The following is a 115343-nucleotide window of genomic DNA, read 5'->3' on the forward strand; positions in this document are numbered from 1 at the left end:
CTTGTGAGTGCCCACACAGATTGTCTGATTAAATTGTTAAAGAGCAGTGCCACTTCATCGGTGGCGCGGGCTGCATATACTATGCTTTTCCGCTGTGAAGTCAAGTCATTACTGACTGCTTCGTTGAATCTTTTTGCTGTCACCACAACCGCGTGTCGCTGTTGCCGTGTCAGTGGATGCGCATTATAGGGACTTCTCGCACGCTGACAAGCGCTAAATGCAAAAAAGTTATCGCTTGTCTACTATTTGCCCACAAGGCTATGAAAGTGGCAGTTTTTCCAGCGAATTGAAGCCATAACGCTGCAATATTGGCCACAGCGTAGCGACTTTAGGTGTAATCGCCAGGCAGTAAACCAGATTCTTATCTGTCGAAAGTGGAGGATTATCCAGATTAGCAATCAGCCATGCTGTTCTTTTAGCTATAGCAGCACCAGAATCCACAAGACGCGTACCATCTGGCAAGGCCATTTTCAGTTCTTCTGCTAATAATGGAAAATGCGTACACCCAAGCACGACCGTATCTGGCGGTTCCGGTAAACGCAGCCAAGGCCGCAGAATTTTTTGCAATTCGGAAATAGAGATCGTCTCCCCCTGCAATTTCGCTTCTGCTAACTCGACCAGCTCTGACGATCCCAATGACAAAATCTGGCAATCCGTCGCAAAACGGGCAATCAGTTCGTGCGTGTATGGGCGTTGAACCGTTGCACGCGTCGCCAATAGGCCAACAACACCGTTGCGGGTCAGCTTAGCCGCCGGTTTAACCGCAGGGACGACACCCACGACAGGGAAAGTAAAGCGCTCACGCAGAGCAGGAAGGGAAATCGTACTCGCCGTATTGCAGGCAATCACAACTAATGCAAGCTGATGGCGTTGTTGAACTGCGTTAACAATCTCAACCACGCGCTCGATAATGAACTGCTGTGATTTCTCACCATAGGGAAACGCTTCATTATCGAATGCGTATATATAGTGAAGATCCGGCAAGAGCTGCCGGATTTCGTCATAAACAGACAGCCCGCCTACGCCTGAATCGAAGACCAGAACCGTAGGACGGGATGGCAGGTTAGAAGGTATAGCTTCCGGTGAGATAGTATTCTCGCCCTGCCGTGCGGTAGCCATATGCCGTCTCATAATCTTTATCAAACAGGTTGGCGATTCTACCACGAACTGTCAGATGAGAGGTGATCGGATATGAGGCAGCGAGATCCCAGAGACTTACGCCGCCAAGCTTGACAGAGCGTTCAGGAAATGTGCTGAAATCCTTGTCATAACGCTGGCCTAGATAATGGTATGTAACGCTCCAGTCAAGATCGTAGAGTTGCCAATCCAACTGATATTTAACTTGCTGCTTAGCTCGGCGAATCAGGACCTCATTGGTGATAGCGTTGCGTGGGTCAACATAATCATAGCTAACACGATGGCTTACAGGCCCAGTATCAAAAGTAGCTGTTGCTTCAATGCCCTTAATTTCAGCTTTATCTATATTTTGAAAAACCCAGTTAGTCCCACTCGTTGAAGTGATTAGATTGTCAATATCATTACGATATCCAGAAATTCGCCATGTAACTGGCCCACTAAGGCCTTCAACCCCGCCTTCCCATTGTTTGCTTTCTTCTGGCTGAAGTGCTCGGTTGCTCCCTGATCTGCCATAAAGCTGCACCATATTTGGCGCTTTAAATGCAGTGCCATAAGAAGCTATTAAACGGTAGCCATCAATGAATTCCCAAGATGCGCCTGTTTGCCAAGTGTTGTGCCAACCGAATTCAGATTGCTCGTCACCACGTACAGAACCTTCAAGCACAATGGAAGAAAAGCGTTGCTGGCCAGTAAGGTAAACTCCCGTATTGTGCTGACTTTCCTCGCGGTTTACGTTGGTTGAATCGGGTTTAATGACCTGTTCTTGCCAATCAACACCAGCACTCACCGTACCCGAACCTACTTGCAGCGTATTGCCCCACTGCGCGTTGTATTGCTGAGAATCAACTAACGTCGCACTGCGCTCATATGGGCCTTTTTGCGCATCGTAGTCGTAATCCTTGCTATGGCTGTAGCTTCCGATAAGTTGTGTGGCATAAATGCCATTCTGATAACGTAAGCCAGAATCCCAAGTTTGAGCATAGAGTTGGCGCGTATCGTGTCCAAACCCATCATAACCAGTGCGGTTGTCAAACCCGTAGCTACGCAAAAAGCCGCTAAACTCATCACTAAACTGGTGGCTGACCGCGCCATAGAGTAATTTACTCATAAACCCATCACGATCTGGCTGACGCGGCGCATCTGCGGCGGCAACATCAAACCCTTTCGTATAAGTATAATTACCAGCCAATGTCGCTGTTGTGCTGTTACTTAACGCTTGTTGCGTTACTGCATCATAAGATTGATACCCATTAGAGCCGATACCAGCGGACAGCGTCGTACCGTTCTTCTCTCTGGTGGTGATGATGTTTACTACGCCGCCAATCGCATCAGAACCATACACCGCAGAACGTGCGCCACGAATATATTCAACTTTCTGCACCAGTGAGAGGGGGATTTGGCTGAGGTCAGATGAGCCACTTAGACCCGCTTGATTCAGGCGAATACCATCGAGCAGCACCAACACATGGCTAGAGTTAGTCCCACGGATAAACAACGAACTTTTTTGCCCTAAGCCGCCGTTTTGTCCAATGTCTACACCCGGCAAGCGGCGCATAACATCAGTCAGGCTCTTCGCCTGCCAACGCTCAATCTCTTCTCTTGTCACTACAGTCGTGGGTGCCAGCACCGACGAAACCGGCTGTGCGAAACGATTTGCTGTGACTACCATGTCATCGGCATTTTTTTCCGATGACGAATTTGGAGATGAACTGTTTTCCTGCGCCCAGCCAGAAAATGCCGTGACAGAAAGCGCCGTCAGCAGCGAAATTTTTTTAATCATTGTTAAAGCATCCGAGAAATAATAAGGATGCCGCAGGCTCTGTTAATAGCACGCGATATGCAGAACCAATTGCGACGTATTCCGGCAGGTCTTCGGGCTTGGATGCCGTTGTGACCACAGACCGTCAACGACGGTAAGGGATACAACGAAAGCGATGACTTCCCATCTATAAAAGACAGTGTCTGCATAAAATGCTATCGCCGGGGCTTTCCTTACCGCTGCGCGTCAGCTCCAGATTTACACTGGATTCCCTTTTGACTTGTGATACAAGGCCGGACGCTCATCCTACAATCGCGAATTGTGGAAGTCTAGACTTCTATATCACTACAGGATAATAACGTAACAAAACTGGACTTCCTGGGCAGATTCCCTACAATTCCCGGCCAATAACACCCTTTTAGACGCTGTTCAGACGAGAAAACCATGACGCCAGAAATCCTGCCCATCGAACAATACGACGACCAGCTTGCAGAGAAAACCGAGCGTCTACGTGGAATGATGGCACCTTTCAATGCACCGGAGCCTGTCGTCTTCCGTTCTCCCGTCAGCCACTATCGGATGCGCGCCGAATTCCGTATCTGGCACGATGGCGACGAGCTTTACCACATCATGTTTGACCAGCAAACCAAACAGCGCATTCGGGTCGATCGCTTTCCTGCAGCCAGCGAGTTAATCAATCGTCTGATGCCGGAACTGCTTGCCGCCATTCAGCCTGATCCCGTTCTGCGCCGTAAGCTGTTCCAGATAGACTATCTGTCGACCCTGAGCGGTGAAGTGATCGTTTCGCTGCTGTATCACCGTGCACTGAACGAGGAATGGCAGGAACATGCCCGTGCACTGCGCGATAGCCTGACAGCGCAGGGGTTCCGTCTACAGCTGATTGGTCGCGCGACGAAAACTAAAATCTGCCTCGATCGCGATTATGTCGATGAATGCCTGCCGGTTGCAGGTCGGGATATGATTTACCGACAGGTAGAAAACAGCTTCACGCAGCCGAATGCGGCAATCAATATTCAGATGCTGGAATGGGCGCTAGATGCTACGGCGGGATCAACAGGGGATTTGTTGGAACTGTATTGCGGTAACGGCAATTTTTCACTCGCACTGGCAAGAAATTTCGAACGCGTGCTGGCGACTGAAATCGCCAAACCATCCGTCGCGGCGGCACAATATAATATCGCGGCGAATCAGATAGAGAACGTGCAGATTATCCGTATGGCGGCAGAAGAATTTACGCAGGCTATGCAAGGCGTGCGTCAGTTTAACCGCTTACAGGGCATCGATCTGACGAGCTACCAGTGCGAGACCATTTTTGTTGACCCGCCACGCAGCGGACTGGATGACGAAACGGTGAAACTGGTACAGGCGTATCCGCGCATTCTTTATATTTCCTGCAACCCGGAAACGCTGAGCAACAACCTGCAAACACTCTCGGAAACCCACGACATTCGCCGTCTGGCGCTGTTCGATCAATTCCCTTACACCCATCATATGGAAGCTGGTGTACTGTTGGAAAAACGTCAGTAACGCATACAATCTGGCGGGTTACCCCGCCAGCATCACTTGCTATAACGTCTCGCTCTCTTCTGCGGATACGGAATCCGTCTCTTTTCTGCGACGTAGCTTCAGGCCAATCCAGAAAACCAACACCACGCACAGGATTGAAGGAATAAAGTTCGATCCAATGGCGGGATATTCAACGCGCACGATGGCGCTATAAATCAGCAATCCCAGCAGAAAACTGGCCGCAGCCAGCATCGGAATGCCTTCCGGCATACTGTGGTGCAAATAACGTTGATGCAGGCAGTAAATGCATAATATCAGCGCAATCAGGGGAAAAATCGAGAACGGTACAATGCTGCTGAACAGGGCGGCGAATGCGCCGTTCACGGATAAGCCCGCAATCAACGCCAGCACCAGCGTACCTTTTTCTTGATGAGGTTTTTCTGTCATGGTTTCTCCCTTCTCATGTTGGTATAGAGGATTTATGGCACGGTAAAGCTACTATCGTGTTCTTTTCTGTACCAGTAATAAGCACCTTTGGCGATCATCCGCAGTTGCAGTACCAGTCGTTCTTCCAGCTGTTTGCGCTGTTCCAGGGAAACATCCAAGGCTTCCGCCCCCGCGCTGAAAACAATGGTCACCATCGCTTCCGACTGCGCTTCCGCGAAACTGCGGGGAATATGATTTTCCACCTCAAGATAATCCGCCAGTTCAGCGATAAAATGCTGAATCTCCCGCGCGACCGCCGCACGGAACGCTGCCGACGTCCCTGAGCGTTCACGCAGCAACAGCCTGAACGCATTAGGATTATTGCCGATAAATTCCATGAAGGTGGAAACCGACGTCCTGATGATGCTACCGGTTTTGGCGATACGCTGCCGAGCCTGTCGCATTAACTGGCGTAACATCAGCCCGCTTTCGTCAACCATTGTCAGCCCCAGCTCATCCACGTCACGAAAATGACGATAGAAAGACGTCGGCGCGATACCCGCTTCGCGAGCAACTTCACGCAGGCTCAGGCTGGCAAAACTTCGCTCAGCGCTTAACTGGCTAAATGCAGCTTCAATAAGGGAACGACGAGTCCGTTCTTTTTGTTGTGCTCTGACACCCATTATGCTGCCCAAATGATCTACTCCCCTTTCCAGAGGGGCACTATAGCAAACTTTATTGTCCGCAGAATGAGACAAAGTTTGCCATATTAAGAATGTGAGAATCTGTTTCCATAGTAAAGGCAGGGATGATTGGGTTCTGCCGCAGTCGATGTTACAATGCGCAATGTTACAGTCGCGTTATTAATTTGTATAAAAACAGGTTTAACCTACCATGACTCTACAACATCAATTCGATTACGATGCCATCGTTATTGGTTCCGGTCCCGGCGGTGAAGGTGCAGCAATGGGATTGGCCAAGCACGGCGCCAAAATTGCGGTGATTGAACGCCACTACAATGTCGGCGGCGGCTGTACCCACTGGGGTACGATTCCTTCCAAAGCCCTCCGCCACGCCGTCAGCCGTATTATCGAGTTCAATCAAAACCCCCTCTACAGTGACAACTCCCGCATTATTCGCTCCTCATTTTCCGATATCCTGCGCCACGCCGACAGCGTCATTGGTCAGCAAACCCGTATGCGACAAGGATTCTATGAGCGTAATCAGTGCGAGTTGTTTTCTGGTGAAGCCAGCTTCATCGATGCACACACGATTGCCGTTCACTACCCAGACAATACCCATGAAACGCTGACCGCCGCGAATATCATTATCGCGACCGGTTCACGTCCGTATCATCCGGCAGAAGTCGACTTCGACCACCCACGCATTTATGACAGCGACTCGATTCTGCAACTCGACCACGAGCCTCAGCACGTCATCATTTATGGCGCGGGCGTTATCGGCTGCGAATACGCCTCTATCTTTCGCGGCCTGAGCGTGAAGGTCGATTTAATCAATACCCGCGATAGGCTGCTGGCCTTTCTCGATCAGGAAATGTCGGATGCCCTGTCTTACCATTTCTGGAACAACGGCGTGGTGATTCGCCACAACGAAGAGTTCGAGAGTATTGAAGGGCTGTCTGACGGCGTGATCGTTAACCTGAAGTCAGGCAAAAAGATGAAGGCAGACTGCCTGCTTTATGCCAACGGACGCACGGGGAACACGGAAACGCTGGGGCTGGAGAATATTGGCCTGAGCACCGACAGTCGCGGCCAGCTCAAGGTCAATAGCATGTACCAGACGGCGCTGGCGCATATTTATGCCATCGGCGATGTCATTGGCTATCCGAGCCTGGCATCAGCAGCGTACGATCAGGGGCGGCTTGCCGCACAGGCGATTATCAAAGGCGATGCCAGCGCGCATCTGATCGAAGATATCCCAACCGGCATTTATACCATCCCGGAAATCAGCTCCGTGGGGAAAACCGAGCAAGAGCTCACCGCGATGAAAGTGCCTTATGAAGTCGGGCGGGCACAGTTCAAACATCTGGCACGGGCGCAGATTGTTGGGATGAATGTGGGGAGCTTGAAGATTCTGTTTCACCGTGAAACGAAACAGATTCTGGGTATTCACTGCTTTGGTGAGCGCGCCGCTGAGATTATCCACATCGGGCAGGCCATCATGGAACAGAAAGGTGAAGGCAATACTATCGAATATTTCGTTAATACCACCTTCAACTATCCAACCATGGCAGAAGCGTACCGTGTAGCCGCGCTGAACGGGCTTAACCGCTTATTTTGACAGGGTTTCCATATAGCCCTGCATATGCTCGCGGATGGTATCAGCAAGTTGCTCATAACGTCCGCGCAGCGGTGAACCGGGGCGATACACCAGCGCGATAGTGCGCTTGGGCTCCGGCTTATAGCACGGCAAATAGCAGACGCCGTCGCGTTCACGCTCACGTGGCACCGACAATGCTGGCAGCAGCGTAATACCGCTTCCGGCTGCGACCATATTGCGCAGCGTCTCCAGACTGGTCGCCCGGAAATGCGTATCTTCATCCGCTCCCGCCTGAAAACAGAAGCCCATCGCCTGATCGCGCAGGCAGTGGCCGTCTTCCAGCATCAGCAGTTTTTCACCCGCCAGATCGGACATCGCCACGCGTTCGCGGTTCGCCCAAGGATGATCCTGGTAAATCGCCAGCTTCATCGGCTCGTCGAAGAGGGGAACTTCGATAAAAGCTTCGGACTCTTTCACCATCGCCAGAATGGCGCAGTCCAGCTTACCGCTGTCCAACTGGGCCAGCAGCTGATGGGTTTGCGCTTCGTGCAGGTACATTTCGAGTTTGGGAAACGTGCGATGCAGCATCGGAATGATTTGTGGCAGCAGATAAGGCCCCACGGTGGGGATCAGGCCAATGTGCAGCGGCCCGGACATGGTTTCACCCTGCTGGCTCGCCATCTCTTTTAATACTTTGACCTCGCGTAATACCGTTCGTGCCTGCTCGACCAGCAGCAGCCCAGCCTGCGTAAACAAGACCTTACGACTGGTTCGTTCCAGCAGCATCACGCCGAGTTCATCTTCCAGTTTACGAATCTGTCCACTGAGTGTTGGCTGACTCACATGGCAGGAATCTGCCGCACGCCGAAAGTGACGATGTTCTGCCAGCGCGACAAGATACTCTAAGTCCCGAATATTCATTATTATTCTCCTTATCATGATAGCTAACAGCGATAAATAGGATATCAATGAACGATAATCCCTATCAACATCCAAAATGAATAATATATCCCACCAAAGCGTATCTATTTATTTCTACAGGAATAAAACAATATTTTTACGATTTCGGTACCACTTGGGCATACCTACACACTTTCCGCCACGCTATAACAAGCAGACTGACATCTTCAAGCGATTTGGCAGCGACAGCATTTTGTGTGTATTAGTCAACGATACTCCCGCGATCGACACCGGGAAATCTGACCAGCAGGCAAAACCATTAACGGTATAGAAATAAGCGGAGAGAAATATAGGATTCGAATAGTCAGGGGGATGATTCATAACGCCGCCGAGCGGTCATCGTACTGTTATGAATAATAGAAACGGGTATTTATAGGAACGACTAGCGATAAAAACGGGATAAGAGATAAAAACAGGCACTGGAGATAATCATTGAATCGGTCAGTAGCGGTCAGTCGAATTGCATGAATAGGAATCTCATCCCTGAGACTCCTCCTTTTCAGAGCCGCCGTAAGTGACGTTGAAAGGTATTCCAATACCGTTACTCTTCGTCACCGCGTTGCGGCCTCTTTCTTCCTGAAATCTTGCGTGTCGCCTCAGCGTGCTACATCAGGGCGGACGCCCAGCGTATGGCAAATCGCATAGCTCAGCTCCGCGCGGTTCAGCGTATAGAAATGGAAATCTTTTACGCCTTCACGGCTGAGAATTTTCACCATATCCATGGCGATAGACGCCCCCACCATTTTGCGGGTTTCTGGATCGTTATCCAGGCCGTCAAACATGCTCGTCATCCAGTTCGGCACACGGACGTTGGTCATCGTGGCAAATTTTTGCAACTGCTTGAAGTTCGAAACCGGCAGAATGCCCGGCACAATTTCCACATCGATGCCCGTCGCTACACAGCGGTCACGGAACCGCAAATAGCTTTCTACGTCGAAAAAGAACTGTGTGATAGCGCGATTCGCGCCAGCATCAATCTTGTGTTTCAGGTTAATCAGGTCAGCCTGCGCGCTTTTCGCTTCAGGGTGTACTTCAGGATAGGCGGCAACGGAAATATCGAAATCACCGACCTCTTTCAGCAGGGAAACCAGATCCGCCGCGTACATGTCCGGTTTGCCACCTTCTGGAGGCAAGTCGCCGCGCAGCGCGACAATATGGCGGATACCGCTCTCCCAGTAATCCTGAGCGATTTCACGCAGCTGTTCGCGTGAGGCATCGATGCAGGTCAGGTGAGGTGCCGCTTCCAGGCCGGTACGCTCTTTAATCGTTTTGATAATGCTGTGAGTACGGTCACGCTCGCCAGAATTCGCCCCGTAAGTCACGGAAACAAACTTGGGTTTCAGGCTGCTCAGTCGATCAATAGAACTCCACAGGGTGTCTTCCATATCGCTGGTACGCGGCGGGAAAAATTCGAATGACACATTAATGCGTCCCTGTAATTCCGCCAGACTTTGATTCAGCGCTTCCCGCTGGTTTGCGTGAAAAAAGCTCATACCTGCTACCCCATTGACCGTGACTGTTATTATCATTCGCTACACGTCTATACGTTTAGACGTCTATATAGAAAATGACGTAATCCGCTTAAAGAGTCAACGTTTTTCAGCACGACAAGCCGTGATGATTACTCACGGTAAATGAAGAAAGTTCATGATGGTTCAGGCGTGGTAACTTTTATACGCAAACCCAGAGATGTCGTGGGTTTTGCCGTTATCCGGCGTAAAAAATTATGCTGAGGAGAGTACGGGCTTAGGATTAGCCGCAAGGACGCGGCGAAAGCTTGCGCCACGTCGGGAGCGTGTCGCAAGCGGTCCGTAAAGTCCGATCCCGACGAAGGCACCGCGCAGCGGCATAATTCACGCCGGAAAGCCAGGGGTCACGGGGCGAGCGGCGCTGAGCCGCCCCGTGTCGGGCGTGTGCTACGAGGTAGCATGAAAATGGCGGGATTGTGGCGCACGAAACCGTCTCTCAGGCTACATAAACGAAAGGGGGATACGCCGTCAACCGCAGGGGAAATCGTGAAAATGTATGGTATGCCCTTCTTCCGTCGTCAGAAAAATGGCGTACTGCGGAGCTTCCAGACTGACCTCAAATCCCGGAGCAAAGCGCAGCGCGGACTGGTGATTGGTGCCGCGTATCGTGCTGAACGATATGCCTCGCCAGTTGCCGCTAGCAGGCCGATGCACGTGCCCCGCGGAAATATGCCGTACATTGCCGAAACGGTGACACACCTGATACAGCGCATCTGCCGCTTCGGGAGCCAATCGAACGTTATCCAGCGCCGGAAGCCCGATCGACATCGGAGGGTGATGCAGGAACAGGAACACATTCTTGCCTTCCGCAGCCTGAAGCTGTTGCTCCAGCCACGCCAACCGCGCTGAACACAGTGTTCCACCTACCTCACCGGCCTGCAACGAATCCAGCAGAATGACGCAATCATCCCCCACTGCCGTCACGTTCTGTACAAATCCGTTTTCATCCGCCAGCGTCGGAAACTGGGCTAAAAACGTCTCTCTGTCGTCGTGATTCCCCATCGTCACACGCCAGGGAAGCTGGAGTTCAGCCAGCGCCGAGGCCAGAAACGCATAAGATGCCGCACTGCCGTCATCGGACAGATCGCCGGAGATGACTACCAGATCGGCATCGCGATGGTATGCGTTAATATCGGCAATCGCCGCTGTCAGTTGCTGTTCTGGGTCACGGCCATGCAAGTTGCCGCCTTGTGCGGTCAAATGGAGGTCGGAAAGTTGAATCAGTTTCATATTTATCCTCGGTTTCACTATCCACGCGCTATTGCCTGCCAGTGCCGTTACGCTGACTGGCGGCGGATTAGCGGGGCAGCCACTTTCGCTCGACATGCGGGTTCTTGTACTTGAGACTGGCGTCGGTCGAGCAACGCCAACGCCTGTGCCGCCATCGTTGCGGGATCCTGACGAAATGTCGTCAACGCATAGGCATCCCACCCTGCGGCCGGAATATCATCAAATCCGATCACCATGAGATCCTGCGGAACGGCGAGTCCGCACTGCTTTGCGCGATCGATCACGCCGAACGCCACTAAATCGTTAACGCAGAACACCGCATCCGGTCTGATAGCTTCGGGAAGCGAAAAGAGCATCTGCCCCACTGCCAGCCCGTCGTCATAATCGGTATCATCACCGCGCACCACAGCGACGGGCAGCCCTAACAAACGCGCCTCTTCACAAAACGCCTGTTCACGCTCGATGATATTGGGCGTTGCCGAAGCTGCTCCGGCCAGAGCCAGACGCGTTCTGCCCGATGAGGCAAACAGCCGCGCCGCCATACGCGCGGCGGTGTCATTATCAATGTGTACGCTGTCACACGCGGGTTCGTGCCGCCCAATGACAATCAGCGGCTGGCCGTTTAACTGCGCCAGCTCGACAAATTCTTTTGGCGGCGAGCCGGAAAGCACAATCGTCGCTTCCGCACGGTGACCAAACAGAATCGAACGCGCGGCGGCCATCGCTTCCCGCACATGACCAGTATTGATGAGAACGGGAATCGAGCCGCGTTGGATTAACGCCTGCGACAGCTCTGCAACCAAATTGGCACGAAACCCGACCTCGGGGTGCGTCACCACCAGCCCCACCAGACGGCTGCTGTTCGCCAGCAGGCCGCGTGCCAGATCGTTAACCTGATAGCCTAGCTCCTGCGCCGCCGTCATCACTTTGGCATAAGTGGCAGCCGACACGCTGGCGCCGGGGGTAAAACTGCGGGACACCGCCGAGCGCGATACACCAGCCCGACGAGCAACATCCTGTGCACTAACGTAGCCCTGTTTACCTGCCGTCATTTCCCTATCCTTGCCATTACGTCGGCTTTCAAAAAACGTTCCACCACCAGCATGAACAGCACAGAAGGAATCAGCAGCACCAGCGCGGTAATGGAAGCGATCTGATAGTTACCGCCCGCTCCCGCGGTATAGAGCAACAGTGGCATCATCTGCACATCCGGTGCGCCTACAAAATAGCTGCCGGTAAACTCATCCAGCGATTCGAGGAAAACGAAGATCGCCGATGCCATCAACCCCGGCATAGCCAGCGGCAGGGTAATATCGACAAAAGCACGCCACGGCCCGGCACCAATTGAGCGCGCCGCCTGCTCCATTTCACGCCCCACCGCCGAGAACGCCGCCGAGGCGATCCAGACCGCAAAGACCAGACCATGAACCGTGTGAACCAGCACCACGCCCAGCAGCGTGCCGTTCAGCCCCCACTGATAGAACAGACGGGCGATGTTGACGTACACCGTCAGATTCGGAAACGCCTGCGGGATGAGGAAGACCAGCAGTATCAAGCCACGGGCAGGCAGCGGCAGACGCGCCAGCGCATACCCCGCCGGAATCGCCAGCAACAGCGAGGCCAGCACCGTGAACACCGCTACCATCACGCTATTCCCCAGCGCTTCCCAGGCTACGCCGCGCGGTGAAAATACCCGCTCCCAGAAGGCGAAGCCCCACTCATTGGGCAGCAGGTGAGGATAGAACCATTTTTCCGCCACCGACCACAGCAGGAGGTTAGCCAAGGGCCCAAAGATCAAGAAGATGAGCGTCCCCAGAATCAGCATTCTCGGGATCCACCACAGTACGTTCTTCATGCCTTCTCCCTCATATTCAGGCGGAGATAAATCACGGCAAACAAACCGGTCATCAGCAGGGAAATCACCCCCAAGGCATTCGCCACGCCGTAATCGCCGTAGGCGTTAATGCGGAAGGCAATGTTGGCGGTTAGCATCGTCGGCGACTGGGCATTGATCATCATCGGTACAGACAGCACCGACATCATGGTGACGAAAGAGAGAATGAGTCCGGTGAGCAGCGTTTGCCCAACCTGAGGCACCACAATTTCACACAGAATGCGTAAGCGCGATGCGCCTAAGTTACGGGCAGACTCGATCATCGTGCGATCCAGCGATGCCATCGCACCAGCGACCAGCAGCGCCACAAACGGCGTCTGTTTCCAGACGAAGGCAAACACGATACCGCGCCAGTCCAGCCAGTTGCTGGCGCTGGCCATATCGACAATGCCGAGCGTATCCAGAGCGCCATTCAACCAGCCGTTCTTGGCCAGAAACGTGCGTAAAATTTGCCCGGTCACGATAAACGGGATAAACAGCGGCCAGCGATAGACCCAGCGCAGCAGTGCTACCATGCGCGGACTTTCCCCCAGCGTCAGGTAGCCGCCGATCATGACGGATAGCAGGCCAATCAGCAGCGTCGCGAGGCTCACAATCAGTAAGGTAAACAGAATATCGGGCAGATACAGCGTTAATGCCGTGACAAAATTATCAATGCCCACGCCATTTTGACTGACAAAAGCGCCCCCAACCGACAGCCCCAGCGGCGTGATAAAACAGACAGCCACCACCGCCAGCGCGGGTAGCACAAGCGCGATACCCGCCAGTCGGGAAGAGAATTGGGATACTTGCAACATGAATGTCTCCGCGCTCTGACTTCATCCCGCCAGAGCGCATGTGGTACTAGGTGTATAAGTTATTACTTCGCCATCGCCTGCTCATAGGCGTTCAAAATCGCAGTGTGATAAGGCGCGATAGGGAACGTCTTGCCTTTGCTCGCCAGTTCATCAGGCGTCACATCCGTGAACAGACGCTGCCAGACAGCGGGCTTCAACTCTGCCTCAACGTACTTGGCATCGATCCCCGGATACCAGTTAAAGCGTTCCACAATCCCTTCGGCCTGCACTTTGGCGCTGGTTGCCAGTTCGACAAACTGTTTAGCCAGTTCGCGGTTTGGTGCCTGTGCAGGGATGACATAGTGCATCGGCTGCCCCGGCATACCGGGCGCAGGCAACAGCAATTTGAAATTGTCCGGCAGCTGTCCGCTCGCTTTCCAGGAATAGAACATGTCGACCCACACAGGCCCCATTGCGATTTCGCCACGGCTCAGCATATCGAGTGTGCCAGCGTTGCCCGGCGTCAACGTCACGTTCTTGTTAAAGGCTTTCAGGCGCTCAAACGCCGGTTGCCATTTCTTCGCTTCCGCCTCATCAAACGGTCCGTTCATCAGCTTCTGGGCATCACCGCCGTAAGCGTAAATCCAGCCCATGACGAAGCTCACGCCCGATGCGCCGCCCTTAATGCCGTTGTAGCCGAACATCTTCGGATTCGCGGCAGCCCACTGCTGGATTTCGTCATAGCTTTTAGGCGGATTCGCGACCATGCTGGGGTTATAGGCCAGCGCTGTCTGGCTGCTGAACATCGGCATAACGTAGCCTTTCACATCTGTGCCCATGGCTTTATCTGCGGCAGCCATGCTGACCAGCTTGCCGCTGGCAATATCATCGCGATATTTCAGCAGGTCGCCCTTTTGCACCATCGGGCTGACAAATTTCTCGTGTACAACCGCCACATCGGTGTCCCAGACTTTGGCACCAGCGGCCTGCTGCGCATTGAAGCGCTCAAGAATCTTCTGTGACCCCGCATCACCTGGTCCGGTACCGACGGCACGTACTTTTACGCCGGGATGCTGCTTCTCAAACAGCGGCCCCAGATATTCATTGACATAGTCGACCATGTTTTGGTCACCCGCCGTCAACACCGTTAATTCCTGTGCCTGTACTGCCGCCAGCGGCGTACTCATCATCAGCGTTGCAGCAAAAATGCGTTTCATATCATTGGTCTCCAATTCAGGATCAGGCCGTCAGGCCGGGAAGCGGGGAATAAAATGAAGTGGTATCCGGTACCGCCGTCGAAGATGTCACCTCTTCTGCCAGCGGGAAAAGAAACAGCGCCTCGGCAGGGATCTGCACCGCAACCCGCTGCCCGATGGCAAAGGGATGCGACGCATGAACCTGTATCCGCCAGGTGCCGCTGGAAATCGTATGCAGCCAGTATCCGCCGGGGTAGCTTTGTGCTTGTACCGTGCCGTAGCGCATCAACATGCCGGGCTGGATGAGCGGGACGTCCGCCGGATCGTAAAGACAAGCGGCTTCCGCACGAAAACGCGCTTCTATCGCGCCGGGCGGTAGCGACGTATTCGCTGGCACCAGCGAATGGCTTTCGGCATCACCGGGAATCATCAGCGTATCGCCGTCATAGCGCGCTTCCAGCACCAGCCGATTTTCCGCGCCCATAAACGCCGCGACAAACGAACTGGCCGGATGGTGATACACCTCTTGCGGGCTGCCCGCCTGCATGATGCGACCCTGATTCAAAATCACGATGCGGTCCGCCATCACCATTGCTTCTTCTCGATCGTGCGTCACGTGGATCGCGGTCAATCCCAGCCGCTGTTGCAGCGCACGAATCTCATCACGCAGCTGTAGACGAATGCGGGCGTCCAGATTGGAGAGCGGTTCGTCCAGCAGCAGAATATCGGGCCGTACCGCCAGTGCACGCCCCAAGGCAACTCGCTGACGCTGTCCACCGGACAGTTCTGCGGGCTTACGGGCGCTCAGGCCCGTCAACCCAAGCATGGTTTCCAGTTCCGCCACGCGGCTGGCAATTTCCGCACGCGGGACGCGGCGCAAACGCAGTCCGTAGGCAATATGCTGTGCCACCGTCATGTGCGGCCACAGCGCGTAGCTCTGAAACACCAACGCCATTCCGCGTTTCTCTGGCGGCGCTTGCGTCATATCCTGCCCGTTAACGCGAATCGTCCCCGCACGCGGTGACGAGAACCCAGCGACCGTACGCAGTAACGTCGTCTTGCCACATCCTGACGAACCGAGCAACGCCACGAATTCGCCCTGCGCAATCTCCAGATGGATATCGTTCAATACGGCGGTCGTGCCGTATCCAACATGTAGGTGGTCGATGACAATGTGCGGGGCTGCCGCAGAGGAAGTTGTTTTTTGCACAGCTGTGCATTCCACGATAATCAAACAATGCGCTGATTGTGCGGTGACATCGTGTCAGTGGCGTGTTGTCACTGTGACATTTCAATGACACGACTGATGGGGAAAATAGCGGTGGAAATTTTTTAGCGAGAAGGGAAACGAGGGAATGAGTCTCTTGAGTATTGGCCATCTCCCCATACGCGGAGACGGCCAACGGTAGGTTGCGCTTACAGCAGATTTACAGTAACTGCGCCAGACGGTTTAGGTCAGATTGAAGCGCACCAGCAGTGACATCGCGCCCCGCGCCCGGCCCACGGATAACCAGCGGGTTATCCCGATACCAGCGGCTTTCAATCGCAAACACGTTATCACCCGGCAGCAGCGAGGCCAGCGGATGATCGGGGCGAACTGCTTCAACGCCCACGCGCGCTTTACCATTGCTGTCAAAGCGTGCGACGTGACGCAGAACCAAGCCCATTTCCTGTGCCGCTTCCAGACGGCGCAGCATTTGCTCGTTCAGCGAATCGCCGTTCTCGAAGAAGTAATCGACAGAACCCTGTTCACAGCCCGGCGGCACCAGCGACTCAACCCGAACCTGACTCGGTTCGATGTCATAGCCCGCTTCACGCGCCAGAATCACCAGCTTACGCATGACGTCCTGACCAGAGAGGTCAACACGCGGATCCGGCTCGGTCAGCCCTTGTTGGCAAGCCTGATCGACCAGTTCGGTGAACGGTACAGTGCCGTCAAACTGCAAGAACAGCCAGGAAAGCGTGCCGGAGAAAATCCCGCTAATCGCCAGAATACTGTCACCGCTTTCTCGCAGATCGCGTACCGCAAAGTTGACCGGCAACCCTGCGCCGACGGTCGAGTTATACAGCCAGTGACGATCCGTTTTCGCGAACGCGTCGCGGATCTGGCGATAGTTATTGCCGCCGGATGCACCCGCCAGTTTGTTAGCGCTGATCACGTGGAAACCATAGCTGGCGAAATCCAGATACAGATCGGCGACCGATTCACTGGCGGTGACGTCCAGCACTACCAAATCATCGAAGGGATGTGCACGCATCCACAGGAACAGATCTTCACCATCCCGCTCTTGCGCTTCACTTTCGAAGAAAGCCAACGCACGGCTGGCATCCAGTCCATCATAGTTCAACAGGCTGCGCGTACTGTCCACCACACCAGCCAGCACAAACTCAAAACCGGTACGTGCAGACAGATTGCTCTGCTCACGTGCAAACAGTTCCAGCCAGCGTGAACCAATATTCCCTTTGCCAAACAGCACTAACCCGATACGTTTTTCTGCCCGGAACAGCGAATGGTGCAGCCCACGGATCAAATGCTCCGTCGGACCAACGCGCAGCACCGCCACCAAACTGATGCCATCATCGGCCTGGCGAACAAATTCAATCGGCTGATCTTTCAACTGCTGATAGAAACGGTGGCTGTGCAGCGGGTTTTTACCCACGCCAGCGCCAACCATCGCGACCATCGCCAGCCCGTCGCGCTGGTTGAGCTCAACGGGTAACGCGGCCTGTGCCAGCAGTTGCAGCGCGCTATCCACCACTTCGGAGGTGTAGCACAGTTGCAGCAGGTTACGATCCTGATGAACGCCGATCGCCAGCGGTTTCAGCTGCGCACGGTTCAGAAGCTGTTCGACTTCTTTTTGCAGCAGCGCGAAATCGTGTTCAGAAGGAACCTGAACTTCAATCAGGCACACGTCATCATGGCTGGTGACAATTTTGGCACCCGTCCCCGAGGCCAGCACGCGTTCAATACGCGTCGACCCTTGTTCAGGCTGATAGCTGCAACGCAGTTGCAGATCAATATCGCTGCCGGAAACGGGCTGTAAGGTACGCGTATGTAAGACTGGTGCCGCCAGACGTGCCAGTTCACTGGCTTCATCCAGTCGCAGCAGTGGCAACAGGCAAGCATCTTTCACTTTGCGCGGATCGGCGCTATATACCCCGGCGACGTCGCTCCAGATGGTTACACGCTCAACGCCTGCCAGCGCACCAATTTGTGTGGCGGAATAGTCACTGCCGTTGCGCCCCAGCAACACCGTTTCACCCGCGTCATTACGGCTGATAAAACCGGTTACCACTAAACGCTGACCTGCGTGTTGCGTCAGATATTGTTGCAACAGCGGCCAGGAGCGGCCTTCATCCACCTGCGGCTGCGCGGCGCGTTCCGCACAGAGAAAATCGCGCGCATCCAGCCAGGCGGCATTCATATCCCGATGATTCAGCACCGCGGACATCAGGCGAGCCGACCAGATTTCACCGTGCCCGACCACTTCGGCGTAGACGGCATCCGTCATCTTGCCATCCAGCAGCGCAGCCAAACGCTCCAGATCGCGGATAAACTGAGCGGTCAGCGCCTCTGCCTCTTGCGCAGGCAGAAGCCCGGCAATCAGTTCACTGTGGTAGCGGCGTAATGCCTGCTGAACCTGATGCGCCGACAGACGATCACTCTGGCTCAGTTTCAACCAGCTAATCAGCTGGTTTGTGGTACTGCCTGCGGCAGATACCACCATCAAATCACCGGGGTGGCTATACTCCGCCATAATACCGGCTACGCGCAGGTAACACTTCACATCGGCCAGACTGCTACCGCCAAACTTATGCAGCTGTCGGCCCGTTACCGATGGCGCTACTCCTAATGCACTCATTCTTACCTCTTGGCTGCGGCTTGAAACGCACGATCCAGATCGGCAACCAGATCATCGCCGTCTTCAATGCCGGTGGAAATACGCAGTAATGTTTCAGAGATACCCGCTGCGGCACGCGCTTCTGGCGCCATGCCGGCATGCGTCATCGTTGCCGCATGAGAGATGAGGCTTTCCACTCCGCCCAGTGATTCCGCCAGTGTGAACAGCTCCAGCGATGCCAGAAAACGGCGCAGCGTGTCTTCATCTCCATCCAACTCAAAACTTAGCATAGCGCCAAAGCCAGATTGTTGACGGCGGGCAATATCATGGCCGGGATTGTTCGGCAGTGAAGGATGGTAAAGCGCCTTCACCAACGGCTGCGTCTGTAAGAATTCAACCACTTGTTGCGCATTACGCTGAGCGGCCGCCATACGTGGCGATAGGGTACGCAGGCCACGTAGCAGCAGATAGCTGTCAAACGCCGCGCCTGTAACGCCGATATTGTTCGCCCACCAGGCCAGTTCAGTAATGGTATCGGCATCTTTGGCGATCACCGCACCCGCCACCACGTCAGAGTGACCATTCAGGTACTTGGTACATGAATGCACCACCAGATCGGCACCCAGCTCCAGCGGCTTCTGCAACGCCGGGCTCAGGAAGGTGTTATCCACCACGCTGACCGCTCCCGCTTCACGCGCGGCCTGACAAATTGCGGCAATATCCACGACGCGCAGCAGCGGATTGCTCGGGCTTTCCACCAGCACCAGCTTCGGCTTTTCTGCCAATGCTGCGTTGAGCGCATCGGTGTCACTTTGATCGACAAATTTGACGCGAAACGCGCCGCGCTTGCTCAGGCTGTCAAACAGACGATAGCTGCCGCCGTAGCAATCATGCGGTGCCACCAGCAGATCGCCGGGGCGCAGGAACACCGTGCAAACCAGCATAATCGCCGACATCCCGCTGCTCGTCATTACCGCACCCGCACCGCCTTCCAATTCGGCAAGCGCACGCTGCACAACATCACGCGTGGGGTTACCGCGACGCGAATAGTCATGTGCGCGTGGCTGGTTGAATCCGGTAAAGTTATACGTGCTGGAAAGGTGAATGGGTGGGACGACGCAGCCATACTGCTCATCATCATTTAACCCGCTGCGGACTGCGATCGTTGCTTGTTTACGCGTCATCGGCTCATTTCCTGGCTGGAGGCTGAAAAGATAGGAACTTAAGAGTAAACGCAGTTTTAATAGACGTCAACACATCTAGACATCTAAACTTCTTTGCGTATAGATTGAGCATAAGCATAATAACCGCTAGAATTGTGGCATTTCATGACAGATGCTGTCTTCATTAGATTAATTTTTAAGGTATCCCATGGCTGAGTGGAACGGCGAGTATGTCAGCCCTTACGCTGAACACGGTAAAAAAAGCGAGCAAGTCAAGAAGATAACAGTATCTATCCCATTGAAAGTATTAAAGATACTAACTGACGAACGCACGCGTCGTCAGGTGAACAACCTGCGCCATGCCACCAACAGCGAACTGCTGTGCGAGGCGTTCCTGCACGCGTTCACAGGTCAACCGTTACCGAATGACGAAGACCTGCGTAAAGAACGCAGCGATGAAATTCCTGAAGCCGCGAAAATCATCATGCGTGAAATGGGTATCGACCCGGATACGTGGGAATACTGATCGCGCTTACGCTGTCAATTTTCTAGCGAACCCCGCCTTCTCCGGCGGGGTTTTGCTATGCAGTGCATCCCGCTCAACACATCACTCTTCGTTAACCTCTACAACCTCGAACCTCCACCGCTCGCGCTTCTTCCGATCGCTTCCTCTTCCACTCACATTGTGAATCGGGATTGCATTTAATTTGTTATGTTATAACATATCATTTTTAACCTATAACGGTGATATGCCCGCATCATGACAGAGCTTCTCTCCAGTAAACCCGTGCTGCTACAGCTTCACCATGTTTCCGTTGCCGATGCCAATCGTGCGCCGAGGCTCAGTGATATTTCGCTGTCCATGCAGGCGGGTGAACGTTTGGCGCTGGTTGGGCCCAACGGCAGCGGTAAATCCACGCTGCTACGCGTGTTAACCAGCGAGCTCGGCACAACGACGGGGCACATCTACCTGAATGGGCAACCGCTGAATACACTCAGCCGCCATGAGCGAGCAAAGCGCATCGCGATTTTGGCGCAGAACGATGCACCAGATCTGCGCCTGCGGGTCGCGGAGTACGTCGCCTTAGGGCGAATTCCCCACCACGGATTCAGCACGCCTGCGTACGATCGCCAGCTCATCGAAGAAGCGCTGGACGATACCGGATTATTACCGCTGCGCCACCGCCTGCTGGGCACGCTCTCCGGTGGAGAACGTCAACGCGCCGCGCTGGCGCGTGCTTTTGCACAAACACCGCAGCTCCTGCTGTTGGATGAACCCACTAACCATCTCGATCCATTGGCGCGTGCACAGCTGCTATCTCTCGTGCGGAAACGCGGTATTTCAACGCTGGCGGTGCTGCACGATCTGCCGCTGATCACCCCCTTTGCCGACCGTGTCGCTGTTTTGCAGCAGGGATCGCTACTCCGCTGGGGAACGCCTGCACACGCGCTGAGCGCCGACTGCGTGAAATCCGTATTTGGGATGGAGAGCTTTACGGTGCCACATCCGATAAACGGTTCGCCTATTCGCATCTTTGAAGCCCCTGAACTGCACTAAGGAACCATGATGAAAATAACGCTTCTGTCTGGACTGCTAGCATTGACGTCATGCTGGGTACACGCCTCAGGTTTTCCGGTCACGGTCGACAGCTGTGGGCAACCGCTGACCTTCATCCAGCCGCCGCAGCGAGCCGTTATTCATGACCTGAACATGACGGAGATGGCGTTTGCACTTGGGCTGCAAAAAGATATTGTCGGGCTGACGGGGATCACTGGCTGGTATAAAGCGCCCCCAGACTTTATCAAGCAGCAGGGCACGATCCCTGAACTGGCAGCAAAATATCCGACGTTGGAAAACCTGCTGGCCGTACACCCGGATTTCTTCTTTGCAGGGTGGAACTACGGCATGAAAGTCGGTGGCGAAGTCACACCGCAATCGCTGAAAAAATACGGCATCCAGACACTGGTACTCAGCGAAAGCTGCGTTTTCACCGAACAGCAGAAACAGCGGCCGCGAGCCAGCATGGATCTGCTCTACGGCGACATGCTGAAACTGGGGAAAATCTTCGGTAAGCAGGAACAGGCTCAGGAACAGATTGACGGCTGGAAACAGCATATTGCCGAACTGCAAACCCGTATTGGCAATCAGCCAAAGCAGACGGTTTTTCTGTATGACTCTGGCGACGATAAGCCGTTTACCAGCGGGAAATTTGCCATGCCAACCGCCATCATTGAAGCGGCGGGCGGCAAGAACGTGATGGACGATATGGAGACGAGCTGGGCTTCGACATCGTGGGAAAGCGTGGCAGCACGCGAGCCTGACTTTATCATTTTGCTGGATTACCAGACAGGCAACGGTGCAGATGCGTTAAGACGCTTTCTGGAATCACATCCGCTGATGAAATTTACCCCCGCCGTACAACAGCATCGCTATCTAAAGCTGCAATATGCAGAGCTCACGCCGGGACCGGCGAATATCGCTGCCGTCGATAAACTGGCGCACGCACTCTACCCGGATGCCTTTAAGTGAGCCCAACGTCTTCACGTTATGCCGTGACCTTCGTTATCGCGCTGCTGATACTGGCTGGGCTGATGCTGTTAAATATTGCGACAGGCAGCACGACGATCCCCCTCAAGCAGGTCGCCAGCGTGTTGGGACTATCGGCGGCGGACGTCTCGCCGATGACGTCACGCATCATTCTGGAACTGCGTATTCCCCGCAGCCTGCTGGCAGCGTTGTGCGGCGCGGGGTTAGCGATGGTCGGGGCCTTTTTGCAAACGGCAACCCGCAACGATCTGGCAGACCCGTTTCTGTTTGGCCTGTCTGCCGGCGCCTCCGCAGGTGCGGTCGCCGTCATCACCCGCTTTGGTGAGCAACTCGGTGACTGGGCGTTGCCGATGGCAGCCTTCTGCGGCGGTATCTTATCGGCTGTCGCCGTGACCGTGCTGTTTCTGCTGCAACAGGCGCGGGGCGCAGAGCGCCTGATTATCTGCGGATTGGCAATCTCGTTTCTGTTCGGCGCGCTGACAAATTATTTGGTGTTTTCCGGCGATCAGCGGGCCGCCAGCTCGATTCTTTTCTGGTCGCTGGGTGGGTTGGGCCTTGCCCGTTGGGACACGTTACCTTTTGCGGTGTTCAGCGTCCTGCTGCTATTCGGCCTTACCGCCCTGCGCTGGCGCGCGCTCGACGCCCTGCTCGCTGGCGGGCAAACAGCCGCCTCAATGGGGGTGAACCTGTCTCGCGTACGAGTGGAAATTTTCATCTGCTGCGCGTTCGCCACGTCTCTGCTGGTCGCGCTGACTGGCGTGATTGGTTTTATCGGCCTGATGATTCCCCATCTGGCTCGCCCGTTGAGCGGTGTACTGCACAAGAAGCTTCTGCCGATGACCGCCGTGCTGGGTGCGATACTGCTGTGCGGCGGCGATTGGCTCAGCCGGCAGCTACTGGCCCCTCAGGAATTGCCCATCGGGATTATTACCGCGGGATTGGGCGGCCTCTTCGTTCTGGGAATGCTGGTAAAACGTCAGCAGGGATGAAAGATGTATACTTAAAATAACTCCAATAACCCCAAGACATTGCCAGATGGAGTTATTGGGGTTATCTAACTGGAAGGATTTACCGATAGGTACGGTAAAAAGCATCAGGAAACAAGCAGGAATATGATCATCGCTGACTCGAAGAGGCTGAATTATGTTTTATCCCATTGCAATTGAAGCAGGCGACGATACCCATGCATACGGTGTAACCGTGCCAGATCTACCGGGCTGTTTTTCTGCAGGCGATACGCTAGATGATGCCATCGCGAATGCTAAAGAGGCGATTACCGGACATATCGAACTGCTGATCGAGATGGGTCAGGATATTCCCGCCGTGTCATCAGTAGGCCAATTGGCAAAAAGCGCAGAATACGCTGGGTACACGTGGGCGGTTGTTGATATCGATGTGACGCGTTTAATGGGCGGTTCAGAAAAAATTAACGTTACACTGCCTAAGTCGCTGATTGACCGAATTGATCGTTGCGTGGCAAGTAATCCTGAATTTAAAAGCCGCTCAGGTTTTCTCGCGCAGGCAGCATTAGAGCGAATCTCGTCTTCACGATGAACAGCACTGACCCACCAGAAACAACAAAGGCACCGAGAGGTGCCTTTGCAGAAAGTTACTGTACCAATTGGCCAGTAGAACTTATTTTTTAGCGCCTGGAACGGAGAAACGCTTGTTGAAGCGGTCAACACGGCCACCAGTTGCAACATCACGTTGTTTGCCGGTGTAGAACGGGTGGCATTCGCCACAAACGTCCAGGTTCAGGTCACGACCCACAGTAGAATGGGTTTTGATCACGTTACCGCAAGAGCAAGTTACAGTAACGGCAGAATAATTCGGGTGAATACCTTTTTTCATGGGGAAACCTCTGTTAAGGCCGTGTCGCTATCCAGCCCTGTTCCGCCAGACACCACACGAAAGTTGTATAAGTAAGTTTCATTATGCAAACGGCGCAATGATTTTCGCGAACAGCATAATGGCGGCGAATCATACAGAATCCGCTACCCTGATGCAATCGCATCCACACATTATCCCTCGCAGCATGTACACTAGCGCCTTGCGTTATTTTCACCCCGCGTCGCGCATGATACAGACCGCTCGGTTATGTCATTGATCGCCACGCAAATCACGTCGACTACCACGGAGAAGCTATGTCTGTCGCTCAGGTCGCTTTGCCCGTGCCGCTGGCACGTACATTCGATTATTTGCTACCCGCAGGAGGCATCGCTCCGCAGGTCGGCGCGCGCGTCAGCGTCTCCTTTGGTCACCGTAAAGCGATCGGCATTATTACCGCGCTGAGCAACACCAGCGAACTCCCGCTTGAGCAATTAAAACCCGTGCACGACGTGCTGGACGAACAGCCGCTGTTCCCACCTAGCCTGTGGCGCATTTTGCTGTGGGCCGTCGAGTACTATCACTATCCGATTGGCGAAGTCCTGTTCCACGCGTTGCCGATACTACTGCGTCAGGGGAAACCTGCACACCGCGCGCCGCTCTGGCAGTGGTTTGCCACCGAGCAGGGCCGGGCGACGCCGCTCAGCACGCTCAAACGCGCCGCGAAACAACAACAGGCGCTGGCGGCCTTACTTCAGTCGCCGCTTTATCGCCATCAGGTGAGCGAAATCGGGCTGACGGAGACGGCGTTGCAGGCGCTGCGCAGCAAAGGGCTGTGCGAATTACAGGCCGCAGAGCAAACGCTTCACGACTGGCGTCAGAGCTTTAGTCTGGCAACCGACCGACTGCGTTTGAATACCGAACAGGCTACTGCCGTCGGCGCGATCCGCAGCGAAGATAACCACTTTGCCGCCTGGCTGCTCGCGGGCATCACCGGGTCGGGCAAAACCGAAGTCTATCTCAGCGTGCTGGAAAATGTGTTGGCACAGGGCAAACAGGCGCTGGTATTAGTGCCGGAAATTGGCCTGACGCCGCAAACCATCGCCCGCTTTCGCGAACGGTTTAATGCACCGGTGGATGTGCTGCACTCGGCACTCAACGACAGCGAACGCCTCGCCGTCTGGCTACGCGCCCGCAGCGGTGAAGCCGCCATCATTATCGGAACGCGGTCGGCGTTATTTACTCCCTTTGCCCGTTTAGGGCTGATCGTGATCGATGAAGAACACGACAGCTCCTACAAACAGCAGGAAGGCTGGCGCTATCACGCCCGTGATTTGGCGGTCTTCCGCGCCAGAGAAGAAGACATTCCCATCGTCATGGGGACGGCGACGCCCGCGCTGGAAACGCTGTATAACGTCCAGATCGGCAAGTATCGACGCTTGAATCTGACCAAAAGAGCGGGCAATGCCGCGCTAGCCAAACAGCACGTCATCGATCTGAAAGGGCTGCCGCTGACGGCCGGGTTATCCCAACCGCTGATCACCCGTATCCGCCACCATCTGACGAACGATAATCAGGTTATTTTGTTCCTCAATCGGCGCGGGTTCGCCCCCGTGGTGATGTGCCACGAATGTGGCTGGATTGCCGAGTGTCAGCGCTGCGATCACTATTATACCTACCATCAGCATCAGAAGATGTTGCGCTGCCACCACTGCGACAGCCAGCGTCCGGTTCCACAACAGTGCCCCGGCTGCGGTTCGACCAATATGGTGCCCGTCGGTCTGGGTACCGAGCAGTTAGAACAAAGTCTTGCGCCGATCTTTCCTGATGTCCCGATCACCCGCATCGACCGCGACACCACCAGCCGTAAAGGGGCGCTTGAGCAGCAGCTCTCGCAGGTCAGGCAAGGCGGCGCGCGTCTTCTCATCGGCACACAGATGTTGGCGAAAGGACATCACTTTCCTGACGTGACGCTGGTGGCTTTGCTGGATGTAGACGGTTCACTGTTCTCTGCCGACTTCCGCGCAGCCGAACGTTTTGCGCAGCTCTACACTCAGGTGGCGGGTCGTGCAGGACGTGCAGGCAAGGCGGGCGAAGTGGCGCTACAAACTCACCACCCGGAACATCCTCTATTACAAACGCTGCTGCAACAGGGCTACGATGCCTTTGCCAGCCAGGCGCTGACTGAACGGAAAAGCGTTTTTCTGCCGCCGTTTACCAGTCATATTCTCTTCCGCGCTGACGATCACGATAACCAGCAGGCCGCGTTATTCCTCCAGCAGTTGCGTAATTTGCTGGAAGCGAGCCCGCTGCGGGATGAATCACTCTGGCTGCTGGGCCCAGTGCCCGCTTTACAACCCAAACGCGCGGGACGCTTCCGCTGGCAGCTCTTGCTACAGCACCCCTCCAGAGCGCTATTGCAGAAACTGGTCAGAACATCACTGACGCTAATCGGCACGCTGCCGCAGGCGCGTAAAGTAAAATGGATGCTGGATGTCGACCCCACGGACGGTTAGCGCTTCCTGTTAGATCATTTCGGTTTCTTACCACTCATTTTTTGCGATCGGCGTCGAGAACACGATATTCATCACACTTTCTGTGCAAATTAAGCAACAAAACCTGCGTTCAATCTGTTATCACTGTCTGCGCAGGCCATATGCTGGGGCCTGACCATGTCGTGCACTCAGATAGAGTGCCATTCAGTTGGCTGACTGCGCCGAAAAGCGTTACCCGTAATCATAGAAAGTCAGTAGACAAGGGCGTTCTGCTGACAGTCAGCGCCAGTTAACGCTGACGCAAGGAGAAAAGCGTTGAAGCAGAAGAAAGGCGTCACCACGGCGACGATGAAAGACGTGGCGGATGAAGCGGGTGTTTCCACCGCGACCGTATCCCGAACGTTAATGAACCCAGAGAAAGTCTCTGCGACCACCCGTAGGAAGGTCGAGCAGGCCGTCATCGCCGTTGGCTATTCGCCTCACGCACTCAACAGGAATCTCAAGCGTAACGAATCGCGCACGATCCTGACGATCGTCCCGGATATCTGCGATCCTTATTTCTCCGAAATATTTCGCGGGATCGAAGAAGCAGCGGCCGAACACGGCTATCTGGTGTTGATTGGTGATTGCGCTCACCAGCATCAGAAAGAAAAAACCTTCGTCGACCTGATTATTACCAAGCAGATCGACGGCATGGTGTTACTCGGCTCCAATCTGCCGTTTGACGCAGGCCAGGAAGAGCAGCGTAATCTGCCACCGATGGTGATGGCGAATGAGTTCTCGCCGGATCTGGCGCTGCCCACCGTGCATATCGATAACCTGACCGCCGCCTTTGAAGCCGTACACTATCTGTATCAGGCGGGTCATCAGCGCATCGCCTGCATTGCCGGTCCAGAGCACATGCATCTGAGTCAATATCGCCTCCAGGGATACATTCAGGCTCTGCGCCGCAACGGGATGCTTATCGATAACCAGTATATCTTTCGGGGCGATTTCACCTACGAAACCGGGATTAACGGCCTGATTGCGCTGATGCAACATCCTCAGCCGCCCAGCGCGGTCTTCTGTCATAGCGACCTCATGGCATTGGGCGTGCTGGCGCAGGCCAGAAAGATGGGGCTGGATATCCCGCGCGATCTCTCCGTTATCGGTTTCGATGATATCGAACAGGCGCAGTACAGCTGGCCGCCTCTGACTTCTGTCGCCCAGCCTCGTTATCAGATCGGACGCGAGGCAATGCTGCTACTCTTAGAGCAGTTGCAAGGTAACACGGTACAAAGCGGTTCCCGTCTGTTGTCCAGTGAGCTGGTCATACGCGACAGCGTCGCCGCACCGAATTACGCCCGTAACAGGCTTTAAGACTTCAGGTGCTGGTCAAATATTTGAGGGTTCAGTAACATGACCCCCTAATTATATTATTTACCTATCAATTCACAGCGAAACGACAGTGGCACAAAAAGACTACGTGAGCCGGGGACGTTCATCAGGAACGCGTCGGAAAACGACAAATAGCCGGAAAAAAAGCAACGCTTCAGGCGCGTCCAAAACGATGGTCGCACTCGCTGTTGCCGTTTTGGTCACCTTCGCAGGCGGTCTGTACTTTATCGCCCACAATAAACCCGACGATTCCCCCGTCCTGCCGCATCAGAATGTGGGCAAAGGTAACGGACTGCCACCCAAGCCGGAAGAACGCTGGCGCTACATTAAAGAACTGGAAAACCGTCAGTTGGGCGTTACGACACCAACAGAGCCTTCCGCGGGTGGCGAGATTCAGTCGCCAGTGCAGTTGACGGACGAACAGCGCCAGCTGCTGGAGCAGATGCAATCTGATATGCGTCGTCAGCCAACGCAGCTTTCCGAAGTGCCGTATAACGACCAGACGCAGGTTCCGCGCTCGCAGGTGACGATTAAGCCACCGACCCAATCGATGCAGCAGCCACCTGTCGTGACGACGCAGCCCACCACGCGAGCGCCTGTAGTCACGCAAGCGGCGCCTGTGGTTCCAAGACAAGACATTCCAAGACAAGAAGCACCAAAACAGGAAGCGCCGAAGCAACAGCCGGTTAAACAGCCTGAAGCGCCAAAAGCTGAGAAAGTCCAACGCTGGGCGATTCAGTGTGGCTCGTTCAAAACCATGGACCCTGCCGAATCAGTGAGAGCACAGCTGGCGTTTGCGGGTATCGAAAGCCGCATCACCTCTAACGGCGGCTGGAACCGTATTATGCTGGGGCCTTATAACAATCGGGCTGCCGCAGACAGCATGCTCCAACGTCTTAAAGGCGCGGGCGCATCAAACTGTATTCCTCTTGCCAGCGGGGGTTGAAAAACCCCACGCTTTCCCCCATCTATAAAATCAATGTGCCCCGAATCATGCGGGGATCTTTTTCTTCAAACGGGGACTGACTCGTGACAACAATTGTAAGCGTACGCCGCAACGGCCGGGTGGTCATTGGCGGTGATGGACAAGCCACTCTGGGCAACACCGTGATGAAAGGCAACGTGCGTAAAGTGCGTCGCCTCTACCATGACCGCGTCATCGCTGGTTTCGCAGGCGGCACGGCGGATGCCTTCACCCTTTTTGAGCTTTTTGAGCGCAAGCTGGAATTACATCAGGGTCATCTGGTGAAAGCTGCCGTCGAGCTGGCGAAAGACTGGCGTACCGACCGTATGCTACGCAAGCTGGAAGCCCTGTTAGCCGTTGCGGACGAAAATGCCTCGCTGATCATTACTGGTAATGGTGATGTCGTGCAGCCTGAAAACGATCTGATCGCGATTGGTTCCGGCGGTCCTTATGCACAGGCTGCCGCGCGTGCTTTACTGGAAAACACTGAGCTGGGTGCGCGTGATATCGTCGAGAAATCTCTGGGGATTGCTGGCGACATCTGTATCTACACCAATCAGTTCCACACGATAGAAGAATTAGCCTCCAAGGCGTAAGGATCAACTATGTCTGAAATGACCCCGCGCGAGATAGTCAGCGAGCTCGACAGCTATATCATCGGCCAGCATAAAGCGAAACGTGCCGTTTCCATCGCGCTGCGTAACCGCTGGCGCCGCATGCAGTTGGACGAAGCACTTCGTCATGAAGTGACGCCTAAAAATATTCTCATGATCGGCCCGACCGGCGTCGGTAAAACCGAAATCGCTCGTCGTCTGGCTAAGCTCGCCAATGCGCCGTTCATCAAAGTGGAAGCCACCAAATTCACCGAAGTCGGCTACGTGGGTAAGGAAGTTGACTCCATCATCCGCGATCTGACAGATTCCGCGATCAAAATGGTGCGCCATCAGTCGATTGAAAAAAATCGCTTCCGTGCGGAAGAGATGGCGGAAGACCGTATTCTGGACGTGTTGATTCCCCCCGCGAAAAACAACTGGGGACAAGCCGAAAGCACGCAGGAGCCATCAGCGACGCGTCAGGCATTCCGCAAGAAACTGCGTGAAGGCCAGTTGGACGACAAAGAGATCGAGATCGACCTCGCTGCCTCCCCCGTCGGCGTAGAGATCATGGCACCTCCGGGCATGGAAGAAATGACCAACCAGCTCCAGTCCATGTTCCAGAATCTGGCAGGACAGAAGCAGAAAGCCCGTAAGGTCAAAATCAAAGACGCCTTCAAGCTGTTGATAGAAGAAGAAGCCGCCAAGCTGGTGAACCCAGAAGAGTTGAAACAGCAGGCGATTGAAGCCGTTGAGCAGCACGGTATCGTGTTCATCGATGAGATCGACAAAATTTGTAAGCGCGGCGAAAGCTCCGGCCCGGATGTTTCCCGTGAAGGCGTTCAGCGCGACCTGCTGCCGCTGGTCGAAGGCTGCACCGTGTCCACCAAGCACGGCATGGTCAAAACCGACCACATTCTGTTTATCGCGTCCGGTGCGTTCCAGGTTGCCAGCCCGTCCGATCTGATTCCAGAATTGCAGGGGCGTCTGCCGATTCGCGTAGAGTTGCAGGCGCTGACGACGGAAGATTTCGAGCGCATCCTGACGGAACCGAGCGCCTCGCTGACCGAGCAGTACAAAGCGCTGATGGCGACGGAAGGCGTGAATATTTCGTTCACTGCTGATGGTATCCGCCGTATTGCCGAAGCCGCCTGGCAGGTCAACGAAAGCACCGAGAATATCGGTGCGCGTCGTCTGCATACCGTGATGGAGCGTTTAATCGAAGATGTGTCTTACGACGCCAGCGAAATGAACGGTCAAAGCGTTACCATTGACGCAGATTACGTACGTAATCATCTGGATGAATTAGTAGCAGATGAAGATCTGAGTCGATTTATCTTATAATCCGTTTTCGCGGATCGCACGATTAACGATAAAGTGGGAGGCGTTGGCCTCCCACTTTTGTTTCTGACGCCGCCATCACTGACTTTTCTTGTTTATAAACGGATGATTCACACCAGTGAATCGTCAATAAAATTGAAGCACACCATGACCTTATCGACCCATAGCAGCAAAACCAAAGCCTGGCTGGATAGCCTGCGTCCAAAAACGTTGCCATTAGCTTTTGCGTCCATCGTCACTGGCTCGGCGATCGCGAGTTGGCATAGCAGCTTTAAACCGGGCGTAGCATTACTGGCGTTGTTAACCGCCGGACTGCTGCAAATCCTTTCCAATCTGGCGAACGACTATGGGGATGCGATAAAAGGTAGCGATACCGAGGAACGCATCGGGCCGTTGCGCGGCATCCAGACTGGGGCGATTACGCTGACGCAGCTACGCAATGCGCTGATGGTAACCGTAGCGCTCACCATCATTTCCGGCGTGAGTCTGGTGATTCTGGCGTGTGAAAAGCCAGCGGATATCTTTGGTTTCCTGATTCTGGGGCTGCTGGCGATTTTCGCCGCCATCACCTATACCGTTGGCAACAAGCCCTACGGTTATATCGGGCTTGGCGATATTTCGGTGCTGATATTTTTCGGCTGGCTCAGCGTCGCGGGGTCGTATTACCTGCAAACTGGGCATTTCGACAGCATCGTGATGCTGCCAGCGACGGCCTGCGGTCTGTTGGCGACGGCGGTTCTGAACATCAACAACCTGCGCGATATCGACAACGATCGCATCAGCGGAAAGAACACACTGGCCGTGCGTCTTGGGGCGGAAAAAGCGCGCTTCTACCACACGATGCTGCTGTTGCTGGCACCGGTTTGTCTCGGTCTGTTTGCGACGTTTTATCTGCACAGCCTGGCGGGCTGGCTCTTTATTCTGGCGCTTCCGTTGCTGATTCAGCAGGCGCGCTATGTGCTGCGTGAAACCAGCGCATTCAGCATGCGTCCAATGCTGGAAAAAACAGTGAAAGGTGCGCTGCTAACCAACATTCTGTTCGCCGTTGGCGTGATATTGAGTTAGTGCGGGTAAAGTGAGCGCAGACGAAAAGCGGTGCGTATTTACTGATACGCATCAAGTTAACATTTGATGATTTTGCCAACAGCCGCCAGAAAGGGATATACTCATGATTCCGGCGGCAAACAGACGTTAATCCTATGAAATACGATACTTCCGAACTGTGCGATATCTACCACGAAGAGGTGAATGTTGTTGAGCCTCTGTTCTCTAATTTTGGCGGGCGTACTTCATTTGGTGGCAAAATCACCACGGTGAAATGTTTTGAGGATAACGGCCTGCTGTTCGATCTCCTTGAAGAGAACGGCCTTGGGCGCGTGCTTCTGATCGATGGCGGGGGCTCCGTGCGCCGCGCGTTGATCAACGCGGAAATCGCCCGGTTGGCGACGCAAAACGAGTGGGAAGGCATTGTCGTTTATGGCGCAGTGCGTCAGGTTGACGATTTGGCTGAGCTGGATATCGGTATTCAGGCGATGGCAGCAATTCCGGTCGGTGCAGGTAGCGAAGGCATCGGCGAGAGCGATATTCGCGTCAACTTCGGTGGCGTCACCTTCTTCTCCGGTGACCATCTGTATGCCGATAATACCGGTATTATCTTGGCGGAAGACCCGCTGGATATTGAATAATATCGTTGAATTTCCGCGTTTTATTGCGGTGACATCAGCACAAAAAAGGGCGATAGACGCCCTTTTTTATTTGGCTCAATCGATAAGCCGTTCCTTCGTCTGAGCCAGCAAGTCTTATTAGACTTCTTCCATTTTGCCTAACAGCGCGCGCAGGCGCTCTTGCCATACCACTTGCTCTTCTTTCAACTGCTCGTTCTCGCGCACCAGCGCTTCACGTGAACCAGCTGCCGCCTGAACATCCTGCGACAGCGCGTTGTTCTGCTCTTTCAGCTCTTCAATTTCCATTTGCAACAGCGTGATGGTATCAATCGCCTGCTGAACTTTCGCTTCCAGCTTTTCAAACACTTCAAATGACATTCTTCAAACCCCTTTTAATCGCAACAAGGCAAAGATCGGTTAACGCTGGCTTTCGGACTCTGTAACCAACACCCAACGGTGTCGCCATCCGTCCGTAAGCATAATCCTGACCGCGGGACGGCTGGCAAGACAGACCATAGCGAAATTGTATGTAGCCAACCGCCACCTGTCTAGCGCACATCCCCCACTACGCGAGTGTGGCAGCTTTTCTTACGTAACACTATCAGTACAAACTGAAAAACAGGCAGTACAAACTGAAAAACGATCGGTGCAAACTGAAAACGACTCCTGTTCGCTTCCCCATTACTCCTATTGTGTTAATAAATTTAACCTGAGCGTTACTATCAACCGTGGGCAAAAAACCACTGCGAGTCATTTTATAAGCGAATACGCTCATTTTCTTGACACACAACACACATTTCAATTTCGATATTTCTCGTTTTCGAGCATTAACGATAAATTCACATCATAAATACATTTAAAACAGAGGATGCCCCCAACGGTATCCTTAGACCTACCACTCTGTACGTTACCCAGCAGGAAAAAAATATGAGCCAAGCAGAACGTTCAACGCTAAAAGGCCAGTGTATCGCCGAGTTTCTCGGCACTGGCCTGCTGATTTTCTTCGGTGTCGGCTGTGTCGCCGCCTTGAAACTGGCGGGAGCCAGCTTCGGACAGTGGGAGATCAGCATCATTTGGGGTTTGGGGGTTGCGATGGCAATCTACCTGACCGCCGCCATTTCCGGCGCTCACCTCAACCCGGCCGTTACTATCGCCCTGTGGCTGTTTGCCTGCTTCGATGGACGCAAGGTCGTGCCTTACATTCTGGCGCAGATTGCTGGGGCCTTTTGTGCCGCCGCACTGGTCTACGGTCTGTATCACAGCCTGTTCGTGGATTTTGAACAAGCCAACAATATGGTGCGCGGCAGCACGGAAAGCCTGAGTTTAGCGGGCATTTTCTCAACCTATCCGAACCCACACATTTCCGTTATGCAGGCGCTGCTGGTTGAAACCGTCATCACCGCTATCCTGATGTGCCTGATTCTGGCGCTGACCGATGATGGTAACGGTATCCCACGCGGGCCACTTGCTCCCCTGCTGATCGGTATTTTGATTGCCGTTATCGGTGCGTCCATGGGGCCGCTAACCGGCTTCGCCCTTAACCCGGCGCGTGACTTTGGTCCTAAGCTGTTCGCTTTCCTGGCGGGCTGGGGCAACGTGGCCTTCACCGGCGCACGCGACATTCCTTACTTCCTGGTTCCCATCTTCGGCCCCATTATCGGTGCCTGTCTGGGCGCCTTCGGTTATCGCGCACTGATTGGCCGCAATCTGCCATGTGATGTCTGCGAACCCGAGGCAGAAACTACCACGCGTCGTGAAAGCCGTTAAACTTAACGCCACGACCATCCTATTTCACGGTTAATCATTACAGGATTGGATTTATGAACCCGGAAAAAAAATACATTGTCGCGCTCGACCAAGGCACAACCAGCTCCCGCGCCGTCGTACTGGATCACGACGCCAATATCATCAGCGTTTCACAGCGTGAATTCACCCAGATCTATCCAAAAGCAGGTTGGGTAGAGCACGACCCGATGGAGATTTGGGCATCACAAAGCTCAACGCTGAACGAAGTGTTGGCTAAAGCCGACATCAGCGCGGATGAAGTCGCGGGCATTGGTATCACCAACCAGCGTGAAACCACCGTCGTATGGGAAAAAGAGAGCGGCAAGCCGATTTATAACGCCATCGTCTGGCAGTGTCGTCGTACCGCTGAAATTTGCGAAAAGCTGAAGAAAGACGGCCTGGAAGAGTACGTTCGCAACACCACCGGTCTGGTGGTCGATCCCTACTTCTCTGGCACCAAGGTGAAATGGATTCTGGATCACGTTGAAGGTTCTCGTGAACGCGCCAAACGCGGCGAACTGCTGTTTGGTACCATCGATACCTGGCTGATTTGGAAAATGACGCAAGGGCGTGTTCACGTCACGGATTACACCAACGCCTCCCGTACCATGCTGTTTAACATTCATACGCTGGAATGGGATACCCGCATGCTGGAAGCACTGGATATCCCGCGCGAAATACTGCCGGAAGTACGTGCTTCTTCAGAAATCTACGGCCAGACCAACATTGGCGGTAAAGGCGGCACGCGTATTCCTATCGCCGGTATCGCGGGTGACCAACAGGCGGCGTTGTACGGCCAACTTTGCGTCAATCCAGGCATGGCGAAAAACACCTACGGCACGGGCTGCTTCCTGCTGATGAACACGGGTAAAGAAGCGGTGCTGTCCAAACACGGCCTGCTGACCACCATCGCCTGCGGCCCACGCGGTGAAGTCAACTACGCGCTGGAAGGCTCCGTGTTCGTTGGCGGCGCATCCATCCAATGGCTGCGTGACGAGCTGAAGCTGATCGGCGACTCAATGGACTCCGAATACTTCGCGACGAAAGTGAAGGACTCTAACGGCGTCTATGTCGTCCCTGCCTTCACCGGTTTGGGCGCCCCTTACTGGGATCCGTATGCCCGTGGCGCGATCTTCGGTCTGACCCGTGGCGTGAATGCTAACCACATCATCCGCGCAACGCTGGAATCAATTGCCTTCCAGACCCGCGACGTACTGGATGCCATGCAGGCAGACGCCAATACGCGCCTGAAAGCACTGCGTGTCGACGGCGGTGCGGTCGCCAACAACTTCCTGATGCAGTTCCAGTCCGATATTCTCGGCACACGCGTGGAACGTCCAGAAGTGCGTGAGTCCACCGCATTGGGTGCGGCTTTCCTAGCGGGCTTAGCGACGGGCTTCTGGAACGATCTGGATGAAGTGAAGAGCAAAGCCACGATCGAGCGTGAATTCCGCCCTAGCATTGAAACCGTGGAGCGTAACGTGCGCTACAGCGGCTGGCAGAAAGCCGTGGCTCGCGCTCGTAACTGGGAAGATCACGACGCGTAATCCGCCAACGCATCTATCCACATCGGGCGCGCCTGTCGCGCCCGTTTTTTCCCTATCGCTCAACCGCCACTCTCCCCCTGTTGTGATAAAATCCCACCCACACCTCTTCTTTTACCGATCGACAATAGACAGGTATTTATGAAACGTGAATTAGCCATTGAGTTCTCGCGCGTCACCGAAGCAGCCGCGCTGGCAGGCTATAAGTGGTTAGGCCGTGGCGACAAGAATGCCGCCGACAATGCTGCCGTACAGGCGATGCGCATCATGCTGAATCAGGTCAATATCAACGGTCAGATTGTCATCGGCGAAGGGGAAATCGACGAAGCGCCTATGTTGTTCATCGGCGAGCAGGTCGGTACCGGTCAGGGTGATGCCGTAGACATCGCTGTCGATCCGATTGAAGGCACGCGGATGACGGCAATGGGTCAGGCGAACGCGCTGGCCGTGCTGGCCGTTGGCGAAAAAGGCACGTTTTTGCACGCGCCAGATATGTACATGGAAAAACTGATTGTCGGCCCCGAGGCAAAAGGCGCGATTGACCTCAACCTGCCGTTGGCGGACAACTTGCGTAATGTCGCACTGAAGCTGGGTAAACCGCTGAACCAGTTAACGGTGACTATACTCGCTAAACCACGCCACGATACCTGTATCGCGGACATGCAGCAGTTGGGCGTGAAAGTGTTCGCGATTCCAGACGGCGACGTGGCCGCATCCATCCTCACCTGCATGCCAGACAGCGAAGTTGACGTGCTGTACGGCATCGGCGGCGCGCCAGAAGGTGTGATCTCAGCAGCCGTTATCCGCGCGCTTGATGGCGATATGCAAGGGCGTTTGCTGGCACGTCATCAGGTCAAAGGCGATAGCGCTGAAAACCGCCGCATCGGTGAAGATGAGCTGGCACGCTGCCGCCAAATGGGCATCGAAGCGGGTGGCGTCCTCAAGCTTGATGACATGGCGCGTAACGACAACGTGATTTTCTCTGCAACTGGCATCACCAAAGGTGATTTGCTGGACGGGATCTCGCGTAAAGGCAACATGGCAACGACCGAAACGCTGCTGATCCGCGGTAAATCCCGCACGATCCGCCGGATTAAATCGACGCACTATCTGGATCGTAAGGATCGTACGCTGCACGAATTCCTGCTGTAGCAGGACACTGCTCGGCTGACTGATTGTTTCACAGTTGTTAATAAATGGCGTATCGTAGATGCACGAATATTGGCGTCGATACCCTAAATAATTCGAGTTGCAGGAAGGCGGCAATCGCGCGAGTCCCCAGGAGCTTACTCAAGTAAGTGACTGGGGCGAGTAAGGGAAGCCAACGCACATGCAGCTTGAAGTATGACGGGTACAACAGGAGCAGAAAAATATGGCTGAATGGGTGACAGGCAAAGTGGTTCAGGTAGAAAACTGGACAGAAAGTCTGTTTAGCATTCGGGTTCACGCGCCCACCGATGCATTCACTGCCGGGCAGTATGGCAAACTGGCGCTGGAGATTGATGGCGAGAAAGTGCAGCGCGCTTATTCCTACGTGAATGCGCCCAGCGATCCCACGCTTGAGTTCTATCTGGTGACGGTGCCAGAAGGCAAGCTTAGCCCGCATCTGCATGCGCTGCAGCCCGGTTCAGACGTCCTGATCGTCAAAGAAGCTGCCGGCTTTTTCGTGCTGGAAGAAGTGCCAGATTGTGAAACGCTGTGGATGTTGGCAACAGGGACGGGCATTGGCCCTTATCTGTCGATTCTTCAGGAAGGTAAAGGTCTGGAGCGTTTTAAGAATATCGTGCTGGTTCACGCCGCCCGCTTCTCACGCGATCTGAGTTATCTGCCGCTGATGCAGCAATTACAGCAGCGCTACCACGGTAAACTGCGTATTCAAACGGTCGTCAGTCGGGAAGAAGAAACGGGCTCGCTGACGGGCCGCATTCCCCAGCTTATCAGCAGCGGTACCCTGGAAGCCGCTGTAGGCCTGCCGATGGATGCGGCAACAAGCCACGTCATGCTGTGCGGCAACCCGCAGATGGTACGCGACACCCAGTTGTTACTGAAAGAAGAGCGCCAAATGACCAAGCACCTGCGCCGCAGGCCTGGTCATATGACTGCCGAAAACTATTGGTAAACGGCAGTTCGTTGTTAATCAGCGGCGGAAACGAAACGGCTCCGCCGCTGCGCCAAAGCGGTTTTCCCCTTTTGTCCCCAGAAAAACGCCGCAGTCGAGCAGCGTCATCACGACAATCAGGATCGGCAAGAAGCGGCCAATGCCCCACTGCCAGATGGACGAGAACATCGTCCAATTCCCCGAGACCAACATCCACGCCACCACGAGCAGCAGCGCCCACCAGCCGCTCTTATTACGGTCGTGCAGCCGTTTCACCATGATCGCCGCCGTCGGCCACAGCAATACCACCAAACCAAACGCCGTCGATTGCGTATCCAGCCAGTTTTGACCGGATAGCGTAAACAGCACCGCCATCAGCGCGACCCAAATAGCCATCCAAAGCCAGAAATCACGACGACCGACTCGGCCTTTAAACGAGAAGCACCACTGCTGTAATGTCATTAACGATAACGCCCTGAATTGTCGGCCTGTCTGGCCGAATTAATCTGTATTTTACGCTGGCTGATTTTACCTCAACCGAGACAGTTGCCCGCAATCTTTACGCGATTTTTGTCAGCCACGTGCGATTTCTCACAACGACGTACTGTTTTTGACAACCACGTACTATTTTTGACAACGACGTACAAATGCCGCTTTAATCAAACGTATTCCGCCGTTATCGGCCTGGACATCTTCTGAAGTGGTTGACCCGAATCCCTATGACACGAAAACGCATCGCTTCACTTTTGGTTTTATCATCGCTGGTGCTGTACCAGACTCACGCGGGAGCCGATCCGACGTTCCCGCCTAAAACCTCAGCCAATGCGCCGTATCTGCTGGCTGGTGCCCCCACCTTCGATCAAACCATCACGCAGTTCCGTTCTCGCTACAATCTGAGCAATCCGACGCTGCCGATCGGTGAATTTCGGGTTGTCGATACCAGTAATATCACCAGCATGTTGACCCGCGCAGCCAGCCGGATCAACGACCATCTCTATGCTTCAACCGCGCTGGAGAAAGGCACCGGGAAAATCAAAACGCTGCAAATTACCTGGCTACCACAGCCGCCGAGCGAGCAAGAAACCGCAGTGCGTCGTAAGCAGGCCATCGACTATATGGCTGCGCTGGCGCGCACATTCGCACCGTCACTGACGGAAGAACAGAGTGTGAAAAAAGTCACCGAACTGCTGGGAAAAGGCAAAGGACAGCGCTTTTACCAGCAGACGGAAGGGGCCTTGCGCTATGTCGTTGCAGATGACGGCGAAAAAGGGCTAACTTTTGCTGTTGAACCGATTAAGCTAACGCTATCTGAACCGTGATCAACACGGTAATTAATGACGAAAAACAGAGCCACAGTCACATTTCGTCTCTATACTGTGGGCAGGTTATATTGCCTGACGGCAGTACTGTTTATTCATTAATGCATTGATTCATTAACATATTGATTCATTCGCGATTCCGGCTGGAGGAAAAAAGATGCGACATCCATTAGTTATGGGTAACTGGAAGCTGAACGGCAGCACTCACATGGTCAACGAACTGATTGCGGGCCTGCGTAAAGAGCTCAGCACCGTTGACGGCTGTGGCGTAGCGATTGCACCACCTGCTATCTATCTCGATCAAGCTAATCACCAACTGGCTGGCAGCCGCATTGTTCTGGGCGCGCAGAACGTTGACGTGAATCTTTCTGGCGCTTTCACCGGTGAAACCTCTGCCGAGATGCTGAAAGATATCGGTGCGAAATACATCATCATCGGCCACTCTGAGCGCCGCACCTACCACAAAGAAAGCGATGAATTCATTGCGAAGAAATTTGGCGTGCTGAAAGACGCGGGCCTGATTCCGGTGCTGTGCATTGGCGAAACCGAAGCAGAAAACGAAGCAGGCCAGACGGAAGCCGTCTGTGCGCGTCAACTGGACGCCGTGCTGAACACGCTGGGCGCGAAAGCGTTTGAAAACACCGTTGTTGCCTACGAACCTGTATGGGCTATCGGTACCGGCAAATCTGCAACCCCAGCACAGGCTCAGGCTGTTCACAAATTCATCCGTGACCATATCGCCAAGCAAGATGCTGCCGTTGCTGAACAAGTGATCATCCAGTACGGCGGTTCTGTGAATGCGGCGAATGCTGCAGAGCTGTTCACCCAGCCGGACATCGATGGCGCGCTGGTTGGCGGTGCATCACTGAAAGCTGACGCCTTTGCTGTCATCGTGAAAGCAGCAGCCGACGCTAAACGCGGCTAAGCTTTATCGAAAACAGACGGACGAAGGTTCGTCCAATCAAAAAGCCGGTTCACGCTATCGCGCCAACCGGCTTTTTTGATCTCATTCAACTGTCAGTACCACTAGGTGCACAGTCAGCTTATCTGGCTGTTTCCACACGTTTGACTTCATATTTATTGTAGCTACAATAAATAAATGAAAATCATATTCGACCCGATTAAGAATGAGAGTAATAAGCAAAAACACGGCGTGTACTTGGCCGACGCTAAACATCTTGATTGGGACCGAATGGTTGCCGCATCTGACTCTCTTGGTAACTACAGCGAAGACCGTTACATCGGTATCACTTACGGCCTTGCTTATCTCAACAACCGAATTTATGTCGTAGTATTTACTTACAGCGACGGAGACGACGAAGAAATTTACCGCATTATCAGTTTGCGGAAAGCCACTAAAGCGGAGGTGGAAAAATATGCCAAAACTTAAGCAGGGTACTATCCTCCCTACTGATGAGGAAGACCGTAAAATTCAGGAAGCTATTGCGCAAGATCCTGATACACGCTCGCTTGAAGGTGAGAACGTGCAACTTATGCCTTTCAGCAAATTGAAAGCCATGCGCAAACAGGGACGCCCCGTTAAACCGGCACCAAAAGTACAAGTAAGTATTCGATACTCACCGGAAGTTATCGCAGCATTCAAAGCTACTGGTCGTGGTTGGCAAACCCGCATGGATGCAGCGATGGCGGATTGGCTTAAAAACCATTCCCCAAACGACATCAAAATTTGATGCAAGCTCTACACACTCCCACATAGAGCCAGCCTTTTAAGCTAACCCTAATCAGATGTTCCCCCTGTGAGCGGCATGCTAACAGGGGGAATAATCATGGCTAGCGTGATCGCCCGCCGTCGGAGAATAGGAACCGTTACTTCGCCGCAGGGATTTGCTGCGTAATGCAGTGAATATTTCCCCCACCCAGCAGGATTTCCCGCGCAGGCACGCCGCTAATAACGTAGCCAGGGAACATCTGTTGTAGCAGATCGCGTGCAACGTCATCCGTCTTCTCATCCAGCAGCGGGAAAACAATCTGCTGGTTGCTGATCAGGAAATTCACATAAGAACCCGCCAGACGGGAACCAGCAAGACGCTCAACGGCATCGCCGCTATCCACGCCCTGTGCTTCCTCTTTGGTTGCATACAGTGGGCCGGGTGCAGGCAGTTTCCAGATTTTCAGCTCACGTCCTTGCGCATCCCGCGCCGCCGTCAGCACCTCATAGGCGGCAACGGAGCGTGCATACTGCGGATCGTTTTCATCATCCGTCCAGTGCAGCGCCACTTCGCCGGGACGCACGAAGCAGCACATATTGTCGATATGCCCGTCGGTTTCGTCGTTATACACGCCTTCTTCCAGCCAGATAACCGTCGAAATATCGAGGTAATCACGCATCAGCTGTTCGATTTCCGCTTTGCTCAAATGCGGGTTACGGTTCGGATTGAGCAGGCATTCCGCCGTAGTCAGCAGGGTGCCTTCACCATCGACATGGATCGACCCACCTTCCAGAATCAGCGGAGCGGCATAGCGCGCAGCCTGATGATAGTCCAGCACCTGTGCCGCCACTTTCTCATCCTGACGCCAGTCTTCATACAAACCACCCAGCTCGCCGCCCCAGGCGTTGAACTGCCAGTCGATACCCCGACGCTCACCGGACTGATTCAGCACAATGGTTGGACCGGTGTCACGCATCCAGGCGTCGTCGCTTTCCATTTCCACCAGCGTGACGTTCACCGGCATCACTTTTTGCGCATCTGCCATGTAGCGTGCAGGCACGCCCATGATAACCGGCGTGTTCTGGGCGATGGCTTCCGCCACGCGCGCGAACGTTTTCTGCGCCGGAACACCCTGCTCGCGCCAGTTGTCGGTACGATACGGCCAAATCATCCACACGGCATCATGCGGCGCCCATTCGGCGGGCATCGCAAAGCCATCCTGCTGCGGCGTAGTGAGAGGGGGAGTCGCTAACTGTGACATCACTTATCTCCGGGTCTTGCCGTCAGAGGTGGCAATCGTGCCGTACATTTCTGGGCGACGGTCGCGGAACAGGCCCCATGACGCACGCTGTGCTGCAATGGCTTCTAAATCAAATTCATGCACCAGAATCGCTTCATCCGTCTTATTGGCCTGTGCCAGCAGCGCACCCGTTTGGTCGGCAATGAAGGACGAACCGTAGAACGTCATTTCCAGACCGTCGATGTATTTGCTGGCTTCTGTACCAATACGGTTGGATGCGATTACCGGCACCAGATTCGCGGCGGCGTGACCTTGCTGAACGCGGGTCCAGTGCGGCTGGCTGTCGATGTCTGGGTAAGCGGGTTCAGAACCAATCGCGGTAGGATAGAAAATCAGCTCGGCACCCTGCAACGCCAGGCTGCGTGCGGTTTCTGGGAACCACTGATCCCAGCAAATGCCCACGCCGATTTTTGCATAGCGCGTCTGCCAGACTTTAAAGCCGGTATCGCCCGGAATGAAGAATTGCTTCTCCTGATACGCAGGGCCATTCGGAATGTGCGTTTTGCGATAAACGTCCAGCACGGCGCCGTCCGCGTCAATCATCACCAGCGAGTTGTAATAGGCGTTATTAGCGCGCTCAAAGAAGCTCAACGGCAACACCACGTTCAGCTCCGCCGCCAGTGCGGAAAAATGCTTAATCAGCGGGCTGGTTTCCAGCTCCTGCGCCAGCGCATAGTGCTCCGGGCTTTGATCGATACAGAAATACGGTGCGGCAAACAGTTCCTGAATCAGGATAACCTGCGCGCCTTTTGCATGCGCTTGTCGCACCAGTTTTTCGGCGTTTTCAATGTTCTTAGGCAGATCCCAGGAACACGCCATTTGTGTTGCGGCAACGGTAACTTTTTTCATGCGAAAACCTCAATAATAACGATATATACCCGCCCTTTCTCACCGGCAAGTATCGGCAATAAGTGTTTCTCTCGGTCACGATTATGCATCGGCGCTAACCAGCGCGGCCTTAACGAGTGTAGGCCAACACACCTGCGCATGCCCAATAGGAATATCCTGTTAAGGTATTGACCGAAAATGACATGCGCATTATGCCAGTTAATGGCAGCACTTCACTATTCTGAAAATGCATGATCTCGCGTGACGGGCAGAAAAGAAAAACCGCCTTTTTCACGGCGGTTTCTATTGATGATTAATAGTGAGAGAAAGCGGTAGTCAGCAGCATCAGGCCGCAACAGCATCCGCCTGATGTAAGGCCTGGCTAACCGCTTGCCGCTGTTCCAAGAGCGCTTGGCTGGTGCGGTCACGAGGATAGGTCAGCGTCACGGGTAGAATCGCGCTAATCCGGCCGGGTCGGGGCGACATCACCACGACTCTGTCCGCCAGAAAAACCGCCTCTTCCACATCGTGCGTCACCAGCAGAATCGTCAAATCCGTTTGCTGGCGAATCTCTGCCAGACGTTCCTGCAACTGCTGTTTGGTCAACGCATCCAGCGCCCCAAAGGGTTCATCCAGCAAGAGAATGCGCGGCGTCGACACCAGCCCGCGAGCGATCGCCACGCGCTGCGCCATTCCGCCCGACAGCTGGTGCGGCCACGCGTCGGCAAAGCCTTCCAACCCCATCATCTGGAGATAGTGTGCAATACGGCGTGTCACTTCCGCAGGAGAAAGATCGAGGTTGAGCATACCGAGGCGAATATTGCCCGTCACGGTGAGCCACGGAAACAGGCGTGGTTCCTGAAACACCAGGCTGACATCATCAGGAATACCGCGCACAGGCCGTTCGCCAATCAGAATGCGCCCACGTTCCGTGGTATCAATTCCGGCCGCCAAACGCAGCAGCGTCGATTTACCACAACCGCTGGCACCGATGACCGCAACCAGTTCACCAGCATGCAGCGACAGATCGATATCCTGTAACACCGTCAGCGGTGCGCCGTTGACGGTAAAATGTTTAGTAATGTGCTGAAAATGCAGGGACATAGATTCTCCGTTAACGGTCACGCAAAGCGCCAGCGGGTCAGCCGCCGTTCAGACAAGGTAATCAATCGGGAAAACAGCGCGGCCACTGCGGCAATCAGCACCACGCCCGCCATGATGCGATCGGACTCAAGCAACTGTTGGGCACGAATCATCATGCCGCCCAGCCCCTCACCCGACGGCATGAAATATTCTGCGCCAATCGCGCCCGTCCACGCATGCATCAGCGCCAGCCGTAGACCGGAAAACAATGGTGGCAATACGCTGGGCAGTATCAGCATGCGAAGCGCCTGCACGGGCGTCAGACGCAGAACCTGCGCCACTTCCAATAGCGCAGGCGGAAGCTGAGCAATCCCCTGACGGGTTGCCAGCATCACAGGAAAGAACGCGGCTACGGCGATAAACACGATTTTGGCGCTCTCCCCTAAACCAAACCAAGCCGTGATCAGCGGGAGCCAGGCAAATAGCGCCACACAGCGCAGCGCGGACAGCGCTGGATTAAAAAGCCTGTCGGCAATGCGCCAACCGCCGAGTAACGCACCGACCAGCACACCGATCGCACTTCCCAGCACAAAACCCTGTAGCGCACGCAGCAGGCTGGCCTGGAGATCGGCCAACAGCCCGCCCTGAGCCAGCCCCGTCCACAGCGCGTCGAGCACGCTGCTCGGTGCGGGAAGAAAAGCCACATTAACCCACTCGCGCACGCTGCTAACCTGCCACAGCGCAACCAGTACCACTGGCGCTAACCACGGCGTCAGCGACAGGCTCGGCAGCGCAGTACTCAGGCTATCGCGCCCCAGCACCGGCGCAGGCCAGTGAATCCACCGGCGCTCCAGCTTCAGCAGCACGCGTTCCCCGGCAAACCCCAGTACTCCGATAATCAGAATGCAGACGAACACCAGATCGAGCATGAACAGCTGGCGGCTTTGCACCAGCAGATAGCCCAGCCCTTCGCTGGATGCGAGCAGCTCGACCGCAATCAAGGCGACCCATCCGGTAGAAAACGCCAGCCGAATGCCCGTCATCACATAAGGCAGCATCGCAGGCAAAATCAGATAACGTAGGAAAGCGGCGGGGGGTAAACGCAGGCTACGCGCCATTTCATGCAGCTTTTGCGGTGTCTGTTGGATACCCGCGCAGGTATAAAGCGTCACTGGCACCGTTACCGATTTCACCAGCACCACCAGTTTCAGCGCCTCGCCGATACCCAGCGACAGCATCAAAAGCGGAATCCAGGCCAGCGTAGGGATCTGCGCGATGACGGTGAAGAGCGGCATAAACAGCGCATTCAGCCGTCGGTTCAGACCGAACAGGCTGCCGAGCACCAGACCCAGCGCGATCCCACCGCTAAAGCCAATCACCAGCCGTATCAGGCTGATAGGCAACTGGTGAATCAGCTCTTCAGGGATAAAAGCCCGCGCGCTATCGATGACTGCCAGCGGCGAAGGCAGAATCTGTTCAGACATCCATCCGTGGCGACTGGCAAGCCACCAGCCAGCGAGCACCAACAACGGCACGACGAGCGACACGATCAATGAAATGACCAATGACATGACCAATGCGGAATATCCCGCCGACAGCGTGGCGGTCAGCGAAGCGTCAGGGGCGGAGCGTATCCGCAACGGGTATTTAGGCATCATGATCGTCGGTATCCGGCTACGTTATTTTTGCGTTAGCAGGGATAGACGCGTAATCCCCGCCTGCTCGACATCTGCCAGCAGCGCGGCAACTTCGCCGTAATTCGCCTCTTTGTCCGCCTGCACCTGCACCACCAGATCCGCGTTACTCGCTTTAGCCTGTTGCAATCGCGGCACCAGTTGTTCGCGTGCCAGACTTTCTTTATTGATGAACACGCGCTGCTCGCCATCAATGCTAATCACCACCGGATCGGCGCGATCGGCCGGTGCCACCGCCGACGTTTTCGGGAGCTGAATCGGAATGGCATTGGTCAACATCGGCGCGGTAACAATAAACACCACCAGCAGCACCAGCATGACATCCACAAGCGGCGTGATATTCATTTCACTCATGACGTCTTCATCATTACGCGAGGTAAACGCCATATCAGACCACCTCTCTCAGATTCTTCACGGAGAAGGCGGTGGCCGATGGCTCCGCGCTGGTATGAAACGTGCCGACATGAAAATCGTTCGCCTGCATCACGCTGTAGACGTCATGCGCAAAGTCATCCATGTCTGCGACGGCCAGTTTGAGGCGACGCAAAAAGTAGTTGTAGATCAGCACCGCAGGAACTGCGACGGCAATCCCGATGCCGGTGGCAATCAACGCGTTGCCAATCGGCCCCGCAACGGTGTCGAGACTGGCAGAACCCGAAAGCCCAATCTCCTGCAACGCCGCCATAATCCCCCAGACGGTGCCAAACAGGCCGATAAACGGCGACGTGCTGCCGATACTGGCCAGAACCGCCAGCCCGCTTTCCAGAGAACGGCGTTCACGCTGAATCTGCTGTTGCAGCGCGCGCTCAACCCGATCGGGCAGATGAATATTCAGGGCAAGCTGCCCGCTAATCCGCTCCGGTGCTTTGACGGCAGCCAGCGCCAAATTGGCGAGTGAGCCGGGCTGCTTTGCACTGGTTTCTGGCGTCTGACTGACGTCATCCTGCTGCCAGAAGGCGGCGCGAAAACGTCGATCGCGCCGTTGCGCCCGCCCGTATTGGACGAATTTCAGTAGCCCCAGCCCCCAGGTGACGAGAGAAAACAGCAGCAGCAACAGGATCACCGCGCCTTCCGCAGAAAAGAGTTCAATGTGTCCGAGCGTCATAACCAATACCTCATGAATTTAGCGAAAAATCGACGGGAACCACCACCCAGCCACTAACCGGCTGACTGCCACGGCGCGCCGGAACGAAAGACCAGCGCCGCACCGTGTCTCTCGCGGCATCATCCAGCGAGGGATAACCGCTTGATTGATGGATCCGAATGGTTTGCACCTTGCCGTCGGCACGCACCTGTACGTTCAACAGCACGGTGCCTTCATAACCACGGCTAATCGCCGCGTCGGGATAAGACGGTGCGGGATTATGCAGGTAGTCAGCATTCGCGAGCGGCGGCGTCAACGGCGCATCAACGGGCTGCGCGACGGCCTTTTGCGCCACCGGAGCAGGTGTTATCGGGGCGGTTGCCGATACGGCTTCCGCCTGAGGTTTCGGCGTCGGTGCGGGCGGGTTCTTTTTCACCGCAACCTTTTTCGGCGTGGGCTCAGGCTTTTTCTCAGGCTCTTTTTTCTCGGGCACTGGCGGCAACAGCGCGTTGTCATCCACCGGCTTGTCCACGGGAGGCGGAGTAAGTTCCGGCGGTGGCGTGACGACGTCAGGCTCAATAGGTTCAGGTTCGGCAGGCTGGGCTTGCAGCACTGGTTCGGCAGCCGCAGCAACCAGCTCGATGCTGACAGGCTGTGGCCGGGCAGGCACCGTAACGGGCGGTGTCGATACGCTGTTGAATAACGCCAGCACCGCCGCGTGCAATAGCAACGTCGCTATCACCGCCAGCCAGCGTTCCGGTCGAGACGAAACCGTCGTATTCAACGTCGGCAAGCGCGGCTGCACGACGCCGCTCACCCGGCTGGCGTGCGGAGTCGGCTCCGGTGAATAAGACCGGGATCCTGGCGCCGCTCCCGCATAGAGTAATTCCGTCATGGTAAGTGCTCCTGACCGTGTTTATTAATACCCGGCATAATTCACATTGCAGGCGTCATGGATAGATGACCTGAAATAGCGGTGGAATAATCGATTCTTCCCGAGAGCTTAATAAAGTCAACGTATGTATCTGTATATCGATATTCATTTAATTATCTATTTCATCGGAAAGATAATCGCGTCCATTGTGTAACGACAAACTAAAGGCAATAAGTCCCGATAGGCTAATGCATAGTTGGAATAGTTTTTTTTCGTTCGCTGCATAACGATGAAATAAGCGATGAATGCTGATTTAGCTATTTACTAAAAATAATAATGCTTTTTTTGTATTAGTCAGTTTATTGCCAAGCCTTTAAATGTGGTTCTGCAACGATATGACGCCGTGCTAAATCGGCGCAATAACAACATTGATATTCACACACTCACATTCAAACACCTCATCACTGGCGGACGAAACATGACAACATCAGGACGAAAATGGTTAGTGACCGGCTTATTGGCAATGGGTATGGCCTGGTCAGGCATCGCATCGGCGATCACTGAAATTCGTATTGCCGCACCAGACATTGGCGCAGGCACAAAACCCAGCGGCGGCGGTCTGCTCGACGTCATCCACAGCCAAAAGCTGCTGGAGCGCGAGTTCGGCAAAGACGGGATCAGCGTCCGCTGGACATTCATTAAAGGCGCTGGCCCCGTCATTAACGAAGCATTTGGTAACCATCAGGTTGACGTGGCCTATCTGGGTGATTTAGCCAGCATTATCGGCCATTCTCGCGGTCTGGATACCCGGGTGATCGCCGTGGCATCACGCGGCATCAATCACTATCTGGCGGTGGCGAAAGGCTCCGGTATTGAGAAAATCCCCGATCTGAAAGGCAAACGTATTGGGATCTTTCGCGGAACAGCAGGCGAGCTGTCCTTCGTCAGCGCGCTCGATTCACAGGGTCTGAAACCTTCTGACGTTAAGCTGATCAATCTCGATTTCGCGGCAGCCAGTGCGGCGTTAGCCGCCGGGCAGATTGACGCCACCTGGGGCGGCAGCAATACGCTTTCGCTGCGGGATAAAGGGCTGGCGGATGTTCCGCTGTCGAGCCGTGACCTGGGCGGCGCGGGCCAACTCAGCGGCTTCCTGCTGGTGGATGAGAAATTTGCCAAAGGCAACGAGGATATTCTACGGCGCTTAGTTAAAGTCCAGCGCGAGGCGGCAAACTGGGCCAGCGATGCTAAAAATAAAGATGAATTTATTCGACTCTTAGCCACCCAGTCAGGCTACCCGGAAAATATATTACGCGTCGAATGGGATACATTACCGCCATTATCTGAGCGTCTTTCACCCGAATTAGATACCGCCTACGTGGAAAAATTAAAACGTGCGGTAAAACTGGCCTATGAATCACGCCTTATTCGGCAGCCTTTTGATGTCGATAAATGGCTGGATGATTCTTATCTGAAAGCCACCCAGTAATTTATACCCCCCAAAAGATTATAGCCCACGTATTGCCGTGAATTTCACGGCAATCGGCAGCCTATTGACGACATTCGGAAGAAGCCATGTATTTAAAAAGACACCAGCAGTATTTTAAAAAACATCAACAGTATTTAAAAAAACACCAGCGCAACATAACGTCAGGCATTTTAATGAGCTGCATCTTAACGCTTCCCGCGATAGCGCGGGCAGCCGACCCACAGGTCACAACGGATAACCCATCACAACAGATAATACCCGGCACCGAGACGGCAACCGCCGCCCCGGTCCAGTTGAAACGCGTGAAAGTGAACGCTCAGCGTGTGCCCGTTCAGCCGCCGACCACGCTGGCCTCGGTGATCGATGGCAAAACGCTCGAAGAAGAGCGGATCTACCGCTTTGAAGAACTGTCACAGCTGGTGACAGGGCTGGATGTCGACACCGTCGATGTGATGGACACCACGGTGACCATTCGCGGGATTGGCGACGGCGGCGAGAGCGGCACCAACATCGGTATGCCGGGCAGCGTGGGCCTGTTTGTCGATGGCGTTTACTTGTCCCGCCCCGGCGTCATCTCTAATGATTTACTGGATATCGACAGCACCCGCGTGTTGAAAGGCCCGCAGGGCGCGGCCTACGGCTTTAATACCACTGGCGGCGCGATTGATATTCGCACCCGCAAGCCGACCTTCACGCCTGAATATTCACTGGAGCAATCGTTCGGGCAACGTGGCTATCTGCAATCCAAACTGATGGCGTCCGGGCCACTCAGCGACCACTGGGCGGGACGCATCAACCTGTCGCGCACGGAGCGCGGCGGAAACGTCACGAATATCGAAAACGGCCATAAGCTGGGAGGCAGTACCAATAACGGCGTACGCGGCCAGCTGCTTTATCAGCCCAATGACAGCTTTAGCCTCAGAATTACCGGCGACTACAGCGACTCCACTCAGCGTCCGGTCTCTGTATTAGTGAGTGCAACTGACGACTTTCGTACCCGCGCACAACAAACTGGCCTCAAGGTCGTCGGCGGTCGTCAGGTCGCGATGGACGACGAAAATGTGATTCGCGTTGCGCAAGGCGGTGGCTCGGTAGAGGCCAACTGGAAGCTGAAGAGCGGCTATAGCCTCAACTCCCTGTCGTCACTGCGCTATTTCCGCGTGCTGCCCAGCACGGCGGATAACTGGAATATCCCGCTCTATCGCGACAGCGGCGCTGACGTACGCGATCGCGTCTGGTCGCAAAGTTTTTGGCTCGATTCGCCCAAAGGCAATGTCTTCGATTATTCACTGGGCGTCGATTACTGGGGAGAAAACCTCGATACCGAGGCAAACAGCCGCTACTACAACGACAACCGCGTGCGGACGTGGGTCGGAAATGGCTATCAGGGCATTAACGTGCAGCGCTTTGGCACGCTGGATGACACCGTCTATTCCGTCTATGGTCGCGGGACCTGGCATGCCGCCGATAAACTGGATGTCATTGTCGGTCTGCGTCAGACCTATGAGAAAAAAGAGGGAACGTTCCAGCGTAAAAATCGCGCCACCTTTGACTCTGGCCCACTCTCGCAAACCAACCACCTGCCCTCTGGCTCCGTCAGCCTGAACTGGTTCGCGGCACCGAATGTTACGCCTTACGTCACGCTGGGCTACGGGGAAAAATCCGGCGGCCTGAACGTCTCCTCCGGTGCCGCAAGACAGCTGGGGATTGATTCGCTGTACGTCGATCCAGAGAAAACCCGTTCGGCAGAGCTAGGCGTCAAAACCCACTGGCTACAGCGCAAAGTGGAATGGAATACCGCGCTGTTCTGGAGCGTCGTCGAAGATTTCCAGAACAACGCCTATGACGAAGAAACGGATACCAGCTATCTGATTAACGCCGGGAAATTCCGCTCACGCGGCGGCGAAACGCAGTTAACGCTGCGCCCCGTTGACGGCTTAAGCATCAGTCTGGCCGGTACCGTTCTGGATGCCCGCTACCTGAATTTCCCTAACGCCCGCTGCCCGGCAGAAATCTCCGCCGTCTCGTGCGATATGTCTGGAAAGCGCGTCTTTAAATCCCCCACGCTGAGCTACAACACGCGCGTACGTTATCAATGGGATACGCCAAATAACCTGCAAGCCTCGGTTTCCGGCCAATGGTCATGGCGGAGCTGGGCCTACGGCACGCTCGACGATTCCGAATCAAACCGTATTCCCTCGTACGGCGTCCTGAACCTGTCTAGCGGGCTGAGCGGCAAGCAAGGCGACAACCGCTGGAACGTGTCGCTGTGGGTGAAAAATGCGCTGGATAAAAACTACTACCGCTCGGTCAGAGGCTCCAGCGCCACAACAGGCGTGATTGGCGAACCGCGCATGGTCGGCATATCAGTCGGCTACGATTTCAAAGGCTAACGTCATGGACAAGATGACTTACTCACGCCGACGCTTCCTGCGCGACAGCACGCTGCTAGCGCTGTCGGCACCGTTCTGGAAATCTGCGCACGCCAAGCCGCTTGCCCCAGACTCTGCCTACGCTGGCGAATCGGCACCGCAGGTCGGCCTGCGCTGGCTAGATGGGCAGCGGCCTCTCGCCTTCATTGGCGTGACCTGGGGCGTCCCCTGGCCGCAGGGAGCGGTACGCAACGACAGTGGTTTCCAGTTGCATGATGCGCAACAGCGAGCTTATGACCTGCAAAGCTGGCCGCTGGCTCGCTGGCCGGACGGCTCGATTAAATGGTCGGCGCATGCGCTGGGCGGCGACATTCCGCCGGAAGACGGGCTAACGCTGCGGCCGACAGCCAAAGCAGAGAAACCATCAGGTTCCGGGATGGTCAGCGAGCATGACCACGGCTGGACGGTGGATACCGGCCGCATTCGCTGCGTGATTCCACGCTCCGGCTCTCGCCTGATCGAAGAAATTTGGCAGGATAATCGGCTGGCATTAACCAACGGCAGGCTGGTGTTGCGCATGCAGCGCGGTGCGGAGACGGATAGCACGCTGACGCAGGATGCCTGTCAGGGCGTGCTCGACACCGTCACGGTGGAACAAAGCGGGCCACAGCGGACGGTGATTGCGCTACGCGGTAAGCACCACGCGCAACAACAAGGGGTGGCGCACATCCCCTTTATTATCCGGCTGTATAGCTATGCGAACACCGACTCGCTGCGCGTCATACACACCCTGATCTATGACAACGACGACGACCTTCTCAGCCTGAAAGGACTTGGGTTAGCGTTTGACGTTCCGCTACAGGGGGAACTGCACGATCGCCACGTACGCTTCGTTTCGGATCAGGGGGGGCTCTTTCGTGAAGCGGTACGCGGCCTGAGTGGGCTACGTCGCGATCCCGGCGCGGCGGTTATCGCGGCACAGTTGGCCGGGCAAGCCACGCCACCAATCGCAGATTTTTCACCGGAGGTCGGGAAACGGCTGGATTACATTCCCGCGTTTGGCAGCTACCGCCTGACGCAGCACCATCCCGACGGCTTCCAGATACACAAACGCACTGCGGCCGGACAGGGCTGGCTCCTTTCCGCCACGGGTGACCGGGCGGCAGGCGTCGGCTATCTGGGCACGCCAACCGGCGGCGTGGCATTCGGCCTGCGAAATTTCTGGCAGAGCTATCCCGCCAGTCTGGAAATCGACAATGCCCACACCGACGTGGCGACCGTCACGCTCTGGCTATGGTCGCCGTGGGCAGAACCAATGGATATGCGCTTTTATCATGACGGGCTGGGTCAGGATACCCATGAAAAACAGCGCGAAGGGCTGGCGATCACCTATGAAGATTACGAACCGGGTTTCGGTTCGGCGGTCGGCGTGGCACGCACCAGCGAACTGTTTATCGATGTGCTGCCCGCGACGCCTGACGCGGAAAATCTGGTGAATCGGGCGCGGCGCATGCAGCAACCGCCGCTGCTGGTCGCGGACGCACAGGATCTGCACCGCGCGCAGGCGTTTGGCCCACTCTGGGCTCCGGCTTCTTCCTCTGCCACCACGCCCGGCCGCATCAGGCTGGAGAAACAGCTGGATGCGTATTTCGATATCTACCAGCAGGAAGTCGAACAGCGGAAATGGTATGGCTTCTGGGATTTCGGCGACGTGATGCATACCTATGACAGCGACCGCCACGTCTGGCGCTACGATGTGGGCGGCTATGCGTGGGACAACTCGGAACTCAGCACCGATCTGTGGCTCTGGTATTACTTCCTGCACAGCGGACGCGCCGAGGCGTTTCGTATAGCAGAAGCCATGACGCGCCACACGGGCGAAGTTGACGTACACCATTTGGGGCAATTTAGTCCGCTGGGGTCGCGGCACAATGTCCGCCACTGGGGCGACAGCGCCAAGCAATTACGCATTTCTACCGTCGCCAACCGCCGCTTTCTCTACTATCTCACCGCTGATGAACGCATCGGTGACCTGATGGACGAACAGATCGAGGCACTGCGTACGCTCGGCACCGTGCTGCCCGGCCGCAAGATTGGGCAGACATCGCCCGCCGATCCGCATCACGTCAGCCTGAGTTTCGGGACGGACTGGGGCGCGGTAGCCGCCGCCTGGCTGACCGCCTGGGAGCGACACGGCGATCCGGCAATGCGTGAACGCCTGCTGACCAGTATGCGAACCATTGCCGCCCAACCGCACGGCTTTTTCACCGGCGGATCGGCTATCGACCCCGATACAGGCCGTATTGATCTGGCTCCACCGGATCAGGTGGAAATTTCACATTTGAGTGCGGTTTTTGGTCTGACAGAAATCTGTAGTGAGCTGGTTGAAGCCCTGCCCGACCCTGCCTTTACCCGCGCATGGCTCGACTACTGTCGGCTGTATAACGACCCCGCCGCGTTAAGCGCAGCCGTGGGTAAGACGGTGAAAAAGCTCAATCTGGCTCAGGGGCATGCCCGACTGACCGCCTTTGCTGCACGACGGCTAAACGATCGCACGCTGGCGCAGCGCGCCTGGGCAGAATTTACCGCGGGCAGCGGCGGTATCGCCCATCCGACTCTCGAACAGCGGCGCTTAACGCCCCCCACCGTGCTTTACCCAATCAACGAGGCGCTGATTGATTCCACCATCGATAAACATTCCGGCAGCACCGCAGCCGCCAATCTGGCGACCAACGCCGTCGCCCAGTGGGGATTAACGGCCATCGCCCTGCTGGCCTTGCTGGATGACATTCCCTCTTCTTAATGCCGCCACCCGGCGGCACGCTACAGGACATCACCATGACTGACCCAAGCTGTACTGAAAACACGCTCCTCCTATCGTCGCAGGCAGGCAACACGCATGAGATTATCGATTCGCCACACCGTTCAACGTTTATCTGGTCCACGGATTCAACGGGTCAGCCGCTACGCTGGCAGGTGGAACAGGAAGACCCTGACCGCACGGCGATCCAGACCACGCCTGAGCGCCTGACGCTGGAAAGCGCCGCCGGGCTAACGATCTGGCTGGATGCGCCGCTCTCAGGCACCTATCGCATCGCCTTCACGCGCGAGATTCTGGTTGCCGATCGTCCCTACGACCGCGTGTCCGACCTCAACCAGTTCTGGGCCGCGCGTGACCTGCATCATTCGAACCTTTTTACCCGGTACGGCAAGCTCAACGAATATGACAGCCTGAATCTGTACTATGTCGGCATGGGCGGCAACTGGAACAGCACTACGCGTTTTCGTTATTACGACGGTCACGGCGAACGCCTGCTGCTCGGTGAGTACACCGATGCCGCACATCTGCTGCGGCCGAATCATCGCTATCGCATCGTGATTGAAGTGGATCGGCGGGAAACCCGTTTTTGGGTCGACGATGTGCTCTATTTTCATGCCAGCTATCCGAGCACGCCCGCTCCGGGCTATTTCGGCTTTCGGACGGTCTTTTCGCGTCAGGAAATCAGCGAGTTCAGCATCACTCCGCTGTAAGTACCACAGGTGTACCGTGCAGGTCGCTGTCGACCTGCACAAAAGTTTCAATCAGCTTGCGCGCCAGCAGCGATAGGCGGGCGTCCGCCAGATAAATAATGCCGTAATGGGTATAAAACTCGTCGGTATTGTCGTCCAGACCGGCAATCTTCAACATGTGAATGCCGTGCCGATCGGGCTCGTTGAAATGATTCGTCGTCCCGATGGCATCCGAATGGCGTACCACGTCCAGCAAACTGTAGCCATTCTCACACTCAATGCTGGTGCGAATATCCAGTTTACCGCTCAGCTGTACCAGCGCACGGTGCAGGTTGGGAGGACGTATCGTTGCCGCCAGCGGGTAGGAAAAGAATTGTTCGACGGTAATCTCTTCCTGCGCCGCCAACGGATGCTCGCTACGGCAGCAAAATCCCCAGCGGTGCTGGCTCAGCGGCTGAACCCGATAGCGGGTATCGAATTCAAAGTTGCGCATATCCGCCACGATGAAATCCAGCTCTTCAGCCATCAGCCGATGGCCTAGCGCCTGCCAGTTATCGACGCGAAAGACCATCCGCACCTTTGGGTAATGTCGGGAGAAAGCCCCGATCACCTGCGGCATAAGCCAGGCAGCGGGGGCGGGGCCGCAGCCAAAATTCACTTCGCCTGCCTCTTTCTCATTGAACTGCTGGATATCGTTAAACAGATCGTGCGTCTGATTAATCAGGCGACGCGCGTGTTCCAGCACCACCAACCCTTTCGGCGTCGGCTCCAGTTGGTTCATGCGATCAATCAGACGGGTGCCAATGGTCTGCTCCAGTGACTGGATGCTACGGCTGAAGGCCGATTGGGAAAGCTTCATCGCCTGTGCCGCCGACGTAAAATTGCGATGCTCAATCAGGGCAATAAAGTGGCGCAGTTGGCGAAGATCGATATTCATAGCGGCACTCGGCGTGTCATCAAGACGGAAGGAATGGGCAGGCTAGCAGGTCTGGTCACGCAGAAAAAATAATAAAACCGATGTTTATATTCTCGTCGGTTATATGCGTAGCAGCTGGCGTGATGAGGGGAGTAACGGAGATAACATCTCCACTTAATGCAGTCTTCTGATCATGGATTTTATGTAATCCAGGAGATAGTTTCGTGCGCGATAATGACGTTATTTTCATGCTACCTCGTAGCACGCGCCCGACACGGGACGGCTCAAACGCCGCTCGCCCCGTGACCCCAGGCTTTCGGCGGAAATTATGCCGCTGACGCGGTGCCTTCGTCGGTATCAGGCTTAGAGGACCGCTTGCGACACGTTCCCGACGTGGCGCAAGCTTTCGCCGCATCCCTGCGGCTCATCCTAAGCCAGCTATCTCCTCAGCATAATTTTTTACGCCGGATAACGGCAAAATCTGCAAGATTTGTATAGCCGTCGCTTAGCGAGTGGGAGCTGCTTTCTTAGAACAGTTTTTTCGCTGTATCCAGCCAGTCGCCTTTGAAAGGACGCTTCATGTTCTCAATGGCATCAACGATGTCGTGGTGCACCATTTTCTCATTCTGGATACCGACACAGCGGCCGCCGTAGCCCTGCTGTAGCAGCTCAATAGAGTAGGCGCCCATGCGCGAGGCCAGAATACGGTCGTAGGCAACCGGTGAGCCGCCGCGCTGAATATGGCCAAGTACGGTCGCACGGGTTTCACGTCCCGTTTCTTTCTCAATATATTTCGCGAGTTCATCGACATCGCACACCAGTTCGGTGATAGCCACAATCGCGTGTTTCTTGCCTTTCTCAATGCCCGCTTTGATTTCACAGACCAGATCTTCCGGGCTGAATGGCACTTCCGGCAGAACGATGAACTCACAGCCGCCGGCAATCGCCGCCGCCAGCGTCAGGTCGCCGCAGTGGCGTCCCATGACTTCAACAATAGAAATACGCTGGTGTGAAGAGGAGGTATCGCGCAGGCGGTCAATCGCTTCCAGCACGGTTTCCAGCGCGGTAAAGTAACCGATGGTGTAGTCCGTACCCGCAACGTCGTTATCGATCGTGCCGGGCAAGCCGATACAAGGGAAACCCATTTCGGTCAGACGCTTGGCCCCCATATAGGAACCGTCACCGCCGATAACGACCAGCGCATCCAGACCGCGTTTCTTCATGTTTTCTACGCAGACCTGACGCACCGCTTCATCACGAAACTGTGGGAAACGTGCGGAACCCAGAAACGTACCGCCACGGTTAATCACATCCGATACGCTGTAGCGATCTAACTGCTCCATGCGATCTTCGTACAAGCCCTGATAACCATCATAAATGCCGTAAACTTCCAGCCCTTCCGTTAGCGCAGCGCGAACCACACCACGAATTGCGGCATTCATACCTGGTGCATCGCCACCGCTCGTCAACACTCCGATTCTTCTAATCATGACAACCTCTGGACTTGTAGATGTAATTTTGCAGGATTCTTCTATCGTAAATTCACCGCCGCCGTGAAACAGGCAGCAACGCCTTATTCTTTTATTAGCATATTATAACAAACACCCGAAGCTGAATTGATTCAGGTCAGGCTAAATTGTGCATAAATTTTCATGGCGTATCACGTTTTTAACATAAAATGCTGAAACATAGCCGACTACGCCGTCAATCTGCCACGCTGATTTTCTGGCACGGCAGAAACCGGATCCTGATGGATAATAATATCGGCACCCGGAAACTGTTCACGTAATGCCTGCTCCAGATCGTCTGCGATTTGATGCGCCTGAACCAGCGGCAGCGCGTCATCCATTTCCAAATGCAGTTGAATAAAGCGCGTTGGGCCGGAACGTCGGGTACGCAACGCATGTGCGCCGCGGATGCCCGGCCAGTTAACAATCACCTCAGCAATAGCGCGATGCTCGTCCTCCGGCAGGGCGCGATCCAACAGCGACTGCACGGCGTCATACCCCATGCGTAACGCGCTATATAAAATATAGCCGCCAATCCCCAATGCAAACAGGGAGTCGGCGCGCGTAATGCCTTTCCAACTGAGCGCCAGCGCTACCAGAATCGCGCCGTTCATCAACAGGTCGGACTGATAATGCAGCATGTCCGCACGCACCGCCTGACTGTGCGTACGCTTCACGACCCAGCGCTGGAACGATACCAGCAGCAGCGTGGCCACCAGCGCAATGAGCGTCACCCACATGCCCACTTCCGGCGCGTGCAGCGTCTGCGGCTCCAGCGAGTGTTGCAGCCCCGTCAGGATCAGGAACAGCGCCGAGCCGGAGATAAACATGCTCTGCGCCAGCGCGGCCAGCGATTCCGCCTTACCGTGGCCGAACGCATGTTCAGTATCCGCCGGTTGCAGCGAATAGCGCACCACCAGCAGGTTCACCAGCGACGCGGCGATATCCACCAGCGAATCAACCAGCGACGCCAGCAGGCTCACCGAGCCGGTGTGCCACCAGGCAAACACTTTCATTATGAATAGCACCAGCGCCACGGCCGTTGCGCTCACAGCGGCCAGCGTCACCAGACGCGCATAGTGTGGATTCATCATGCCCTCACGTAAGACGATGCCCTTACATACGATGCCCTTACATACAATAACTAGTTCAGGTCGTCGCTTGTATTCAGTTCGTTAATGACGTTTTTAACACACGGGAATAGCGGACAAACGTAAAAATACAGCACACGGTTGCCAGTATCGCCATCGCCGCGCCAATGAAGCCGATGTCGGGCAGGCCCAAATGGACAATCACCTGATTGCCCAGCAGCGCACCACCGCCGATCCCAATGTTATAAATCCCCGAGTAGAGCGCCATTGCCACATCGGTGGCATCCGACGCCAGCGTCAACACCTTGACCTGCATGCCCAGGCTCAGCGCCATAATGGCGATGCCCCAGACGATACACAGCGTCGACAGGCTCCAGCCGCTGAATGACAAAGGCAGCAAGAGCAGTAAACACACCGCCAGAAACGCGAACGAGACAATCAGGAAGCCCGCCGGATATTTGCTGCTATAGCGGCTGAACAGCATGCTGCCAATGATGCCAGCACCGCCAAAAACCAGCAGCAAGATGGTGGTGAAGTTTTCACTCAACAACGCCACTTTCTGGATAAACGGCTCAATATAACTGTAGGCGGTAAAATGCGCCGTCACGATCATCACAGTCAGGCCGTACACGCACAGCAGCGCCGGACGTTTAAGCAGGAGAGGCAAACTCTTCAACGAACCGGAATTACTGCTCGGCAGCACAGGCAGCAGCCGCATCAGGCCCAGCATAATCCCCGCGGCGATCAGACCAATAAGGACAAACGTCACACGCCAGCCCAGATACTGCCCGACCACACGTCCCAGCGGTAACCCTAGCACCAGCGCCAGCGCCGTGCCGGTCGCCAGCAAGCTTAATGCCTGCGCTTTTTTGTCCGCCGGAGCCAGACGCACCACCAGCGATGCCGTAATCGACCAGAACACCGCGTGAGCCAGCGCCACGCCGATACGGGCGATAACCAGCACCCAATAGTTCCAGGCCAGACCGGACAACACATTGCTGACGGCGAACAGGATAAAGATTTTGATCAGCAGGCTGCGTCGCTCCATATCGCTGGACATCAACATGCAGGGCAGTGACATCAGCCCAACCACCCAGGCGTAAATCGTGATGATCAGCCCAACCTGCGCGGCGCTCATGGAAAAGCTGGCAGCGATATCTGACAACAGCGCTACAGGGGCAAATTCAGCGGTGTTAAAAATGAAGGCCGCCAGAGAAAGACTGACGACGCGTAACCAGGCGGTCGAACGGGAAGAACGGGTCATGGTATTGATATCAAAAGTTAAAATAAAAGAATGCGCCCCCTGTCGTGGCAGAGGCTAACGCGATGAAGCAATGGTACAGGGAAAGTATGACATCACCGTGTAATCGGCGAGCGGCCAAGGGTGTTTCAGCGTGCTTTTATGAGGATGTCAGCCAAAAGCCTGAGACAGGTAAGGGAACATTCATGAGCATCATTTTTGGTGCTCATATTCTACGCTTTACTACTCCCTTACGCTGTCTTTTTCGTGCCCTTCTTACTCCTTACTCCTTACTACGCCTCTATCCTGTTCTCTGTCAGGAAAGGGCGCTACGCAGATGACGATTGGCGTAACACGATCGGCAACCCGTTTTGAAAACGCTGAAGCCTGTCGCAAAGAAAGACGATCCGCAGCAGGCTCTCCACCTCCGGCTGGGGTTGCGCTAAATAGTGCGACAACGCGTTTTCAACGAGCGTTAAGCCCAGCTCATTGGCCGTTTTCATGCTGTGTTGTAACTGCTCTCTTTGCGTTGAGGTTAAATGCCGACGTCCGGTGCAGGCCTGCGCGTCCAGCACATCAAGAATTGGGTGACAAACACGCTGTGCCAGCGTGGGCAAGGGACGCTGCACCGTTTTACGCTGCTTTCTCTCCGCAAATAGCGTTTGAATATGGCTAATAAAACTGGGCACGGTTTTCTTGGTCTTGATGGTCTGAAAATCTAAACAAAACGCGGTCACCGCGCTGCCATCACTCACCAGAAGAGAATAGGGATGGAGATCAATGTCATTCCCACGGCGACGGGGCTGAACCAGCACCGCTACAATCGCCCACTTTTGCTGAGTGGCCTGTTTGAGCCTGTCTATGCGCTGATGCTGCGTTTTTTCCCAGTTTAGGCTCAGATACAGCGCATTATCCGCATCATCAAAGACCGGCCAGACCACACGCTGTTCCACCTCATTCCAGACGACGGGTTCATAGCGGTTTACATGCAGCAGCAGAGGCTGTGGGTAATCCTGATTCTCTTGCTCAAAATAGTGAAACAGCTGCGACCAGTCGGCAATGCCGCACGTCGATTTACACTGCGCATAGGCGGCGGCAGGCCACGGCGAGCCCTCAAGATTCGCGTAACTGTCGCCGCCTGCGGCCAATTTCCCGTCGTCAGAAAAACGCGGGTGATGCAGCGTAAAGGGAGCGCGCATGATGTGTTCGCCCAGCTGTTTCCACATCGCCTGCCCCTGCCATACACCCTGCTGGCTAAATGTCATATCATGGTAATCGGCCCGCGCTTGCGTACAGTGCACTAATTGCTGGTTTTCACTATCCCAAAATGAAAAGGTGGCACCGCGCGCACCGCCTTCGGTGATCCACCACTGTGCACCCAATGGTACAAGCGATAAGGCTTCAGGCTGTTGTTGATATTGCCGCCGTACCTGCCCGCGCAGGTGCAGCAAGCGCTCAGGCGTCGCCTGCTCAAGCTGGTATAGATACGCTGACAGACGGGCAATGAACAGCAGCACATCACGCTCTTCCAGACTGTAATGCCTGTCCGCTAATAGACTGACCTGTCCACTCACATTACGCAGATAACCCGCCAGCCGGGGCAATCCTTCCGCACGCGCGGACATATTCAGCAAGTGAAGCTGTCGCGCACTGCTTTTACTGATGTGCGACAGCCCCTGATTCATGATGTCCTGAATAAATGCATTAAGCGTAGCAATCAGCGCGCGCTCATCGGCATGTAGCGCCCGCACCTGCGTTTCCTGAGTCAGACAATCCGCTGGCCACGGCCAGACGCGCTGATTGGCTTCAAAGAGGCAGGCAATGGCAGCAAGATGCAAGGCTGGCTGCTTCTCCCGCAAGAAATCCGACAACATGCCAGCAAATCCCGCTCCAGCCAGGTAGATCACGGGGCTTTCCAGCGTTGGCAGATGAATTTTAAGCTGGTTGGGTAGCGATTCCGTCCTCACCGATTCTTCTGCCCACATCTGTACAAATCGCGCGGCATGCCGCGTTTGTCCTTTACCGACCTGCTTCATTAGCGCATCAGGATCAAGCTGTAAGATCTCGGCGAGCACATCTATCGGCTGTGCCGAGGCTTCCTCAGATGGGGCTTTGGTCTGTTCCGCACCGCATTCAGCATGGGCTTGTACCCACAGCACCGCTGCCAGAATGTGCTTACAGCAGCCCGAGGCTGAACAATCGCACCGTGCAGTTTGTATCCCCTGCGCATTCAGCACCACCTGCTGACCATCGCTGACAAAATGCCCTTCTTGCTCAGCGTCCGTTACCAACGTCACTTTGTCGCCAGCCAGATCTTTTTTTGCCCGGCGCAGCAAACCGACATTCGCAAAAACGCTCAGCGCATCTTCATCATAATTTAGATAAAGGGATTGCCAGCTCATCGCATCACCTCCGCCAGCCATTGCGCAAAGTGCTCCGGTGTCAGCGCCGCAACATGCATGCCGCGGTCGGCCAATTTTTGCCCGATTGCGGTGTCGTATACCGGCTGTGCGGCATCATCAAGCGCCGCAAGCCCTAACAGCGTGATCTGCTGACTGTGCATGCGTTGCACGCAGCTGAGCAGGCGATTCAGCGCGCCGCCTTCCTCAAAATCGCTGATTAACGTCACGATGGTGCGTTTCGGGTTTTGTACTTGCTGTTCGCAGTACTGCATGGCCTTCGCAATATTCGTCCCGCCCCCCAGTTGCACCGTCATCAGCACGTCAACCGGATCGTGGGCAAGATGCGATAAATCAACCACCTGTGTATCAAATACAATCAGTGAAACCCGTACCGCAGGCAATGCCGCCAGAATGCTGGCGCAGACCGCCGCGTACATCACCGAGCTGGACATCGAAGCACTTTGGTCGACGCACAAAATGACATCCCACGGCATATGACGCTGCATGCGTGAATTAAAATGCGGTGTTTCAATGACCAGCCGATTCTTCTCACGATCAAAATGCTTAAGATTGGCTGCAATCGTGGCACGCCAGTCGAAATTTTGACTGCTGGCGACAGGTGAACGTCGGAATCGATTCCGGCGACCGGTGAGCGCATTCGTAAACGTCGGCCTCAGCGTGCGTAATATCTCATCGACCACCTTGCGAATAATGTCGCGCACCGCTTCTCGCGTTTCTTCATTCATCCGTCCACGTAAACTCAATAACGCCTTAGCGAGCGCGGGCGTGGGCTCCATCGCTTGCAGAGCCTGCGGGTCGTTGAATAAATGCGAGATTTCATAGCGTTCAATCGCTTGCGATTGCATTCGCTCAAACGTGCTGCTGGGGAACAATTTACGCGCCTGATTGAGCCAGTTAACCGCCGTCAGTTGAGACTGATCCAAAGAGCCGTGCCGTCCTCCTTCCTGCTTAAGCCCACGACGCTGATATTCACGGCGATAGAGATAATCCAGAGTACGCTCAACTTTCAGGTCATGTGCGTCAAAGGCCGCTTTACCTAATGCCTCGTCGGCATAGTGGCCCAGAATCAATCGCCAGCGTTTGCCGTTTTTTTCTTTATCATCAGACTGCGGATCTTGCGCACTCATCGGGCTGCACCCTTCTCTTTTTCATACCATGACAGTAAATCGTTTTCCGCCAGCTGCTGTTTCAGCTTTTGGTTTAACTGCATCGTCTGGAGCATCTCCTGCTCCGTGAAATCCGTTTGCCAAAGATGCATTTCCGGCTCAGAGAAACCACATTGTTCAGCGATATAGTTCGCTAACGTCGCATTCTGCTTCGGTGTGAGTTGGCTGAAGGCAAAGCGCAGGTCGGGCAACACGTGCAGAAAACGATCATCATCCCACTGCGACATCAGCGCGTTTAACTTATCGACCAAACGCGGCGTTTTGATAATGAGCTCAGGGGCGGCGCGCATTAATCCCACAAAATAGCGAACCGCCTGCTCGGGATCGCTACCCTGACTAAAGACGTTCGATAGATGGTCATCAAGCGCTTGCTCATCAATTTCATCACCGAGATAGCGCAGCGCATCAACCGCCCCTTTTAACAAAGGCACGTCCTTTAACGCTGGGGCGATCTGCTGCAATTGGTGGTAAAAATCGCGACTGGCGGTACTGGAGGGATCGAGCGTAGGCATAAACTCAATCAGCTCACGCAAGGCAAGCAATGCGGTAAAATGTTCTTCCTGCTGTGACTCATCGCCCGCGGTGATGGTCGGTAAGCAAAACAACGTCTGTGGAACCAGCTTAAACAGCAGCTGAGTTAACTCAGGCTGATTGCGTAAGCCAAGAAAGTCACGCCCGCGCCAGAGATGAATCAGGCTATGCCCGCATTCCACGAGCGAACTTAACCGAAAATCGTTATGTATATCGTCATGCAATAAACGGAATAGCCCGGCTACACGCGACGGTAATCCCAACAGCGCCGCCTGAATCAGCACACGCACTGCATTCTTGCTTGACCGATTCTGCCCCTGTTCCTCTAGCTGCTTTTCCAAATAGAGTAATTTATCGATGGCAATCGCTTCGAGCTGGCTTCCCTTCTCCGAGAGCGTAATCAATCGCCCTTCGATCGACGGTGTCCACGCATAGTGCCACTCTTCAAATAGCAGGTCGAGATTGTGACCACCCAAAAAATCAGGGCCATTACTGCGCGTTGCAAAACCCACTTCAAGGAAGCTCAACAGATGAAGAAAGCGGCTGCGGGCACGATGCTGCGGGTTGCGATAGATATCCAAACGGCTCAGTTTGACGAGCGTGTCATCAAGTTTAAAGCGATGATATTTCGCTAATCGATAGGTTTCATCAACCAGCGGAGGCGTCGCGCTGCCTGCTGGGATTTGCCCTAACGCATGGCCGGAGAACGCCTTTTTGATCTCAAGCCACAGATCGCTTTGCGCATCATCAATACTGCCTTTGATAAAACTACTTTGTAGCCCATCCAGCAGGTCATAACGACCGGGGCCTTCATGCCCGCGCAATGCCGCTAAGCGAACACTCTGCTCTACCGCATTTTTTACCGTGATATAGCTGGGGGGATCGTCAAAAGATTTAGCGCGGAGCAGGCTGGCAACCTCAGACAAAAAACGCATCCCCATGTTATTGCGGTGTTCCTGCGTCGTGAGCGCTCGCCCCGTTTCCGCCAGCCGATCGCCCCGCTGCGCCATGAGCATTTGCCAGCTTCGCTGATAGTACGCGGGCGCAGGCATGCCGGAGGCATACCCATTGAGTGCATCTAATCGGTCAAAGCTGTAGCGGATTAACCACGCACTGTCGTTTTCCGCCTGCTTCATCTGTTTTTGGTACAGCTTCTTCGCCGCATCCGTGAAGGCATTGAACGATTTAGCGTCGTGAGACAGCCCTTCGAGCAGCGCCAGCGAATGAAAACCGCCGGTGACGACCAGAATTTTCCCCGTTGGATGTTCAGCACGAACCTGCATGATAGCGGCGAGCATATGCGCCTCACGCTGTGCAGATCCCTCCGCTTCCAAAACCTGAGGCTCATAGTCCAGTCGCGCCAATGCACACCAGACTAACGTATCGCGGAAAAGCGATTGCCAATCGGTCAGCGCCTCAATCGAACGTAATTCAAATAAATGCTCCCACAAATCATCGTGATCGCGGCAATAGCATTTTTTTGCGAGTGCCGAAATGAACTGGCTGTGAGCGAGATAACGTTCTGCTTGCAGGCTCTGGCTGGCGTCATTCTGACGTTCCTCAATCGCGATTTGCTCAACCCACGGCAAATCAATAAAACGCAGCGTCGCGTTGTGACGATGCCCCGCGTGCAGCGCAACCCATTCAGGCGAGTAGTCACAAAAAGGGAAAAAAGCGCTGCGCGTGGTCGCTTGCGGCGTTTCGCCCTCTTGCGACTCGCGGGCTTGAAAATCAGCCTGCCCCATCACCGCGATAGGGGGTTTCGCGTCAGGGTGAAGCAAATCGGGCAACAGGTGATTAAAACTGACCGGTGCCTCAATCAGAATGTGATCGGGCTGGATATCATCAATCAATGACAGCAGACCATAGGCACACGCTGGGCTATGGTGGCGAACCGGCGCAAAATAGATCTGCTGCGACTGCAAAAAATCCCATGTTGCCAGCGCCTGCTCCATCCGTGCGGGCAACACAATGTTCGAGAGACTCACCAGCGCGTTTCCTCATGCAAAAGTGTCCGTGAAATCATCAACAACAATTGGCCACGGCCTTACTTCCAAAACTGTCGTGAGGCATCATAAAACGCTTTCCAGTCATCGCTGCTTTTTGCCCTTTCTCGCGCCACGTTATCAACGTAGTAGCGCATACGTTTTGCATCGTCAGGATTATCTTTTAATACCACGCCGATAATCTGGCGGGCGATGGCGCCCGCATTCAGCGTGCTGTCGCCCAGATAATGCGCCTCAAGCGCGGAGGCATAGGCAATGTTGACCGCTTCCGCACTCGACATCACTGCATCTGGCGTTTTGATGCTGCCGCCGTCGCGCGTATTGCCCGAGCGCAGTTCCTGAAATGTGGTCACCAGCAGTTCAATGACGCTCGGTGGCACGGTGACAAGCGCGGCCAGATCGCCCAGTTCACGCGTAAGCTGCGTTTGAATAAGCTCAATTTCGAATTCAGGGTCTTGAATCGGCCTCACGGTTTCAAAGTTAAAGCGCCGTTTTAATGCGGCTGACATTTCATGTACGCCGCGATCGCGCAGGTTCGCCGTGCCAATCAGGTTAAAACCTGGCTTGGCACTGATCCGCCCTTGCTCACCCATTTCAGGAATCATCAGCTGTTTTTCAGACATCAAAGAGACCAGGACATCTTGTATTTCCGGCGGGCAGCGGGTGATTTCCTCAAAACGGACAATCCTGCCCTGCATCATCCCCTGATAGAGCGGTGAACCGATCAGCGCGCGCTCGGTGGGGCCTTCGGCAAGCAGCAGCGCATAGTTCCATGAATACTTGATATGGTCTTCCGTCGTTCCCGCCGTACCTTGAATGGTCAGGCCGGAATATCCCGATATTGCCGCCGCAAACAGCTCAGACAGCATGGATTTTGCAGTTCCGGGCTCACCAACCAGCATCAATCCCTGTTTCCCTAGCAGCGTCACAATCGCCCGATCGACCAGCGCATTATCGCCAAAAAATTTCGCGGAAATATCTAAGGCATCGTCACCGAGAATAAACTGGCGTACCGCACGGGGTGAACGCAGCCAGCCCTGCGGCTTCGGGTTATTTTCGTCCGCTTTGGTCAGGCGGGCTAATTCATCAGCAAAGCGGATTTCGGCATGTTGACGAAGCACATCGCTGGCTGCCGGTGAGTGTTTTTCCATGTTCGTGTCTCTGTTCGCCACAAAATAATGAACGAAGCCAGCACAAGATGTACTGGCTCCATAATCGGATTACCAAGGCGTTTTGCTTTCCCAGTCGGCATCGTATCCCGAGCAGGCTTCTGCGGCTTTCAGGTAATCGGCATAGCTTTCTGCCAGTAAAATGGGCGGGACATCCTGTAATGCCAGATTGTTACGATCCCAATAATTTTGCTGATTTTTCTCAAAGCTCAAATCAAACAAGACCGCTGGAATATTTTCTTCTGGCACGTAGCTACCGCTAAACCCAATATTGACGTACACATTCAAACTACTGAAATGCTTATAATAATGGCTAAACGACCCACCATCTTCCGCTGGCGCACGCTGGTATCCCATCTTGGTTAAGACGCCGCGCAGCGTGAACGTATCGGTCAACCACCCTTTTTTATCCTCAATTTCAACCCGTTTACGATCGAGTTCAGGCAGCATGTTCACCATCTGCGAGAACAAGAACGTCACTTTATAATCCTTAAAGTGCGCGAGCCAGGCTTCACGCGTCTCGTTATCGACAATGGCGGCATGCGCAAGCTGAATCATCGTGCCGTCCGATAATTCCACTTCATCGTCTTCAAGATTAAGTAAGCAACCGTCATCCGTCGGCCTGAAGGTATTGAGCACCTGCTCATCCTTCACTTCTTGCCACACCAGACGCTCGATTAACGGACGCATCACAGGATGACCCATGATGTAAGTCTGCCAGTCTTCACTCGACCATTGGCGCTGAGCACACATCGATTCATACAAACGTGCGGTTTGCAGGTCGATCACCTGTTTCAGCTCTTTTTTGCTCGATGAGAACAGCTTTTTCGCTTCTTTTATCTGCTCTTCGTTATCCGTTTTACGCGCCGCAGGCAGGGCTTTAATCTCTTTCCCTTCCGGGTTCAGGAGCACCAACTTCTGTTTGCTGTCCATGCGTGCGGTAAAGATCCGCTCCCCGTATTCCAGCACCAGCGAGCCCGTTTCATCCAACCCCGCCGTAGGGATCGTGCGGTCGGCCAACTCATCCGCACTCCAGCCATTGCGGTCGGCAATCTCTTTGACTAGCTCACGCGCCTTTTCCTGAATCGCCGCGGTACGGTAGCGGCGTGAAAGTGAGAGTAACAATTGGATAATGAGCGGATCGTCGCTAATCGCCATCGCGCTGATCATCGCTTCAATCTGTGAACGACGCTGATAATGGTCACGCGTGTAATTGCGTAATGCGGAGACGGCAACATGGCCCTCGATACGACCAATCAACGCCAACATACCTTTATCCGCGATGGCAGAACCTAAATAGCGCCGCAAGACTTCATTCTTTATTTCCTCAGCCGCCTGCTCCAGCGTGTAATGCTCATATTTTTGGTAATACTCAGGGTAACGCTCAAGATAATACTGATACGTTTTTAAACGTGCGGGCGCATCCTTATGCGCTTCCAACATCGCGTCTTCCAGCGATGGGTTTTTTACATCCTGCGTGATGAAGGAATGTAAAACAAAATGGCCCAGCTTATGCTGGCTCTCTTTGGCTAATAGCCCGACATAGCGTTGCAATAACGTGTTACCTGCGGGCATTTTTAATTTCACCGCCAGAATGATCCACCATTTGATAATGTCGGCATCGACGGCCTTGCCGTTTTCCCATTTCAATGGCGGTATCGCGTTATAATCAAACCAACTCATGCTTGCAGGCGGGCTTGCTTTCAATCCCTTCAACGCTTCGTCACGCAATACCTTTTCGGACAAATACGGTGAAATATCCTCACCAAACTGCTCTAACGCCGCCAGCAATGCGGCTCGGACGGTTTCTCTCTTCTCTTTTTTTAACAGTGCATAAAGCGGCGCGATGCTGTCTTTATGTTTTATCCGCGCAAGCCATTCAATCGTGGTAATACGGATTTCTTGTTTCGCGGAATGTAGGCTTTCCTGCGCATTCACATGCACGTTCGGCAATTTTTCAAGCAACTTCTGCGCACTCACACGGAACGTTTTATTCTCGCCTAACGCCAGTTCCATAATGCGTGGAATAAGCTGCGCGGGGATAGCAGGGAATTTATCAAGCAGCTCAAAGGCCTGACCCAATTCAAATTTGCGATATTGGCTGTCACTCTTATTCGGCAATAGCCCCAACGCTTCGGCGATATAGTCTGGATGTTGAGAGAAAAAAGGCCAGAGCTGTTCCGGTTTAGGGAATAGCCTCAACCCATGATTATAAGACTCTAAACATAACGACGCGGCGATCCGTGCAGGTTCTGGGCATGCCAGCGCCTGCAAAACACCTTCAATTTGTCGTAATTCCAATCCTGCAACAATATGAGCGGGTGCTTCATGTTCTATTCGAGCAGTGCTTAGATTGAAGTGCGCATACATGTTGCCAAAAATAATTCTCATAGCATGGTAAAACGTAAATTCAGGAAGATTGCTAATACGTTTTTTATATTTAATAATGCTAGTATCTTCACTAGATAGTTTATGATTGCCATGATTAAGCTTATCAACCAAATTACGGCAATGCTCAGCATTCAATTTTTTTAATTTAGCATAATGATCTTGCGCCCATTTGTATTTGTACGCATTCGATTTATTTTGCTCTATTTCTTTTTCCGCATTTACTCTTGCCGTTTCTACCATCTCGATCAGGTTTTCGACAAGAATATCTTTTGCGCTTTCAGGCAACGGCGTATCGGCCAGCAGCGTGAGTTCAGGTAATTCAGGGAGTGCCATATCTTGTGCCGTATCAACAACGTCAAAACGTGTAATAGCACTTTCGATACTTTTTATTACTGCCTTACTTTTTTCTAACTGTAACGCCTGTTCTAAAATATCTTTATTTTCGCCTTGACGGGCAAAGAGATCGGCAGCCTGAGATCGCTGTTTTGGCGTGCCGTTAAATAAGATATCACTCAGGTATTTTTTGACATCATTAGCGGGAAGCGTATTCAGCAGCGGTTCAGCTTCGCTGCGCACTGTTTTTTTCTGATCCATTGCTAATTTAACAATGACATCTGAGAAAAAAACACGCAACACTTCACGATCGGACAAGTATTTCAGGAACTGAATCAGGCCGAGTGCAGAAAGTTTGTCCACTAGCATCGTGCGGACAAACTGTGCATGACTTTCGATGTATGTCTGCAAATCAGGGAGTTCAAAGAAAAGCGCTAACTCCGAGCTATAGTATTCGCCTATTTCCTTCCGATCAAAAATAGCAAATAAAATATTCTCGCCGTTCTCATCATGCTGTTCACTAGCAACCAGGTCAGCGAGAAGTTGAACACTCCAGTCAGCACGGTGCTTTAATTTCAGCTTTTCATTAGATGTGCTTTTCAACGTAGTGGCCAGCGCATCACAGAGCAAATAAACCATCCAATTTGGTACTTCGTCAGTTATTATTTTTATATTTTTATTCTGACATGCCGCAGCTAATACTTTCGCAAAGCGTACCGTTTGTTCGTTTGTTAACCCTTGGCCTACCATGGAATAGAGTTTATAACGTGCATTCCTTGCCTGCCTGATTATTTTACTATATTCACTGGAATTAAAACTATTATTTTGAACATAGTACCAGTCAACCGAACCCGGCTTGTCCAGAAGGACGATTGTTTTATCAGAATCTAACTGATTTAAGGCATAAAGAACCTCAGGTTCGGTGCCCGCCATGACATAATGAAATATTTTCTTCGGCAACGTTTTATCAAGTTCTGCAAGCGGTAAGAGAGATTCTTGCAACAAATTTTCCGTCGGCGTTACTTTCTTATCACCAAAAATCGGCAACAGATCGAATAATTTTTTTATCATGTCAGCACCTGGTTATGTATAGATAAACAGTAATTTTTTAACATGATTTGTGATTATTCTCAATTTCAAAATTCATCTTTTTTTACAAATTTTAATTTCGCTTATTGTGATTTACATAGTGAATAAATCCAATTTATTTGAATCTTATCCAAAATTTTAGGTGAAAATAGAATTGGTTGAAAATATCGCAATATTAATGAAAACATCAGAAATTACGTGGCTATTTTCAGATAAAAAAACCCGCCGAAGCGGGATATTGTCAAGCCTGTTTCAGGTGTTCGCTAAGCGTTTCAACAATAAACGTATTCACTGAAATTTGACGTTCAGCGGCCGCAATGGTCAGTCGTTCCCCGAATGATTCAGGGTAACGGAGGGTAAATGTTTTCACCTTCTCTTCACGCTCGTAAGGTTCAATGCCATTTTCCTGACAGTCTTCCAGATATTCGCGTAGCGAAATTTCACCTTCGCTTCTCAAGCCATTAATACTGTCGGCGACAAAATCACAGTAGCCAGATAAACCAATAAACTTACCACGGAACATACCCATTTCCGGTACGTAACTGATAATCGCTGGTTGTCCAGAAACAACCATCGTATTTGGTGTGTTGAGTGCTTTCGTCATGGTTTTACTCCTATACTTTCCAGCCATTCACGCAGGCTAACCAGTGCACCTTTATCAGTATCCGGTGACGGATGAGGACACCGATCCCATGATGTCATTTACTGAAGTCAGTATAGACACCGCAAATATGAAGTCAAATAATGAAGTCAAAGCACGCTATCTGCTTTAAAAAATCCCAAAAAAAAACCCTCCATCATGGAGGGCAAAAAGACAGGGATGGTGTCTATGGCAAGGAAAAACAGGGTGTGTACCTACTACACATTACTACTCGGACTGCACTACGCTTACTACAGACTACAGACTACTTACTACACTAGCGCTACTACTCGGGATTCTTTGTCTCGGCATGGCTTGTCGTGCCTGGTGCTGGCGCGGCCATCTGGTTAAACATGGATATCTGTTGCTGCATCTCTTTCATGCGTTGCTTATGCTTCAGCTCTAATATCTCTTTCTGCGCTGGCGTCAGCAGGTTATACATTTGGTTGCGCACTCGGGTCATCTGAATCTGACGCTCAAGCTGCACACTCATCATTCGGGTTATCTGCGCTCGCACCGCCGCTTCATCAAACGTTTCTGCCGTCACCAGCTTATGCATGGCTTTAACATCTTCGGCATTAAACGCCGGTTTGTCTTGACGACTCTGGTGCATCAAATCACGCATTTGCTGACGCTGTTGCTCAGTCAGCCTCACGCCATCGAACATACCTTGCTGGCCGGGTGCGCCTTTTGTGGCGGAATCATCGATATGCCAGCCGCTCGCCGGGGCGTCTCCACTTTCTGCTGCAAAGGCGGTAAAAGTGCCTAACATAAGCAGTGAAGCAAGAGATAAGGTTGCGAACTGTTGCATCAATAACTCTCCAGAGCGGTACGTCATTTTGTGAATCAATGAACAGGAGTCTACGCATCTTGCTGCAAACATGCGTCAGAGGATGTAAAACTACGTAAAGTCATGGAATAGCGCTAATCTATGTCGTATTTTGCCCTTGGAGGTAGAGAAAACATGAATAAAATTCTGCTGGTTGATGACGATAGAGAGCTAACCGCTTTACTGAAAGAATTGCTCGAAATGGAAGGTTTTAACGTCGTTGTCGCCTACGACGGCGAGCAGGCGTTACAGGTATTAGATAACACCATTGACCTGTTATTACTGGATGTGATGATGCCGAAGAAAAACGGTATCGATACATTAAAAGAACTACGACAGCAGCATCAAACACCGGTCATTATGCTGACCGCCCGCGGCAGTGAATTAGACCGCGTTCTTGGTCTGGAACTGGGGGCCGATGATTATCTGCCGAAGCCCTTTAACGACCGAGAACTGGTGGCGCGAATCCGCGCGATTCTCCGCCGTTCCAACTGGACCGATCAACAACAGGCGGGTGATAACAGCGCCCCGACGCTGGAAGTCGATGGCCTGCGTCTGAATCCCGGACGGCAGGAAGCCAGCTTCGACGATATCGTGCTGGATCTGACGGGCACCGAATTCACGCTGCTCTATCTGCTGGCACAGCGGCTGGGACAGGTGGTTTCACGCGAACATTTAAGTCAGGAAGTGCTGGGGAAACGGCTGACACCGTTTGACCGCGCGATCGATATGCATATCTCGAACCTGCGCCGTAAATTGCCAGAACGCAAGGACGGTCTGCCTTGGTTTAAAACGCTGCGTGGACGAGGCTATTTGATGGTATCGGCTGCATGATCAATAGTTTGACCGCTCGTATTTTTGCCATTTTTTGGTTAACGCTGGCGCTGGTACTCATGCTGGTTCTGATGGTGCCCAAGCTGGACTCGCGCCAGCTTACCGCCTTGCTGGAAAACGAGCAGCGGCAGGGCATCATGCTGGAACAGCACATTGAAGCCGACCTCGCCAACACGCCAGCCAACGATCTGCGCTGGTGGCTACGGCTGTTCTGGGTGTTGGAGAAGTGGGCTCCGCCGGGACAGCGCCTTTTTCTGGTCACCAGTGAAGGCCGGATCTTCGGCGTAGAAAAGCATGAAACCCCGATTGTGCGTAATTTTATCGGGCTGTCGGATAACGCCGATCATCCGCAAAAGAAAAATTACGGCCGCATTGAGCTTCTCGGTCCTTTTGCGATCCGCGATGGTGATGACAACTACCAGCTTTACCTGATTCGTCCTGCCAGCAGCCCGCAGTCCGATTTCATTAGTCTGCTGTTTGACCGTCCTTTGCTGCTGCTAATCTTCACCATGCTGATCAGTTCACCGCTGCTGCTCTGGCTTGCCTGGAGTCTGGCGAAACCTGCACGTAAGCTCAAACACGCGGCCGACGAAGTTGCCAAAGGCAATTTACGCCAGCACCCTGAGCTGGAGTCTGGCCCGCAAGAGTTTCAGGCGACGGGCGTCAGCTTTAACCAGATGGTCAGCGCATTGGAGCGGATGGTCACCGCACAGCAACGTCTGCTGTCGGACATCTCGCATGAGCTGCGCACGCCGCTGACACGCTTGCAACTGGCAACAGCGCTGCTGCGTCGGCGTCAGGGTGAAGGCAATGAGCTGAACCGCATCGCGACGGAAACGCAGCGGCTCGACAGCATGATTAACGATCTGCTGGTGCTCTCACGCAATCAGCACAAGAACGAGCTAACTCGTGAGTTCCTGCGTGCCGATGAACTGTGGGGCAATGTGCTGGATGATGCCGCCTTTGAAGCCGAGCAGATGGGGAAAACGCTGGAAGTGCCCTATCCTCCGGGGCCGTGGACGCTCTTTGGCAACCCTGCCTCGCTCGATAGTGCGCTGGAAAATATCGTGCGCAACGCGCTGCGTTATTCTCACAACCACATCGAAGTGGCCTTTTCGGTGGATAATCAGGGCATCACCATCAAAGTGGATGACGATGGCCCCGGCGTGAGCCCGGAAGATCGCGAACAGATTTTCCGCCCCTTCTACCGTACGGATGAAGCGCGTGACCGCGAATCCGGCGGCAGCGGTTTAGGGCTCGCCATCGTGGAAACCGCCATTACACAGCACAAAGGCTGGGTAAAAGCGGAAGACAGCCCACTGGGCGGATTGCGCCTGATCATCTGGCTGCCGTTGCATCAGCGGTAAGTCGGGCGAGAGTTTTTCCCGCCACCGACGTTTCCCTCGATAACACGCTCTCAGGTGCCCGACATGGGCACCTGTCACTTTCTGTTTATCTTCTCAAGGTTATACTGGATTGAGTTTTTTAGGCGATTGCGTAGAGTGATCGCCACTCATGCCGAAAACAGGCAAGACCCGTGTTGAATGAAGGATACAAACCATGAAAGGAGTAACGCTGCTGGCTGGCGTACTGACCGCGCTAATGAGCAGTCAGGCATTCAGTTCCAGCGATGGAGTGTGCGGCTTTTCCGACTCGGAATGTGGCGTGTCCGCCCTGCCCTATTTGCAGCCGGGCAACGACACGCGTGCTAACCTGATGCTGCTGCAAAGCCGTCTCCACAACATGTCGCTTCCGTTACCCCATCCTTTACCCGATCAAACGCGTTCACGTATCGACCCTTTCACAGCCTACCGGGTCATGGGGATTGCGGCCACGGAAGAGGTTCCTTCGTCAGGTTCAGCGGAGGATATCACGGCAGATGCGCCTTACCTTTCAACGCTGAATAAAGCGAAGCAGCTTAACCTTCCTTTAGCCGTTCAGGGCACGATCTCCACGTTTTCGCCTGACGATAACGAAGGACGCCATATTTCCAATGCGCTCTCCACGCTGGAAGCATTTTTCGATGTCCTGCTGGCTGACACACAGCTTACCAATGAGCAACGCACGCTGCTGGCACATCAGCGGGTGAATCTCCTCAACCCGCTGTATACCAAAGAGGCACTGAACGAGGGTCTTGTAAGCCTACCGGACGAAGGGCATGCCGGCGCACTCATGCAGTATCTGTTCTCGGTTCTCGCGTTTTATCAGGGTCACTTTGATGAGGCGGAAAGCGGCTTTGAGGCACTAACGTCTTCATCGCAGCCGTGGGTAGCGGAAACCTCGCGCTATATGTTGATTCGCGTGGCGATCAATAAAGCGATGGAAAACGCGCTTGATGAATACAACATGTTTGATGCCAGTAAAGCCGATAAAGCGGCTGCACAGCTGGCCGTTCAACATATTGGCGACTATCTGAAACAGTATCCAGACGGGCAATACATCGAGTCCGCTAACGGGCTGTACCGCCGCGCTTACTGGATTCTGGACGATGTGAATGCCTTAGCGAAAATGTACCAACACGAGTTGAACAACACCGCTGACGTCGAAGCACTCCTTGAGTTGAGCGACGAGATCGACAATAAGCTGCTGGAAAATCGGCAGTTCACCAGCGCACCGGGCAGCCCGCCATTGACGATGGTGCAAGATCTCAAGCGCTTGCGTTCAGATGAAGGCTGGCTGGCATTACCCGCCTTATCTGCTGACGAGCTGACCGCGCAGAAGCAGCTGTTTGAGCAAGGCAACATGCAGGACGCATTCAGCTACCTTCAGGCGGCACAGCTGTTTTATGGTCAAAAAGATTACGCCGCCGTGGTTAACAGCGTTCCCGCAACACAGGCGAAAGATCTGACCGATACCGTACGTTTCAGCCTGCAAGTCTTACGCGGTCGGGCGCTGGTGCGTCTGGAGCGCTGGGATGAGGCGGAAGCGCACTGGCGTGAGTTGCTAACGCGCAATACGGGGTACACACAAAATCAGTTCCTGCAACTGGCGCTGGCGGAAACGCTGGTCAAGGCGGGTCATCCAGAGCGGATCTTCGCCGCCGACAGCCCGGTGAAAAACCTGCGTTTCCGTTCCGCCGTGCTGAAAGTCAGCGCCAACGCCGAGCTGCTGCGTCAGCAAACGGGCCCACAGCAAACCCATGAAGAACGGGCTATCGCGCTGCATACGCTGTTAACCAAGTCGCTAACTCACGGTGATTACGCCAGCTATCTCAAAGATGTTCAGTTGAGGAAAGACATTGCGCCGCTGGTCAGCAGCGAAAATCAAAGCTGGAATCAGGAAGATCTGACGGCATTTGACTGGGACGGCAGCGACACCGAAGAAGACTATCAGTGCCCGGCGCTGAATGACGTGGTCACGACGCTAAATCAACGCCCTAATGACGCTCGGTCGATTAACTGCCTCGGCGAATTTTTCCTGCGCACCAATAACAGCGTAGGCTTCGACTGGGGTGAAGGCAGTATGTTGAGCGGACTCACCAACGCGCCAACGCAGTTCGTCGGTACCGAATATAACCGTCTGGATGGTTACATGCGGGTGATTGCCGATCCGAAAGCGCCGCCGGAAGACAAAACCTATGCCCTGTATCGCGCGGTCTACTGCTATGCGCCGAGTGGCTATAACGACTGCGGCCCACAGGATATCAGCAAGGCAACCCGCAAAGCCTGGTTTACCCAACTGAAAACCAAGTACAAAGGCAGCGTGTGGGCAGACAAGCTCGATTATTACTGGTAACGCCGTTAGTCGTGCTGGCCGGCCTGTTCTCGTTCTGTACGCAGGCCGCTTCCGTTAACGTTGCACCTTCAGCCATCAACGCTGCGCACGCCATCGTCGACGCGACGCGCTATCAGGACTTCTGGCTATGGGCGGCGGTGCGACCCCAGCCGATTCTGCATCAGGCGCAGACGCTGTACCTGCATCAGGGTGAAGTGGCGCGCCGTCAGGGTAAAGTCGTGTTCCTGCGTCAGGGGATTCCGCCCAGCCAGTTGCGCGTTAACCGCGTCTGGCTGGCTTTCCGCATGACCACGCTGGAGCTTTCCGATCGCCACCTGAACCGGATACTAAAATTACGGGAAAAGTGGCAGCGTCAGGGGAATCAAGTTGCTGGGATTCAGATCGATTTTGATGCGAAAAGCTATCAATTGGCAGGCTATGTCGCGTTTCTGACGCAATTACGCGAGCGTTTACCCGAAGATTGTCAGCTCAGTATTACAGGGCTGCTCGATTGGTCGAAAACTGGGGATGTGTCGGCGTTGAACCGCTTACAGGGCAAGCTGGATGAAGTGGTGGTGCAGACCTATCAGGGACGCAGCACCATTACCAATTACGCTGAGTACCTGCCTGCACTGATGAAGCTGACCCTGCCTTTCCGGGTCGGGCTGGTACAACACGGCAAGTGGGAACCGCAGTGGCAGCAGCGCCTTGCCACTTCACCGTATTATCGCGGGGAAGTGGTGTTTCTGGTGAATCCGCCCCTGAAAAAATCCGTCAACGGCAGGCTGTAGCAAGCAATAGCTACAGGCAACCGCCGAAACCATTTTGCCGCCAGGCTTCATAGCTGATGATCGCCACGGCATTGGACAGATTCAGGCTGCGGTTATTAGACTGCATGGGAATGCGGATACGGAAATCCGACTCAAAGCCGTTACGAATCTCGTCTGGCAGGCCGGACGTTTCCGATCCAAACAGCAATACATCATCTGGCTGGTAGGTCGGCTGATCGTAGGGACGGCTGCCTTTGGTCGTACAGGCGAAGATGCGTTTGCCGGGAACCGCAGCCAGAAAATCCTGATAGTTTTTATGACGGCTGACGTTCGCCAGATCGTGATAATCTAGTCCCGCACGGCGCAGCTTTTTCTCTTCAAAATCAAAACCCAGCGGTTCAATCAAATGAAGCGTACAGCCGTTGTTGGCCGCCAGTCGGATAATATTGCCAGTGTTCGGTGCAATTTGAGGCTCATAGAGCGCGATATGGAACATGAGATAGCGTCAACCACGAAGAAAAATTCCGCCGCAGTATAACGCATTCCCACGGGGCAGCCCAAAACCTGTGCACGCAGGATTGCGGATTACTCTGCACGACGTTTTCATCCACAACGATTACACTTAAGTGAATACATCAGGATAATGTGCTGATGAAAACACGATGCGGGCATACGGCCTGTGTGGAGGTTTAATGAAACACCCTAAGACACTATTGGCCTGTGCTGCCCTGCTCGGCCTGCCGCTTCTGGCGAGTGCCAATACGCCGCAAGCGCCCACGCCTCAACAGCAGTTTGAGAGCGGTATAAGCAGCCAGAAACAGTTGCAGCAAAATATGCAGCAGAACCAGAAATTACAGCAACAGCAGTTGAATAATCAGCTCCAGCAGCGCAACCAGCAGTTGCAGCAACAACGCCAGCAGCAGCTACAGCAGGATTTACAGCGGTCACAGAGAACCACGCCGCCACCGCCAATTAAGCAGAATCCCTGATGCGATGGCGGCCTTATAGCCGCACACCCATCAGCGTTAAAATCAACGGCGTGGTTAACGCCGCCATCGCCGTTGATAGCAGCAGGCTTGATGCGACCGGGCCGCCCAGCACATCGAACTGGCGCGACATCAGATAGACGTTGACGCCCACCGCCATCGACCCCAGCAACACGACCGCACGCGTTTCCATTTCCGGCAGGCCGAGCGCGATAGCAATTCCCCAAATTACCAGCGGCTGTACCAGCAGTTTGATCGTACAAATCGCCGTGCTGATCTGCCAGCCGTCACGCACGCGGTATTCTGCCAGCCCCATTCCCAGCGCTACCAGCGACAGCGGTGCAGCAATCTGTCCCAGCATGGCTAGCGGCTGATCGACATACGACGGCAGCGGCAGGCCCGTCAGGCTGAATAAGGTCCCGGACAGAATGCCAATAATCAGCGGGTTCTTCAGCACGCCCAGCGCGGTTTTGGTAAAGCCCTGTAGCGACAGCGCCCCGTTACGCGCCCATTCCACCGACACCGTCACCAGCGTCCACAAAATAAGCCCGTTAAACACCACCACCAGCGCAACCGACGGGATTGCCTCTTCACCCAGCATCAGCGTAGCAATCGGCAGCCCCAGCATCACGTTGTTGGAGAAGATGCCGCTCAGCGCAAACAGCGAGCCGGAGACGCCATCAAGATGAAAGACTTTGCGCGCCACGATGCGGCCTAGGACAAACACCAGCAGGCAGCCGCCGAAAAAGGCGATCAGCAGTCGTGCATCCACCACCGGACGTTTGGAAAAATCCGACATCAGGCGGAACAGCATGGCGGGCATGGCGACGGAGAAGACAAAGCGCGTCATGCCATCGGTAACGGTGGTCGGCCATTTACCGTAACGAATCAGGCTATAGCCGAGCGCGATAAGAACAAAGAGGGGTAACGACAGAAAAATCTGGTGCCAAAGCGAAACAATAAATGCGGGCATGAAGCCACTTCCTTATTACCGGCACCAAGTCAGAAAGAAGGTCCCCGCATTATATTTTCTTACAGCAATATCAACATCGCCGCAGCTTGAAGTATGACGGGTATAGAGGCAGACCTCAGCCGGTCACGAAGTTAGCCCCGATTAAATCTATCCGGTCAGTACAGATACAGTCAACGCCCCAATCCAGCAAAGTTTGCGCGCGATCGGGTTGGTTGACGGTATAAACCAGAATGCGCAAACCGGCAGCGTTCAGCGCCGCGACGCGTTCTGCCGTCAGCAGCTTGTGATTCAGATGGATGGACACACACTCCAGACGCTGTGTTAATGCCAGCCAGTCTTCTTCCCACTCATCCAGCAGCAGCCCGCGCGGCAGTTCCGGCACCGCCTGCTGCGCCGCTTCCAGGGCTTCGATAGAGAACGATGACAGCAGCGGTGCTACCGGATGTTCGGCCCACAGCTGACGCGCCGCCAGCGCAATCACCCGTCCGGTTTCTGTTTCATATCCGGTGGTGGGTTTAATTTCGATGTTGGCCGCCATGCCGTACTGCACGCAGCGCTTTGCCACTTCCGATAGCAGCGGCAGGCGTTCACCGACAAATTTATGGCCGTACCAGCCGCCGACATCCAGCCCGACCAGCTTGTCCCACGGCAGTTCTCCTGCAATGCCCCAGCCGTTGCTGGTGCGTTCAAGCGTATCGTCGTGTAGGAGGAAAATCTGGCCGTCCTGCGACAGCTTGGCGTCAAATTCGATCATCTTGTGACCGAGACTGGCACCGACATCAATCGCCGCCAGCGTGTTTTCCGGTGCCAGTGAACCGCCGCCGCGATGGGCGACAATGCTCGGGTAAGGCCAGATTGTTTCCATTATTCCATCCGTAATCCGCTTTGCGAATCAAACAGGTGCCATGATGACGTCGGTAAGTGTAGCCAGAGCGTCGAGCCGATGGCGGGACAGTGCTCATAAGATAGCCGTGCGATCACGTTTTGCCCGCCCCACTTGCCGTGCGCTAAATTGTCCGCGCCCAGCAGTTCGAGTGTTGAAATCTGCAACGGGATACCGCCAGTTTCACTCGTCGCCAGCTGAATATGCTCTGGTCGAACCCCCAGCGTCAATGCTTTACCGCGCCATTGCGGCTTCGGTTCAGGCAGCGCCAGCGCGATGTCGCTACCGATTTCAAAACGGCAGCCGTCATCGCTAATGCGACCTGACCACAGGTTCATGGCCGGTGAGCCAATAAAGCTGGCTACAAACAGCGATGCCGGGCGGCGATAAATATCAGCCGGCGCACCGATTTGCTCAGCGATCCCTTTGTTCATGACGATCACGCGCTGCGCCAGCGTCATGGCTTCAACCTGATCGTGCGTGACGTACAGGCTGGTGGTTTTCAGGCGCTGGTGCAGTTGCTGTAATTCGAGCCGCATCTGTACGCGCAGCTTGGCATCCAGATTCGACAACGGTTCGTCGAACAGGAATACCGCCGGTTCACGCACAATCGCCCGCCCCATCGCCACGCGCTGACGTTGGCCGCCCGATAGCTCACGCGGTTTGCGTTGCAACAGCGGCATCAGTTCCAGAATTCGCGCTGCATCTTCCACGCGCTCACGGATCTGCGTCTTGCCGAAGCCGCGAATTTTCAGGCCGTAAGCCATGTTGTCGAACACGTTCATATGGGGATAAAGCGCGTAGTTCTGGAACACCATCGCAATACCGCGATCTTTCGGTTCCAGATCGGTGACCCGCTCGTTATCAATATAGATATCGCCGCTGGTGGTGCGTTCGAGGCCTGCCACCATACGCAGCAGCGTCGATTTACCACAGCCTGACGGCCCGACCATCACGACGAACTCACCGTCAGCGACGTCCAGATCGATAGGTTGGATAATCTGTGTTTTGCCATCGTAAGACTTGGTGACGGCCTGAAGTTTTAAACATGCCATAAGCGTTTCCGAAATTCGTCTCGATAAATCGCTGCTAAACCTGACGAGCGGTGCGGTGATAATGGGTAGATCGTAAAGACGCTGTGAATACATCCCTGTACGCTCGGATTGCGCCATCCATGGCGCAAACGCTTTACTCTTCTATCCCATTATCACCGTTCTCATTCTATGAAGAGGTTTACCAACGGTATGACCTATTTATTTTTCGCTGTCGACCAGACCGCGAACGAACCAGCGCTGCATCAGTAGCACGACCAGCAGCGGGGGCAACATGGTCAGCAGCATCGCAGCCATTACCTGATTCCACTGGGTCGCGCCATCGCCGGAGGCAATCATGCTTTTGATTCCGGCGACCGCAGTACCCAGACTGGCATCGCTGACAATCAGCAGCGGCCACAGGTACTGGTTCCAGCCGTAGATGAACGTGATCACGAACAGCGCCGCCAGATTGGTCTTCGACAGTGGCAAAACCATGTCGAAGAAGAAGCGCATCGGGCTGGCACCGTCGATACGCGCCGCTTCCATCAGCTCATCCGGCAGCGTCATAAAGAACTGGCGGAACAGGAAGGTCGCGGTCGCAGAGGCCATCAGCGGCAGCGTTAAACCGGTGTAGCTGTCCATCATGTCGAGCCGCGCGATCACTTCCACCGTCGGGAAAATACGCACTTCCACCGGCAGCATCAGCGTCAGGAAAATCATCCAGAAGAACAGATTGCGCAGCGGAAAACGGAAATAGACGATGGCGTAAGCGGACAGGATCGATACAGTGATTTTGCCTATCGTAATCGCCAGCGCCATCACGAAGCTGTTAAGCAGCATCAGCCCGAATGGCGTGGTGTTGTTGCCCGCACCGTGCAGCCAGATATAACGCAGGTTTTCCCACAGGTGGGAACCGGGGATGAGCGTCATCGGAGCCTGAAAGACTTCCTGATTATCCAGCGTGGCAGCGACAAACCCCACGTACAGCGGAAACAAGACGGCGAGAATGCCGACGATCAGCATGACGTGGCTGAAAATATCTAACCCGCGACGATTCTCAATCATTGGTAATTCACCTTCCGCTCAACAAAACGGAACTGAATCACGGTCAACCCGATAACCAGTATCATCAGTACCACCGACTGCGCCGCTGAACTGGACAGATCCAGCCCTGCGAAACCCTCACGATAAATTTTGTAGATCAGCGTGGTCGTCGATTGCACCGGTCCACCGGCCGTCGCGGCATCGATAATCGGGAAGGTATCGAAAAAGGCATACACCAGATTGACGACCAGCAGGAAGAAGCTCACCGGCGAGATCATCGGCAGCACCAGATTGAAGAAGCGCCGCACGGGGCCAGCACCATCAATCGCACCCGCCTCCACCAGCGAACGGGGGATCGATTGCAGCGCGGCGAGGAAGAACAGGAAGTTATAGCTAATCTGTTTCCAGACCGACGCCAGTACGACTAAAAACATCGCCTGACCGCTGTGCTGCGCGTGGTTCCACGTATAGCCCAGCAGCCCGAGAAAATGGGTAATCAGCCCCAGTCCGGGGTTAAACAGAAACATCCACAGCACGGCCGCGACAGCAGGTGCCACAGCATACGGCAGGATGATCAGCGTCTGGTAAAGGCGGCTGGCACGGATCACGTAGTCCACCAGCGCGGCCAGAAAGAGTGAAATCAGCATGCCAAACCCTGCCACCAGAAAGCTGAATATCAGCGTGGTGTAAAACGAATCGAGGTAGTAAGGGTTATTGAACAGCTGTCTGAAGTTTTCCATGCCGACAAATTCGCTGGATAGCCCAAACGGATCCAGATTCTGCACCGAATACCACAGCGCCTGACCAGCAGGCCATATAAAGAAAATCACGGTAATCAGCAGTTGGGGCAACACCAGCACATAGGGCAACCAGCTGCTACGAAAAACGGGGCGGGATGATGTCATGCGGTAACTCATTGCAAACAGAAAAGAAGCAGGCCGATTCCCTTCGGCCCGATATTACTCGACAAAAATGTATTACTTCGTCGACTGCTCGAAGCGACGCAGCAGCGCGTTACCGCGTTCTACCGCGCTATCCAACGCCTGCTGTGGCGTCTTCTTACCTGTCCATACGCTTTCTAATTCTTCATCCACAACGGTACGAATTTGCGGCATGTTGCCCAAACGCAGACCTTTGGTGAACGGCAACGGTGGCTTGTTCAACATCTGACGCGTGGCAATATCCGCACCAGGGTTTTTCTCATAGAAGCCCTGCTTCTGCGTCAGCTCATACGCTGCCGTGGTGATCGGCAGGTAACCGGTTTTCTGGTGCCATTCAGCCGCATTTTCCGGCTCGGCCAGGAACTTCATAAACTCAGCAACGCCTTTGTAGGTCGCGGCATCTTTACCGCCCATCACCCACAGGCTGGCTCCGCCGATAATGGCGTTCTGCGGCGCGCCTTTCGCATCGGCGTCATACGGCATCATGCCAACACCATAGTTGAACTTGGCGTGTTCGCGAATATTCGCCAGCGAACCGGAAGAGGCCGTGGTGATAGCGCAATCGCCGTTGTAGAACTTCTCGGTCGGCTCATCCTTGCGCCCGAAATAGGTGAAGTCACCCTTCTTGTTCATGTCCTGCAACAGCTGGATGTGTTTGACCTGCGTTGGCTTGTTGAATTCCAGCACGGCATCGGTGCCGTCAAAGCCGTTGTTCTTGCTCGCAACTGGCAGACCATGCCAGGCGCTGAAGTTTTCAATCTGAATCCAGCCCTGCCAGCCGCTGGCGTAGCCGCACTTCATCCCAGCAGCACGCAGTTTGGCGGTGTACTCAGCCATCTGCTGCCAGGTTTTCGGCGGCTGCTCAGGGTCTAAACCGGCTTTCTTGAAGGCATCTTTGTTGTAGTACAGCACCGGCGTGGAGCTGTTAAACGGCTGCGATAGCAGGTGACCGCTCTTCGCATCGGTGTAATAACCGGAGACGGTCGGTACAAATACCGACTCATCAAAATTAATGCCTGACTCTTTGAAGACTTCATAGACTGGCTTGATGGCTTTACTTGCCATCATGGTCGCCGTACCGACTTCATAGACCTGCAAAATGGCGGGGGCATTCCCCGCGCGGTAGGCCGCAATCCCAGCAGCCAGATTCTGCTCGTAGTTGCCTTTGTAGACCGGCACAATTTTTACATCGCTGTGCGCTTTGTTAAAACGGTCAGCCAGAGAATTCACTTCTTTCCCTAATTCGCCTTCCATAGAGTGCCAGAAAGGAATTTCTGTCGCGGCCTGCGCACTGGCGCTCATCAGCGCTAATGCCACACACGCCGCGGCGGTGCGAATAGCATGTGTTTTACGAATTGTGTTGTTGAACATGCCTGTCTCCTGCAATCAATTAAATGCGCCATCATCACGGCGTTTTTTATGCGAAGGTAAACATGACATGAGCGCATGACAGAAAAATAACTGGAAGATGACGGGAAAGTGACAGAGGGAGGGGGCATAAGTAAAGAATTCACTTATGCTACAGGAAATAAATTTTACAGGTTTTCACTAAACATGGACGACAACAGGAGTAATCAGTGGAGTAACGGCCTAAAAACCGAGCCTCAAGATAATGCTGACCGCAACTCTTTATATCACGCTATCTTGGCAGGAGATGAAAGCGGCGAAAGCCCATTGACGCTGCATGAAATTGCCGCGAATCAAAAGCGGTCTCATAACCAGCCACCATCGTAATGAAGGCTAGAGTAACGGTGTGAAACCATAAGGTTATATTAAACACTCTGACTACCACGATCAGGGCTATTTTCGTATGACATCAACGATAACGGTTTTAGGATCGTTGATGATTCCTATATGTATCGTTTTATCTGAATCCGTAGACTCCCAATACTCACCTGTCGTGTCTGTGTAGCTCAGCGTAAAACCAAGCGACGCTAGATAGCCGCGTATGTTTGTCGCATCATCGGTGTTTTGAAACGTAATATTGCTGACTTCCAACGCAGGGCCATCAACCGTTGTATAGCCAAAATCATAGAGAGAAGAAATGCGCGGGCTATTTTTAATGATGTCGTCTGTAAGCATTTCATACCGTCGAGTGTCCTGTTCTGTATAGCGAGAACTCCCCTCCGTCAGGATAACCATTGCAGGCCAATAATAGATAAGCGGAGAGGCAATTAGGATCGATATGACGAGTGGTATAATTATCTTTTTTTTCATGTTATTTAAAGAAATTTGTTGTGAGTTCAGTGCCATCGTAGGATGCAATACCTACATTTCCTGACGCAAAGTCATTATAAGGTTGTATTGTTTGCATAAAAGAGGGGAGAAACCCTAACCGAGGTTGAGCATAGGGCATAAGCTCAGGGTCCGGAAATAAAATAGGTCGGAATCCTATATTTTTAAAATTTCCGATAGGGCCATAGAAATCCCAGCGTTTTAATGCTTCTTCTTTACTCACTGGCCGTAATAAATAAAAAGGGTTAGGAGTAGAAACCACTCGGTAAAAACCTAATAAATCTGAAACAAGATCTTCCCCACTAAATCCACTATCTGTAACTAAATTAAATGGAAAAGAGGCCTGCATAGATTCAAACCGTTTCGCAACGGTGAGCATCATAGCAAGAGCAATGCGATGTCTTTCTTGAAGAGACCTTCCTTTTTTATCCGCCATTTAATAAACCGGCTGATAGTGACACTTCTTCTGAGCCCAATCATGCCTTGTTTATAGGTCACATCGTAGTATGGCATTCCGTCTTCATTATTCTCTCCGACATACATTTGTTGAATAATATCCTTAATATCGTCCCCTTTCGCATGGCCTAAATCAATCCAACCTAGCACCTCGGTATAAATCAAGCCATATGTCACACCAGAGGCTTGTCGGCCATCAATAATTTCACTACGCACGCTCATTATTTACATTCCTTTGTTTTTCATGAGTTTATTTAATTAATGACGTCACGATAATACGTTTATTTCCACATTGGACTCAAGGCGATAGTTAGGCCGTCCCAATTTGACTATCCCCCTCACCCCGCCACCAGCACCTCAACACCCATTTTGCTTAGCGCGTCTTTGGCGACGGCGGGCAAGCCGTCGTCGGTGATGATGCTGACGAATACGTTAAGCGGCGTGGCGAGGTGGGTGGCGATGCGCCGTATTTTGAGGTGTCACACAGCAGTACGCGTTTTCTGCTGGCTGAACATCACGGCGTTTTTTGGGCGAAAACAAACATGGCATGCGCGTATGACAGAAAAATAACGGGAAAATGACGGGGAAATAACAAAGAGAGGGAGAGGTAAAAGCACCGATTAAACATACTATTTCGTGCCACTACGACTGCGAACATTGTAGAAAACCCGTAATTTAGACTATAGTTATTATTACTAGTCATGTTTAAGGATGAACCGTGGCGGTATACACGACAAAGCTCTTCGATAAAAAACTAAAAAGCGAACTACTTTCAGACAGTTACCTTTGTGAGATTGCTCATGAGGTAATGAATGGTCGCTTTGAGGGTGACCTTGGCGGTGGTGTGATTAAGAAACGAATCGCATTGAATGCCGGAAAGAGTGCAGGAGCCAGAACTATCATCTTTTTCAAACTGGGCTCTAATCTATTTTTTGCCGATGGATGGAAAAAAAATCAGGTCAGGAAAGGTGTTAAAGAAATTCAGGATGACGAGCTAGCTGTTTATAAAGACATTGCTGGTGACCTACTTCAACTCACCGTTCAACAAATAGCTCAATTGGTAAAAGTGAAAGAACTACGAGAGGTGGAATGCGATGGCTGCAAAGATGAAAGAGCTGCAGGAAATGGCAAAAAGCCTGCATGAACACGGGGGTATCACTGATACCACAATGGAACGCATCAATAATCGGGTTGCAGCACGGGAATTCCGTGAACGCATCGAGCAAGCTCACGCAATGAGCGGTGCAGAAATTCAGAACATGCGTTCCCGTTATAAAATGTCGCAATCTTCTTTAGCTTACGCTCTCAATATGTCCGTTGAGAGCGTCTCAAAATGGGAACGGAATGAGAAGAAACCCTCAGGAGCTGCGCTACGCCTTCTCAATATAATCAACGAGAAAGGTCTGGATATTTTTGCCAGTTAGACAAACAGACATAAACAACCCCCTCACCCCGCCACCAGCACCTCAACCCCCATTTTACCTAGCGCGTCTTTGGCGGCGGCGGGCAGGCCGTCGTCGGTGATGATGCTGTCGAATACGTTGAGCGGCGTGGCGAGGTGGGTGGCGATGCGGCCGTATTTTGAGGTGTCGCACAGCAGCACGCGTTTTCTGCTGGCTTCCACCGCCGCGCGTTTCACCACGACTTTGTCTTCATTCGGCGTGGACAGCCCGCGCAGGCTCCATGACGATGCGGAGATAAAGGCGATGTCGATAAACAGGTTGCGCAGCGCCTGCGCCACCGCTTCACCGATGCAGGAGCGGTTTTCCCGACACAGCGTGCCGCCCGTGTGGATCATGCGACACTGGCTGGACTCAATCAGAAAGGCCGCGATCGCAAAGTCGTTAGTGACAATCAGCAGATCGTCGCGCTCGGCCAGTTCACGCGCCAGCGATAGCGTCGTGGTACCCGCATCCAGATAAATGCAGCTATTGAACGGGATATGCTGCGCCGCCAGCTTGCCAATCGCCTCTTTCTGCTGGCTGAACATCACAGATTTATCCTGATGCGATGGCTCAATCGCCAGCCGTTCAGGCGAGCGCACGCCGCCGGAGACGCTCAACAGCAGGCCGTCCTGCTCCAGTTTTTGCACATCACGCCGTACCGTCATATGCGACACGCCCAGCCGTTCGGTCAGCTCGTTAATGCTTACTGCGCCGCGCTCGGCGATCAGCGCCAGAATCTGTTGATGACGTTCTACTGGAATCACGCTGTCCGTTCCCTGTTTGATTGTGCTGGTCTGATAAATAGGGGGGCTGATAAATATTGTGAGAAATACCCCGTTTGATGACGATAATTATCATAAATTCACGTCATAAACCACGCCAGACATAACAACCTTTCTCATCACTCAATGCCAAAATAGAAATAATCGACTGATATATAAAGATAATAATGAAAACCATCTTCCCGATGGGGTTCAGCTACACTGAATCATCACGACATCAATGTTAATTTATGTGATAAAAATCACCACAATTTGTTCTGATAGTCCTTATATTTAACACCATAGAACAAAAAATCACTAATTTTAACAAGGCAACCACGATGAAAAAGACTTCTGATTATGCTGTCGCCGTTATCGGTCTGGGTTCCATGGGCTTTGGCGCTGCGGCGTCCTGCATCAACGCCGGCCTGACGACATACGGTGTCGATATCAATCCGCAAGCGCTGGAACGCTTACGTCAGGCGGGTGCGGCGCAGGCCGACACGCGTATTGATGCCTTCGCTGACAAGCTGGATGCCGTCGTGCTGCTGGTGGTGAATGCCGCACAGGTGAATGGGATTCTGTTCGGTGAACCGCAGGTCGCAGCAAAGCTCAAGCCCGGCACCGTAGTCATGGTGTCCTCAACGATCTCCGCGCAGGATGCCAAAAATATTGAGCAGCGTCTGGCCGAGCATCAGCTCATCATGCTGGATGCGCCCGTATCCGGCGGTGCGGTAAAAGCCGCTGCTGGCGACATGACGGTGATGGCATCCGGCTCCGATCTGGCTTTTGAGAAACTGAAACCCGTACTCGACGCCGTCGCAGGCAAGGTCTACCGCATCGGTGAAGAGATCGGGCTAGGTGCGACCGTTAAAATCATCCACCAGCTGTTGGCCGGCGTACACATCGCCGCTGGGGCAGAAGCGATGGCGCTGGCCGCTCGCGCCGATATCCCGTTGGATATCATGTACGACGTGGTGACCAACGCCGCCGGGAATTCCTGGATGTTTGAGAACCGCATGCGCCATGTGGTGGACGGCGACTACACGCCAAAATCCGCCGTTGATATCTTCGTCAAAGATCTGGGGCTGGTCACCGACACCGCTAAATCGCTCCATTTTCCGCTGCCGCTGGCCTCCACCGCGTTCAATATGTTTACCGCTGCCAGCAACGCCGGATTCGGTAAAGAAGACGACAGCGCGGTCATCAAGATTTTTAACGGCATTACGCTGCCGGAAAAGAAGGAGGCGCCATGATCAAGCTAGGTGTGATTGCCGACGATTTTACCGGTGCCACGGATATCGCCAGCTTTCTGGTGAACAACGGGCTGCCGACCGTGCAGCTCAACGGTGTACCGCCGTCCGATTTTAAGGTTGAGACGCAGGCCGTCGTGATTAGCCTGAAGTCACGATCCTGCCCAGCGGAGCAGGCGGTAGCGGATTCCCTCAAGGCGCTGGCGTGGCTGCAACAGCAGGGCTGCCAGCAGTTCTACTTTAAATATTGCTCCACCTTCGACAGCACCGCGAAAGGCAACATCGGTCCGGTGACCGATGCGCTGTTAGAACAGCTTGGCGAAACACAAACCATCATCTCTCCGGCGCTGCCGGTGAACGGCAGAACGGTCTATCAGGGTCACCTGTTCGTGATGGATCAACTGCTGTCCGAATCGGGAATGCGTCACCATCCTGTTACGCCGATGACGGACAGCAACCTGATGCGCGTCATGGAGCAGCAAGCTGCCGGGCGCTGCGGTTTGGTGCCGTATGCCGTGATGGATCAGGGGGCAGAGGCCGTCAAACAGCGTCTGGCGCAGTTGAAAGAACAGGGCGTTCGCTATGTGGTGCTGGATACGCTGAACGAACAGCACCTGCTGACGCAGGGCGAGGCACTGCGCGACATGAAGCTGGTCACCGGTGGCTCCGGCCTTGCCATTGGGCTGGCGCGTCAGTGGGCAGAACCCGCGACACAAACCGGTTCCGCAACCGACGCAGGTAAGCCGCAGTCCGGCGCAGGCGTTGTGCTGTCCGGTTCCTGTTCAGTGATGACCAACAAGCAGGTCGCCCACTACCTGAAACAGGCGGCGGGGCGCGCGATTGACGTCGCACGCTGCTTAGAGAGCAATGACGCTCAGCAAGCCTACGTTAAGGAACTGGCCAACTGGGTGAAGGCACACCGTGACGACACACTTGCGCCGCTGCTGTACGCCACCTCATCACCCGATGAACTGGCGCAAATTCAGCAGCGCTGGGGCGCGGAAGCCAGCAGTCAGGCGGTGGAGAAATTGTTTGCCGCCGTCGCTCACAAGCTTCAGCAAGACGGTTTCCAACGCTTCATCATCGCGGGCGGTGAAACTTCCAGCATCGTGGTACAGACGCTGGGCATCCACGCGTTCCATATCGGGCCGTCTATTTCTCCCGGCGTGCCGTGGGTGCGTTCGACCAATCACCCACTCTCTCTGGCGTTGAAATCCGGCAATTTCGGTGATGAAGACTTTTTTGCCCGCGCCCAAAAGGAGTTTGCCGTATGAGTGAAAAACACCACAGCACCGAAGCAGCCCTGAACCGCGAGCAACACGCACGCGCGGAAATGGTCAAACTAGGCGCGTCCTTTTTCCAGCGCGGCTACGCCACCGGTTCGGCGGGCAACCTCTCACTGCTACTGGATGACGGCACGCTGCTGGCAACGCCGACCGGCTCCTGCCTCGGCGAACTGGATGCCGAGCGGCTGTCCAAAGTCAGCATGAGTGGCGAGTGGCTCTCCGGGGATAAACCGTCGAAAGAAGTCAGTTTTCACCTGTCAATTTACCGTAACGATCCCGAGTGCAAAGCGATCGTTCACCTGCACAGCACCTATCTGACGGCGCTCTCGTGTCTGGAAGGGCTCGATACGCAAGATGCCATCAAGCCGTTCACGCCCTATGTGGTGATGCGAGTCGGTAAAGTGCCCGTCGTCCCTTATTACCGCCCCGGCGATGCGCGACTCGGTGAAGATCTGGCGAAGCTGGCCTCGCGCTATAAAGCGTTCTTGTTGGCTAATCACGGTCCCGTCGTCACCGGTAAGGATCTACGGGCGGCGGCGGACAACATGGAAGAGTTGGAAGAAACCGCCAAGCTGATTTTTATTCTCGGTGATCGAAAAATTCGCTACCTCACCGCTGACGAAATTACCGAGCTCTCTTGATGAGTGACTTTTTACTGAGCTATGGAGTTAACCATGCCTAAGTTTGCTGCCAATCTTTCTATGCTGTTTACTGATGTACCGTTTCTCGATCGTTTTAAAGCCGCTGCCGATGCGGGTTTCACCTCGGTCGAGTACCTGTTCCCTTATGAATATCCGGCACCGTTGCTGGCGGAAAAGCTGCGGGAAAATGGCCTGAAGCAGGTATTGTTCAATACCGCGCCCGGCAATATTGCGGCGGGCGAATGGGGCGTCTCTGCCCTGCCCGACCGTATTGAAGATGCCCGCCGGGATATCGATAACGCCCTGGAATATGCGCTGGCGCTGAATTGCCCTTCGGTGCTGGTGATGGGGGGCGTCGTACCACCCGGTGAAGACCGTGCTGCCTATCAGCAAACCTTTATCGATAACCTGCGCTACGCCGCCGATAAGTTTGCACCGCACGGCATCAACATCATGATTGAGGCGCTGAGCGCGAAGGTGAAGCCGAATTACCTGTTTGCCAGTCAGTATCAGGCATTGGAATTAGCCAATCTGATCGACAGGCCGAACGTTTATATCCAGCTCGATTTCTTCCACGCACAAATTGTCGATGGCAACCTGACGCAAATTATTCACGATTTGGCTGGCCGCATCGGACATATTCAAATTGCCTCGGTTCCTGCGCGACATGAACCCGATGAAGGGGAAATTAATTATCCGTTCATCTTTGCCGAATTGGATCGCGTGAATTATTCCGGTTGGGTTGGCTGTGAATATAACCCACGCGGTAAAACCGAAGACGGGTTGGGATGGGCTAAACCCTATCTGAAGAAATAAATTATCGCGGAAAAATATTGCTGTTCCCATAAAAGAATAAACACCAGAGACATATTTATAAAATATCGAGAAAAGGTCAGGTTCCCGCATTATTCCGATGCGGGAATCAGGTCACCCTTTTCTTCAAATAAAACAATAACCCAATACCTTTTCAGCCTCTGAATTGAAAAGACGGGATCAATGAGGATAAGAACATGGCCACCTCGCTCTTACTCTGCATCGCTATCGCCGGGGTATTACTCCTGCTGCTGATGGTCATTAAATTTAAAATTCAGCCCTTTGTTGCCCTGCTGGTTGTCAGTTTGCTTGTTGCCCTGGCAACCGGTATTCCGACTGGCGAAGTGATGAAGGTGATTACCTCCGGCATGGGCGGTATTCTCGGTTCGGTGGCGATTATTATCGGCCTCGGCGCCATGCTGGGTAGAATGATCGAAGTGTCCGGCGGTGCGGAATCCTTAGCACACCGCTTCGCTCAATTAATGGGACCGGGATTAATGGTGGCGGCATTAACCATCGCCGCCTTTATTCTGGGTATTCCGGTCTTTTTCGATGTCGGCTTTATTATCCTCGCCCCAATTATTTACGGCTTTGCGAAAGTCGCTAAAGTTTCCCCGATTAAATTCGGCTTGCCCGTCGCGGGCGTGATGCTGACGGTACACGTGGCGCTGCCGCCCCACCCCGGCCCGGTTGCCGCCGCTGGCCTGTTGAATGCGGATATCGGCTGGCTGACCATCATTGGCCTGCTGGTGTCGATTCCTGTTGGCATCATCAGCTACTGGGCGGCCAAAGCCATGAACCGCCGCAAGTACGCGCTTTCCGTTGAAGTACTAGAGCAGTTGCAGTTGGCAAAACCAGAAGATACCACGCCGAATACGGCTCCCGTGTCAGCCCCTTCGGCCGGGCTGATTGCCGCGCTGATCGCGATTCCTATCGCCATCATTATGCTCGGCACCGTGTCTGCGACCATTCTGCCCGCCGGACACCCGGTGCGTAACGTGATGTCGCTGGTCGGTTCTCCCGCCGTAGCGCTGCTGATTGCACTGGGATTAGCGTTCTGGCTGATTGCCCTGCGTCGCGGCTGGTCATTGGAAAAAGCCAGCGGCGTGATGGGCAATGCCATGCCTGCCGCCGCAATGGTCATTATGGTGACCGGTGCCGGTGGCGTGTTCGGTAAAGTGTTGGTGGAATCGGGCATCGGTAAAGCGCTGGCGGATACACTGACCAGCATTCACCTGCCGCTGGTGCCTGCCGCCTTTATTCTGTCGCTGGCGCTGCGTGCCTCGCAAGGCTCGGCCACCGTCGCCATCCTCACCACCTGCGGCCTGCTGAGCGAAGCCGTTAGCGGCCTGAACCAGATGCAACTGGTGCTGGTGACGCTCTCTGCCTGCTTTGGCGGGCTGGGTCTGTCACACGTCAATGACTCCGGTTTCTGGATCGTCACCAAATATCTGGGGCTGTCCGTCGCCGATGGCCTGCGCACCTGGACGGTGCTGACGACTCTCCTCGGGCTGGCTGGATTCCTCTTCACCTGGGCGCTGTGGCTGGTGCTGTAATCGCGTGAAGTTTCACAATGGGGAGGCGGCGGCTTCCTCATTGGTATCAACTAAATGCTGCATTTACATACCCCTTTTATGCTGAAAAATGCGCCCTTTTTACTCCTATACTCCACATCTACCCGTTTTTATTCTGCCTTTATAATATCGCTTGGGTAAGCAACAACGCGTTTTCCTGCCCACTCTCGCAAATTGGCATACCGCACACATTATGTAATCAGACGTGCACCCAATTCCTGACCTGTCATAAAGGATGCCCAATCTATAAGGCAAAGCCTGCATCTATCAATGAAAAAATAATAAAGGAACATTATGAATTTTCTATCAAAAATGAAACTTGGTGCCATGCTGGGCGCAGGTTTCGCCTCTGTCATCATTATCGGTCTGATGGTTGCCATTCTGGGACGCGTCCATCTCGCCAATCTGGGTAAAGATATTGAATCACTCTCTGAAAAAAATCTGGCCAACCTGCTTCTGATTCAGGACACCAAGAGTGGTTTTGAGGTTGTCGCCCGTGTTGTCCGTAATATCGGTCTCTCACAAGACAGCGCCCGTATCCAGGAAGAAAAACGCCTGTTCGATCAGCAAATTATCCGCAATAACGAAGCCCTGGCGAAAGTCTACAAACAGCTTGCCGAACCGGAGGCGCGTGCCTTGCTGGAACAGCTCGCGCAGGCACGCCCGGCTTACCTAAAAGCAGTGAATAAAGCCATTGAATTAAGCCTCTCTGGTGTGCCCGAAGAAAAAGTGCAGGCCGCGTTAGTCATGGTCAATGAAATGCCCCCTGCACAGGCAGCGGTTTTCGCAGCGTTGGACGGACTGACAGCGTTACAGAAAGAACAGACGATGGAAACGACGACCAACGCCATGCATAAAGCCAGGGACGATGGAAATACGCTGCTGCTGTTCGCTGCGTTCGCGGTCTTCATCGGGATTTTTATCTCCATCCTGATCACCCGCACGATAAAAAATCTGCTGGGTGGCGAAGTCGCTTACGCGGCACACATCGCGCAAGAGGTTGCACAGGGAAATCTGGCCGTCAGCGTCAATCTGCACCCCGGCGACAACCACAGCGTGCTTGCAGCCATGAACGGTATGCGCAAAAGCCTGAGTGAAATTGTTGAACAAGTGCGTGAGAGCAGCGAATCGATCGCAACCGGTGCCAGCCAGATTGCCGCTGGCAGCACTGACCTCAGCCAGCGCACGGAAGAACAGGCGGCTAACCTGCAACAAACCGCCGCCTCAATGGAAGAAATGAGCCAAACCGTGCGCCAAAACACCGAGACGGTGCGTAATGCCACGCAGTTGGCGCAGGCCGCCAGCGATACCGCCGCCAAAGGGGGCGAAGCCGTTGGCAATATCGTGATAACGATGAAAGAAATCACCGACAGCTCGCACAAAATTGGCGACATCATTAGCGTCATTGACGGCATTGCCTTCCAGACCAACATTCTGGCGCTTAACGCCGCAGTGGAAGCCGCGCGGGCTGGCGAACAAGGCCGTGGTTTTGCGGTAGTGGCAGGGGAAGTGCGTTCTCTGGCGCAACGCTCTGCTTCCGCGGCGAAAGAAATCAAAGAGCTGATCGGCCACAGCGTCGAGAAAGTGGAAGCCGGTTCCGTCATGGTGAACAGTGCCGGTGCGACGATTGAAGCACTGGTGCGCCAGGCACACAATGTTGCCGATCTGCTTAACGAAATTGGCGTCACCACGCAGGAACAAGAGTCCGGCGTCTCGCAAATTCATGATGCCGTTAACCAGCTTGATCAGGTCACACAGCAGAACGCCGCACTCGTTGAGCAATCCGCATCCGCCGCCGATAGCCTGAGCGATCAGGCTGCCCGTCTGGTCGAACTGATGAAAGTCTTCATCATTGAGGGCGGGTCGTCACAGCGCATTACACCGCCGTTGAAACGGCCTGACAGTGCCAAACTCTCTCTCGCGAATCCTAAAAGCAGCACGGGAAGCGATAGCCAAAACTGGGAACAGTTCTAATTCTATACTCTAAATAATTCGAGTTTCAGGCAGGCGGCAAGAGAACGAGTCCCGATGAGCTTACTCAAGTAAGTGATTCGGGTGACAAATCTGCCGGGAGCAGATTTGAACGCTGCTTGCAGCGGCCCCAACGGGGCGAGGCTCATGGATGAGCCGAGTAACGAACGCTGCCAACGCACATGCAACTTGAAGTATGACGAGTATACACGGGGGATGGATCGCGCATCCCCCACTCCACTTTCACATCCCTTCACCGCCAGCATCATCCCTTCCCTGCGTTTCCTGTTTTTTCCTCATCCGCATGCGGCAATATCGACAATTAAAATCAATGTTTTCGCTGGTCATGCCGATATCCTAGAGTGGACTGCTTGGTTATTCATCAGAAGGATTTAGAAACCGCAGTCGTATATTGCTCTTGTCGTGCAGAAGAAAATCCGCTTAATAACAATAAACAGTGTCAATAAGTCATGAGGATAACATGCAGAATAAAAGAAAAATGAAACTGGGTACTCAGGTCGGTTCGGGTTTTGCCATTGTTATTGTTATCGGCCTATTAGTGGCCATTTTCGGCAGAATGCATCTGGTTGGCCTCGGTAATACCACTGACAGGCTGGCCAAACACCACCTTGCCAACCTCATCGTGCTACAAGAATTGAAAGATAATCTTAACGTTACGATCAAAGCCACGTTGCGTATGCTTATCGCGACCGAACAAAAGGTTCTCGAAGACAATCAAAAACTAATTGAAGCCACGAGCGCCAAAAACACCAAGCTCGTCACTCAGTTGGAAGAAAATTTACGGGCAACCGAAGTCCGCAATATTCTGGGTGAACTTCAGCAAAATCGCACTGAATTTGCCACCGTGGGCCGCCAGGCCGTCGCACTGTCACTCAGCAACAGGCAGGCTGAATCTATCGAATTAGTTAAAACCCAGCTTGAACCCATACAAACCAAGCTTTTTAACAATCTGAACAGCATGATTCAGTTGCAGAAAGACTACACCACGCAAACGGCAACTAACGCGATTGAAGAGTCCTACTATGATGGCAATTCACTGCTGGTTCTGGCCGTCATCGCTTCATTGTTCGGTGCAGGCATCGCCTGGCTGATTACCCGCCACATCAAGAAGCAACTGGGAGGCGAACCCGCCTATGCCACGCAGGTCACACAGGAAATCGCACAAGGTAATCTCGCGATGCCGGTCGATCTGGCGTCAGGCGACAATACCAGCTTGCTGTTCGCAATGAATAACATGCGCAAAAGCTTAAGCAGCATTGTTGAGCAAGTGCGTGAGAGCAGCGAATCTATCGCAACCGGTGCCAGCCAGATTGCCGCAGGCAGCACTGATCTCAGCCAGCGCACGGAAGAGCAGGCGGCGAATCTGCAACAAACCGCCGCCTCAACGGAAGAAATGAGCCAGACCGTGCGTCAGAATGCCGATACGGTGCGCAATGCAGCTCAACTGGCGCAAGCTGCCAGCGATACCGCCGCTAAAGGCGGCGAAGCCGTCGGCAACATCGTTATCACCATGAAAGAAATTACCGACAGCTCGCACAAAATTGGCGACATCATTAGCGTCATCGATGGCATCGCTTTCCAGACCAACATTCTGGCGCTTAACGCCGCAGTGGAAGCCGCACGCGCAGGTGAGCAAGGCCGTGGCTTTGCCGTGGTGGCAGGCGAGGTTCGCTCGCTGGCACAGCGTTCTGCAACGGCAGCCAAAGAGATTAAAGAGCTGATCGGCCACAGCGTCGAGAAAGTCGAGGTAGGTTCCAGACTGGTCAGCGATGCGGGGACGACAATCGAAGAACTGGTGCGTCAGGCGCGCAACGTTGCCGACCTGATTAATGAAATTGGCGTCACCACGCAGGAGCAAGAATCCGGCGTCTCGCAGATCCATGATGCTGTTAATCAGCTTGATAAGGTGACGCAGCAGAATGCCGCGCTTGTTGAGCAATCCGCTTCCGCTGCCGATAGCCTGAGCGATCAAGCGGCTCATCTGGTCGAGCTGATGAAAACCTTCACCGTTGAGGGCGGCTCGTCACAGCGCATGGCGACACCGTTGAAAAGACCTACCAGCGCCACGCTCGCTCTCGCCAGACCGAAAAGCAGCGCGGGAAGCGATAAGCAAAACTGGGAAACCTTTTAACAGCCAATCAAAAGAAACCCAAAACCGCTGATCGCTCAGCGGTTTTTTTTCAATAGATAAGAGCAATGAATAAAAAGAAAAATCAGACGTTGGCTTTATATTAAGCGCGATGGAATAAAATCAATAAAAACGAGGAGTGGCAATTTTCGATGATAAAAACATCATGTCGTTCGAAAAAAAAGAATGAATGGAAAATAAGCCTCTTTTAGCGTTGAATAAATAAGCAAAAAATCACAACCACAGCGTTTATTAACATGATTGTCAATTTAGCATTACAGCACAACTCCAGTTTATTTTTTCTCTAACCCGTAGAGATATTGCGGCTTTTACCGCCACCTTTTATACTCCTGCGCCATCATTTACCCTTATTTGTCTATGTTCCACCGCACCAGACACGACGACCACTTACCGGAAAGCGTGACAGGAAAAAGTAAACTTAGGATAAGTTTATTAGCCAAGGAAAACAGGCAACGATTACGGGAAAGGATATACCTGTCATTCTTCAAGCCGCATGCCTATTCATCTTTCTGCGACGCGAATCTTTAGGGTATCAACGTGATGGCACTTGCAAAATAAATACATTTTCGCAACGCCTATTTCACATTAAAAGCACGCCGGCACCAACCATATTCGTTCTCAACATATAATAAGGGACACAATGAATCTCATAAAAAATAGTAGCCTGGGTAAAATGCTAGGGACTGGCTTTACTCTGGTCATCGCTATCGGATTTCTGGTGGCGGTATTTGGCCGTATCCAGTTAGACAAACTCGGAGAAAACATCCAGCTGTTATCGCAGGTTCGCATCACCAACCTCCTGATGATGCAGGAATTTAAAGACAACATAAACACCAACGCGATCGCCATCAGAAACCTGACGATGCTGGAAGACAGCCAGCAAATGCAAGGAGAGAAAGCGCGTATCGAGGAGATGATTTCCCGTAATAACGCATTACTCGCAAAAATACACGACGCCGCCATCGAGCAACGTGCTCAGGAACTGGTCGCGGTACTGGAGCGCGTACGCCCGGCCTATAGCAGTAGCTATAAAGACGCCATCGCATTGGCAACGGCGAACAAGAACAGCGAAGCTCAACATCTGTTATTAACAGACGTGCGTGTCAAGCAGGATGCCGTCTTCCAAGCCCTGAATGACATGGTTAACTGGCAAGAGAAGCTCACGGTTGAAATCGCCGAGCAGTCTTTAAAGAACGCCACTAGCGCAGGTACGTTGATGGTCATTATCGCCCTGCTTTCTGTCGTGCTGGGAGCAATGATCTCATGGTGGATTACCCGAGCCATTAAACGTCAGCTCGGGGGAGAACCAGCCTACACATTGGAAGTCACGCGTCAGGTTGCACAGGGGAATCTGGCCGTTGCGATTGAACTGCGCGACGGTGATACCACCAGCGTGCTGGCCGCGATGGAAGATATGCGTCAAAACCTGAGCAACCTCGTCGGTCAGGTGCATCAGAGCAGCGAATCTATCGCCACGGGCGCGACGCAGATTGCGATGGGCAACACCGATCTGAGCCAGCGTACAGAAGAGCAGGCCGCGAATCTTCAGGAAACCGCCGCCTCAATGGAACAAATGAATACCACGGTGAAGCAGAATGCTGCGACCGTACGCACCGCAACAGAACTGGCCCATTCCGCCAGCACGACGGCGCAAAAAGGCGGCGATGCGGTCAGTAACGTTGTACGCACCATGGAAGATATCACCACCAGTTCGCGTAAGATCGGCGATATTATTGGCGTCATCGATAGTATTGCTTTCCAGACCAATATTCTGGCGCTCAATGCTGCCGTTGAAGCAGCCAGAGCCGGTGAACAAGGCCGTGGCTTCGCCGTGGTCGCCGGTGAAGTACGCTCTCTGGCGCAGCGTTCCGCTTCCGCCGCGCGGGAAATCAAAGATCTGATTAGCGTCAGCGTGGCTAACGTGGAAATGGGTGAGAAGCTGGTTAACGACGCGGGCATCACCATCAAAGACATTGTCGAAAAATCTCAGCAGGTTGCCAACTTGCTCAATGAGATCGGCCTGACCACGCACGAACAGGAACAGGGCGTTTCTCAGGTGAATGATGCGGTGAATCAGCTCGATCAGGTGACCCAACAGAACGCCGCGCTGGTTGAAGAATCCGCCTCCGCCGCCGACAGCCTGAGTGAGCAGGCCAGAACGCTGCTGGAATTAATGGGCGTGTTCAAAATCAGCGGCGTTCAAACGCCAGCGCCACGACTGACGTCACAGGCGAAGAAGCCGACGGCACCGAGGCTGGCTCTGGCTGGTCAGTCAGGCAGCACAAGCCGTGATAACTGGGAAACCTTTTAACGAACGCGGCCAAGCGATAGATACCTAGGCCACTTAGCACACAACATAAAGCCGCTGACTCTTCAGCGGCTTTTTATTTTCTTATTTTCCATGGATAACAAGAATAAATAACACGGTTAAAAAAACCGCGCTTATTAATAATAATCACAATTAAAGGCGAAAAGTTACAAAATAAAGAGTAATAAGAAAAAGATCTCACTCTTATTAGGTAGGGTATCATTGATTAATATTTATTATCCACCCTGATTTCGATAAGAAAATAATATTAATTCTCTGGCCGACGAATAAATCAGGGGGTTTTTGTTACGTTTATTCTGTCATCAATTCGTCACATTCTTGTCTACACTTTATTTGTCATTCCTTTGGCCTGTAAATATTCTTAACAGGTATTCCCTACGTGCATGAAAGTGACGACCTCATTCCTCCGCCAACGCAGCGACTGGAGTATCGGCGTCGCCAACATACCCGCATGAGAAAGTGCACGATGGGATAAATAGAATGATGAAAGCCATAAAACTCGTGGGGTGAATCGCATCTGTACCATCACCCTCAAAATAACGACACCTGCTGTGTCAAATTTCAATAATTAAAAAAGGTACATCATGAAGAATATAAGCTTGGGAAAAATGTTAGGAACGGGTTTTACGCTAATTATCGTCATTGGATTTTTAGTTGCCATACTGGGTCGCACTCAGTTAGAAAAACTCGGGGGAAACATTCAGATCCTGTCACAAGTCCGTATTACCAATCTTCTGTTAATGCAGGAATTTAAAGACAACATTAACGACACCGCACGCGCCATCAGAAATATTGCACTTCTAAACGATCAACAGCAGATGAAGATGGAAAAGGAGCGCATTGAGAAATCCATCGCACGTAATAACGAGTTGCTGGCGCAAATACGTAACAACGCGGTGAGCAGCGAAACTAAAGCGCTGGTTGCCACACTGGAACAGGCTCTCCCCGCCTATATCAGCAACATGAGAAAAGCCATTGAACTGGCGATGAACAGCCAGCATGACGCGTTTCGCAATTTTCTGCTGACGGAGGTACGCGCCACCCAGACAAACGTATTCGCCGCACTGGATAAAATGGCTGAGAGGCAGAAATTCCTCACGATAGAGATCGCCAACCAGTCCGAGAAAAGCGCGTTCAATGCCGGTACCTTAATGCTGATTCTCACACTGTGTGCCTCGCTACTGGGAGGCGTTGTTGCCTGGTGGATCACCCGTAAAATTAAGCGTCAGCTTGGCGGAGAACCGGCCTATACGCTGGAGATCACGCGTCAGGTCGCCCAGGGGAATCTTGCCATCGCGATTGAACGGCGTGCCGGAGACACCACCAGCATTCTGGCCGCGATGGAAGAGATGCGCCAAAGCCTGAGCAATATCGTCGGGCAAGTTCATCAAAGCAGCGAGTCTATCGCCACAGGTGCCAGCCAGATTGCGATCGGCAATACCGATCTGAGTCAACGCACGGAAGAGCAGGCCGCGAATCTTCAGGAAACCGCTGCCTCGATGGAAGAGATGAATATCACCGTGAAACAGAACGCCGACACCGTGCGTAGCGCGGCACAGCTTGCCAACTCGGCCAGCGCGGCGGCCCGCAAAGGCGGAGATGTCGTTAACAACGTCGTGCGGACAATGGAAGAGATCACCGCGAGTTCGCGTAAAATCGGCGATATTATCGGCGTGATTGACGGGATTGCATTCCAGACCAACATTCTGGCGCTCAACGCTGCTGTCGAAGCCGCTCGCGCTGGAGAACAAGGACGCGGATTCGCGGTAGTGGCCGGAGAAGTGCGCTCACTGGCGCAACGCTCCGCCTCCGCAGCACGTGAAATTAAGGACCTGATCGGCATCAGCGTAGGAAAAGTGGAAGCGGGCGAACGGTTAGTTAACGAAGCCGGCGTAACCATAGAAGAAGTCGTGGAACAGTCACAGCGTGTCGCCAATCTTATCAACGAAATCGGCCTGACCACCCACGAGCAGGAACAGGGCGTGTCTCAGGTCAACGATGCAGTCAATCAGCTCGATCAGGTCACCCAGCAGAATGCGGCGCTGGTTGAAGAATCCGCTTCCGCCGCGGACAGCCTGAGTCAACAGGCCAAAAATCTGGTTGAGTTGATGAGCGTGTTCAAAATCGACGGTATCCAGCCACAGCGTGCCGCACCACCAGTGGCGAAACTGTATAGACCCAAACTGGCGCTGGCCGGTAGTTCGAGTCACACAAACTGGGAAACCTTTTAAACACACAACCGATTAACGCAACGTTAAAAAAGAAAAACCGCTGAAATATCAGCGGTTTTTTTTCACATTAACGGGCAATCCGTTATCGGCGATTACAGCGCCCGACGCAGGCGAGCCACCGCTTCATGCATTTGCTCATCCGTTGCCGTCGCAAAGGACAGACGCAGCGTTGAGTAATCGATATTGTCTGGGAAGAAGAATTCGCCCGGCACGAAAACAACGCCCTGCTCCAGCGTCTTCTTCAGCCATTCTGTCGTGTTGAAATCGTCCTGACGGAACTTCGCCCACAGGAACATCCCACCTTTTGGTTGGTTGAAGGTGATGACATCACCCAGTTCCTTCTCGACCAGCTGTGCCAGCAGTTCGCCTTTGTGCTTATACGCGTGGCGAATTTTCTCGATCTGCGTATCCAGACGTCCCAGCCCCAGATAGCATTCCGCGACGGTCTGCGACAGTGCGCTGGCATGCAGGTCAGCGGCCTGTTTGATAATCGCGACTTTGTGCAGCAGCCAATCCGGCAGAATCGCCCAGCCGAGACGCAGCCCCGGTGCCAGCACCTTCGAGAACGTAGAGGTATACAGCACGTATTCCGTGCTACCCAGCTTCTCTTCCGCCAGTTGGAACAGCGTCGGGTTGCGCTCTTCGGTGAAGCGCAGCTCGCCATAGGGATCGTCTTCGATAATGACAAAACCGTAGCGCTCTGCCAGCTGAATCAATTTCAGGCGACGTTCATAGCTCAGCGTCACGCCGCTCGGGTTACCGAAGTTCGGGACGATATAAACGCCTTTGATGCGCTGTTTCTTCAGCAGCTCTTCCAGCTCGTCGACCACCATGCCGTCGGCATCGGACGACACAGACATCACCTGCGCCTGCGCCAGTTCCAGCGTTTGCAGCGCCGCCAGGTAAGTCGGGCGTTCAACGACGAACACGTCGCCCGGATCGACCATCGCACGCATGATCAGGTCCAGCGCCTGCTGCGAACCGGCTGTCACGACAATGTCATCACCGCGCGTTTTTACGCCGCGTACGGCGCACAGCTCGGCAATACGATCGCGCAGCACGCTGCTGCCTTCGGTTAAGCCATACTGGAATGCCGTTTTCGGCTGTTCGGTAATCGCTAACTGCGTGGCCTGACTGAGCCCTTCAAAATCAAATAATGCATCTGACGGAATCCCGCCAGCCAGCGAGATAATATTTTCCATCTTGCTGTGTTTCAGCAGTTCACGGATGGCGGAACTTTTTAACTGAGCGATGCGGTGCGCTAACAACCCTTCAATGGCCATCTCTTCTTAACCCTTCTACGAAACAGGCCGGTAAACCGGCCCGATAACGATTCCCCCTGTCACCCTTCAAGCGGCATGCGCGTTGGCGTTCCGCCGCTCGAATGATTTAGGGTAGATCTGCTCTAAAATTATCCGCCCAGATAGGCCGAACGTACCGCTTCATTAGCTAACAATGCCGCTCCGGTATCTTCCAACACGACATGGCCGTTTTCAAGTACATAACCCCGATCAGCCAGTTTCAGCGCCTGATTGGCGTTTTGCTCCACCAGGAAGATGGTCATCCCCTCTTCGCGCAGTTGCTGGATCGTGTCGAAAATTTGCAGAATGATGATCGGTGCCAGCCCCAGCGACGGCTCGTCCAGCAGCAGTAAACGCGGCTGGCTCATCAGCGCACGGCCAATCGCCAGCATCTGCTGCTCACCGCCAGACATCGTGCCGGAACGCTGGGCGCGTCGCTCGAACAAGCGCGGAAACAGATCGTAGACGCGTGCAATGCGTTCCTGATACTGATCGCGCTCGGCAAAGAACCCACCCATCGCCAGATTCTCTTCTACCGTCATGCGGGAAAAGACGCGACGCCCTTCCGGCACAATCGCGATAGCTTCACGCATAATCTGCGCGGTCTGCCAGTTTGTGATGTCCTTACCGTCAAACGTGATGGTGCCTTCCGTCGCGCGCGGATCGCCGCACAGCGTGCCCAACAGCGTAGTTTTACCGGCGCCGTTCGCGCCGATCAGCGTAACAATCTCGCCCTGATTAATGTGCAGGCTCACCTGATGCAGCGCCTGAATTTTTCCGTAGTGGGCCGAAACCTGATGTAATGACAGCATAAACGTTATCCTTCACCCAGATATGCACGGATGACATCCGGGTTGTTACGAATTTCAGCTGGGGTGCCTTGTGCCAGCGGTGTTCCCTGATTGACGACATAAATCCGGTCGGAAATTCCCATCACCAGCTTCATATCATGCTCAATCAACAACACGGACACCTGATGGCTATCGCGCAGTTCCGCAATCAGCTGATTTAACTCGTCAGTTTCTTTCGGGTTCAGACCGGCCGCAGGCTCATCCAGCATCAGCAGCTCAGGCCGTGTCACCATGCAGCGGGCGATTTCCAGACGGCGCTGCTGGCCGTAAGACAGATTCCCCGCCTGACGGTTCGCTAACTCTAACAGACCGATACGCTCCAGCCACACCGCGGCGCGCTCTTGCGCATCGGCTTCCGCACGACGAAAGCCCGGTGTTTTCAACAGCCCGGCAAATACGCCGCTTTTCAGGTGTTGATGCTGTGCGACCAGCAGGTTCTCGATCACCGTCATTTCACGGAACAGGCGAACGTGCTGGAATGTGCGCACCACGCCCATTCGGGCAATCGCCTGTCCGGGTAATCCTTCCAGATGACGATCGCGTAGCATGATGGTGCCGCCGCTTGGGCGATAAAAACCGGTCAGGCAGTTAAAGACCGTGGTTTTCCCCGCCCCGTTCGGGCCGATCAGCGAGACGATTTCGCCAGCATGAATATCCATTTCAACGTTGTTGACCGCCAGCAGGCCGCCAAAACGCATCATCAGACCTCTGACTGATAATAGTGGCTGCGTGCTCATGCTTGCTCTTCCTTCTTCGCGACTTTCAACTTCATCTCAGGACGCTTCATCGGCAGCAGGCCTTGCGGACGCCAAATCATCATCAGAACCATCAGCGCACCCAGCAGCAGCATGCTGTATTCATTCAGATCGCGCATCAGCTCGCGGGACACGACCAGCAAGATTGCAGCAAGAATGACTGCAAACTGCGAGCCCATTCCGCCCAGCACGACGATGGCCAGCACAAAGGCAGATTCAGCGAACGTGAATGATTCCGGGCTGACGAAGCCCTGACGCGCGGCAAACAGCGTACCGGCAAAACCCGCGAACGCGGCGCTGATGGTAAACGCGGTCAGCTTGATGCGCGTTGGGCTCAGCCCCAGAGAACGACAGGCGATTTCATCATCGCGCAGCGCTTCCCAGGCACGTCCCAGCGGCATCCTTAACAGACGGTTAATCACAAACAGGGTTAACACGACCAGCAGCAGCGCGACCAGATACAGGAAGATGACGCGATCGCTTGGGTCATATTGCAGACCGAAGAAATTGTGGAACGTATCCCAACCACCATCGCGCGCGTTACGGCCAAATTCCAGACCAAAGAAGGTCGGTTTAGGGATCTGGCTGATGCCGTTCGGACCACCGGTAATTTCAGTGTTGTTCAGCAGCAGGATACGGACAATTTCACCGAACCCGAGCGTCACAATCGCCAGATAGTCACCGCGCAAACGCAGCACCGGGAAACCCAGCAGGAAGCCTGACAGCGCCGCCACCATGCCTGCCAGCGGCAGACTTTCCCAGAAGCCCAATCCGTAATAGTGGTTCAGCAACGCATAGGTATACGCACCAATGGCGTAAAACCCGCCGTAACCCAATACCAGCAGGCCGGACAGGCCAACTACAACGTTCAAGCCCAGACCCAGCATCACGTAAATCAGCGTGAGGGTGGCGATATCCACCGTACCGCGCGACACCAGAAACGGCCAGGCGATAGCGGCGATAATCAATGCCGCCGCTAATATCTTCTGTCGTGGCGTACTGCCATCAAAGCTTGGCAGTACCAGTGACGGTGCAGAGAATTTCTTGATGCTTTGCTGGAAGAACGGGCGAATCAACTGGAAGAAGAACACCACGATGCAGCCCGCGCCAATCCAATACCAACGGACTTCATCAGCACCGCGCACCACCAATTTGGTGCCATCCAGCGCCAACTGCATGCCCATTAAGAACGAGGCCAGCACCAGCAGCATGAACGCGGAAACCAACGCATTAAACAGGTTGAGCTGCTTCATACTTTCTCAACCTCCGGGCGACCCAGAATACCGGTTGGCATCACCAACAGCACCACAATCAGCAGCGCAAACGACACCGCGTCTTTGTATTCCGTGCTCAGGTAAGCGGACGTCAGCGCTTCGGCTACGCCCAGAATCAACCCACCGATCATCGCACCGGGGATACTGCCGATTCCGCCCAGTACCGCCGCCGTAAAGGCTTTCATCCCGGCCATAAAGCCGATATAGGGGTTGATGACGCCGTAGAATTGCCCCAGCAGCACGCCAGCAACGGCAGCCATGAGCGCGCCAATGACGAAGGTCAGGGAGATCACGCGATCGGTGCTGATACCCAGCAGGCTTGCCATTTTCAGGTCTTCCGCACAGGCACGACAGGCGCGCCCCATACGGGAATAGCGAATAAATAGCGTCAGCGCCAGCATAGCGAGGAACGTCACGATCCAGATGGTCAACTGCATGGTGCTAATCGTCGCGGCAAAGCCATTGCTTTCGCCCAGCACCCACTGGCCGGTCACCAGACTCGGCAGCGCAACATCACGCGAGCCCTGATTCAGGCTGACGTAGTTTTGCAGGAAAATTGACATCCCAATGGCAGAAATCAGTGCAATCAGGCGCTTTGACGTTCGAACCGGTCGGTAAGCCACCCGTTCGATACTCCAGCCGTAGGCGCTGGAAATGACCACGGCGGCAATGAAAGCGGCACCAATCAAGAGCCAGCCAGCATCGATACCCATCATCATCAGGGCCGCAATCACAATAAAGGAGACGTAGCTACCGATCATATACACTTCGCCGTGTGCGAAGTTAATCATGCCGATAATGCCGTAAACCATGGTGTAGCCAATGGCGATCAGCGCATAGGTGCTGCCCAACGTCAGGCCGTTGAACATCTGCTGAAAAAAGTAAAGGAACTGCTCGGACATACCTTAAACCTTAAATGCTGCCCCCGCGCCTTGCGGCAACGGGGGCTTCGGTATTGAGGGATTATTATTGGTACACACTCAGCGGGCGGAGAATGCTCTCCACGCCGGGAGGCAGACAACGGTGTCTTCACCCGTTACCCGCCTCCCGGCATGATGATTATTTCACTGCGCTGGAAGTACCGTCTTTGTGCCACTCAAATACGCCAAATTCAAACCCTTTCAGGTCGCCTTTTGCATCCCAGCTTAATGGTCCCATTACTGTATCCACAGGATTCGCTTTCAGATCTGCGGCCAGTTTTTCCGGCTCATCGCTACCGGTACGTGCCATCGCGGTGGTCAGCGATTGCAACGCGGCGTAGGTCGTCCAAACGAACGGACCGGTTGGATCCAGTTTCTTGGCTTTCAGCGCATCAACAATCGGTTGGTTAGCAGGAACCTGATCGTAACGCTTCGGCAGCGTCACCAGCATGCCTTCAGAGGCATCGCCTGCGATGTTGGACAGCGACGAGTTACCCACGCCCTCTGGACCCATGAATTTGGTGGTCATGCCAGCCTGACGCGCCTGACGCAGAATCTGCCCCATTTCCGGGTAGTAGCCGCCGAAATAGACGAAATCGACGTTCTCTTTCTTCAGACGCGCAACCAGCGTAGAGAAATCTTTATCACCCGCCGTCACACCTTCAAACAGCACAACATTCGCACCGGCTTTTTTCAGGCTATCCTGAACAGAGCGGGCCAGGCCTTCACCATATTGCTGTTTGTCATGAACCACGGCAATACGCTGCGGTTTGATGGTTTCGACAATGTATTTTGCTGAAGTTGGTCCCTGATCGGAATCCAGCCCCGTTGTGCGCAGCACCATTTTGTAGCCGCGCGTGGTTAAGTCGGCGTTGGTTGCCGCAGGCGTAATCATGATCACGCCTTCTTCTTCATAGATATCAGACGCAGGCTGCGTTGAGGAGGAACACAGATGGCCAATCACATAACGGATACCGTCATTGATGACTTTGTTCGCGACGGCAACCGCCTGTTTAGGGTCGCACGCGTCATCATATTCAACGCCAACCAGTTTGTTACCGTTTACGCCGCCTTTTGCGTTGATGTCTTCAATGGCCTGACGCGCGCCAATGAATTCCATATCGCCATACTGTGCAACTGGGCCAGACATGGCACCCACAACCGCAACCTTAATATCGGCAGCGCTGACTGCGTGACTCAACGCCGCAGCCATACAACCCATCAGCAATACTTTACCTTTACTGAATTTCATTCTTTTTACCCCATCTGTCATTATGGATATTGCCGAAAACCTGACCGCCTTCCGCCATAACCTGCTATTTTCTTATAAGTAAGAAAGGCTTAGGTTATTATTAGTAATGATTTCTAATAAGGCTTTATTTTTCATATTATTAAACAGGAATATTATGCTGCAAATCAACTCGTGCTGTCAGAAACAAGCGGAGCAAACAGCACAAAATGCCAGATGCAAAAACCAGCATTCAATTTATATATAGTCAGATATTCTGCTTTGTGCATTAATTGTTGATGGATTACTCGAAAAACAGAGAATGGGAAAAACATTTACCCTATTAACCATAACGATCAAATTACACAACTGTTCCACTACAAGACAACTACATTATTCTTCACTCATATGATGGAGTGCCGATAAAAATGAAACTAACCGTTGAATGCCTCACCCGATTCAGCCCTCAGGATAAAATTGATCTGGCAAAGATTTGGCCGCATCAGAACATTGATTTACTCGAGGAAGAACTCACACCCGATCGGCGATTATTTGCCGCCCGTTTTAACGATCGGTTATTAGGCGGCATGCTGGTCGAGCTTGAAGGAGAATATGCGGAACTGAGCGATCTCATGGTGCGGGAAGTCACGCGGCGGCGGGGCGTCGGGAAACTCTTGATTGATGAAGTGCGCCATCAACTTCCCGAGGTGAAAGAGTGGTGGCTGGCCACGGCCGATCATGCGGCGATCAAAGAGGAAGTGCTGGCGCGGTTTATGGTGTCCTGCGGTTTCTCACCGGTGTCCGGCGGCTGGCGCTATATTCGTAGAAAAGAAACGCCGTTGATTCTTGACCAACTCAACCCAGAGAAGCCATAAACCAAGCTCTGCGGACTGACATCAGACAAAAACAAAACGACCGGGCATTACCCGGTCGCTACAGAAAGAGACGATGAGAGCGATTAGGCTTCTATCGCCGCTCGCAGTTTTTTCATCGCATTCTTTTCTAACTGACGCACACGCTCTGCGGAAACGCCGTATTGATCGGCTAGCTCCTGCAAGGTGGATTTGTTGTCATCATCCAACCAGCGGGCGCGAATAATGTGCTGGCTGCGTTCATCCAGCCCTTCCAGCGCGTAGGTGAGTTTATCGGCCGCATGCGTTTCCCAGTTATCTTCTTCAATGCCATCGGCAAAGTCAGACGATTTATCCTGTAGGTAAAGCATCGGCGACATCGCCTTGCCGTCGTGCGAATCTTCTTCCGGCGTCGGATCGAACGTCATGTCCTGCGCCGCCATCCGGGATTCCATCTCGCGTACGTCTTTGCTGGTCACACCAAGCTCACGCGCGACAAGTTCGACTTCATCCTGGTTAAACCAGCCGAGGCGCGTTTTCGACTTACGCAGGTTAAAGAACAGCTTACGCTGTGCTTTCGTGGTTGCGACTTTCACGATACGCCAGTTACGCAGCACGTATTCATGAATTTCGGCTTTGATCCAATGCACGGCGAAAGAAACCAGACGCACACCAACTTCAGGATTAAAGCGACGTACCGCTTTCATCAGGCCGATGTTCCCTTCCTGAATCAGGTCCGCCTGCGGCAGGCCGTAGCCGGAATAGTTACGGGCAACGTGAATAACAAAACGCAGGTGTGACAGAATCAGGTGCTTAGCAGCCTCCAGATCGCCCTGATAATGCAGCCGTTCAGCCAGCGCCCGCTCTTCCTCCGCCGTCAGCATCGGATAGGCATTGGCGGCACGAATATACCCTTCCAGACTGCCCTGGGGAACTAAGGTGAAAGTTTGCATATCTTTGGTCATTCAACCCTCTCAGTTGCTCTACTCGTCATATTGCAGTCGGCTATCTTAGCACTGCTTCACCGCATCGTTTTGCGCGAAGATGGCAAAACACGGCACCTTAAAGCTTATTTTAAGAAAAACCTTAAAACCAGATTAATCAAATCCTAAAATCTGTCTATTCAGACTGTGATTCCGCTCGCAAGTTCCTCTCATTTTATTCACCTCATGCCAGAGATCAAGTAGGGGAAAAGCGCGTTACTAACACACGAGAAACCAAGGGGAAAACACAGCGGGAAGAACAAAGAAGAGATGTCGCTGAGGAAATTTCCCCTGCAATACGGTCTGAATTACAGGGGATAATTATACCAGAAAACGCTTACTGTGGTGTAAAGCGGCGTAAATGTTGCACCGTTGCCAGCCAGGCGGCCAACCAGCCAATCATGCCGGCGATTAACAGCAGCAGCAGAGATTCATCCCAGCTCAGCCCTTTGACGGCAAACGTCGTACCAAAAACAGCGGCAACCTGCGCCACCACGGCATCCAGCTTCCAGACCAGCGCCTGCGATAAAATCAGCGACAGTACCGCGCCGCCCACGCCCATCGCTGCCCCACCATTCAGGAACGGACGCAGAATAAAACCGTCCGTCGCACCGATCAGCTTCATCACGTTGATGGTTTCGCGGCGGCTGAAAATACTCAAACGCACGCTGTTGCCGATCACCAAGAAGACGGCGACGATCATCAGGACACCAATCATCGCGGAAATTTGCCCGACCAAATTGGTCAATGCCACCAACCGCGCAAACCAGCTATCGTCCATCCGTACTTCATCCACGCCCTGCGTTGCCGCCACTCGGTCGCGCAACGTCGTCAGCGTGGTGGAATCCTGAAAACTCATTTTCGGCGTGATAATCGCTACAGCTGGCAGCGGATTCTCTTCCAGCATATCGAGCGCGCCGCCAAAACCGGACCAGTTGCGGAATTCGCCCATCGCTTCATTGCGCGACAGGTAATTGACTTTATCGACGCCGTCTTCAGCTTGAAGCTGCGTGATAACCGCCTGCGCCGCGTTGTCATCCAGCGATTTATCCAGATACACCGTCAGCTGAGGCGAGGGATACCACTGTGTGGCCGCCTGACTGACGTTTTTCCATACCAGATAGCAGATACTGGGCAACGCCAACGAAATAGCGATGACCATCACGGTCAGAAAGGTAGCCAGCGGCTGACGCAGCATATCAGCCAGCGTATTCGTCCAGGCATAGCGCCACTGTTCCTGCCAGCCGCCGCGCAGCGCTTTGGCTTTTGCGACAGGCTTTTTCGCGTTACGGACGTTATTCGCCATTGTGGTTTCCCCCCACCATGCGGCCATCCGACAGCGTCAGCACACGGTAATTACGGCGGGCGATCAGCCCAGTGTCATGCGTCGCCATCAGGACGGTAACGCCAACGCGATTGAATTCTTCAAACAGGCGCAAAATGCCTTCTGACAGTGCTTCGTCGAGGTTGCCGGTCGGTTCATCCGCCAGCAACACCGCGGGTTTGTTCACCACCGCGCGCGCAATGCCAACGCGCTGCTGCTCACCACCGGACAGCTGGATAGGATAGTTTTTCGCTTTATCCAGCAGGCCAACCTTGTCCAGCGCGGCGGATACCCGGCGACGGATATCCTCACTGCTGGCACCCGCGATGATGAGCGGCATCGCGACGTTGTCATAGACCGTGCGTTCCATCAGCAGATGGTGATCCTGAAAGATCATGCCGATCTGACGTCGCAGGAACGGGACTTCGCGTTTTTTCAGGCGGCTGATATTGTGGCCGCCAAACAAAATCTGACCCGCGCTGGGACGTTCAATGCCACAAATCAGTTTCAGCAGGGTACTTTTCCCTGCGCCGGAATGACCGGTCAGGAACGCCATTTCCGCTGGGCGCAGATGGAAATCCACCCCTTGCAATGCCTGACGCCCACCGAGGTAAGCTTTACTGACCTGTTCAAAACGAATCATCCGTTTTAATCCTCTCGGGCAAAAAGTGCCTCAATAAAATCGTCGGCCTTGAATGGCCGTAAATCTTCAATACCTTCACCTACCCCAATATAGCGGATAGGAATAGCGAACTGGTCGGCAATGGCGAAAATCACCCCGCCTTTCGCGGTACCGTCCAGCTTAGTTAAGGTAATACCCGTCAGCCCAACCGCTTCATTAAACAGCTTGGCCTGACTCACCGCGTTCTGCCCAGTGCTCGCATCCAACGTCAGCATCACTTCATGCGGCGCGTCTTCATCCAGCTTCTTCATCACGCGCACAATCTTTTTCAGCTCTTCCATCAGGTGCGCTTTGTTCTGCAAGCGACCCGCGGTGTCCGCGATCAGGACATCAACGCCGCGCGCTTTCGCTGCCTGAATCGCATCGAAAATCACCGATGCCGAATCCGCACCCGTATGCTGTGCCACCACCGCCACGTTATTGCGCTGTCCCCAGACCTGAAGTTGCTCGACCGCCGCCGCACGGAAGGTATCCCCCGCCGCCAGCATCACGGATTTGCCCTGCGCCTGGAACTGACGTGCCATCTTCCCGATGGTGGTGGTTTTACCCACACCATTAACGCCAACCATCAGAATGACATACGGCGTTTTGCCTTCGATATTCAGCGGGGCGTCCACCTTAGCAAGAATCTCCGCCATTTCTTCTTTCAGCTTCACAAAAAGCGTATCAGCATCTTTCAGTTGGCGGCGGCTGGCGTGCTCTGTCAGGCTGCCGATGATCTTACGGGTCGTCTCAACCCCGACGTCGGCAATCAGCAACTGTTCTTCCAGTTCGTCAAACAGATCGTCGTCGATTTTCTTACCGCGAAACAATCCGATAAATCCGGAACCGAGGTTCTGACGCGTTTTCACCAGACTGCGTTTCAGACGAGCGAAGAAACCTTCTTTCGTCGGACGTTCCTGCTCTTGCGCCACGACAGGCACATCGTCTGGCTGCACCTGTTCTGGTTCTTCGTATTCTTGCTCTTCCTGCTGCGCAACGTCCGGCTCTGCATCAACTACCGTCGCGCTTTCGGCGATCTCGGTCTGCACGATCGGATCGACAGTATCCCGATCTAGAACATCATGATCGTCAGTTGCGGAAATAGTGGGGGCAGAAGCGACAGGTTCAGAGGCAATAGGCTCAGAAACATTGGCTTCTGGCACAGCGACGGCCGGTTCGTCAACCGCTGCGGTAACATCACGCTCGGCGGCAGGTTGGATTAGCTCTTCCGCTTCAACCTTTATCTCTTCTTCAACGACAGGCGCTTCCGGCAGCGGTTTCTCTACCTGCTCCGGCGCGTGCTCAACGGTCTGGTGAGCCGATGCAGCAGCATCTGACTCCGCCGCTGACGGCTGTTCTTCAACAACTGGCTGAGGTTGCTCTTGTTGTTTTTCTTCCTGTTTCCCTAATCCCAGCCAGGAAAAAAAACCGCGCTTCTTTTCTTTTGACATGTGCGATCGCGCTCCACGCTGCTCACCGCAGCGAATCAATCAATGAAAATCATATTTAAACAATAAGTTTAACACTTTCCTGCCGACAGCAACACGCAGCCAACGGGGGCAATGACAGACAATTCTCGGTGCTGCCGACAATCTTCGTAACGAAAGGCAATGTCCGTAACGAAGTGTGTCAAACGCCGCGCGTTATCGAAAGCCCGCAGACAGCACAAAATTTTGGGTTAAGCGCTTTAACGTCCATCTTAACATTCCCTCTACACGTAACCGCCGCTAGAATAGCGCCAGAAATTTCCTGCCCGCATCCACACCACGATGATGCGGCACAACAATAACCCTGTGAGCTATGGCTAAAAAAAATGCATCGTCAGCCGCCGGACAAATCCGAATCATCGGTGGTCAATGGCGCGGCAGAAAACTTCCGGTTCCTGATAGCCCCGGTTTACGCCCCACCACCGATCGCGTGCGGGAAACGCTGTTTAACTGGCTGGCTCCCGTCATTCAACAGGCACGCTGTCTGGACTGCTTTGCTGGCAGCGGCGCGCTCGGGCTGGAAGCCTTATCCCGTTATGCCGCACACGCCACATTATTGGAGATGGAGCGTGCAGTCGCGCAGCAGTTAACGCAAAATCTGGCGTTGCTTCGGGCGGAAAACGCCGAGGTAGTCAATACTGATGCCCTGAGCTGGCTGGCGAAGCCGGGTACGCCGTTTGACGTCGTGTTTCTCGATCCACCGTTTCGCAAAGAGCTGCTGAACAATACGCTTGCCCTGCTGGAACAACAGGGTTGGCTGGCACCCGACGCGTGGATTTACGTGGAAACAGAGGCGGAAAATGCGCAGCTGACTATCCCGGAGAATTGGCAACTGCACCGTGAGAAAATTGCGG

At 53.8% G+C, this 115343-nt stretch carries 98 protein-coding genes, 3 pseudogenes and 1 riboswitch (1 of these 102 running past the window's edge); of the genes and pseudogenes, 44 read left to right on the forward strand and 57 right to left on the reverse strand.

Annotation, left to right across the window (positions count from 1 at the left end):
* Positions 1–258: 258 nt before the first annotated feature.
* Together murI and btuB are read right to left on the reverse strand one after the other, a co-directional pair.
* Positions 259–1119: a glutamate racemase gene (murI, locus tag QWJ20_RS17210; RefSeq protein ID WP_095700901.1), complete on the reverse strand. Its 861-nt coding sequence runs from the start codon at positions 1117–1119 to the stop codon at positions 259–261.
* Entirely contained in the window at positions 1064–2917 is a 1854-nt protein-coding gene (btuB, locus tag QWJ20_RS17215; protein ID WP_433993092.1) for a TonB-dependent vitamin B12 receptor BtuB, read from the reverse strand. The genes murI and btuB overlap by 56 nt, the downstream gene beginning before the upstream one ends.
* A gap of 66 nt (positions 2918–2983) precedes the next feature.
* Positions 2984–3207: riboswitch (cobalamin riboswitch) on the reverse strand.
* 133 nt (positions 3208–3340) lie between these two features.
* On the opposite strand from btuB, the gene trmA reads away from it, so the two are divergent.
* Entirely contained in the window at positions 3341–4444 is a 1104-nt protein-coding gene (gene trmA, locus QWJ20_RS17220; RefSeq protein ID WP_095700903.1) for a tRNA (uridine(54)-C5)-methyltransferase TrmA, read from the forward strand.
* Between the two features lie 39 nt (positions 4445–4483).
* On the opposite strand, the gene QWJ20_RS17225 is transcribed toward trmA, so the two are convergent.
* Positions 4484–4870, reverse strand: coding sequence for a YijD family membrane protein (locus tag QWJ20_RS17225; protein ID WP_433993093.1), 387 nt, complete (start codon positions 4868–4870; stop codon positions 4484–4486).
* 32 nt (positions 4871–4902) lie between these two features.
* Positions 4903–5532, reverse strand: coding sequence for an HTH-type transcriptional repressor FabR (gene fabR / locus QWJ20_RS17230; RefSeq protein ID WP_039486831.1), 630 nt, complete (start codon positions 5530–5532; stop codon positions 4903–4905).
* Positions 5533–5743: 211 nt separating this feature from the next.
* Between fabR and sthA the strand changes: the two genes are divergently transcribed.
* Complete coding sequence (sthA, locus tag QWJ20_RS17235; RefSeq protein WP_205565287.1) at positions 5744–7150, forward strand: Si-specific NAD(P)(+) transhydrogenase; 1407 nt, start codon at positions 5744–5746, stop codon at positions 7148–7150.
* Here sthA and oxyR read toward each other — a convergent pair.
* The 10 genes from oxyR to metB form a co-directional block, all read right to left on the reverse strand.
* Positions 7142–8050 carry a DNA-binding transcriptional regulator OxyR gene (gene oxyR, locus QWJ20_RS17240; RefSeq protein ID WP_010308165.1) on the reverse strand — a complete coding sequence of 303 codons (909 nt, stop codon included), beginning with the start codon at positions 8048–8050 and terminating at the stop codon, positions 7142–7144. The two genes, sthA and oxyR, sit on opposite strands and share 9 nt — an antisense overlap.
* A 635-nt stretch (positions 8051–8685) precedes the next feature.
* Positions 8686–9582, reverse strand: coding sequence for a methylenetetrahydrofolate reductase (gene metF / locus QWJ20_RS17245; RefSeq protein ID WP_039486828.1), 897 nt, complete (start codon positions 9580–9582; stop codon positions 8686–8688).
* Between the two features lie 504 nt (positions 9583–10086).
* Positions 10087–10944, reverse strand: coding sequence for a phosphodiesterase (locus QWJ20_RS17250; protein WP_433993094.1), 858 nt, complete (start codon positions 10942–10944; stop codon positions 10087–10089).
* Positions 10896–11900, reverse strand: coding sequence for a LacI family DNA-binding transcriptional regulator (locus QWJ20_RS17255; protein ID WP_119889451.1), 1005 nt, complete (start codon positions 11898–11900; stop codon positions 10896–10898). Before QWJ20_RS17255 ends, QWJ20_RS17250 begins: the two co-directional genes overlap by 49 nt.
* Positions 11897–12703 carry an ABC transporter permease gene (locus tag QWJ20_RS17260; RefSeq protein ID WP_095700908.1) on the reverse strand — a complete coding sequence of 269 codons (807 nt, stop codon included), beginning with the start codon at positions 12701–12703 and terminating at the stop codon, positions 11897–11899. Before QWJ20_RS17260 ends, QWJ20_RS17255 begins: the two co-directional genes overlap by 4 nt.
* A complete protein-coding gene (locus QWJ20_RS17265) occupies positions 12700–13539 on the reverse strand; it encodes an ABC transporter permease (RefSeq protein WP_039486819.1) in 840 nt (279 codons plus the stop codon). Before QWJ20_RS17265 ends, QWJ20_RS17260 begins: the two co-directional genes overlap by 4 nt.
* Positions 13540–13601: 62 nt before the next feature.
* Positions 13602–14735: an extracellular solute-binding protein gene (locus tag QWJ20_RS17270; RefSeq protein ID WP_433993095.1), complete on the reverse strand. Its 1134-nt coding sequence runs from the start codon at positions 14733–14735 to the stop codon at positions 13602–13604.
* Positions 14736–14757: 22 nt separating this feature from the next.
* Entirely contained in the window at positions 14758–15924 is a 1167-nt protein-coding gene (locus tag QWJ20_RS17275) for an ABC transporter ATP-binding protein (protein ID WP_433993096.1), read from the reverse strand.
* A 217-nt stretch (positions 15925–16141) separates the two neighbouring features.
* On the reverse strand, positions 16142–18577 hold the full coding sequence (locus QWJ20_RS17280; protein WP_109412968.1) for a bifunctional aspartate kinase/homoserine dehydrogenase II: 2436 nt from the start codon (positions 18575–18577) through the stop codon (positions 16142–16144).
* 2 nt (positions 18578–18579) lie between these two features.
* Positions 18580–19740, reverse strand: coding sequence for a cystathionine gamma-synthase (metB, locus tag QWJ20_RS17285; protein WP_039281157.1), 1161 nt, complete (start codon positions 19738–19740; stop codon positions 18580–18582).
* A 187-nt stretch (positions 19741–19927) separates the two neighbouring features.
* Here metB and metJ point away from each other — a divergent pair, with 187 nt between their 5' ends.
* From metJ to QWJ20_RS17310, 5 genes are all read left to right on the forward strand, one after another.
* On the forward strand, positions 19928–20245 hold the full coding sequence (gene metJ, locus QWJ20_RS17290) for a met regulon transcriptional regulator MetJ (RefSeq protein WP_005973355.1): 318 nt from the start codon (positions 19928–19930) through the stop codon (positions 20243–20245).
* A gap of 234 nt (positions 20246–20479) precedes the next feature.
* Complete coding sequence (locus QWJ20_RS17295) at positions 20480–21277, forward strand: ABC transporter ATP-binding protein (RefSeq protein ID WP_433993097.1); 798 nt, start codon at positions 20480–20482, stop codon at positions 21275–21277.
* Between the two features lie 9 nt (positions 21278–21286).
* Complete coding sequence (locus tag QWJ20_RS17300; protein ID WP_433993098.1) at positions 21287–22249, forward strand: ABC transporter substrate-binding protein; 963 nt, start codon at positions 21287–21289, stop codon at positions 22247–22249.
* A complete protein-coding gene (locus QWJ20_RS17305; protein WP_433993099.1) occupies positions 22246–23256 on the forward strand; it encodes a FecCD family ABC transporter permease in 1011 nt (336 codons plus the stop codon). Before QWJ20_RS17300 ends, QWJ20_RS17305 begins: the two co-directional genes overlap by 4 nt.
* A gap of 154 nt (positions 23257–23410) precedes the next feature.
* Complete coding sequence (locus QWJ20_RS17310) at positions 23411–23821, forward strand: type II toxin-antitoxin system HicB family antitoxin (RefSeq protein WP_240584267.1); 411 nt, start codon at positions 23411–23413, stop codon at positions 23819–23821.
* An 81-nt stretch (positions 23822–23902) separates the two neighbouring features.
* On the opposite strand, the gene rpmE is transcribed toward QWJ20_RS17310, so the two are convergent.
* On the reverse strand, positions 23903–24118 hold the full coding sequence (gene rpmE / locus QWJ20_RS17315) for a 50S ribosomal protein L31 (protein WP_010281510.1): 216 nt from the start codon (positions 24116–24118) through the stop codon (positions 23903–23905).
* Positions 24119–24411: 293 nt separating this feature from the next.
* Between rpmE and priA the strand changes: the two genes are divergently transcribed.
* The 7 genes from priA to rraA all read left to right on the forward strand — a co-directional run bounded on the left by priA (position 24412) and on the right by rraA (position 32549).
* A complete protein-coding gene (priA, locus tag QWJ20_RS17320) occupies positions 24412–26610 on the forward strand; it encodes a primosomal protein N' (RefSeq protein WP_224072941.1) in 2199 nt (732 codons plus the stop codon).
* A gap of 294 nt (positions 26611–26904) precedes the next feature.
* Positions 26905–27948 (forward strand): DNA-binding transcriptional regulator CytR, encoded by a 1044-nt coding sequence (gene cytR / locus QWJ20_RS17325; protein ID WP_095700919.1) that lies wholly within the window; start codon positions 26905–26907, stop codon positions 27946–27948.
* An 88-nt stretch (positions 27949–28036) separates the two neighbouring features.
* The gene (ftsN, locus tag QWJ20_RS17330) at positions 28037–28912 is read left to right on the forward strand and encodes a cell division protein FtsN (RefSeq protein WP_433993100.1); all 876 of its coding nucleotides are present in this window, start codon (positions 28037–28039) and stop codon (positions 28910–28912) included.
* Between the two features lie 83 nt (positions 28913–28995).
* Positions 28996–29526, forward strand: a complete 531-nt coding sequence (gene hslV / locus QWJ20_RS17335) for an ATP-dependent protease subunit HslV (protein WP_039486803.1) — start codon at positions 28996–28998, stop codon at positions 29524–29526.
* Positions 29527–29535: 9 nt separating this feature from the next.
* On the forward strand, positions 29536–30867 hold the full coding sequence (hslU, locus tag QWJ20_RS17340) for an HslU--HslV peptidase ATPase subunit (protein WP_039486802.1): 1332 nt from the start codon (positions 29536–29538) through the stop codon (positions 30865–30867).
* A gap of 144 nt (positions 30868–31011) precedes the next feature.
* Positions 31012–31929: a 1,4-dihydroxy-2-naphthoate polyprenyltransferase gene (locus tag QWJ20_RS17345; RefSeq protein WP_095700921.1), complete on the forward strand. Its 918-nt coding sequence runs from the start codon at positions 31012–31014 to the stop codon at positions 31927–31929.
* A gap of 134 nt (positions 31930–32063) precedes the next feature.
* Positions 32064–32549, forward strand: coding sequence for a ribonuclease E activity regulator RraA (gene rraA / locus QWJ20_RS17350; RefSeq protein WP_039486799.1), 486 nt, complete (start codon positions 32064–32066; stop codon positions 32547–32549).
* Positions 32550–32666: 117 nt separating this feature from the next.
* Here rraA and zapB read toward each other — a convergent pair whose 3' ends face one another.
* Positions 32667–32906 carry a septal ring assembly protein ZapB gene (zapB, locus tag QWJ20_RS17355; protein WP_010281529.1) on the reverse strand — a complete coding sequence of 80 codons (240 nt, stop codon included), beginning with the start codon at positions 32904–32906 and terminating at the stop codon, positions 32667–32669.
* 549 nt (positions 32907–33455) lie between these two features.
* Between zapB and QWJ20_RS17360 the strand changes: the two genes are divergently transcribed.
* The 4 genes from QWJ20_RS17360 to fpr all read left to right on the forward strand — a co-directional run bounded on the left by QWJ20_RS17360 (position 33456) and on the right by fpr (position 37976).
* Entirely contained in the window at positions 33456–34295 is an 840-nt protein-coding gene (locus QWJ20_RS17360; protein WP_095700922.1) for an MIP/aquaporin family protein, read from the forward strand.
* 53 nt (positions 34296–34348) lie between these two features.
* Positions 34349–35860: a glycerol kinase GlpK gene (gene glpK, locus QWJ20_RS17365; protein WP_039486795.1), complete on the forward strand. Its 1512-nt coding sequence runs from the start codon at positions 34349–34351 to the stop codon at positions 35858–35860.
* Positions 35861–35998: 138 nt separating this feature from the next.
* Positions 35999–37009, forward strand: coding sequence for a class II fructose-bisphosphatase (gene glpX / locus QWJ20_RS17370; protein WP_233967744.1), 1011 nt, complete (start codon positions 35999–36001; stop codon positions 37007–37009).
* 220 nt (positions 37010–37229) lie between these two features.
* Positions 37230–37976 (forward strand): ferredoxin--NADP(+) reductase, encoded by a 747-nt coding sequence (gene fpr, locus QWJ20_RS17375; protein WP_119889440.1) that lies wholly within the window; start codon positions 37230–37232, stop codon positions 37974–37976.
* Between the two features lie 18 nt (positions 37977–37994).
* On the opposite strand, the gene QWJ20_RS17380 is transcribed toward fpr, so the two are convergent.
* The gene (locus tag QWJ20_RS17380; RefSeq protein WP_095993394.1) at positions 37995–38417 is read right to left on the reverse strand and encodes a DUF805 domain-containing protein; all 423 of its coding nucleotides are present in this window, start codon (positions 38415–38417) and stop codon (positions 37995–37997) included.
* A 257-nt stretch (positions 38418–38674) separates the two neighbouring features.
* On the opposite strand from QWJ20_RS17380, the gene QWJ20_RS17385 reads away from it, so the two are divergent.
* From QWJ20_RS17385 to QWJ20_RS17400, 4 genes are all read left to right on the forward strand, one after another.
* Positions 38675–39274, forward strand: coding sequence for a YiiQ family protein (locus tag QWJ20_RS17385; RefSeq protein WP_095700926.1), 600 nt, complete (start codon positions 38675–38677; stop codon positions 39272–39274).
* 157 nt (positions 39275–39431) lie between these two features.
* Complete coding sequence (gene tpiA / locus QWJ20_RS17390; protein ID WP_249687561.1) at positions 39432–40199, forward strand: triose-phosphate isomerase; 768 nt, start codon at positions 39432–39434, stop codon at positions 40197–40199.
* 234 nt (positions 40200–40433) lie between these two features.
* Positions 40434–40664: a BrnT family toxin gene (locus QWJ20_RS17395; protein ID WP_249684097.1), complete on the forward strand. Its 231-nt coding sequence runs from the start codon at positions 40434–40436 to the stop codon at positions 40662–40664.
* Positions 40651–40965 carry a BrnA antitoxin family protein gene (locus QWJ20_RS17400; protein ID WP_010299332.1) on the forward strand — a complete coding sequence of 105 codons (315 nt, stop codon included), beginning with the start codon at positions 40651–40653 and terminating at the stop codon, positions 40963–40965. Before QWJ20_RS17395 ends, QWJ20_RS17400 begins: the two co-directional genes overlap by 14 nt.
* Before the next feature lie 136 nt (positions 40966–41101).
* On the opposite strand, the gene aguA is transcribed toward QWJ20_RS17400, so the two are convergent.
* The 7 genes from aguA to QWJ20_RS17435 form a co-directional block, all read right to left on the reverse strand.
* Positions 41102–42205 carry an agmatine deiminase gene (gene aguA, locus QWJ20_RS17405; protein ID WP_336877265.1) on the reverse strand — a complete coding sequence of 368 codons (1104 nt, stop codon included), beginning with the start codon at positions 42203–42205 and terminating at the stop codon, positions 41102–41104.
* Between the two features lie 3 nt (positions 42206–42208).
* Complete coding sequence (gene aguB / locus QWJ20_RS17410) at positions 42209–43093, reverse strand: N-carbamoylputrescine amidase (RefSeq protein ID WP_010299339.1); 885 nt, start codon at positions 43091–43093, stop codon at positions 42209–42211.
* A gap of 324 nt (positions 43094–43417) precedes the next feature.
* Complete coding sequence (locus tag QWJ20_RS17415) at positions 43418–44176, reverse strand: ABC transporter ATP-binding protein (protein WP_433993101.1); 759 nt, start codon at positions 44174–44176, stop codon at positions 43418–43420.
* Between the two features lie 17 nt (positions 44177–44193).
* On the reverse strand, positions 44194–45813 hold the full coding sequence (locus tag QWJ20_RS17420) for an ABC transporter permease (RefSeq protein ID WP_433993102.1): 1620 nt from the start codon (positions 45811–45813) through the stop codon (positions 44194–44196).
* Between the two features lie 21 nt (positions 45814–45834).
* Positions 45835–46236, reverse strand: coding sequence for an ExbD/TolR family protein (locus QWJ20_RS17425; protein WP_039508138.1), 402 nt, complete (start codon positions 46234–46236; stop codon positions 45835–45837).
* Between the two features lies 1 nt (position 46237).
* The gene (locus QWJ20_RS17430) at positions 46238–46954 is read right to left on the reverse strand and encodes a MotA/TolQ/ExbB proton channel family protein (protein ID WP_039474883.1); all 717 of its coding nucleotides are present in this window, start codon (positions 46952–46954) and stop codon (positions 46238–46240) included.
* A 10-nt stretch (positions 46955–46964) separates the two neighbouring features.
* Positions 46965–47828 (reverse strand): energy transducer TonB, encoded by an 864-nt coding sequence (locus tag QWJ20_RS17435; protein WP_335471452.1) that lies wholly within the window; start codon positions 47826–47828, stop codon positions 46965–46967.
* A 457-nt stretch (positions 47829–48285) separates the two neighbouring features.
* Between QWJ20_RS17435 and QWJ20_RS17440 the strand changes: the two genes are divergently transcribed.
* The 4 genes from QWJ20_RS17440 (at position 48286) to QWJ20_RS17455 (ending at position 55196) form a co-directional block, all read left to right on the forward strand.
* Positions 48286–49293, forward strand: coding sequence for an ABC transporter substrate-binding protein (locus tag QWJ20_RS17440; RefSeq protein ID WP_261867126.1), 1008 nt, complete (start codon positions 48286–48288; stop codon positions 49291–49293).
* Between the two features lie 173 nt (positions 49294–49466).
* The gene (locus QWJ20_RS17445) at positions 49467–51686 is read left to right on the forward strand and encodes a TonB-dependent receptor (RefSeq protein ID WP_433993103.1); all 2220 of its coding nucleotides are present in this window, start codon (positions 49467–49469) and stop codon (positions 51684–51686) included.
* A gap of 4 nt (positions 51687–51690) precedes the next feature.
* Positions 51691–54468, forward strand: a complete 2778-nt coding sequence (locus tag QWJ20_RS17450) for a Tat pathway signal sequence domain protein (RefSeq protein WP_433993104.1) — start codon at positions 51691–51693, stop codon at positions 54466–54468.
* On the forward strand, positions 54468–55196 hold the full coding sequence (locus QWJ20_RS17455; RefSeq protein ID WP_433993105.1) for a DUF6250 domain-containing protein: 729 nt from the start codon (positions 54468–54470) through the stop codon (positions 55194–55196). The genes QWJ20_RS17450 and QWJ20_RS17455 overlap by 1 nt, the downstream gene beginning before the upstream one ends.
* On the opposite strand, the gene QWJ20_RS17460 is transcribed toward QWJ20_RS17455, so the two are convergent.
* The 12 genes and pseudogenes from QWJ20_RS17460 to cpxP form a co-directional block, all read right to left on the reverse strand.
* On the reverse strand, positions 55183–56112 hold the full coding sequence (locus tag QWJ20_RS17460; protein WP_433993106.1) for a LysR family transcriptional regulator: 930 nt from the start codon (positions 56110–56112) through the stop codon (positions 55183–55185). The two genes, QWJ20_RS17455 and QWJ20_RS17460, sit on opposite strands and share 14 nt — an antisense overlap.
* Before the next feature lie 506 nt (positions 56113–56618).
* Positions 56619–57581 carry a 6-phosphofructokinase gene (gene pfkA, locus QWJ20_RS17465; protein ID WP_010306854.1) on the reverse strand — a complete coding sequence of 321 codons (963 nt, stop codon included), beginning with the start codon at positions 57579–57581 and terminating at the stop codon, positions 56619–56621.
* Positions 57582–57787: 206 nt separating this feature from the next.
* Complete coding sequence (fieF, locus tag QWJ20_RS17470; protein WP_010306858.1) at positions 57788–58690, reverse strand: CDF family cation-efflux transporter FieF; 903 nt, start codon at positions 58688–58690, stop codon at positions 57788–57790.
* Positions 58691–58766: 76 nt separating this feature from the next.
* Positions 58767–59954 (reverse strand): sugar transporter, encoded by a 1188-nt coding sequence (locus tag QWJ20_RS17475; RefSeq protein ID WP_224653756.1) that lies wholly within the window; start codon positions 59952–59954, stop codon positions 58767–58769.
* 305 nt (positions 59955–60259) lie between these two features.
* Positions 60260–62332 (reverse strand): SWIM zinc finger family protein, encoded by a 2073-nt coding sequence (locus QWJ20_RS17480; protein ID WP_433993107.1) that lies wholly within the window; start codon positions 62330–62332, stop codon positions 60260–60262.
* Positions 62329–63480, reverse strand: coding sequence for a VWA domain-containing protein (locus QWJ20_RS17485; protein ID WP_180781338.1), 1152 nt, complete (start codon positions 63478–63480; stop codon positions 62329–62331). The genes QWJ20_RS17480 and QWJ20_RS17485 overlap by 4 nt, the downstream gene beginning before the upstream one ends.
* Positions 63477–66038 (reverse strand): DUF5682 family protein, encoded by a 2562-nt coding sequence (locus QWJ20_RS17490; RefSeq protein WP_433993108.1) that lies wholly within the window; start codon positions 66036–66038, stop codon positions 63477–63479. The genes QWJ20_RS17485 and QWJ20_RS17490 overlap by 4 nt, the downstream gene beginning before the upstream one ends.
* Before the next feature lie 59 nt (positions 66039–66097).
* On the reverse strand, positions 66098–67207 hold the full coding sequence (locus QWJ20_RS17495) for an AAA family ATPase (protein ID WP_433993109.1): 1110 nt from the start codon (positions 67205–67207) through the stop codon (positions 66098–66100).
* Between the two features lie 69 nt (positions 67208–67276).
* Positions 67277–71020 (reverse strand): DUF4132 domain-containing protein, encoded by a 3744-nt coding sequence (locus tag QWJ20_RS17500; RefSeq protein WP_433993110.1) that lies wholly within the window; start codon positions 71018–71020, stop codon positions 67277–67279.
* A 259-nt stretch (positions 71021–71279) separates the two neighbouring features.
* On the reverse strand, positions 71280–71642 hold the full coding sequence (locus tag QWJ20_RS17505) for a type II toxin-antitoxin system HicB family antitoxin (RefSeq protein WP_014917022.1): 363 nt from the start codon (positions 71640–71642) through the stop codon (positions 71280–71282).
* Positions 71639–71719 (reverse strand): annotated as a pseudogene (locus tag QWJ20_RS17510) (type II toxin-antitoxin system HicA family toxin); the annotation flags it as partial. The pseudogene QWJ20_RS17510 and the gene QWJ20_RS17505, both read right to left, overlap by 4 nt.
* Before the next feature lie 245 nt (positions 71720–71964).
* The gene (gene cpxP / locus QWJ20_RS17515) at positions 71965–72489 is read right to left on the reverse strand and encodes a cell-envelope stress modulator CpxP (protein WP_103943770.1); all 525 of its coding nucleotides are present in this window, start codon (positions 72487–72489) and stop codon (positions 71965–71967) included.
* A gap of 153 nt (positions 72490–72642) precedes the next feature.
* On the opposite strand from cpxP, the gene cpxR reads away from it, so the two are divergent.
* The 4 genes from cpxR to QWJ20_RS17535 all read left to right on the forward strand — a co-directional run bounded on the left by cpxR (position 72643) and on the right by QWJ20_RS17535 (position 77846).
* Positions 72643–73341: an envelope stress response regulator transcription factor CpxR gene (gene cpxR / locus QWJ20_RS17520; RefSeq protein WP_010281574.1), complete on the forward strand. Its 699-nt coding sequence runs from the start codon at positions 72643–72645 to the stop codon at positions 73339–73341.
* A complete protein-coding gene (cpxA, locus tag QWJ20_RS17525; protein WP_039363412.1) occupies positions 73338–74708 on the forward strand; it encodes an envelope stress sensor histidine kinase CpxA in 1371 nt (456 codons plus the stop codon). Before cpxR ends, cpxA begins: the two co-directional genes overlap by 4 nt.
* 193 nt (positions 74709–74901) lie before the next feature.
* Positions 74902–77076 carry a hypothetical protein gene (locus QWJ20_RS17530; RefSeq protein ID WP_226292568.1) on the forward strand — a complete coding sequence of 725 codons (2175 nt, stop codon included), beginning with the start codon at positions 74902–74904 and terminating at the stop codon, positions 77074–77076.
* A complete protein-coding gene (locus QWJ20_RS17535; protein WP_336861743.1) occupies positions 77046–77846 on the forward strand; it encodes a DUF3142 domain-containing protein in 801 nt (266 codons plus the stop codon). The genes QWJ20_RS17530 and QWJ20_RS17535 overlap by 31 nt, the downstream gene beginning before the upstream one ends.
* A gap of 10 nt (positions 77847–77856) precedes the next feature.
* On the opposite strand, the gene QWJ20_RS17540 is transcribed toward QWJ20_RS17535, so the two are convergent.
* Positions 77857–78321, reverse strand: a complete 465-nt coding sequence (locus QWJ20_RS17540; RefSeq protein ID WP_010308737.1) for a tRNA (cytidine(34)-2'-O)-methyltransferase — start codon at positions 78319–78321, stop codon at positions 77857–77859.
* A gap of 196 nt (positions 78322–78517) precedes the next feature.
* Here QWJ20_RS17540 and QWJ20_RS17545 point away from each other — a divergent pair, with 196 nt between their 5' ends.
* A complete protein-coding gene (locus QWJ20_RS17545) occupies positions 78518–78814 on the forward strand; it encodes a hypothetical protein (RefSeq protein ID WP_105879855.1) in 297 nt (98 codons plus the stop codon).
* Between the two features lie 13 nt (positions 78815–78827).
* Here QWJ20_RS17545 and QWJ20_RS17550 read toward each other — a convergent pair whose 3' ends face one another.
* From QWJ20_RS17550 to QWJ20_RS17590, 9 genes and pseudogenes are all read right to left on the reverse strand, one after another.
* Positions 78828–79784, reverse strand: coding sequence for an AEC family transporter (locus tag QWJ20_RS17550; protein WP_010303205.1), 957 nt, complete (start codon positions 79782–79784; stop codon positions 78828–78830).
* A gap of 115 nt (positions 79785–79899) precedes the next feature.
* Complete coding sequence (gene ugpQ, locus QWJ20_RS17555) at positions 79900–80649, reverse strand: glycerophosphodiester phosphodiesterase (protein WP_433993111.1); 750 nt, start codon at positions 80647–80649, stop codon at positions 79900–79902.
* Complete coding sequence (locus QWJ20_RS17560) at positions 80649–81722, reverse strand: sn-glycerol-3-phosphate import ATP-binding protein UgpC (RefSeq protein ID WP_119889420.1); 1074 nt, start codon at positions 81720–81722, stop codon at positions 80649–80651. Before QWJ20_RS17560 ends, ugpQ begins: the two co-directional genes overlap by 1 nt.
* Positions 81723–81920: 198 nt before the next feature.
* Positions 81921–82766 (reverse strand): sn-glycerol-3-phosphate ABC transporter permease UgpE, encoded by an 846-nt coding sequence (gene ugpE, locus QWJ20_RS17565; RefSeq protein ID WP_039474832.1) that lies wholly within the window; start codon positions 82764–82766, stop codon positions 81921–81923.
* A complete protein-coding gene (ugpA, locus tag QWJ20_RS17570) occupies positions 82763–83650 on the reverse strand; it encodes a sn-glycerol-3-phosphate ABC transporter permease UgpA (RefSeq protein ID WP_010303217.1) in 888 nt (295 codons plus the stop codon). Before ugpA ends, ugpE begins: the two co-directional genes overlap by 4 nt.
* Before the next feature lie 72 nt (positions 83651–83722).
* A complete protein-coding gene (ugpB, locus tag QWJ20_RS17575; protein WP_010303220.1) occupies positions 83723–85057 on the reverse strand; it encodes a sn-glycerol-3-phosphate ABC transporter substrate-binding protein UgpB in 1335 nt (444 codons plus the stop codon).
* A gap of 429 nt (positions 85058–85486) precedes the next feature.
* Positions 85487–85903: a hypothetical protein gene (locus tag QWJ20_RS17580; protein WP_040032721.1), complete on the reverse strand. Its 417-nt coding sequence runs from the start codon at positions 85901–85903 to the stop codon at positions 85487–85489.
* 1 nt (position 85904) lies between these two features.
* Positions 85905–86599 (reverse strand): annotated as a pseudogene (locus QWJ20_RS17585) (hypothetical protein).
* A 116-nt stretch (positions 86600–86715) separates the two neighbouring features.
* A pseudogene (locus tag QWJ20_RS17590) lies at positions 86716–86885 on the reverse strand (DeoR family transcriptional regulator); the annotation flags it as partial.
* 210 nt (positions 86886–87095) lie between these two features.
* On the opposite strand from QWJ20_RS17590, the gene QWJ20_RS17595 reads away from it, so the two are divergent.
* Together QWJ20_RS17595 and QWJ20_RS17600 are read left to right on the forward strand one after the other, a co-directional pair.
* A complete protein-coding gene (locus QWJ20_RS17595; protein WP_048329422.1) occupies positions 87096–87521 on the forward strand; it encodes a type II toxin-antitoxin system RelE/ParE family toxin in 426 nt (141 codons plus the stop codon).
* On the forward strand, positions 87472–87801 hold the full coding sequence (locus QWJ20_RS17600) for a helix-turn-helix domain-containing protein (protein WP_010303241.1): 330 nt from the start codon (positions 87472–87474) through the stop codon (positions 87799–87801). The genes QWJ20_RS17595 and QWJ20_RS17600 overlap by 50 nt, the downstream gene beginning before the upstream one ends.
* Before the next feature lie 23 nt (positions 87802–87824).
* Here the strand turns inward: QWJ20_RS17600 and ygbI are convergent, their stop codons facing one another.
* A complete protein-coding gene (gene ygbI / locus QWJ20_RS17605; protein ID WP_010303245.1) occupies positions 87825–88586 on the reverse strand; it encodes a DNA-binding transcriptional repressor YgbI in 762 nt (253 codons plus the stop codon).
* Positions 88587–88924: 338 nt separating this feature from the next.
* Here ygbI and ltnD point away from each other — a divergent pair, with 338 nt between their 5' ends.
* The 9 genes from ltnD (at position 88925) to QWJ20_RS17650 (ending at position 102851) form a co-directional block, all read left to right on the forward strand.
* Positions 88925–89839: an L-threonate dehydrogenase gene (ltnD, locus tag QWJ20_RS17610; RefSeq protein ID WP_014917036.1), complete on the forward strand. Its 915-nt coding sequence runs from the start codon at positions 88925–88927 to the stop codon at positions 89837–89839.
* Positions 89836–91110, forward strand: coding sequence for a 3-oxo-tetronate kinase (gene otnK / locus QWJ20_RS17615; RefSeq protein WP_433993112.1), 1275 nt, complete (start codon positions 89836–89838; stop codon positions 91108–91110). Before ltnD ends, otnK begins: the two co-directional genes overlap by 4 nt.
* Positions 91107–91763, forward strand: a complete 657-nt coding sequence (otnC, locus tag QWJ20_RS17620) for a 3-oxo-tetronate 4-phosphate decarboxylase (protein WP_433993113.1) — start codon at positions 91107–91109, stop codon at positions 91761–91763. The genes otnK and otnC overlap by 4 nt, the downstream gene beginning before the upstream one ends.
* Before the next feature lie 33 nt (positions 91764–91796).
* Complete coding sequence (gene otnI / locus QWJ20_RS17625; RefSeq protein ID WP_010303260.1) at positions 91797–92579, forward strand: 2-oxo-tetronate isomerase; 783 nt, start codon at positions 91797–91799, stop codon at positions 92577–92579.
* A gap of 194 nt (positions 92580–92773) precedes the next feature.
* On the forward strand, positions 92774–94132 hold the full coding sequence (locus tag QWJ20_RS17630) for a GntP family transporter (RefSeq protein WP_433993114.1): 1359 nt from the start codon (positions 92774–92776) through the stop codon (positions 94130–94132).
* A 312-nt stretch (positions 94133–94444) separates the two neighbouring features.
* Positions 94445–96124 (forward strand): methyl-accepting chemotaxis protein, encoded by a 1680-nt coding sequence (locus QWJ20_RS17635; protein WP_433993115.1) that lies wholly within the window; start codon positions 94445–94447, stop codon positions 96122–96124.
* Positions 96125–96602: 478 nt separating this feature from the next.
* Positions 96603–98273 carry a methyl-accepting chemotaxis protein gene (locus QWJ20_RS17640; protein WP_433993116.1) on the forward strand — a complete coding sequence of 557 codons (1671 nt, stop codon included), beginning with the start codon at positions 96603–96605 and terminating at the stop codon, positions 98271–98273.
* A 658-nt stretch (positions 98274–98931) separates the two neighbouring features.
* Positions 98932–100602, forward strand: a complete 1671-nt coding sequence (locus QWJ20_RS17645; protein ID WP_433993117.1) for a methyl-accepting chemotaxis protein — start codon at positions 98932–98934, stop codon at positions 100600–100602.
* A 602-nt stretch (positions 100603–101204) separates the two neighbouring features.
* Positions 101205–102851: a methyl-accepting chemotaxis protein gene (locus tag QWJ20_RS17650; protein ID WP_433993118.1), complete on the forward strand. Its 1647-nt coding sequence runs from the start codon at positions 101205–101207 to the stop codon at positions 102849–102851.
* 92 nt (positions 102852–102943) lie between these two features.
* Here the strand turns inward: QWJ20_RS17650 and QWJ20_RS17655 are convergent, their stop codons facing one another.
* The 6 genes from QWJ20_RS17655 to QWJ20_RS17680 form a co-directional block, all read right to left on the reverse strand.
* Complete coding sequence (locus tag QWJ20_RS17655; RefSeq protein ID WP_095993354.1) at positions 102944–104134, reverse strand: PLP-dependent aminotransferase family protein; 1191 nt, start codon at positions 104132–104134, stop codon at positions 102944–102946.
* A gap of 128 nt (positions 104135–104262) precedes the next feature.
* Positions 104263–104964, reverse strand: a complete 702-nt coding sequence (gene livF / locus QWJ20_RS17660; protein ID WP_039485268.1) for a high-affinity branched-chain amino acid ABC transporter ATP-binding protein LivF — start codon at positions 104962–104964, stop codon at positions 104263–104265.
* Positions 104965–104969: 5 nt separating this feature from the next.
* Positions 104970–105740 (reverse strand): high-affinity branched-chain amino acid ABC transporter ATP-binding protein LivG, encoded by a 771-nt coding sequence (livG, locus tag QWJ20_RS17665; protein WP_095700963.1) that lies wholly within the window; start codon positions 105738–105740, stop codon positions 104970–104972.
* Complete coding sequence (locus QWJ20_RS17670) at positions 105737–107011, reverse strand: high-affinity branched-chain amino acid ABC transporter permease LivM (protein WP_039485273.1); 1275 nt, start codon at positions 107009–107011, stop codon at positions 105737–105739. Before QWJ20_RS17670 ends, livG begins: the two co-directional genes overlap by 4 nt.
* On the reverse strand, positions 107008–107934 hold the full coding sequence (gene livH, locus QWJ20_RS17675; protein ID WP_039275912.1) for a high-affinity branched-chain amino acid ABC transporter permease LivH: 927 nt from the start codon (positions 107932–107934) through the stop codon (positions 107008–107010). The genes QWJ20_RS17670 and livH overlap by 4 nt, the downstream gene beginning before the upstream one ends.
* A 157-nt stretch (positions 107935–108091) precedes the next feature.
* On the reverse strand, positions 108092–109204 hold the full coding sequence (locus tag QWJ20_RS17680) for a branched-chain amino acid ABC transporter substrate-binding protein (RefSeq protein WP_095700964.1): 1113 nt from the start codon (positions 109202–109204) through the stop codon (positions 108092–108094).
* 404 nt (positions 109205–109608) lie between these two features.
* Here QWJ20_RS17680 and panM point away from each other — a divergent pair, with 404 nt between their 5' ends.
* The gene (panM, locus tag QWJ20_RS17685; RefSeq protein ID WP_095700965.1) at positions 109609–110055 is read left to right on the forward strand and encodes an aspartate 1-decarboxylase autocleavage activator PanM; all 447 of its coding nucleotides are present in this window, start codon (positions 109609–109611) and stop codon (positions 110053–110055) included.
* A gap of 83 nt (positions 110056–110138) precedes the next feature.
* Here panM and rpoH read toward each other — a convergent pair whose 3' ends face one another.
* The 4 genes from rpoH to ftsY all read right to left on the reverse strand — a co-directional run bounded on the left by rpoH (position 110139) and on the right by ftsY (position 114453).
* The gene (rpoH, locus tag QWJ20_RS17690; protein ID WP_010681389.1) at positions 110139–110996 is read right to left on the reverse strand and encodes an RNA polymerase sigma factor RpoH; all 858 of its coding nucleotides are present in this window, start codon (positions 110994–110996) and stop codon (positions 110139–110141) included.
* A 355-nt stretch (positions 110997–111351) separates the two neighbouring features.
* On the reverse strand, positions 111352–112320 hold the full coding sequence (gene ftsX / locus QWJ20_RS17695) for a permease-like cell division protein FtsX (protein ID WP_127157425.1): 969 nt from the start codon (positions 112318–112320) through the stop codon (positions 111352–111354).
* Positions 112310–112981 (reverse strand): cell division ATP-binding protein FtsE, encoded by a 672-nt coding sequence (gene ftsE / locus QWJ20_RS17700; RefSeq protein WP_010306560.1) that lies wholly within the window; start codon positions 112979–112981, stop codon positions 112310–112312. Before ftsE ends, ftsX begins: the two co-directional genes overlap by 11 nt.
* Before the next feature lie 5 nt (positions 112982–112986).
* Positions 112987–114453 carry a signal recognition particle-docking protein FtsY gene (gene ftsY / locus QWJ20_RS17705; RefSeq protein ID WP_433993119.1) on the reverse strand — a complete coding sequence of 489 codons (1467 nt, stop codon included), beginning with the start codon at positions 114451–114453 and terminating at the stop codon, positions 112987–112989.
* Between the two features lie 349 nt (positions 114454–114802).
* On the opposite strand from ftsY, the gene rsmD reads away from it, so the two are divergent.
* Positions 114803–115343: the 5' portion of a 16S rRNA (guanine(966)-N(2))-methyltransferase gene (gene rsmD, locus QWJ20_RS17710; RefSeq protein ID WP_010306568.1), read on the forward strand. 35 nt of this gene lie beyond the right edge of the window; only the first 541 of its 576 coding nucleotides appear in the window; the start codon lies at positions 114803–114805; its stop codon lies beyond the right edge, outside the window.

This window comes from Pectobacterium sp. S5 (assembly GCF_051707265.1).
GTDB lineage: Bacteria > Pseudomonadota > Gammaproteobacteria > Enterobacterales > Enterobacteriaceae > Pectobacterium > Pectobacterium polare.

What these genes read in the sequence shown, in the direction of transcription:
- aguB (WP_010299339.1), bottom strand. Translation starts at nt 43,093, where the DNA reads ATGAAAAAAGTTACCGTTGCCGCAACACAAATGGCGTGTTCCTGGGAT.
- ugpE (WP_039474832.1), bottom strand. Translation starts at nt 82,766, where the DNA reads ATGATTGAGAATCGTCGCGGGTTAGATATTTTCAGCCACGTCATGCTG.
- panM (WP_095700965.1), top strand. Translation starts at nt 109,609, where the DNA reads ATGAAACTAACCGTTGAATGCCTCACCCGATTCAGCCCTCAGGATAAA.
- ftsE (WP_010306560.1), bottom strand. Translation starts at nt 112,981, where the DNA reads ATGATTCGTTTTGAACAGGTCAGTAAAGCTTACCTCGGTGGGCGTCAG.
- QWJ20_RS17545 (WP_105879855.1), top strand. Translation starts at nt 78,518, where the DNA reads ATGAAACACCCTAAGACACTATTGGCCTGTGCTGCCCTGCTCGGCCTG.
- QWJ20_RS17280 (WP_109412968.1), bottom strand. Translation starts at nt 18,577, where the DNA reads ATGAGTGCATTAGGAGTAGCGCCATCGGTAACGGGCCGACAGCTGCAT.
- ftsX (WP_127157425.1), bottom strand. Translation starts at nt 112,320, where the DNA reads ATGGCGAATAACGTCCGTAACGCGAAAAAGCCTGTCGCAAAAGCCAAA.
- rraA (WP_039486799.1), top strand. Translation starts at nt 32,064, where the DNA reads ATGAAATACGATACTTCCGAACTGTGCGATATCTACCACGAAGAGGTG.
- priA (WP_224072941.1), top strand. Translation starts at nt 24,412, where the DNA reads ATGTCTGTCGCTCAGGTCGCTTTGCCCGTGCCGCTGGCACGTACATTC.
- metB (WP_039281157.1), bottom strand. Translation starts at nt 19,740, where the DNA reads ATGACGCGTAAACAAGCAACGATCGCAGTCCGCAGCGGGTTAAATGAT.
- QWJ20_RS17650 (WP_433993118.1), top strand. Translation starts at nt 101,205, where the DNA reads ATGAAGAATATAAGCTTGGGAAAAATGTTAGGAACGGGTTTTACGCTA.
- QWJ20_RS17500 (WP_433993110.1), bottom strand. Translation starts at nt 71,020, where the DNA reads ATGATAAAAAAATTATTCGATCTGTTGCCGATTTTTGGTGATAAGAAA.
- fpr (WP_119889440.1), top strand. Translation starts at nt 37,230, where the DNA reads ATGGCTGAATGGGTGACAGGCAAAGTGGTTCAGGTAGAAAACTGGACA.
- QWJ20_RS17300 (WP_433993098.1), top strand. Translation starts at nt 21,287, where the DNA reads ATGAAAATAACGCTTCTGTCTGGACTGCTAGCATTGACGTCATGCTGG.
- QWJ20_RS17540 (WP_010308737.1), bottom strand. Translation starts at nt 78,321, where the DNA reads ATGTTCCATATCGCGCTCTATGAGCCTCAAATTGCACCGAACACTGGC.
- QWJ20_RS17345 (WP_095700921.1), top strand. Translation starts at nt 31,012, where the DNA reads ATGACCTTATCGACCCATAGCAGCAAAACCAAAGCCTGGCTGGATAGC.
- QWJ20_RS17415 (WP_433993101.1), bottom strand. Translation starts at nt 44,176, where the DNA reads ATGTCCCTGCATTTTCAGCACATTACTAAACATTTTACCGTCAACGGC.
- fieF (WP_010306858.1), bottom strand. Translation starts at nt 58,690, where the DNA reads ATGAATCCACACTATGCGCGTCTGGTGACGCTGGCCGCTGTGAGCGCA.
- sthA (WP_205565287.1), top strand. Translation starts at nt 5,744, where the DNA reads ATGACTCTACAACATCAATTCGATTACGATGCCATCGTTATTGGTTCC.
- QWJ20_RS17360 (WP_095700922.1), top strand. Translation starts at nt 33,456, where the DNA reads ATGAGCCAAGCAGAACGTTCAACGCTAAAAGGCCAGTGTATCGCCGAG.
- QWJ20_RS17635 (WP_433993115.1), top strand. Translation starts at nt 94,445, where the DNA reads ATGAATTTTCTATCAAAAATGAAACTTGGTGCCATGCTGGGCGCAGGT.
- QWJ20_RS17480 (WP_433993107.1), bottom strand. Translation starts at nt 62,332, where the DNA reads ATGAGCTGGCAATCCCTTTATCTAAATTATGATGAAGATGCGCTGAGC.
- pfkA (WP_010306854.1), bottom strand. Translation starts at nt 57,581, where the DNA reads ATGATTAGAAGAATCGGAGTGTTGACGAGCGGTGGCGATGCACCAGGT.
- QWJ20_RS17310 (WP_240584267.1), top strand. Translation starts at nt 23,411, where the DNA reads ATGTTTTATCCCATTGCAATTGAAGCAGGCGACGATACCCATGCATAC.
- QWJ20_RS17560 (WP_119889420.1), bottom strand. Translation starts at nt 81,722, where the DNA reads ATGGCATGTTTAAAACTTCAGGCCGTCACCAAGTCTTACGATGGCAAA.
- QWJ20_RS17400 (WP_010299332.1), top strand. Translation starts at nt 40,651, where the DNA reads ATGCCAAAACTTAAGCAGGGTACTATCCTCCCTACTGATGAGGAAGAC.
- QWJ20_RS17270 (WP_433993095.1), bottom strand. Translation starts at nt 14,735, where the DNA reads ATGAAACGCATTTTTGCTGCAACGCTGATGATGAGTACGCCGCTGGCG.
- metF (WP_039486828.1), bottom strand. Translation starts at nt 9,582, where the DNA reads ATGAGCTTTTTTCACGCAAACCAGCGGGAAGCGCTGAATCAAAGTCTG.
- QWJ20_RS17380 (WP_095993394.1), bottom strand. Translation starts at nt 38,417, where the DNA reads ATGACATTACAGCAGTGGTGCTTCTCGTTTAAAGGCCGAGTCGGTCGT.
- QWJ20_RS17655 (WP_095993354.1), bottom strand. Translation starts at nt 104,134, where the DNA reads ATGGCCATTGAAGGGTTGTTAGCGCACCGCATCGCTCAGTTAAAAAGT.
- QWJ20_RS17445 (WP_433993103.1), top strand. Translation starts at nt 49,467, where the DNA reads ATGAGCTGCATCTTAACGCTTCCCGCGATAGCGCGGGCAGCCGACCCA.
- QWJ20_RS17475 (WP_224653756.1), bottom strand. Translation starts at nt 59,954, where the DNA reads ATGACCCGTTCTTCCCGTTCGACCGCCTGGTTACGCGTCGTCAGTCTT.
- fabR (WP_039486831.1), bottom strand. Translation starts at nt 5,532, where the DNA reads ATGGGTGTCAGAGCACAACAAAAAGAACGGACTCGTCGTTCCCTTATT.
- oxyR (WP_010308165.1), bottom strand. Translation starts at nt 8,050, where the DNA reads ATGAATATTCGGGACTTAGAGTATCTTGTCGCGCTGGCAGAACATCGT.
- ltnD (WP_014917036.1), top strand. Translation starts at nt 88,925, where the DNA reads ATGAAAAAGACTTCTGATTATGCTGTCGCCGTTATCGGTCTGGGTTCC.
- ftsY (WP_433993119.1), bottom strand. Translation starts at nt 114,453, where the DNA reads ATGTCAAAAGAAAAGAAGCGCGGTTTTTTTTCCTGGCTGGGATTAGGG.
- hslU (WP_039486802.1), top strand. Translation starts at nt 29,536, where the DNA reads ATGTCTGAAATGACCCCGCGCGAGATAGTCAGCGAGCTCGACAGCTAT.
- tpiA (WP_249687561.1), top strand. Translation starts at nt 39,432, where the DNA reads ATGCGACATCCATTAGTTATGGGTAACTGGAAGCTGAACGGCAGCACT.
- QWJ20_RS17495 (WP_433993109.1), bottom strand. Translation starts at nt 67,207, where the DNA reads ATGGAAAAACACTCACCGGCAGCCAGCGATGTGCTTCGTCAACATGCC.
- aguA (WP_336877265.1), bottom strand. Translation starts at nt 42,205, where the DNA reads ATGTCACAGTTAGCGACTCCCCCTCTCACTACGCCGCAGCAGGATGGC.
- QWJ20_RS17645 (WP_433993117.1), top strand. Translation starts at nt 98,932, where the DNA reads ATGAATCTCATAAAAAATAGTAGCCTGGGTAAAATGCTAGGGACTGGC.
- QWJ20_RS17680 (WP_095700964.1), bottom strand. Translation starts at nt 109,204, where the DNA reads ATGAAATTCAGTAAAGGTAAAGTATTGCTGATGGGTTGTATGGCTGCG.
- QWJ20_RS17435 (WP_335471452.1), bottom strand. Translation starts at nt 47,828, where the DNA reads ATGACGGAATTACTCTATGCGGGAGCGGCGCCAGGATCCCGGTCTTAT.
- QWJ20_RS17530 (WP_226292568.1), top strand. Translation starts at nt 74,902, where the DNA reads ATGAAAGGAGTAACGCTGCTGGCTGGCGTACTGACCGCGCTAATGAGC.
- QWJ20_RS17640 (WP_433993116.1), top strand. Translation starts at nt 96,603, where the DNA reads ATGCAGAATAAAAGAAAAATGAAACTGGGTACTCAGGTCGGTTCGGGT.
- QWJ20_RS17600 (WP_010303241.1), top strand. Translation starts at nt 87,472, where the DNA reads ATGGCTGCAAAGATGAAAGAGCTGCAGGAAATGGCAAAAAGCCTGCAT.
- QWJ20_RS17260 (WP_095700908.1), bottom strand. Translation starts at nt 12,703, where the DNA reads ATGAAGAACGTACTGTGGTGGATCCCGAGAATGCTGATTCTGGGGACG.
- ugpQ (WP_433993111.1), bottom strand. Translation starts at nt 80,649, where the DNA reads ATGGAAACAATCTGGCCTTACCCGAGCATTGTCGCCCATCGCGGCGGC.
- metJ (WP_005973355.1), top strand. Translation starts at nt 19,928, where the DNA reads ATGGCTGAGTGGAACGGCGAGTATGTCAGCCCTTACGCTGAACACGGT.
- QWJ20_RS17440 (WP_261867126.1), top strand. Translation starts at nt 48,286, where the DNA reads ATGACAACATCAGGACGAAAATGGTTAGTGACCGGCTTATTGGCAATG.
- cpxA (WP_039363412.1), top strand. Translation starts at nt 73,338, where the DNA reads ATGATCAATAGTTTGACCGCTCGTATTTTTGCCATTTTTTGGTTAACG.
- QWJ20_RS17255 (WP_119889451.1), bottom strand. Translation starts at nt 11,900, where the DNA reads ATGACGGCAGGTAAACAGGGCTACGTTAGTGCACAGGATGTTGCTCGT.
- btuB (WP_433993092.1), bottom strand. Translation starts at nt 2,917, where the DNA reads ATGATTAAAAAAATTTCGCTGCTGACGGCGCTTTCTGTCACGGCATTT.
- QWJ20_RS17265 (WP_039486819.1), bottom strand. Translation starts at nt 13,539, where the DNA reads ATGTTGCAAGTATCCCAATTCTCTTCCCGACTGGCGGGTATCGCGCTT.
- livH (WP_039275912.1), bottom strand. Translation starts at nt 107,934, where the DNA reads ATGTCCGAGCAGTTCCTTTACTTTTTTCAGCAGATGTTCAACGGCCTG.
- QWJ20_RS17420 (WP_433993102.1), bottom strand. Translation starts at nt 45,813, where the DNA reads ATGATGCCTAAATACCCGTTGCGGATACGCTCCGCCCCTGACGCTTCG.
- QWJ20_RS17670 (WP_039485273.1), bottom strand. Translation starts at nt 107,011, where the DNA reads ATGAAGCAGCTCAACCTGTTTAATGCGTTGGTTTCCGCGTTCATGCTG.
- QWJ20_RS17485 (WP_180781338.1), bottom strand. Translation starts at nt 63,480, where the DNA reads ATGAGTGCGCAAGATCCGCAGTCTGATGATAAAGAAAAAAACGGCAAA.
- rpmE (WP_010281510.1), bottom strand. Translation starts at nt 24,118, where the DNA reads ATGAAAAAAGGTATTCACCCGAATTATTCTGCCGTTACTGTAACTTGC.
- rpoH (WP_010681389.1), bottom strand. Translation starts at nt 110,996, where the DNA reads ATGACCAAAGATATGCAAACTTTCACCTTAGTTCCCCAGGGCAGTCTG.
- QWJ20_RS17450 (WP_433993104.1), top strand. Translation starts at nt 51,691, where the DNA reads ATGGACAAGATGACTTACTCACGCCGACGCTTCCTGCGCGACAGCACG.
- murI (WP_095700901.1), bottom strand. Translation starts at nt 1,119, where the DNA reads ATGGCTACCGCACGGCAGGGCGAGAATACTATCTCACCGGAAGCTATA.
- zapB (WP_010281529.1), bottom strand. Translation starts at nt 32,906, where the DNA reads ATGTCATTTGAAGTGTTTGAAAAGCTGGAAGCGAAAGTTCAGCAGGCG.
- QWJ20_RS17460 (WP_433993106.1), bottom strand. Translation starts at nt 56,112, where the DNA reads ATGAATATCGATCTTCGCCAACTGCGCCACTTTATTGCCCTGATTGAG.
- QWJ20_RS17550 (WP_010303205.1), bottom strand. Translation starts at nt 79,784, where the DNA reads ATGCCCGCATTTATTGTTTCGCTTTGGCACCAGATTTTTCTGTCGTTA.
- cpxP (WP_103943770.1), bottom strand. Translation starts at nt 72,489, where the DNA reads ATGCAACAGTTCGCAACCTTATCTCTTGCTTCACTGCTTATGTTAGGC.
- livG (WP_095700963.1), bottom strand. Translation starts at nt 105,740, where the DNA reads ATGAGCACGCAGCCACTATTATCAGTCAGAGGTCTGATGATGCGTTTT.
- QWJ20_RS17580 (WP_040032721.1), bottom strand. Translation starts at nt 85,903, where the DNA reads ATGAAAAAAAAGATAATTATACCACTCGTCATATCGATCCTAATTGCC.
- QWJ20_RS17225 (WP_433993093.1), bottom strand. Translation starts at nt 4,870, where the DNA reads ATGACAGAAAAACCTCATCAAGAAAAAGGTACGCTGGTGCTGGCGTTG.
- otnI (WP_010303260.1), top strand. Translation starts at nt 91,797, where the DNA reads ATGCCTAAGTTTGCTGCCAATCTTTCTATGCTGTTTACTGATGTACCG.
- QWJ20_RS17425 (WP_039508138.1), bottom strand. Translation starts at nt 46,236, where the DNA reads ATGGCGTTTACCTCGCGTAATGATGAAGACGTCATGAGTGAAATGAAT.
- QWJ20_RS17630 (WP_433993114.1), top strand. Translation starts at nt 92,774, where the DNA reads ATGGCCACCTCGCTCTTACTCTGCATCGCTATCGCCGGGGTATTACTC.
- QWJ20_RS17295 (WP_433993097.1), top strand. Translation starts at nt 20,480, where the DNA reads ATGACAGAGCTTCTCTCCAGTAAACCCGTGCTGCTACAGCTTCACCAT.
- glpK (WP_039486795.1), top strand. Translation starts at nt 34,349, where the DNA reads ATGAACCCGGAAAAAAAATACATTGTCGCGCTCGACCAAGGCACAACC.
- trmA (WP_095700903.1), top strand. Translation starts at nt 3,341, where the DNA reads ATGACGCCAGAAATCCTGCCCATCGAACAATACGACGACCAGCTTGCA.
- QWJ20_RS17430 (WP_039474883.1), bottom strand. Translation starts at nt 46,954, where the DNA reads ATGACGCTCGGACACATTGAACTCTTTTCTGCGGAAGGCGCGGTGATC.
- ugpB (WP_010303220.1), bottom strand. Translation starts at nt 85,057, where the DNA reads ATGTTCAACAACACAATTCGTAAAACACATGCTATTCGCACCGCCGCG.
- glpX (WP_233967744.1), top strand. Translation starts at nt 35,999, where the DNA reads ATGAAACGTGAATTAGCCATTGAGTTCTCGCGCGTCACCGAAGCAGCC.
- QWJ20_RS17455 (WP_433993105.1), top strand. Translation starts at nt 54,468, where the DNA reads ATGCCGCCACCCGGCGGCACGCTACAGGACATCACCATGACTGACCCA.
- livF (WP_039485268.1), bottom strand. Translation starts at nt 104,964, where the DNA reads ATGCTGTCATTACATCAGGTTTCGGCCCACTACGGAAAAATTCAGGCG.
- QWJ20_RS17385 (WP_095700926.1), top strand. Translation starts at nt 38,675, where the DNA reads ATGACACGAAAACGCATCGCTTCACTTTTGGTTTTATCATCGCTGGTG.
- QWJ20_RS17250 (WP_433993094.1), bottom strand. Translation starts at nt 10,944, where the DNA reads ATGTCGAGCGAAAGTGGCTGCCCCGCTAATCCGCCGCCAGTCAGCGTA.
- QWJ20_RS17505 (WP_014917022.1), bottom strand. Translation starts at nt 71,642, where the DNA reads ATGACGAAAGCACTCAACACACCAAATACGATGGTTGTTTCTGGACAA.
- otnC (WP_433993113.1), top strand. Translation starts at nt 91,107, where the DNA reads ATGAGTGAAAAACACCACAGCACCGAAGCAGCCCTGAACCGCGAGCAA.
- otnK (WP_433993112.1), top strand. Translation starts at nt 89,836, where the DNA reads ATGATCAAGCTAGGTGTGATTGCCGACGATTTTACCGGTGCCACGGAT.
- cpxR (WP_010281574.1), top strand. Translation starts at nt 72,643, where the DNA reads ATGAATAAAATTCTGCTGGTTGATGACGATAGAGAGCTAACCGCTTTA.
- ugpA (WP_010303217.1), bottom strand. Translation starts at nt 83,650, where the DNA reads ATGACATCATCCCGCCCCGTTTTTCGTAGCAGCTGGTTGCCCTATGTG.